We start from the raw sequence: 115,343 nt of genomic DNA, 5'->3' as shown, positions 1-115,343 counted from the left end.
CGGCGGGCGCGTGATCGCGCTGCCGCGGCCGACCAGCTCTTCGCACAGCTTGATGCACTGCACGAGGTCGGGGCGTGCGTCGAGGTGCAGCAGCGGCATGAACCAGCGATACAGCGCGAGCGCTTCGTCGAAACGCTTCTGCTTCGCGAGGCGGAACAGCGTCTCGCCTTCCTTCGGGAACGCGTTCGACATGCCCGACACCCAGCCTTCGGCGCCGACGGCGATGCTCTCGACCACGACGTCGTCGAGGCCCGCGAACAGCACGAAGCGATCGCCGACCGCGTTGCGCAGGTCGATGAAACGGCGCGTATCGCCCGACGAATCCTTGAAGCAGACGATGTTCTCGCAATCCTGCAGCGCGATCAGCACGTCGGGCGTCACGTCGTTCTTGTAGATCGGCGGGTTGTTGTAGACCATCACCGGCAGGTCGGTGCTGGTTGCGACCGCGCGGAAGTGCGCGGCGGTTTCGTGCGGCTTCGCCGAGTAGACGAGGGCGGGCATCACCATCACGCCGTCGACACCGACGCGCTGCGCCTCACGCACCGTGTTGCGCGCGAATTCGGTCGTGAATTCGGCGATGCCGGCGATCACCGGAATCTTGCCGCCGGCCGCGTCGCGTGCGGCTTCGATCACCTGGAGCTTCTCGCTCGTCGACAGCGACGTGTTCTCGCCGACCGTGCCGCAGACCACGAGGCCCGATACGCCGTCGTTCACCAGGTTCTTCACCACGCGGTGCGTGGCATCGATGTCGAGGGAAAAGTCCGGCTTGAACTGGGTGCTGACGGCCGGGAAAACCCCGGTCCACTGAATGGCGTTTCGGCTCACTTCAATCTCCTACGTGTTTGTATCGGTCGGCCGACAGGTGTCGGTGTGGCAACCAGTATCGCCGCGCAAATGCCCATCACGCTTGAGTCGTATCGCGGAGCAAAATGACGAAATCGGCACAGCGGCCGGACGGCGCGGGAAGGGCGCTTCGCACTATGCCGATTTCGTCGTCGTCCTCATCGAAAAGCCACAAGCGGGCGGACGCGCGACGGAGGAAGCTGTGCTCCTTTCCCCACTTCGGACGGCTCATGATGAAGCGCATCCAGATCATCGATTCGCACACGGGCGGCGAACCCACTCGGCTCGTCGTGTCCGGTTTCCCCGCGCTCGGCAGCGGCACGATGGCCGAGCGCCGCGACGTGCTCGCGCGCGAGCACGACCGCTATCGCACCGCATGCATTCTCGAACCGCGCGGCAGCGACGTGCTGGTCGGCGCATTGCTGTGCGAACCCGTGTCGCCCGATGCGGCGGCCGGTGTGATCTTCTTCAACAATAGCGGCTATCTCGGGATGTGCGGGCACGGCACGATCGGCGTCGTGCGCACGCTGCACCATATGGGGCGCATCGCGCCCGGCGTGCACCGGATCGAGACGCCCGTCGGCACCGTCGAGGCGACGCTGCACGACGATCTGTCGGTCAGCGTGCGCAACGTGCCTGCGTATCGCCATGCGAAGGGCGTCGCGCTCGACGTGCCGGGTTACGGCCCCGTGAAGGGCGACGTCGCGTGGGGCGGCAACTGGTTCTTCCTGATCAGCGACCATGGGCAGCGCGTTGCCGGCGACAACGTCGCGGCGCTCACCGCGTATGCGTCGGCCGTGCGCGAAGGGCTCGAACGCGCGGGCATCACCGGCGCGAACGGCGGCGAGATCGACCATATCGAACTGTTCGCCGACGATCCCGAACACGACAGCCGCAGCTTCGTGCTGTGCCCGGGCCTCGCGTACGACCGCTCACCGTGCGGCACCGGCACGAGCGCGAAGCTTGCGTGCCTCGCGGCCGACGGCAAGCTCGCGCCGGGCGCCGTATGGCGGCAGGCGAGCGTGATCGGCAGCGTGTTCCAGGCGAGCTACGAGCAGGCCGACGGCGGCATCGTGCCGACGATTCGCGGCAGCGCGCACTTGAGCGCGGAAGCGACGCTGCTGATCGAGGAAGACGATCCATTCGGCTGGGGTATTGCGCCGTGAGCGACACGAAGACGGATGTCGTCGTGATCGGCGCCGGCATCGTCGGCGCGGCGTGCGCGCACGAACTCGCGCAGCGCGGGCTGCGCGTGCTCGTCGTCGACGACGCGAGCGGCGGGGCAACCGGCGCGGGCATGGGGCACCTCGTCGCGATGGACGACAACGCGGCCGAACTCGCGCTCAGCCATTACTCGATCGAACTGTGGCGCGCGCTGAGCGGCGAGATGCCGGAAGGGTGCGCGTACCGCAACTGCGGCACGTTGTGGCTCGCCGCCGATGCGCACGAAATGGATCTGGCGCGCGCGAAGCAGGCGACGCTGGCCGCGCATGGCGTGGCGGGCGAACTGATCGACGCGGCGACGCTCGCGCGACTGGAGCCGATGCTGCGCGCGGGCCTCGGCGGTGCGCTGAAGATTCCCGGCGACGCGATTCTCTATGCGCCCGTCGCCGCAAACTGGCTGCTGCAGCGCGCGCCGCGCATCACGTTGCGGCGCGACCGGGCCGTCGCGGTCGACGGCCCGAGCGTGACGCTCGCGAGCGGCGACACGCTGCGCGCGGAGCGGGTGGTCGTCGCGAACGGCGTGGCCGCGCGCACGCTGCTGCCCGAGTTGCCGCTGCGCCCGAAAAAGGGCCATCTGCTGATCACCGACCGCTATCCGGGCCAGGTGTCGCACCAGCTCGTCGAGCTGGGCTATGCGGCGAGCGCGCATGCGAGCGACGGCACGTCGGTCGCGTTCAACGTGCAGCCGCGGCCGACCGGCCAGTTGCTGATCGGTTCGTCGCGCCAGTTCGACACCGAGGACGCGCAAGTCGACCCGCCCGTGCTCGCGCGCATGCTGCGCCGCGCGGTGGGTTATCTGCCGGACCTGGCCGACCTGAACGGGATCCGCGCATGGACGGGCTTCCGTTCCGCGAGCCCCGACGGGCTGCCGCTGCTCGGCGAGCATCCGGCGCGGCCGGGCGTGTGGCTCGCGGTCGGGCATGAAGGGCTCGGCGTGACGACCGCGCCGGGCAGCGCGCGGCTCGTCGCAGCGCTGATGGCCGGCGAACGGCCGCCCATCGATATCGAACCGTATTTGCCGGGACGCTTTCTGAGCGCGTCCCTCGTAGCCGGAGCGCTGACATGAAACGATCCCCACGCTCACTTCGTTCGCTGTCGACCGGTGTTGGCGCTTCAGCGCTTACTCCGGTCCCATGCACGGCGCCCCCCGCGGGGGCGGTCAACCTCCTTGGGGCGGCCCGGCGGAGGCTGACATGATCATTCATCTGGACGGCCGCACGCTGACGGTGGCCGACGGCGCGACCGTCGCGGCCGCCGTCGCGGCGAGCGGCGACGACACGACGCGCGTGTCGTGCACGGGTGCGGCGCGTGCGCCGTTTTGCGGGATGGGCATCTGCCAGGAGTGCAGGATGACGATCGATGGCCGTCGCCGGCTGGCTTGCCAGACGCTGTGCCGCGACGGGATGCAGGTGGAGCGCACGCGATGAAACAGGAACGACTGAGCGTCGACGTCGCGATCGTCGGTGCGGGGCCGGCCGGGCTGTCGGCCGCGCGGGCCGCCGCGCGCAGCGGTGCGACGGTTGCGATCGTCGACGACAATCCGCGCGCGGGCGGGCAGATCTGGCGGCAAGGCGCGGCGACTACGCCGACGCCGGCCGCCGCCGAGCGGCTCGCCGTGTTGCGGCAGCCGAACGTCACGCATCTCGCGGCGACGCGCATCGTCGCTGAGACGCAGCCGGGCACGCTGCTGCTCGAAGACGACGAGCGCGGGCTGTTGCTCGACTTCCGCACGCTGATTCTCTGTTGCGGCGCACGCGAGTTGCTGTTGCCGTTTCCGGGCTGGACGCTGCCGGGCGTTACCGGCGCAGGCGGCTTGCAGGCGTTGATCAAGTACGGCCTCGACGTGCGCGGGCAGCGCACGGTGATCGCGGGCAGCGGGCCGCTGCTGCTGGCGAGCGCGGCGACGGCCCGGCAGGCCGGCGCGCGCGTGTCGCACGTGCTCGAACAGGCCGCATGGGGCGACGTGGCCGGGTTCGGGGCGGGGCTGTGGCGCTGGCCGTCGAAGCTTGCGCAGGCCGCGAAGCTCGTCACCGCCGCCTATCGGCCTGATGCGCATGTCGTCGAGGCGTTCGGCGACAAGCGGCTCGAACGCGTGCGGATTCGTCAGGGCGATCGTGAGTTCGACGTCGACTGCGACCGGCTCGCGTGCGGCTTCGGCCTCGTGCCGAATACCGCGCTGCCGAGTCATCTCGGCTGCCGGATCGACGATGGCGCGGTGGCGGTCGATGTGCACCAGCGTACGAGCCGCGATGGTGTTTTTGCGGCGGGCGAGTGCACGGGCGTCGGCGGTAGCGAACTGGCGATGGTCGAAGGCGAAATCGCCGGTTTGGCGGCGACCGGGCAGACGGCGCAGTTGGCCGCGCTGGTTACGCAGCGGGCGCACTGGCAGGTGTTTGCCGATGCCGTACGCGAGCGTTTCGCGATCCGCGAACCGATCCGCCGGCTCGCGCGGGCCGACACGTTGCTGTGCCGTTGCGAGGACGTGCGTTTCGACGCCGTCGCGCAAGCACCGGGCTGGACGGCCGCGAAGCTGCAATCACGCTGTGGGATGGGCGCGTGTCAGGGCCGCGTGTGCGGCGCCGCCGCGCAGGCGCTGTTCGGCTGGACACCGCCAGCGCCGCGCACGCCGCTCGTGCCCGCGCGGGTCGGCACGCTGATGCTGGACGGTACGGCATCCTGCGACGGCGCGTGACGCGTCGCCGCAACACGGCAACACGGCAACACGGCAACACGGCAACACGGCAACACGGCAACACGGCAACACGGCAACACGGCAACACGGCAACACGGCAACACGGCAACACGGCAACACGGCCCGGTTGACACCGGGCCGCGCCATTCATTCCGCCTTCACTTTCTCCCATCCGCCGACCTGCAGCGCCGCGCAGGCGCGCAGGCACTCGATCGTCGCGGCCACGGCCGCGCGATTCGCGCTGTCGGGATGCCAGTACATCGACACCGCACCCTGGCCCTCGAGCTGCATCGGCAGGATCCGGATCGCGTTCAGTTGCGCGAAGCGCTGCGCAGCGCGGTGCGATGCCACGCCGAGCAGGTCGGTGTTGTTCAGCAGCGTGAGGTTGAGGATCGACGAATTCGATTCGACGCAGTGTGGCGGCCGTGCGCGGCCGGCGGCCGACAGCGCGGCCTCCAGCGCGTTGTGCACGGGCGTGCCCGACGGCCATACGATCCACGAGTAGGCGAGCACGTCGTCCCAGTCGACCGACGTCGCACCGGCGAGCGCGTGGCCGGGCCGCGCGACGAACACGACCGGATCGACATACAGCGCTTCGGCATGCAGCAGCGGATCGACGGATGTCGACCCCGAGCGGCCCACGACGATATCCAGTTCGCTGCGTGCGAGCTGAGGCATCAGCTGGTTCATCGTGCTTTCGGTCATCCGGACCTGCGCGCGCGGCATCCGTTTCAGCAACTGCGATACCGCGAGCGGCACGGTATCGGCCGCCGCCACGCCGGACGTACCGATCGTCACGAGGCCGCTGCCGCCTTCCCGCAGCGCGGCCATGTCGTCGCGTGCGATGTCGAGCTGCGCTTCGACGCGGCGCGCATGCTCGATCAATGCTTCGCCGTACGGCGTCGGCCGCAGGCCGCGCGCATGCCGCTCGAACAGCGGCAGCCCGACATCCTCTTCCAGTTCCTTCAGCCATTTCGACAGCGCGGGCTGCGTGGTGGCGAGCGCGACCGCCGACTGGCTCAGATTGCCGGTGCCGGCAAGGCTCAACAGTACCTGCAGATGCCGCAGTCGCAGCCGGTGGGTCCAGTCCATCGCATGCCTCGTCGCGAGTAGGTATATCCAGAAACATATGGATCAGATGATTTGACCATTTTACCGGGTATGTCTGGGTCGAATATAAATCCACTAACGGACTGCAGCACGGTCCCGCCCCGACATAGCGCCGACGCCGATCGGCCGACTCCAAGGAGACATCATGACGACCCACCCGGACGCGTCACGCGCCGCCTACTACGCACGGATCGCCGAGCAACGCCTGGCGCCGCTGTGGGAATCGCTGCACAACCTCGTGCCGACATCCCCGCAGCCGGCCGCGCAGGCCGTGATCTGGAAATACGCGCAGGTGCGCGACCTCGTGATGCAGGCCGGCAGCGTGATCAGCGCGGAAGAAGCCGTGCGTCGGGTGCTGGTGCTGGAGAACCCGGGGCTGCCCGGCAAGTCGAGCATGACACCGACCCTGTACGCGGGCCTGCAGTTGATCCTGCCGGGCGAGATCGCGCCGAGCCACCGGCACACGCAGTCGGCGCTGCGCTTCATCGTCGAAGGGCGTGGCGCGTGGACGGCCGTGAACGGCGAGCGCACGACGATGCATCCGGGCGACTTCATCATCACGCCGTCGTGGGCATGGCACGACCACGGCAACCCGCCGGAAGAAGCGGGCGGCGAGCCGGTCGTGTGGCTCGACGGGCTCGACATCCCGCTGCTCGCGAACCTCGACGCAGGCTTCGCGGAGAACTACCCGGAAGCCGTGCAGCCGGTGAATCGCCCGGAAGGCGACAGCTTCGCGCGCTTCGGTCACAACATGGTACCGGTGCGGCATCGCGCGAGCGATCCGACGTCGCCGGTATTCAGCTACCCGTATGCCCGCACCCGCGAGGCGCTCGACGCGCTGTACCGGAACGGCGAGCTCGATGCGTGGGACGGCGTGAAGCTGCGCTATGTGAACCCCGCGACGGGCGGCTGGCCGATGCCGACGATCGCCACCTTCATGCAGTTCCTGCCGGCCGGTTTCGACGGCCGCACGTACCGCAGCACCGACGCGACGATCTACTGCGTCGTCGAAGGCCGCGGCACCGCGCACATCGGCGGCAACGCCTTCGAATTCGAGGCGCACGACATCTTCGTCGCGCCGTCGTGGGTGCCGGTGCGGCTGTCTGCGTCGTCCGACAGCGTGCTGTTCAGCTATTCCGACCGGCCCGTGCTCTCCGCGCTGAACCTGCTGCGCGAAGCGCGCGACTGACGCCGGCCGGTTTCGACGATCCGTTTTCCGTTTCCCGTTTCCCGTGCGTCGCTGCGGCGGCGCGCCCCCTTCATTCGTATTGATGCTGGAGCCATTCATGACTTTCGTTTTCCCGCCCGAAGCGCCCGTGGCGCTCCCCGTCGTCGGCAGTGACGCGCAGTTCGCGGTGCGCCGCGTGTATTGCGTCGGTCGCAACTACGCGGCCCATGCACGTGAAATGGGCTTCGATCCCGATCGCGAGCCGCCGTTCTTCTTCTGCAAGCCGGCCGATTCGATCGTGCCGGTCGCGTACGGCGACACGCTCGATCTCGCCTATCCGTCGCAGACGCAGAACTATCACTACGAAGCCGAGCTCGTCGCGGTGATCGGCAAGGGCGGTTCGGACATCCCGCTCGAGCGCGCGCTCGAACACGTGTGGGGCTACGCGGTCGGCCTCGACATGACGCGCCGCGACCTGCAGATGAAGATGCGCGAGATGGGCCGGCCATGGGAAATCGGCAAGGCATTCGACCGCTCGGCGCCGATCGGGCCCGTGCATCCGGCGAGCGAGGTCGGTCACTTCGAACAGGGTGGCCTGTGGCTGACCGTCAACGATGCGACGAAGCAGAAGAGCGACGTGTCGCACCTGATCTGGTCGGTCGCGGAAACGGTGGCCGACCTGTCGAAGTTCTTCCGCCTCGAACCGGGCGACGTGATCTTCACGGGCACGCCCGAAGGCGTCGGCGCGGTGGTCGCGGGCGACGTGATGAAGGTCGGCGTCGAACGGCTCGGCGAACTGACCGTGCGCGTGGTCTGACGCATCTTGATCAAAAGGCGACATCGTGCAACTGCATAGCTTCTTCAACAGTTCGACGTCCTACCGGGTGCGTATCGCGCTCGCGCTGAAAGGGCTGCCGTACGACACGCTGCCGGTGAACATCCGCACCGGCGAGCATCGCGAGGCGGCGTACGTCGCGAACGTGAATCCGTCGGCCGCGGTGCCGGCGCTGGTCGATGGGGATTTTCGTCTCGGGCAGTCGCTCGCGATCCTCGATTACCTCGACCAGATCCAGCCGACGCCTCGACTGATTCCGCTCGAACTGCACCATCGTGCGCGCGTGCTGGAACTCGCGACGCTGATCGCATGCGACATCCATCCGGTCAACAACCTGCGCGTGCTGCGCTATCTCGACACCGAGTTGAAGGTCACGCCGCAGCAGAAGACCGCGTGGTACCGCCACTGGATCGCGGAAGGGATGGCCGCCGTCGAGCGGCTGCTCGTGCGCGCGGACGAGGGCCCGTGGTGCTTCGGCAACACGCCGACGCTCGCGGACGTATGCCTCGTGCCGCAGGTCGCGAACGCGTTGCGGATGGATTGCGACCTGAGCGCGTATCCGCGCAGCCTCGCGGTTTATGAACACGCGCGGCACGAGCCGGCGTTCGACGCGGCACAGCCGCAGCGGCAACCGGATTACGTCGCGTAACACGAAGCAGGAGACAGACATGGGCGAGACAAAACACAACGGCCGGCGCGTGCTGGTGATCGGCGGCGGCATCGGCGGGCTCGCGACGGCGCTCGCGCTTGCGCGCCAGGGCATCCGCGTGAAGCTGCTCGAACAGGCCGACCGGATCGGCGAGATCGGCGCGGGGATCCAGCTCGCGGCGAACGCATTCAACGCGCTTGACGCGCTGGGTGTCGGCGAGGCCGCGCGCGGCCGGGCGGTGTTCACCGACTGGCTGCAACTGATGGACGCGGTCGATGCGCGCGAGGTGGCGCGCGTCGATACGGGCGCCGCGTACCGCGAGCGCTTCGGCAATCCGTATGCGGTGATTCATCGCGCGGACATTCACCTGTCGATCTACGAGGCGGTCAAGGATCATCCGCTGATCGAATTCCGGACGAGCACGCAGGTGTGCGGCTTCGAGCAGGACGGCAACGGCGTGACCGTGACCGACCAGCACGGCGAGCGTTATCGCGCCGATGCAGTGATCGGCTGTGACGGCGTGAAATCTGCGATCCGTCAAGCGCTGATCGGCGACGCGCATCGCGTGACGGGCCACGTCGTGTATCGCGCGGTGGTCGACGTCGACAACATGCCGCAGGACCTGCAGATCAATGCGCCGGTGGTATGGGCCGGCCCGCATTGCCATCTCGTCCACTACCCGCTACGCGGTGGACGGCAGTACAACCTCGTCGTCACGTTCCACAGCCGCGAGCAGGAAACCTGGGGCGTGCGCGAGGGCAGCAAGGAAGAAGTGCTGTCGTACTTCGACGGCGTCCATCCGCTGCCGAAGCAGATGCTCGACCAGCCGACGTCGTGGAAGCGCTGGGCGACCGCCGATCGCGATCCGGTCGAACGCTGGAGCGAGGGCCGCGCGACGGTGCTCGGCGACGCCGCGCATCCGATGACGCAATACATCGCGCAGGGCGCGTGCCAGGCGCTCGAGGACGCGGTGACGCTCGGTGCGGCCGTGGCCCGCACCGATGGCGATTTCGAGGCCGCGTTCGCGCTGTATGAACGTGTGCGGATTCCGCGCACCGCGCGCGTGCTGTATTCGGCGCGCGAGATGGGGCGGATCTATCACGCGAAGGGCGTCGAGCGGCAGGTGCGCAACGGGCTCTGGGTCGGCCGCACGCAGGCGCAGTTCTACGACGCGCTCGACTGGCTGCACGGCTGGCGCGCGGAGGATTGCCTGAAGACGGTCGCGTAACGCGGCGCGATTGCCCCGATTCCGGCGGTGCGCAATTCAACGACACGACGCGCGACCGCCTTCCTGGAGGAGACACCATCATGACCGATACGCTGTCCATCGACGTCAGCGAATGGATCGACCGGCATCGCGTGGCGCCGTTTCAGGCCGCGATCGTCGTCCTGTGCTTTCTGATCGTCGCGATCGACGGTTTCGATACCGCATCGATCGGGTTCATCGCCCCCGTCATCCGTGCGGAATGGGGGCTGTCGCCCGCGCAGCTCGCACCGGTGTTCGGTGCGGGGCTCGCGGGGCTGATGGCCGGCGCGCTCGTGTTCGGGCCGTTCGGCGACCGGTTCGGCCGCAAGCGGCTGCTGCTCGCCTGCGTGGCATGCTTCGGCATTGCGAGCGCCGCGTCGGCGAGCGCGGGCGGCCTGACCGAGCTGATCGCGTGGCGCTTCGTGACCGGGCTCGGGCTCGGCGGCGCGATGCCCAATGCGATCACGCTGACGTCCGAATACTGCCCGGCGCGACGCCGCTCGCTGCTGGTGACGACGATGTTCTGCGGCTTCACGATCGGTTCCGCACTCGGTGGGCTTGCGGCTGCGTCGTTGATCGAACACCACGGCTGGCGGGCGGTGCTCGTCGTCGGCGGCGCCGCGCCGTTGTTGCTGCTGCCCGTGCTTGCGTGGCGGCTGCCGGAATCGGTGCGCTATCTCGTCAATACAGGCGCGGCGCGCGAACGGATCGCGGCGATGCTCGGTCGTATCGCGCCGGATCCGCATCTTCTGAACGCGTCGTTCATCGCGCCCGCCAGCAAGCCGGCCGGGTCGCCGCTCGGCCGCCTGTTCGGCGCCGACCTGCTGCGCGGCACGCTGCTGCTGTGGCTCACGTTCTTCATGAGCCTGCTCGTGATCTACCTGCTGTCGAGCTGGCTGCCGACGCTGCTGCGCACGACCGGCGCGACGCTGCAGACGGCCGCGCGCGTGACCGCGATGTTCCAGGTCGGCGGCACGCTCGGCGCGATCGTCCTCGGCGGGCTGATGGACCGTTTCGATCCGCATCGCGTACTGGCCTGCAGCTATGCGGCGGCCGGTGTGTTCGTCGCCGCGATCGGCGTGTTTGCCGCATCGCCCTGGGGCGCCGCGCTCGCGGTGTTCGCGGCCGGCTTCTGCGTGTCGGGTTCTCAGGTCGGCGCGAACGCGCTGTCGGCTGCGTTTTATCCGACCGAGTGTCGCACCACCGGCGTGAGCTGGGCGAACGGGATCGGCCGTGGCGGCTCGGTCGTCGGATCGATGACGGGCGGCGCGATGCTCGCGATGGGCGTGCCGTTGTCGACTGCGTTTGCCGTCGTCGCGGCGCCGTGCGTGATCGCGGGGATGGCGGTGCTGGCGCTCGGTGTGGTGCGTGCCGATGCGGCGCGCATGCCGGCCGCGAAGGCGATGGCGGGCGAGCAGACCACTTGAGCGAAGGAGGCGGTGCAAGGCCGCCTGCCGGCAAACAGCGGGGAGCGACATTATATAAATTAATATAATATTGATTCTTTAATTGTCTCCCTGCGCCAATGAACGACGATCTTTCCGCCGGGTTGCCGGAACCCGACTCGATGCGCGCGGCTGCCGAATCGGCCTGCGCGCTGCTCAAGGTGCTGTCGAATCCCGACCGGCTGCTGCTGCTCTGCGAACTGTCGCAAGGCGAGCGCTGCGTCAGCGATCTCGAGACAGCGCTGGATATCCGCCAGCCGACGCTGTCGCAGCAGCTCGGCGTGTTGCGGGACAACGCGCTGGTTCGCACACGCCGCGACGGCAAGAACATCCACTATTCGCTCGACAGCCCGGCCGCGATCGCGGTGATGGGCGTGTTGTACGAACAGTTCTGCGGCCCGGCCGCGAAGGGGCGGCGCGATGCAGCTTGATGCGCTTCATTTCACGCCGTGGCTGTCGCTGGCCGGCGGCGTGCTGATCGGGCTCGCGGCCGCGTGGCTCGTCGCGTTCAACGGCCGGATTGCCGGCATCAGCGGTATCGTCGGTGGTCTGTTCACGGCACGCGCGGGCGAGCGCGACTGGCGCGCCGCGTTCATCGCCGGGCTGATCGCCGCACCGCTTGTGATGTACGTCGCAGGGAATCGTATGACGCCGCAGGTCGATGCAGGCTGGGTCGAACTGGTGGCGGCCGGGCTGCTGGTCGGCGTCGGCACGCGGTACGCGGGCGGTTGCACGAGCGGCCACGGCGTGTGCGGGATGTCGCGCGGTGCGCTGCGCTCGGTGGTCGCGACGGTGGTCTTCATGGTCGCGGGCTTCGTGACCGTCTTCGTGCGACGGCACGTGCTGGGAGCCTGACATGCAGGCAGGATTCGCGTTTCTGGCGGGGCTGCTGTTCGGCGTCGGCCTCATCGTGTCGGGCATGGCCAATCCGCAGAAGGTGCTCGGTTTTCTCGACCTGGCGGGGCGCTGGGATCCGTCGCTCGCGTTCGTGATGGCCGGTGCGATGGGCGTGGCCGTGTTCGCGTTCGCGTGGGCGAAGCGCCGGACGCGGACGTGGCTCGGCTTGCCGATGCAGTTGCCGGCCGCGCGGGCGATCACCATGCGGCTGGTTGCCGGAAGTGCGGTGTTCGGCATCGGCTGGGGGATCGCCGGGTTCTGCCCGGGGCCCGCGATCGTGTCGATCGGCTTCGGGTCGGCGAAGGGGATCGTGTTCGTCGTCGCGATGCTGGCCGGGATGGCGGTATTCGAATGGGTCGAGCGGCGCAGGAGCGTGCGGTGATGTCGGGGCCGCCGCGTGCCAGGCAGGGTGCGGCGGTCGCGCGTGCAGCGTGACGCGACGATCGATGCAATTGCGCGGCATTTCCCGGCCGGAACGCGGATGAACCAGCCGCCGGGCGGGATGCTGCCGTGGATCGCGCTGCCGGACGGCGTGCGCTCGGAGCCGCTGTTCGACGCCGCGCTCGCGCACGGAGTCAGGATCGCGCCCGGTTCGATCTTCTCGAATTCCGACCGCTTCGACGGCTATATCCGGCTCGCTTGCACGTGCGTGTCCGATGCGGCGCACGAAGCGGCATTTGAAACGCTCGGCCGCCTCGTACGGGAAGCCACCGCGGCCACGTAAGCACGGTGTCGGCCGGCCGGGCTAGCGAATGCGCAGGCCCTCCGTCATTCCGGGCCACCGATACGGCGAGCCGCCGCCATTTCATCGGCTGGCCGAGTGCGTGGCGAGGTGCTGGCGGATCAGCGACAGGTAACGATCACCGACCGAGAAATCGCGCGCGGCGCGCGGCCGTTCGGCTTGGCGCAGCGTGGCCGGTGCGCTCATGCCCAGATACCGGCATACCGCCGATGGGAACGGCTTGCGCGTATGCCCGAGCTGGCGAGCCGCGCGCTCGACGCGGGCATCACCGACCTGAGCGCGGAGCCACGCCAGCACTTGGCGATCGGCTTCGTTGACGATACGGACCAGATGTTCCATCGCGCACCTCACTGTTCATAAATACAGTACTGTAAATATAACCAGTGTTTGCGGTGACCGCAAGTGGGTATGCGTGCGGCTGGCCGTTCGGCCAGGGTCAGCGGGCCGGCACGGCGGTTCGCGTGATCCGGCCAGCAGGGGCCGCGGGCGCCACAGAAGCAGCAACCTTCGTATAGCGCGCGTCAGTCAGCGTGCCGAGGAACGCGACGATATCGTCGATTTCCGCGTCGCTCAGCGCAGGCGGCGTGCCGGGCCGGCGGTTCATCGGCGTCGAGTTGACGTTGATGTTGCCGCGGTAGGCGGCCGGCACGTCGTCGAACGTTCTGGCCCCGTGATACCAGAAGTCCGGGTCGGTCGAGCGTGTGTTGTAGAACGCGACCGCGTCGCGCAGGGTCGTGAACACGCCGTTGTGCATGAACGTCTGCTTGACCGCGACGTTGCGCAGCCCCGGCGTGCGCAGGTAGCCGCACCATTGCGTCGGCTCGGGCCAGCGCAGCCGCCTTGCGGTGTCGCACAGCCCGTTGTCGAAATGGCGCGGATCGCGGTTCGCCGGCAGCGCGCGGTTACGCGGCACCGCGATCGCGTCGTAGCCGAAATCGGTGAAGAGCGAACGCTCCGGGCGGCTCGATGTTTCCGACAGCGTATGGCAGCTCATGCAGTTGCCCTTGTCGGGATTCCGGAACAGCGCGAGGCCGCGCATTTCGGCCGGTGCCAGCGGCTTGCGCGTGCGCAGGAACACATCGAAACGCGACGTGAACGGCGCCATCTCGTCGCTCTGCAGATAGGCTTCGACGGCCAGGCCCAGCGCACGCACCAGTTGCTCGGGATCACGCCGCACCGGCGCACCGAAGCGCGCGGCGAGATCGGGCGCGAGTTCGGTCGTGTCGACCTTGCGCAGCAGCGCGGCCGGCGACCGGTTGTTCATTTCGTTCGGATCGAACAGCGGCCCGCGGATCTGCTCGGCGAGCGTATCCGCGCGGCCATCGCTGAACAGGCCGCCGAACGGCGACGGCGCGGGTGCGTCGTCATCCTGATAAAAGTGGCGGCGCGGCACGTAACGCACATAGAGCAGCGACGGCGCGTTGCGCTGGCTGAAATGCCCGGGCCGGCTGCCTTCCGGCACGCCGGGCCCCGCGAGCGAGGCGGCCGACAGCGTCGGCGCGAACGCGCGGCCCGGATCGTGGCAGCCCGCGCACGACATACCGCGCGGCTCGGACAGTCGCGGATCGAAGAAGATCCGGCGGCCGAGTGCGACGAGCGTCGGGTCGGGCGCGAAGCGCGCGGTCGCCGCATCGATCTTGCTCGTCACCTGCGGCGTGCCGTTGCCGATCGTATCGACGATTCGCGAAGGCGGCGCACCGGGAAGCAGGACCGTTTCGGCCGGCGCGGCGTGAGCCGCGAGCGCCAGGCCGGAGAATACGGCCGCCGCGGCCAGCGTGCGCAGCGTTTGCAGGCCGCCCGCACGGCGGCCGTCACATCGAACCCCTTCACTCACGGCGCAATGAACCCCGTCTTGTCGCAGGCGAGCGTCGTGCCGGACTGGTTGCACGACGCGAGCAGCTTGCCGGCCGCCGAATACGCGTGGAACACCCAGCCGGTCGCCGGGGAGGCGCGGCGTTCCATGATCAGGAAGCCGAAGCTGTTGTTGTGCGACAGCCGTTCGATCACGGCGCCCGGTGCGGGCGTCAGGCCGGCCGGGAACGGGTCGGGCAGCGCGACGTCGAGATTGTCGCCGCCGTTGCCGGACACGATCGTCGCCGGATGCCCGGACGAGAAGTTGATTGCCTGGAAGTCGTGCACGTGCCCGTGCAGCGCGACGTGCACGCCGGGCGGGTAGTACGCCTGCGCGTTGAGGCTCGACATCACCGACTGCAGCGCGAGGTTGCCCGGCGCGGGCGTGCTGCCGGCGATCGGCGCGAATGCGAGGATCGGATGATGGTTCGTGAAGATCGTCGTGGTCATGCCGGCCTTCGACGCGAGCGCGGCGACCGTCTGGAACTGCTTCTGATAGATGCCGAATTGCGCGTCGGTCGTCTTGAGCGGCGTGCGGCCGACCTTCGCGGTGTCGAACACGATCACCTGCGAGCCGCCGCCGAGCGACACCGCATAGGGTTCCGAATAGTTCGCGTTGTTGTCGTTGGCCGGATCGTCGCACGAGCGCGCGGCCGAATACGGGCGCGGATCGAGGAAGCGGAACCAGCCCTGGCCTGCACGCGCGCACTCCTCGTGGTTGCCGCGCACGACGACCCATGGCGCCTTCGCGAGCAGCGGCGCGGCCGGGCGGAACAGGTCGGCCTGCCACGTATCCCAGCCATAGCCCCACGGGCTGTCCTTGCAGCCGGCGATGTCCGGCGGGCACGCGTTCTCGCGATAGTGGTAGTCGCCGATGTGCATCACGAGGTCGGGCGACAGCTTCGCGACGCTGGCCGCGATCGTGTCGAACGGCCACACCGTCGCGTCGTTGCACGCCTGCCACGCGTTGTCGGCTTTCTTCATGCGGCAGCCGGTGTCGGCGATGATCGCGATGCGTTGCGGCTGCGCCTTCGGCAGCGGCAGCGTGCGGCCCGCGACGCTTGCCGCCTGCGCGCCGGCCGGCAGCGTCATCTCGCAGACGGACACCGGGAAGCTCGACGGCTTCGAATCGGCCGGATCGCTGGCGGTCGGCCGTTGGGCGAGGGTCGCTGCGCCCGCGCGCACGGACATGCGCGACAGCTTGCCGTCGACGGTCAGTTGCGGGCACAGCGGATCGCCGGCCGACGCGGGCGTGTAGTTCGTGATGACGCGCGCGATCGCCTGGTTCGACTCGCCGATCTCGACCCATGCGGCCTGGACGTTGGCCGACGCGCTGGCCGGATCGGCCGGCGAATCGATGTGGTTCGAGCACGCGAACAGCGCGGCGAGGGCAGCAAGGGGAGCGCAGCGCACGAGCAGCGCGCGCGTGAGGAGTCGTCGCATGGGAGGCACCGTAGGAAAGTCGTCAACGATACGCAGCGCGAATGTAAGAAATGTGAAATGACGGGGGGCGCTTGCATACAGGCCGGGCATCGACATCGCGATGGCAGGTCGCGGCCGGAGGGCCTTGACTTCAAGCCGGCTTGAAGCAGCAAAGTGCGATGTACGATCAATGAGCCAGAAGGGGAATCGACGATGGAAACCAGCCAGCCCAACGACGAACAATCCGCGCTGTGGAACGGCCCGTCGGGGCGCGCGTGGGTCGACACGCAGGCGCCGATCGACCGGATGTTCGAACCGCTGGCGCAGTTGCTCGTGGATGCGGGGGCCACGTCGTCCGCGCGCCGCGTGCTCGACGTCGGCTGCGGCACGGGCGCGGTCACGCTCGCGATCGCGCAGCGGCTCGGCGCAGACGCGCAATGCACGGGCATCGATATCTCGGCCCGGATGATCGACGCCGCACGGGCGCGCGCCGAACGCAGCGGCGTTCACGCCCGTTTCGTGTGCGCGGATGTGCAGACCCACGCGTTCGAGCCCGCGAGCGTCGACCTGATCGTGTCGCGCCTGGGTGTGATGTTCTTCGACGATCCGGTTCGTGCTTTTCAGAATCTGCGGCATGCGGCGCGGCCGAATGCGCAGATGCGGTTCATCGCATGGCGCAGCGCGGCCGACAATCCGTTCATGACGATCGCCGAGCGGGCCGCCGCGCCGTTGCTGCCGAACCTGCCCGCCCGGCGGCCCGGCGCGCCCGGGCAATTCGCGTTCGGCGACCGGCAGCGCGTTGCGTCGGTGCTGTCGGACAGCGGCTGGGCGGACATCGTGATCGAGCCGGTCGATCTGGCGTGCGCGCTGCCTGCTTCCGCGCTGGACGACTACATCTCGCGGCTGGGCCCGGTCGGGCTGGCATTGCTGGAGGTGGACGAGGCAACGAGGCGGCGCGTGGTCGACACGATGCGTGCCGCGTTCGCGCGTTACGTGGAGGGTGCCGATGTGCGCTTCGACGCGGCATGCTGGCTCGTGACGGCGCGGGCACCGTCCGTGTAACGCGTCGCGGTAACGAGGCAGGTCAAGGAAGGGGCCGGCCGGTTCGCCCCGCGCGTGGCCGTTCGCGCGGGACGAAGCCGGGCCGCGTGACGCACGCGCGTCAGTGTCGCCGCGCGCGCAACATCAACCACGCGCATCCGCCGGCGACCAGGGCGAGACCGAGCAGCACGGCTTCGACGCCAAGCGCAAATCCGGGCGGCATGTTCCCGGTGTCCGGCACCGGCGACAGGTTGATGCCCATCGCGATGGCGCCGCCGGCGAGCAGCGCCGCGCAGACGATCCAGTAGACCTTGCCGCGCGGCGCCGCGGCCCGGATTCGCCACAGCGCGATGCCGGCGCCGCCGAGGTAGAGCACGGCGAGCGTGCCGAGCGCGATGACGTCGGAGGCGCGGCTTTGCAGGAGTCCGGTCATCGTGCCGCTCCGTCGTGGATGGCGAACCGCCACGGCGTGGCAAGGACGGCGTTCATTCGGCCTCCGTCGCATGCCCCGGCGCGCGGCTCAGCAGATGCGTGCGCTTGTCGGCCGCGAGCGACACGTAGCGTTCGTACTGGCGCAGCACATCGGCAATCACTTCGTCGCCGCGCAGATATTCGACGTCGTAGCCGAGCCGCCCGTCCTCGAAGAACGTGACGATCCCGTACACGTGGGCCCGTTCCGCTTCCGGCTCGGCCGCCTCGCGCACCAGGAACGCGGCGGCGGATTTCACCGTCACGCGCACGCCGTACACGAAATCGCGGTGGTCGGCGGTCGGCACGGTGAGCCGCACGGCGTCGTCGCTGTCGCGCTGCACGTTCGCATCGACACCGCTCGCGCGCAACTCATCGGCGACTTTGCGCAACGCGGGCTCGACCGTCTCGGCGACGAACTGGCGCGCTTCGGCTTCGGTCGTCTGCCGCAGGATGTGCGTCAGGCGGTGGCGCCAGTGCTGGCCGGTCCAGAAGCTCGTCGCGGGCGCGATGTCCTGAGAATAGTGCACGCGGTCGGCCGCGAGCCCGCGCCACAGCCCGTAGCAGAGCGCGATCATGATGATCGCCACGGGAAGTGCGGCGATCAGCGTCATCGCCTGCAACGCGCCGAGCCCGCCGGCGACGAGCAGCACCGCGGCGGTCACGCCGAGCAGCGCGGCCCAGAACAGCCGTTGCCAGACGGGCGAGTGTGCGTTGCCGCGCGTCGCGATCTGGTCGAGCACGAACGCGCCCGAATCGGCGGACGTGACGAAGAACACCGCGATCAGCACGATCGCGACGATCGACAGCCCTTGCGATAGCGGCAGGAAGTCGAAGAAGCGGAACAGCAGCGCGTCGACGTTGGTGGCCGTCTGCGCGAGCGCGCCGGCCGCGCCGTGCGTATCGAGCCAGATCGCGCTGTTGCCGAACACGGTCATCCACACGAGATTGAACGCGGTCGGCACGAGCAGCACGCCGATCACGAACTGGCGGATCGTGCGGCCGCGCGAGATGCGCGCGATGAACATGCCGACGAACGGCGACCACGACACCCACCACGCCCAGTAGAGGATCGTCCAGCCGCCGAACCAGCCTTCCTCGCGCGGCGACGCGTACGCATAGGTGCGGAACGACAGGTCGACGAGGCTCGACAGGTACTGGCCGATGTTGTCGCCGAGCGCGCGCAGCAGGAACGACGTCGGTCCCGCGACGACCACGAACGCGAGCAACAGGAACGCGAGCAGCAGGTTCAGCTCGGACAGCCGCCGCACGCCCTTGTCGAGGCCACTCGCGGCCGAAGCACCCGCGAGCATCACGACCAGCACGACGAGCCCGATGCGGAACGTGTTGCCGCTGGTGTCCCAGCCCACGACCGTGTGCAGGCCGGCGCTGATCTGCATCACGCCGTAGCCGAGCGTCGTCGCGATGCCGGCGACCGTGCCGACCAGCGCGAACGCGTCGACCGTATGGCCGATCCAGCCGTTGATGCGCTCGCGCAGCACCGGATACAGCCCCGAGCGCAGCGTCAGCGGCAGGTTGTAGCGGAAGCCGAAGTACGCGAGCACGAGCCCCATCAGCCCGTAGATCGCCCACGCATGGAAGCCCCAGTGGAAGAACGTCATCAGCATCGCCTCGCGCGCGGCGGCGGGCGTGCCGGGGTCGACGGTCGGCGGTTTCAGGAAGTGCTGCATCGGCTCGCCGACGCCGAAGTACATGAGGCCGATGCCCATGCCGGCCGCGAACAGCATCGCCGTCCACGACACGAAGCTGAATTCGGGTTCGGCGTCGTCGGGGCCGAGCCGGATGTTGCCGAAGTCGCTGGCGGCGATCAGCACGAGAAACACGAGGAAGCCGGTCACGGCGAGCACGTAGAACCAGTCGAAGCGTGCGATGACCCATTGCTGGCCGGCGGAGAACAGCGCGCCGGCTTCGCTCGGGCGCAGCGCGCACACGACGAGCAGCGCGCCGATGACCGCGAGCGCGGGCAGGACGACCTGCGGCTTGAACGTCGTGCGGGGCGAGGGACGGGAATCTGGCATGGCTGGCATCCAGTTGTGGGCGCAACGAGGCGCGACGCCGCCCGGCGCGCGTGTCGCGCGTCGGACCCTGATACGGCGTGCGTCGAGTGTACCGCGGTGTCAGGACTGCAAGAAGGGGCATGCAGAAGGGATAAACCTGACGAATTGTAAGGTATTGAGAAGATCGAGAAAACCCGGGAGATTCGCCCGGCGGGCGGACGGGGCGCTGCAAACGCCGTGGCGGATGTGTATCGGGCGCCCGGACGGCGCGCGTGGAATGCGGGAAATGCGCGTGTCGTCCGGGGCAGGGGCAGCGCGCCGAAAGCGCTGCCGCGAGGGTTCAGAACGTGACGGCGATGCCCGCCATGCCGACGAACTGGCCGTGCGTCGTCGATGGCGTGAGCTGCTGCGAATCGCCGACGATCGGCGCCGCATCGATCACGTGGCCGGCGCCTTGCGCACCGAGCGTCTGCCCGCTCGAATGCGTGTACGCCTGCAGCGCATAGAGCGTCGTGCGCTTCGACAGGCTGTACGACTCCTTCAGCGAAACCTGCTGGTAGCGGGCCGCACTGTTGATGCCGTTCGCCTTCGACGCGAGCGTGTATGCGAACGCGCCGGCCACCGAGAACACCGGCGTGAAGCGGTACGCGGCGAGCGCGCCGTAGGTGTTGAACACGGCCGTGTCCGCGAACGCGGAGCCGTTGCCGGGCAGGTACTTCACGTTGGAATAGTTGAGACCCATCGTCAGGTCGCCGAGCGTGTAGTTGCCGGCCGCCGCGACCTGCTCGACGGCCTTCGCGGTCAGGTAGCCCTGGTTCAGCACGGACACCGCGAAGCTGCCCGACGCGGCGGTCGCCGGATTCAGGAAGCCCGCCGACGAGCCCGAGCTGTTGATGCGCAGGTAGCCGGCCGCGACGCCGATCGGCCCGTTCGCATAACGCAGCGCGGCGCTGAACGTGTTGCCCTTGCCGGTCGCGCCTGCAATGCCGCCGAACGCATACATCGCGCTCGCGGCCAGCCCGGCGAAGGTCGGCGACGTATAGGTAATCGAATTGTTCACGCGGATCGTCGTGTCGAGGCCGTCGATGTCACCCGGATGCGCGCCCGTCGCGCCGGTCAGCCAGCTGCTCGATGCGTACGGCCCGACGAACAGGAAGTAGGGCGTGTACTGGCGGCCGGCCGTCATCGTGCCGTAGCGATCGTTGCGCAGGCCGACGAACGCCTGGCGATTGAAGATCAGGCCGGCGGCGGATTGCGCGCCGTTGTTCAGGTTGAAGCCGGACTGCAGGTCGAAGATCGCATGCGTGCCGCCGCCGAGCTCCTCGTCGCCGCGCAGCCCGAACTTCGATGCATACAGGTTGCCGTCGCGCATGTAGACGTTCGAGTGGCCCTGCTGGTTGTTCACGTACGCGAGCGAATCGTCGACGACGCCGTACAGCGTCACGCTGCTCTGCGCGTGGGCGGCGGTCGTGCCGAGCGAGGCGGCCGATAAAATCAGGATTGCATAGCGGTTGACGGGTGCTTTCATTGACGATCTCCAGATCTCTTCATCTTTTCAAGGTGAGCGGGAGGCTCGGTCGCCTCCTCTGTGGCGAGCGGCGGGCCGTGTGAACGGCCCGTCTTGCGTGGGTGACGCGGTTCAGCTGTCGAATGCGACGACGAGGCGGCGCCATGCGCCGTCCTGCGCGTCCTGCTCGACATGCGCGCCGCGCACGGCGACCGCGCCGTGCAGCGACGCGGGCAACAGGATTTCGACGCGGTCGGCCGGGCGTGCCGGGCGGCCGTCCCAGCGCACCGATACGCCGAGCGCGCCCGACGCTTCGCGGCCGGTCTCGATGCGCCACAGTCCGTATTCGCCGTCGCGCCATGCTTCCGTCTCGCCATCGTCCTCGACGCATTCGCCGTAGGCGACGCCGTCCTCGATGCGCGGCGCGACGAGGAAGCCGCGCGTGTCGGCACGCGCGCCGAAATGTTGCTCGGCGACGTTCAGCGGCAGCACGCGGCCCTCGCGCAGCAGCCTCACCGGCGAGTCGAGCGGCGCGGGCAGCGTCACGCTCGCGCCGCCGTCGAACGCTTGCGCGCTCGCGCAGCACAACCAGCGCGCGCCCGACGGCAGATAGACGGTGCGCGCCGTCAGGCCGGGATCGACGACCGGCGCGACGAGCAGCGCGTCGCCGAGCATCATGTCGTCGCATTCGTCGTAGCAGCGCGCATCGCCGGGGAAATCGGCGAAGGTCGGCCGCAGCACGGGCTCGTAGCGCGTCGTCGACAGCCATAGCAGGTGATAGAGGTAGGGCAGCAGCCGGTAACGCTGCTTGATCAGCGACGCGATCTGCGCGGTGATCTCCGGGTACATCCACGGTTCGTTGACGGTGCCGTCGTCGTTCCACGAGTGGATGCTGAAGCGCGGCATGAAGAGGCCGAACTGCACCCAGCGCAGCAGCAACTCCGGCGACGGTGCGGGCCCGGAGAAGCCGCCGATGTCGTGACCGATGTTCGACACGCCCGACAGCGCGAGCCCGAGGCCCATCTTCAGGTTGTAGCGCAGGGTTTCCCACGACGTATAGTTGTCGCCGGACCAGGTCTGCACGTAGCGCTGCATGCCGGCGCCGCCGGAGCGCGACACGAGGAACGGCCGCCGCGCCGGCGCATGCGCGCGCTGCGCGTCGCGCGACGCGCGCATCATCAGCATCGTCTGCAGCACCTTCGCTTCACGCACGGGATACGGCTGGCCGAAGCCGTGCGCGATCGCGTCGGGCGACCAGATCTCGTACTCGTTGTTGTCGTTCCAGGTCGACTCGATCCCGTATTCGAGCAGCGCCGACGTGACCTGCTCGCGCCACCAGCGGTACGCGTCGGGCTGCGTGAAGTCGAGATACGCGCCGACCTCGTCCCAGAACTGCACCCATGCGGGCTCGCCGGACGCCGAGCGGATCAGCAGCCCGCGCGTGGCCGCGTCTTCGAATGCGGGATGGTCGCGCAGCAGGCACGGCTTGATGTTCGCGCACAGGCGGATGCCGTGGTCGCGGTAATGCTTCACGAAGCCCTTTGCGTCGGGAAACTTGTCGCGGTTCCAGTTGAATACGTAGCGCTTCGCGCCGATCGACGTATAGCCCGACGACAGGTGGAACGAATCGCACAGGATGTCGTGCGTGTCGCATTGCTCGACGAACTGGTTCATCTGCTGCTGCGCATCCGGCGCATCGGTGTAGCGCATCGTCGATCCCGAGTAGCCGAGCCCCCATTTCGGCGTGCGCGCGGGGCGCCCGGTGAGCCACGTGAAGCGCCGCGCGGCCGCGAGCGGCGTGTCGGGCGACGCGATGAAGTAGTAGTCGAGATCGCCATGCTCGGCGACGAAATAGCGGTACGGGCCGTGATAGTTGTCGAGCTCGCGGCCCATGTCGAACGCGCAGTCCGACAGCGTGTCGTAGAACAGCCCGAACCCCTGGCACGCAGCGGGCGACCACGTGATGTAGAACGGAATGTGCTTGTACAGCGGGTCGGTGTGCTTCGCGCTGTAGCCCATCGCGTCGATGTTGCGCATCTCGAAGCGCGCGCCGGTGCGATCGAGGTCGCCCGCGCGTTCGCCGAGGCCGAACACCTTGTCGCCGCGCCCGCGGGCGACGTAGTGATACGCGCGATCGTCCCACCAGCCGAAGTTGTACGCCTGCGTCGCACGGTCGGCGAGTGCGACGCGCCACGTGCCGTCCGCGCCGCGCATCGACCACGTGCAATGGCCGCTTTGCCGGCGGACCGCGAGCCGGATCTGTACGGTCTCGATGCACACGCTGTCATCGTCTTCGACGAGGGTAAAGGAGGGCAGCGCGAAGCCGCTCAAGTCGAGGCGGTCGCGCCCGTCGAGCGGCACGTCCTCGAGGCCAGGCGCGATCGACCACGTGCGCGGGTTGCGCGCCGTCGCATCGGGCAGCACGCGCACCCGCACGATGTCATCCTCGAGCACGAAGATTTCAAGGGTTGCGCCCGCCTCGGACGCGAGCAGCACACGGTTCGCGTGCTGGCCGGCGACGCGGAACACGGGCGGATGAAGAAGCGAAGTCATGAATGCGATTCCTGGTAAGGGCGAAGGTCAGGCGTGCCGGGCGAGCAGGCGTTCCTGCTTCGACTGCCCGCGGATCAGCATCGCGAGCAGCGTGACGCCGATGATGTCGAACAGGCCGAGGCACGCGAACAGCGGCGCATAGCCGATCTTGTCGGCGAGCGCGCCGACCAGCAGCGAGAAGCCGAGCCCGCCGATCCACGCGGCCATTCCGGCGAAGCCGCTCGCGGTGCCGACTTCCTCGGGATCGAACACGTCGGCCGACAGCGTGTTGACGAGTGCGGAGATCATCTGGTGCGCGAAGCCGCCTACGCAGAACAGCGCGATGGCCATGTACGGCGACGCGACGAGCCCGATCATCGCGGGGCCGAGCATCAGCACCGCGCCGAGCGCGACGCCGGCAACGCGCGACCACACGAGCGGCAGCTCGAACCGCTTCGCGAGATACGGCGACAGGTAGCCGCCCGCGATGCCGCCGAGGTCGGCCGCGAGAAACGGCATCCACGCGAAGATCGCGATCTGCTTGAGCTCCATGTGGCGCTCGGTCGCGAGATACAGCGGAATCCAGAAGCTGAAGGTCTGCCACGCGGGCTCGGCGAAGAAGCGCGGCAGCGCGATGGCCCAGAAGCGCCGCGCGGTGACGACGTCGCGAATGCGGCGCTTCGACACGGGCGGCATCGTCGCCTGGCCGTCGCGGATCAGCGCGCGCTCCTGCGGCGTGATGCGCGGATGATCGGCCGGCGACCGGTACTGCGCGTACCAGAGCGCGGCCCACACGAAGCCGAGCGCGCCGGTGGCCATGAACGCGGCCTGCCAGCCGAACCGCATCGACAGGAACACGACGAGCGGCGGCGCGATCGCGGCGCCGAGCGACGTGCCCGCATTGAAATAGCCGACCGCGACGGATTTCTCGCGATCGGGAAACCATTCGGCGACCGCCTTCATCCCGGACGGAATCGCGGCGGCTTCGAACAGCCCGAGAAAGCCGCGCAGGATGCCGAGCGACAGCCAGCCCGACGCGAAGCCGTGCGCGACGCCGACGATCGACCACAGCATCGCGAACAGCGCGAACCCGAGCCGCAGCCCGATCAGGTCGACGACGAAGCCGCACACGGGCTGCATGATCGTGTAGCCGATCTGGAACGCGCCGACGATGTACGAATACTGCTGCGTCGAGATCGAAAAGACCTGCTTCAGCTCGGGGGCGAGCACCGCGAGGGAGTTCCGTGCGAGGTAGTTGAGGATCGTGCCGAGACATACGAGCACGATGATCCACCAGCGCAACGCCTTGACTGTCTTCACTGCTGTCTCCTGTCAGAGGGGCGGGCGCACAGCGCCCGCCGATCCGTAAGGGCCATCCGCCCGGGATGGCTTATTCGTTTTATTCGTACGATGTCCGATCTTGATGGGCGCGGGTCATGCCGTCTTATATCGAAAATACGGTATTCGAACGAACATTTTGTCGTCGTCGATCTGCGATGTTATCTGACGACTGATCATTTTCGAGCATCCTATGTTCGAATTCGAATCCGGTCAACGTGAAAATGCATTCGAACGAACTTGCTCGGGGTTTTCCCGAGGAGCGCGGCCACGCGGCGTGCGTGGCAACGCACGGTGATCGCGCGCGAAGGCCCGTGCGGCGGGGCTGTGCGCGCATCGGGTGATCGAACGGCATGGGGGCGGGACGTGACAACCCTGATGAAAATTTATTTCTTTTCGAGACGGGAGTTGTGTAAATTCATTTTCATCATCCTTGCAACAACCCTTCGCATGACGCCTCTCGTTCCGCCCGACGCCAGTCACGACGAACCCGCCATCGCCGAGCGGATCGCGTCGGCAATGCCGTTGATGACGCCGATCCACCGCCGCATGGGCGAGTTCGTGCTCGCGAATCCGTTCCGCGCGGCGACGATGCGCATCGACGAACTCGCGCAGGCCGTGAATGCGTCGATCGCGACCGCGAACCGCTTCGCGAAGGCGCTCGGTTTCGATGGCTATCCGGCGATGCGCGCGGCGCTCGTGCGTGGCTTCGAGGCGACGCTCGGGCCGGTCGAGCGGCTGCGTTCCGCGCAGGAGCAGGAGCCGGGCGTGCGCGGCGCCGCGTGGATCGACGCGGTATTCGACCAGGCCGTCGCGAACATCGAGAACACGCGTGCGCAACTGGACGCAGCCGATGTCGAGGCCGCGGTCGAGGCGATCGTCGGCGCGCGGCGCGTGCTGATTCTCGGCGCGGGGTCGAGCGCGTTTCTCACCGGGCTGATGGAGCACGGGCTGTCCGTGTGCCATGACAACGTGCAGTCGCTCGCGCTGCTCGGCGGTCCGTCGCACGCGGCGCGGCGGCTGTATACGGCCGACTCGCGCGATCTCGTGATCGCGCTCGCGTTTCCGCGCTACGTGAAGGACACGATCGAACTCGCCCGTCGCGCGGCGGCGCGCGGGGCACGCGTGCTGGGTATCTCCGACGGCCCGCAATCGCCGCTTGCGCCGATCGCGTCGCTGAACCTGTACGTCAAGGCCGAGCGGCGATTCGCGGCGACGTCGGAAGCGGCCGTGCTCGCGATGATCGAGGCGCTGATCGACGCGGTCGCGCTGCGCACGCACCGGTCCGCGAAATCCGCGGCCGAGATGACCGAATTCCTGCTGCCGTGGCTCATCCAGCCGCAAGCGACGCCACCGGCCGCCAACCCTTCTACTCACCGTCCGAAAAAAACATGACTTCACCCGCGATCGTGGCGATTCACGGCGGCGCAGGCACGATCCTGCGCGAGGCGATGGATTCCGACACCGAACGTCAGTACCGTGCCGAACTGACCGCCATCCTGACGGCCGCGCAGCAAGTGCTGGCCGATGGCGGCAGCGCGCTCGACGCCGTCACCGTCGCGGTGCGGATGCTCGAGGATTGTCCGCTGTTCAACGCCGGGCGCGGCGCCGTCTATACGGCCGAGGGCAAGCATGAACTCGACGCGGCGGTGATGGATGGCGCGACGCTCGGCGCCGGCGCGATCTGCTGCGCGACGCGTGTGCGCAATCCGGTGCTGGCCGCGCGGCGCGTGATGGAAGCCAGCGAGCACGTGCTGTTCGCCGGTGACGGCGCCGATGCGTTCGCGGCCGCGCAGGGGCTCGAACTCGCGGAACCGGGTTACTTCCACACCGAGGCGCGTCACGCGCAGTGGGTCAAGGCGCGCGCAGCGGCGGGCGCCATGCTCGACCACGACGCGGCGACGTTCACGTTCGGCGCATCACAGCAGCTGCAGCAACCGGCCGAACCGCTCGACCCGGACCGCAAGCACGGCACGGTCGGCGCGGTCGCATGCGACCAGCACGGCCACATCGCGGCGGCGACGTCGACGGGCGGCATCACGAACAAGCAGCCGGGGCGTGTCGGCGATTCGCCGATCATCGGCGCGGGCTGCTATGCGGACGACGCGACCTGCGCCGTATCCGCGACGGGCACCGGCGAGATGTTCATCCGGCTCGCGACCGCGCATGACGTGGCCGCGCAGATCGCGTATCGCGGCGCATCGCTCGCCGAGGCCGCGCACGACGTCGTGATGAACAAGCTGCCGCGCCTCGCGGGCCGCGGGGGGATCATCGCGGTCGATGCGCAGGGCAACGTCGCGATGCCGTTCAACACCGAAGGGATGTACCGCGGCTATGCGCGCGTCGGCGAAGCGCCGGTGGTCGGCATCTATCGCGACGACGACACGGCCTGATCCCGGACCGCACGAGGAGGAGACCCACGATGACTTCGAGCCGTAACCCGTCCGGCCTGGTGCTGCCCGAGCAGCGCGTGGTGGCCGTCGACGACCTGTCGGTCACGTTCCGCCGCGAAGGCGCGACGTTCGACGCGGTGCGCAACGTGTCGTTTCACGTCGATCGCGGCGAGACGCTCGCGATCGTCGGCGAATCGGGCTCGGGCAAGTCGGTCACGTCGCTCGCGCTGATGCGGCTCGTCGAGCACGGCGGCGGCGCGATCACGAACGGCCGGATCGCGTTCCGCCGGCGCGGCGGTGCGATCGTCGATCTCGCGCAGGCCAGCGGCGCGACGATGCGCGGCATTCGCGGCGCGGACATCGCGATGATCTTCCAGGAGCCGATGACGTCGCTGAACCCGGTGTTCACGGTCGGCGACCAGATCAGCGAGGCGATCGCGCTGCACCAGTCGAAAAGCCTGTCGGAAGCGCGCGCGGAAACGCTGCGGCTGCTCGAACTCGTGCGCATTCCGGAGGCGCGCCGCGTGTTCGCGCGCTATCCGCACCAGTTGTCGGGCGGGATGCGGCAGCGGGTGATGATCGCGATGGCGCTGTCGTGCCGGCCGTCGCTGCTGATCGCCGACGAGCCGACGACCGCGCTCGACGTGACGATCCAGGCGCAGATCCTGCAACTGGTGCGCGGGCTGCAGGACGAGATGAACATGGGCGTGATCTTCATCACGCACGACATGGGCGTGGTGGCCGAAGTGGCCGACCGCGTGCTCGTGATGTATCGCGGCGAGAAGGTCGAGGAGGGCGAATCGGATCGCATCTTCGCGGCGCCTGAGCATCGCTACACGCGTGCGCTGCTCGCGGCCGTGCCGAAACTCGGCTCGATGCAGGGCACCGATGCACCCGAGAAATTCCCGCTGCTGAAGGTGGAGGGCGCGAGTGCGGCAGCACCGGCTGCGTCGCCCGCCCCCGCGGCGAACGACGATGTGCAGCCGCCCGTCGACCCGTCCGCGTCGCCGATCCTGCGCGTGCGCGATCTCGTGACGCGCTTCCCGGTGAAGAGCGGCGTGTTCGGCCGCGTGTCGCAATACGTGCACGCGGTGGAACGGGTGAGCTTCGAACTGCGCGCGGGCGAGACGCTCGCGCTGGTCGGCGAATCGGGCTGCGGCAAGTCGACCACCGGCCGCTCGCTGCTGCGCCTCGTCGAATCGCAGAGCGGCTCGATCGAATTCGACGGCCGCGACATCAGTGCGCTGAAGGGCCCAGACCTGCAGGCGCTGCGCCGGAACATCCAGTTCATCTTCCAGGATCCGTTCGCGTCGCTGAACCCGCGCCTGACCGTCGGCTTCTCGATCATGGAGCCGCTGCTCGTGCACGGCGTCGCGAGCGGCCGCGAAGCGCAGGCGCGCGTCGACTGGTTGCTCGACAAGGTCGGCCTGCCGCCCGAGGCCGCGCGCCGCTATCCGCACGAATTCTCGGGCGGCCAGCGCCAGCGGATCGCGATCGCGCGCGCGCTCGCGCTGAACCCGAAGGTCGTGATCGCCGACGAATCGGTGTCGGCGCTCGACGTGTCGGTGCAGGCGCAGATCGTCAACCTGATGCTCGACCTGCAGCGCGAGCTCGGCGTCGCGTACCTGTTCATCTCGCACGACATGGCGGTGGTCGAGCGCATCAGCCATCGCGTCGCGGTGATGTATCTCGGCCAGATCGTCGAGATCGGCCCGCGCCGCGCGGTGTTCGAGGCGCCGCAGCACCCGTACACGAAGAAGCTGATGAGCGCGGTGCCGGTGGCCGATCCGGCGCGTCGGCATGCGCCGCGCCAGCTGGCGGCCGACGAAATCCCGAGCCCGATCCGCGCGGTCGGTGACGACCCGGTCGTCGCACCGCTCGTCGCGGTCGGCCCCGATCATTACGTCGCGACGCATCGCGTCGGCGGCGCGTACTGAAGCAATGCGTCGCCATGGCGATGCGCGAGCGTGCAGGAAGTCGAAACCGAAACGCCCGTGAGGCGTCACCGATTCACCGATAGGAGCCCAGCAACATGACCAAGCAGCATCCGTTCCCGATGTTTCGTCCGCGCGCGTGTTTCGTCGCGCTTGCCGGCGCGTTCGCGCTGTCGGCCGCGGTGCCCGCGTTCGCACAGCAGACCGCGGTGATGGCGGTGGATTCGACGTTCACGACGATGGACCCGTACGACGCGAACGACACGGTGTCGCAGGCCGTCGTCAAGTCGTTCTACCAGGGCCTGTTCGGCTTCGACAAGGACATGAAGCTCGTCAACGTGCTGGCGACGAGTTACGACGCGAGCCCCGATGCGAAGGTCTACACGATCAAGCTGCGCCAGGGCGTGAAGTTCCACGACGGCACCGATTTCAACGCGGCGGCCGTGAAGGCGAACTTCGACCGCGTGACCGATCCGGCGAACCACCTGAAGCGCTACAACATGTTCCGCGTGATCGAGAAGACCGAAGTGGTCGATCCATACACGGTGAAGATCACGCTGCGCGAGCCGTTCTCGGCGCTGATCAACACGTTCGCGCACCCGTCGGCCGTGATGATCTCGCCGGCCGCGCTGAAGAAGTGGGGCCGCGACATCGCGCTGCATCCGGTCGGCACCGGCCCGTTCGAGTTCGTCGAATGGAAGCAGACCGACGACCTGAAGGTGAAGAAGTTCGCCGGCTACTGGAAGAAGGGCTATCCGAAGATCGACGCGATCGACTGGAAGCCGGTGGTCGACAACAACACGCGTGCCGCGCTGATCAAGACAGGCGAAGCCGATTTCGCGTTCCGCATCCCGTTCGAGCAGGCGGTCGACCTGAAGGGCAACCCGAAGGTCGACATCGTGGAGCGGCCGTCGATCGTGCAGCGCTACGTGTCGCTGAACATGCTGCAGAAGCCGTTCGACAACCCGAAGGTGCGCCAGGCGCTGAACTACGCGGTGAACAAGGAAGCGCTCGCGAAGGTCGCGTTCTCCGGCTTCGCGACGCCGTCCACCGGCGTGGTGCCGCAGGGTGTCGACTACGCGACGAAGCTGGGCCCGTGGCCGTACGACCCGGCGAAGGCGCGCGCGCTGCTGAAGGAGGCCGGCTATCCGAACGGCTTCGAGACGACGCTGTGGTCCGCGTATAACAACTCGACATCGCAGAAGGCGATCCAGTTCGTGCAGCAGCAGCTCGCGCAGGTCGGCGTGAAGGTGCAGGTGCAGGCGCTGGAGGCCGGCGAGCGCGTCGCGAAGGTCGAGAGCGCGCCGGATCCGGCGAAGGCGCCGGTGCGGATGTACTACATCGGCTGGTCGTCGTCGACGGGTGAAGCGAACTGGGCGATCACGCCGCTGCTCGCCGGCGCGTCGGCGCCGCCGAAGCTCGTCAACACCGCGTACTACAAGAACGACACGGTCGACGGCGATCTGACGAAGGCGCTCGAGACGGTCGATCGCGCGAAGAAGACCGACCTCTACGCCGATGCGCAGAAGCAGATCTGGACCGATGCGCCGTGGATCTTCCTCGTCCAGGAGAAGATCGTGTATGCGCGCAGCAAGCGGCTGCAGGGTGCGTACGTGATGCCGGACGGCTCGTTCAACTTCGACGAAATCTCGCTGAAGTGACAGTGGTGATGACGGCGGTTCGTCCGCCATGCGGTGCCGGCGGCGCGAGCCGCCGGCACGCTGATTCGATCGGTGCCCCATGCTGAATTTTCTCGTCAAACGCCTGTTCGGCCTGCTGCCCACGCTCGCGATCGTCGCGGTGCTGGTGTTCCTGTTCGTCCACCTGCTGCCGGGCGACCCGGCGCGGCTCGCGGCCGGCCCCGAAGCCGACGACGCGACGGTCGCGCTCGTGCGTGCCGATCTCGGGCTCGACCGGCCGCTGCCCGCGCAGTTCGTGAACTTCTTCACGAAGATCGCGCACGGCGACTTCGGCATGTCGACGCGCAGCAAGCGGCCGGTCTCGACCGAGATCGGCGAGCGCTTCATGCCGACGCTGATGCTGACGCTCGTCAGCATGGTGTGGGCGACGGCCTTCGGGATGGCGATCGGCATCGCGTCGGCGGTATGGCGCAACCGCTGGCCGGATCGCCTCGGCATGACGCTCGCGGTGTCGGGCATCTCGTTTCCCGCGTTCGCGCTCGGCATGCTGCTGATGGAAGTCTTCTCGGTGAAGCTCGGCTGGCTGCCGGTCGTGCCGGACGGTTCGTGGAAAAGCTACGTGCTGCCGTCGCTGACGCTCGGCGCCGCGGTCGCGGCCGTGATGGCGCGCTTCACGCGCGCGTCGTTCGTCGAGGTGCTGAACGAGGATTTCGTGCGCACCGCGCGTGCGAAAGGCGTGCACGAGCCGATGGTGGTGCTCAAGCACTGCCTGCGCAACGCGATGATTCCGGTCGTCACGATGATGGGGCTGCAGTTCGGCTTCCTGCTCGGCGGCTCGATCGTCGTCGAGGTCGTGTTCAACTGGCCGGGGCTCGGCCGCCTGCTCGTCGACGCGGTGACGATGCGCGACTACCCGGTGATCCAGGCGATCGTGCTGCTGTTTTCGCTCGAGTTCATCCTGATCAACCTGACCGTCGACGTGCTGTACGCGGTCATCAACCCGACCATCCGGTTCAAGTGAGGCGCGCATGAACGCGACAGTCCAGACCGCGGCGCCGGCCGCACCCGCCGCGATCCGCACGCCATGGCGCGAATTCTGGCGCAAGTTCCGCAAGCAGACCGTCGCGCTCGTCGCGGGCGGCTTCGTGCTGGCGCTCGTCGTGCTGGCGTTCGTCGGCCCGCACGTCGTGCCGTTCGATCCGGAGAACTATTTCGACTACGACGCGCTGAACGCGGGGCCGTCGGCCGTGCACTGGTTCGGCGTCGATTCGCTCGGCCGCGACATCTTCAGCCGGATCATCGCGGGCACGCGTATCTCGCTCGCGGCCGGCTTCTTCTCGGTCGCGCTCGGCGCGGTGATCGGCACGATCTTCGGGCTGCTCGCCGGCTACTACGAAGGCTGGTGGGACCGCATCACGATGCGCGTGGCCGACGTGCTGTTCGCGTTCCCGGGCATCCTGCTCGCGATCGGCGTGGTCGCGATCCTCGGCAACGGGATGGTCAACGTGATCTGCGCGGTCGCGATCTTCAGCATCCCGGCGTTCGCGCGGCTCGTGCGCGGCAACACGCTGATGCTCAAGCACATGACCTACGTCGAGGCCGCGCGCAGCATCGGCGCGTCGGACTGGACGATCATCATGCGGCACATCCTGCCGGGCACCGTATCGTCGGTCGTCGTCTACTTCACGATGCGGATCGGCACGTCGATCATCACGGCCGCGAGCCTGTCGTTCCTCGGGCTCGGCGCGCAACCGCCCACACCGGAGTGGGGCGCGATGCTCAACGAGGCGCGCGCGGACATGGTGACGGCGCCGCACATCGCGATCTTCCCGAGCCTGGCGATCTTCCTGACCGTGCTCGCGTTCAACCTGCTCGGCGACGGGCTGCGCGACGCGCTCGATCCGAAGCTGGAGCGCCGCTGATGCGCCATGCACCGATGTGGACGGCGACGCTGCCGTCCGGGCCGCGCGGCACGATCGCTGACGTGCCGGGCGTGACGGTCGGCCATTGCACGCTCGATGCAGGCAACGTGCAGACGGGCGTGACCGTCGTGAAGCCGCATCCGGGCGACGTGTACCGCAGCAAGGTGCCGGCGGGGGCGGCGGTGATCAACGGCTTCGGCAAGAGTGTCGGGCTCGTGCAGGTCGACGAGCTCGGCACGCTCGAGACGCCGATCGCGCTCACCAATACGTTCGGCGTCGGCGCGCTCGCGCAGGCGCAGATTCGTGCGGCGATCGCGGCGAATCCGCAGGTCGGCCGCGACTGGTCGACCGTCAACCCGCTCGTGTTCGAGTGCAACGACGGCTATCTGAACGATATCCAGGCGTTCGCGGTCACGCCCGCGCATTACGACGACGCGTGCCGCGCGGCATCGCGTGACGTCGCACGCGGCGCGGTGGGCGCGGGGCGCGGGATGTCGAGCTTCGACCTGAAGGGCGGGATCGGTTCTGCATCGCGCGTCGCCGTCGCGGCGGGGCGGCCCTATACGGTCGGCGCGCTCGTGCTCGCGAATTTCGGCCGGCTGCCGATGCTGACGCTCGGCGGCGTCCCGGTCGGACGCATCGTCGCGCAACGGCGTGCGGCCGAGGCCGCGCATGCGGCGCCGCCGGAGCAAGGATCGATCATCCTGCTGCTGGCGACCGACGCGCCGCTCGATGCGCGGCAACTGTCGCGGCTCGCGCGCCGCGCCGGGGCGGGGCTGGCCCGCACCGGCTCGGTCTACGGGCACGGCAGCGGCGACATCGCGCTCGCCTTCTCCACCGCCTACACGATCGCGCACGACGCATCGACCCTCGCGCTGCCGGCCCTCGTCGCCGATGCGGCGCTCGATCCGTTGTTCATGGCCGCGGCCGAAAGCGTCGAGCATGCGATCGCCGACGCGCTGCTGCAGGCCGTGACGGTGGCCGGGCGCGACGGCCACGTGCGGCAATCGCTGCGCGATGCGGTGCCCGATCTCGATCGCCTGTTCAACGAAGGCCACGAAGGACGTCTTACCCAGTCATGAAGATCCTGATTTCGACCGACATCGAAGGCGTCGCCGGCGTATTCGCCATCGAGCAGACGCGCGCCGGCAATCCGGAATACGAGCGCGCGCGCCGCTGGATGACCGCCGAGGCGAACGCGGCGATCGAAGGCGCGTTCATGGGCGGCGCGCAGGCGGTGTGGGTCAACGATTCGCACGGCGGTTTCCGCAACCTGCTGCCCGATGGGCTCGATGCGCGTGCGCGTGTCGTCCTCGGCAAGCCGCGCACGCTCGGGATGATGACGGGCCTCGAGCAGCAGCCCGATCTCGTGTTCATGATCGGCTATCACTCGAAATCGCAGACGCGCGGCGTGCTCGCGCACACGATCAACAGCTTTGCGTTCACGCAGGTCTGGCTGAACGGCGTCGAACTCGGTGAAGCCGGGCTGTACGGTGCGCTGGCGCGCGAATACGGCGCGCACGTCGCGCTGGCCACGGGCGACGACGTGTTCGCGGCGGAAACGCAGCCGCTGTTTCCGGAAGCGCATTTCGAGACGGTCAAGACGGCCGGCGGCGCGTCGAGCGGCGATACGCTCACGCCCGCCGCGTCATGTGCGCGGATCGCCGCGGCTGCGCGCGAAGCGGTTGCGCACGCACTGTCGGCTGGCGTGCGCGCCGGCGCCCATCGGCCCGCGCCGGCCGCGTGCACGCTGCGCGTGCAGACGGCGGCGCTGGCCGACCTGTTCTGCGTGCTGCCGTCGCTGGAGCGCGTCGATGCGGTGACGCTGCGCTTCGACGGGCCTTCGGTCGAGCATGTGGTGCGCACGCTGAACAGCTTGTCGGCGATGTCGTTCATGCTGCGGTGATGCGCATGACCGCCATGCTCGTTGCGCGCCGCGCGTCGTCAGGAGTTGCCGACGGGGTTCGCCGTCACGGCGAGCAGGAACGCTTCCATCGCCGCGACGAGCGCGAGCGGCGTCTCGTTCATCGGGTAGTGGCCCGCATTGCGCAGCACGTCGACGGTGGCGAGCGGATAGCGCCGCAGGTAGGTGCGGGCCATCAGTGCCGCGTCGAACGCCGGATCGTGCTCGCCGATCAGCACTTTCACCGGATGGATGCCGGCGATCTCGTCGCCGAAATCCGTATCGGCCCACGCGCGGAAGTACGCGCCGAACGCCGACGACGAAGAACGGGCTGCCGAATACGCCGCTTTCCACTCGACCCAGGCGGCGGGCAGGCGGCCGCCGGTGCTGCGATCGATGATGGTCCGGCGATCGGCGACGTGGTTGGCGGCGCGTTCGAATAGCGCACGTTTTTCGGCATCGAACGGCAGGCCGCCGCACGGCACGGGCGTGACTGGCACCAGCGCGCGCACGCGTTCGGACGCCATGACGGCGATTTTCTCGGCCGCCATCGCGCCCATCGAATGGCCGACGATGCTGAAGGTCGCGAAATCGAGCGTATCGGCCAGCGCGAGCGCGTCGGCGGCGATCTCGTCGATCGTGAAGTGGCCCACCGCGTCGCGCATGCGGCCGTAGCCTCGGTAGTCCATGAATACATAGCTGAAGTGCTGGCGTGACAGCCACGCTTCGACGGGTTCGAACGCGTGGGCGTCGCCGAACCAGCCGGGCAGTACAAGAACAGGGTGGGGGCCGTCCCCCACGCGATGAAACGTATTCGGCATGTCCGCTCCGATGCAGTGGTAATCCGGCCGATCAGGCCGACGGGTCTTGCGGCCGTCAGGTCGCGCAAGGGTGGAGCGGATCGTAGATCGCGCGAAGGAGACCCGCCTTCGATATCGGGTCATTGATGATGGAATTCGGGCCGTGAGAAATACGCTGCTAGATCCCTACGAAAACATTCCGCGAAGCGTGGTCGTGACCGCGAACGACTATGCGGCGGGCACGACGTTTCCGGAACACGCGCACGGGCGCGGGCAATTCGCGTTCGCGTCGCGCGGCACGATCAGCGTATCGACGCCGCACGGGCGCTGGCTGGTGCCGCCGCAGCGCGCATGCTGGGTGCCGGCCGGCGTGCGGCACGAAATGACGATGACCGGACCGGTCACGATGCTCAACACGTTCGTGTCCGGCGCCGCCGCGCAGGAGGCGGGCCTGCCCGAACAGTGCGGTGTGTATGGCGTTTCGGCGCTGCTGCGGCAACTGATCGACGATGCGATCGACTTGCCGGCCCTGTACGACGTCGACGGGCGCGCGGGCAAGCTGATGGCGCTGCTGGTCGCGGAAATCGCGACGATGCCGCGCCTGTCGCTGCATGCGCCGCTGCCGGCCGACGCGCGGCTGGCGAAGGTGTGCCGGCACCTGCTTGCTTCGCCGTCGATCGCGGCCGATCTCGACCAGGTCGCCGCGGACGCGGGCTTGAGCCGCCGCACGTTCACGCGGCAGTTCCGGGCGCAGACGGGCGTGAGTTTTGCTGTATGGCGCCAGCAGGTGTGCATGCTTGCGGCGATCGCGCGCCTGAGCGACGGGCAGCCGGTGACGCGGGTCGCGCTCGATCTCGGGTATGCGAGCGCCAGCGCGTTCACGTCGGCGTTTCGCCGCATTCTGGGCGATACGCCGAGCCGCTATCTGGAGATTCGGCGCTGACCGGAACGAAGTGGCGCATGCCACGTCGGCGTGCCGGTTGCCGCAAAAAAAACGCGCCTGCCAACTTCGGTCAGACGCGTTTCAAGGCACTCGGTCAGAAAAAATGCGCGCACGGCCTGCCGGGCGGTGTCGCGCATGACATGCGTAATTGTTTCCTGTTCCGATTCAATCTCATTGAAGCGTTGCGGATAGCGAAGAATACGCTACGTAACGCGCAAACGATATCGTGTCGGACGAACGACTTGTGTGCTCTCGCAGCATGCGCTTCAACCGTGCGTTCGATGCGGGGGCGGAAGTCCCGTGGCAAGGCCGTCGGCACCCGTGACGCGGCGCGATGCACTGCAGCATCGAATGATGACGACGGACCAGGAAAAACGCCGCGTGGCGCGATGCCTGTCGGTATCGCGCCACGCGGCGGTGCGGTAGCGGGCGAAGCCGGCGTGCACCGGCCCGCGCGTCACACGTCGAAGAACACGGTTTCGTCCGGCCCCTGCATGCGGATGTCGAAGCGGTAGACGACCGGGCGGCCCGGCTGCGCATCGCGTTTCGCGACGAGCGTCGCGCGGCGTTCGGCCGGCACGGCGTTCAGCACGGGGTCGGCTGCGTTCGCGGCGGCTTCGTCGTCGAAATACACGCGCGTGAATGCGTGGGTGAGGATCCCGCGCATCATCACGGTCACGTTGATGTGCGGCGCTTCGCCGGCGGCGACGCGGCCCGGCTTCACCGTCTCGACGACGAAGCGCTGCTGCGCATCGGTGCCGGTGCCGACCCGCGCGAAGCCCGTGAAGCCGGATTTCGCGATGTCGTCGCGCGACGCGGGGTAGCGGCCCGCGCTGTCCACCTGCGTGAATTCGAGCACCGCGTCGCCGACGACGTTGCCGTCACCGTCGAACACCTGGCCGACCAGCAGCACGTGCTCGCCTTCGGCGTGTGCCGCGGCGATCGTCGGCGTGAACAGGCTCTTCAGGTCGTAGTCGTATTGCTGCGGGCACAGGCCGTACGCGAAGTACGGGCCGACCGTCTGCGAAGGGGTTTGCTTCAGCGTCGTCATGGTTCAGCGCTCCATCGGGGTAGCGTCGCGGCCGCGCAGCACGATGTCGAATTCGTAGCCGAGCGCATAGCCTTCTTCGGTGATGTCCATCGAGAAGCGCGAGATCAGGCGATCGCGCGCGGCCTCGGGCGTGCCCTGGAAGATCGGGTCGTACGCGAGCAGCGGGTCGCCGGGGAAGTACATCTGCGTGACGAGACGCGAGCCGAAATAATCGCCGAACAGCGAGAAGTGGATGTGATTCGGGCGCCACGCGTTCGGATGGTTGCCCCACGGGTATGCGCCGGGCTTGATCGTCCGGAAGCGGTAGCGGCCTTCGTCGTCGGTCAGGCAGCGACCGGCGCCGAGGAAGTTCGGGTCGAGCGGCGCGTCGTGCTGGTCGACCTTGTGCACGTAGCGGCCGGCGGCGTTTGCCTGCCACACCTCGACGAGCGTGTTGCGCACGGGCTTGCCGCCTTCGTCGAGCACGCGGCCCGTCACGACCATGCGCTCGCCGAGCGGCTCGCCGTTCTTCACGGCGTTCTTCGTCAGGTCATGGTCGAGTGCGCCGAGATCTTCGGCGCCGTAGACGGGCGCGTACTGGTCGCGGAGCTTCTCCTTCAGCGGGATCAGCGGGCGCGTCGGGCCGCGCTTCACGGACGAACGGTACTCGGGGTGGATATAGGCCGGATGCGACGGCCAGTCGCGCGGCGTGAGGATCGTGGGGGAATCCATCGGGGCGTCTCCTGATAGGTCTTTCGCGAAGTGGATGGCACGACTGTAGCCAATCCGGAAAGTTATGCAAAATGACCTTTTTTAGCGAATCGCATAACCGTTCGTTATGTCCGATGCGCCAATGAAAATTCCGCCGGACAGGATGCCTGTCCGGCGGAAAAAGCGATCGGGCTTCGCGTCGTCGGTGACGACCCCGTGCACGGCCCTCCAGCCAGCCCGTCGCCGCTTTTTTGTGTTGTCGTTCTTGTTGTTATCCGGTCTCCCTGAGCGCCTGTTATGACGGGCGGCCGGGATCGAACACGATCCCGTCGAATTCGAGTGACAGCGCGCCGCTGCGCAGCAGTGCGGCCGGCGTCGCATCCCGGTCGGCACCGAGCACGTCGCTCACGTAGCGCGCGCAGAACCCGCGCCGCGTCCGCAGGTTGAAGCGGTTGCCGAGCAGGGCGTCGATCCGTTGTTCGGCCGTTGCGTGCACCTGGCGCTGCGCATCGGTGCTCGGCGCCGCGACGCGACGGGCCAGCGCGATGCGTCCGCCGTCGGTGCGGGCGACGAAGCGCGACAGCGGCGTGAGCTTCGTCCACGCCCACGCGGATTCGGCGATCACGGGCTCGTCGCCCGACGTGTCGACAACGATGCCGAAGCGATTGGCCCACGCGCCCGTCGCGCCTGCCGCGTCGCGCGGCGCGTTCGCCGGCACGCGGATGAACACGAGATCCCCGACGTGCGCGCTGGCGGCCAGCGTGCGGACCGTGGCGAGCGGCATCGTGCGATCCGTGTCGCGGGCATCGCGCGGGGCGGGGTGATGCGATTCGTAGGCAGCGGTGTCGGTTCGGGTGGTCATGTCGGCTCCGTCGTTCAGTGACAGCACGGAGCGGATTATGCAGACAAGTATCCGAATGTGTTCATTGTCGCGCGCAGGTACCCTAATATCTGACCTCGAGCATCACTTTTCGATACCAAAATGACCGAAACCGCCCAACTCATCGACATGCTGAAGCGCCAGCTGAAGGCGCAGGGCATGACCTACCGCGACGTCGCGCGTGCGCTCGACGTTTCCGAGACCAGCGTGAAGCGGCTGTTCGCCAGCGGCCGCTTCACGCTGGAGCGCGTCGTGGAGATCTCCCAGCTGCTCGGCTATACGCTGGCCGAGCTCGTGCAGGAGGCGTCCGTGTCGGCGCCGAGGCTGCACGTGCTGACCGAGCAGCAGGAGGCGCTGCTCGTGTCGGACGACAAGCTGTTGCTGGTCGCCGTCTGCGCGATCAACTACTGGAACGTGCAGGACATCGTGTCGGCCTATCAGGTGACGAAGGCCGAGTGCGTGAAATACCTGTTGATGCTCGACCGGATGAACGTCGTCGCGCTGTTGCCGGGCGACCGGATTCGCGTGCGCGTCGCGCGCGATTTCGACTGGCTGCCGGGCGGGCCGATCCGCCGTTACTTCCATGCGCACGCGCTCGGCGATTTCCTCGACAGCCGCTTTGACGGCGAAGGCGAGACGATGACGTTCTCGCAGGGGATGCTGACGGAGGCCGCTTCCGCCGAGCTCGAACTGGAATTGCGCCGGCTGCGCAGCAAGGCGGCCGCGCTGCATGCGGAATCGTCGTCGGCCCCGCTCGCGCAGAAGCGCGGCACCAGCTTGCTGATCGCGAAGCGGATGTGGGAGCCGGCCGGCTTCCAGACACTGCGGCGCAACGCGTGACGCGTGACGTATCGTCGAGTGCTTGGGGCTATCCGGAAAGTTATGCAAAATGGCATTTCATCGTCAATCGCATAACCACCCGTTATGAATAACCGTATCGCCGACGGCCGCGTCAAGTTTCGGCACCTGCAGTGCTTTCTCGCGGTCGCCCAGCTGGGCGGCGTGCAGAAGGCAGCCGAAAGCCTGTCGATCACACAGCCGGCCGTGTCGAAAACGATCGCCGAGCTGGAGGCGATCCTCGGCGTGAAGCTGTTCGAGCGCGGCCGGCAGGGCGCGCAGCCGACCCGTGAGGCGCAACTGTTCATGCCGCATGCGAACGCGTGCGTGCTGGCGTTGCGGCAAGGTGTCGGGCTGCTCGCGCGCGAAGGCGGGGCCGCCGCGGCGACGCTGGAAATCGGCATGCTGCCGACCGTCGCGGCATCGCTCGCGCCCGCGTTGATGAAGGCGCTCGCGGCACGCTGGCCGCGCGTCGTCGTGCGGATCGCGACGGCCGCGAACGCCGATCTGCTCGAGCGCCTGAAGTCCGGCGCGATCGAGTGCGCGATCGGGCGGCTGTCGGAGCCGGAGCGGATGATCGGGCTTGCGTTCGAGCAGTTGTACAACGAGCCGCTCGTCGCCGTCGTGCGCGCCGGGCATCCGCTGCTCTCGAATGCGGCGCCGGCGGCCGAGCTTGCGCGCTATCCGGTCGTGCTGCCGCCGTTCGGCACGCTGATCCGCCAGTCGGCCGAGCAGCTGCTTGGTGCGTGCGGCGTGCCGCCGCTGGATGCGTTCATCGAGGTGTTGTCGGTATCGGTCGCGCGTGCGCTGACGCTCGAAAACGACGCGGTCTGGTTCGTGCCGCTCTATGCGGCCGAATACGACCTGTCGGCCGGGGCGCTGGCACGCTTGCCGCTGCCTTCGGCAGGTACCGACGAGCCGGTCGGGCTGGTGCTGCGCACCGATGCGCAGCCGTCGCCGGTCGCGCGGACGCTGATCGATGCCGTGCGCGACATCGCGCGGTCGCGGTTCGGCGAGACGCGTGAACGCAGGGCGTCACGCGCGGCGCGCAAGCCGGCTCGTCGCGACGATTGAGCCGGCGGACCGCCCGCCGTTCCCGGCTGCCGGATTGGCCATCCGGTCAGTAGCCGGCTGCGGGGTGCTTGGCATATCGTACCGATTTTGGTACGATTGGTGTCAAGACGATGACGAGACAGCAGATCCAGGTCACGCTCGGCGTGCGGTTCTTCCAGACGGCCCGTGGCAACGAGCCGGTGCGCGAATGGCTGAAGGCGCTCGGGCAAGCGGAGCGAAGGGCGATCGGCGAAGAGATCAAGACCGTTCAACTCGGCTGGCCGCTCGGCATGCCGCTGGTTCGGAAGATGGCGCAGGATCTGTGGGAGATCCGCGTGATGTTGCCGGGGCGAAACGCCCGCGTGCTGTTTACGGTCGTCGGCGACACGATGGTCCTGCTGCACGGCTTCTTCAAGCAGTCGCGGGCCACGCCGTCGGACGATCTCGATGTCACCGTCGCGCGCCTGAAAGCGCTGAGGCGCGCCATCTGAATTCCCCGGTTGCGCCGGAACGCGCCGTCTTCGACGGTCAGGCCGCCGGCAACGCCATGTACTGGAGTACCCATGACGACCACGAACAATCCGCATATCGGCAGCGATTTCGATACCTTCCTCGAGGAGGACGGCAATCTCGAAGCGGCCACCGCCACCGCGATCAAGCGCGTGATCGCGTGGCAGATCGGGCAGGAAATGAAAGCGCAGCACATCACGAAAACCGCAATGGCCGCGCGGATGAAAACCAGCCGCGCCGCGCTCAACCGCCTGCTCGACGAAACCGACACGAGTCTCACGCTGGCGACGCTCGCGAGCGCGGCCACCGCGCTCGGCAAACGGCTCAGCTTCGAGCTGGTGCCCGCCTGACGGGCGCGAAGCAGCGGCGGACGGCCGAGGCTGCGCCCCTACGCATGATGCGCGCGGCGGCGTGGCCGGCAATCCGGCCAGCGGGTCGGCGATGATCAGCTCGCGCGTCGCCGCCAGCAGGCGCGTGCCGGCCCGCGCGCAGGTGGCCGGGTCACTGGCGCGGCCCGGTCACCTGCAGATAGAGCAGCGCACCGCCCGCGAGCAGCAGCGGGCACAGGATGTACCAGCCGGTCGTCAGGAACAGCGCGGCCACCGCGACCAGCGAAATCCATGCGCAACGGTGTGCGATGCCGCCGCGCGGCAGCAGTTTCAGCGCGGCGGCCGCACCGAGCCCGTACACCATCACGAAGCACCCGGAGGTGACGAGCACGAGCGGCTTCGGCCCGACGTCCGACAGCGTCGTCGCAGCGAGTGCGACCACGGCGAGCAGGGCGATCACGCCGAGGCTGCGGCGCGGGACGCCGCCGACCTGGCTGCCTTGCGCAAGCCACGTGGGCAACGCGCCGTCGCGCCCGAGCGCCGCGCCGAGCTTGGCCGCGCCCGCGAAGTACGCGTTCATCGTACCGAGCGTGAGCAACAGGGCGGCTGCGGCGGCCAGCACCTGCGCATGGCCGCCGATGCCGCCCGCGATCAGTTCGGCGAGCGGCGCACCCGATCCGCCCGCGGACGGCCCGAGCACCGTCACGCTCGCGGCAGCAACCGACAGATACAGAAACCCGACCACTACGACCGCGATTCCCGCCGAGCGCGGCATGTCGTGCGCGGGTCGGCGGAATTCGGCCGCGAGATGCGTGATCGCTTCCCAGCCGGCGAAACTCCACACGAGCAGCGCGGCAGCCTGGCCGACCGCGAGCCAGCCGTGCGGCGCGAACGGATGCAGGTTCGCGGTGCGTGCGTGCGGCGCGGAGGCGAGCACCGCGGCGAGCAGCAGCGTGACGAGCAGTGCCGACAGCACGAGCTGCATGCGGCCCGAAACCGTGACGCCGAATGCATTCGCGGCCGACACGGTCGCGATCAGCGCGGCAGCGGTGACGATGACCGTGGTGTGCCCGCCGCCCGTGACGGCCGCGACGTAGGCGCCGCCGAACATGGCGGCGGCCGGTGCGCCGGCCGGTACCGCGAAGTAGAAGCACCATCCGACGATCGCCGCGGCTTTCGGCCCGAATGCGCGCCGCGCATAGGTCGATACGCCGCCTGCGTCGGGATAGCGCGCGCCGAGTGCGGCGAAGGTGGCCGCGAGCGGCCCGGACAGCACGACCAACGCCGCCCAGGCGAGTAGCGAGGCGGGCCCCGCCACTTCGGCGGCCAGTGCGGGCAGCGCGATCACGCCGGTGCCGAGCACCGCGCCGATATAGAGCGCGGCGCCCTGGAAAATCGTCAGCGAGCCCGCGTGATGAGCGGCGGGCGATTCGACATGCGAGGGCATGGACGGCAGTCTCCGGAAGTCTTGTTGTGTTCGAGCGCGGGCGCTCGCGCGGAAAATCGTTCGATGCTACCCGAACGACGGCGGCAGCGCGGCCCGGCGATCAGTAGTCCGTGCGGTATCGCGTGTCAGCCGATGTCAGCAGTGGCGTGCGAGCCGCAGGCGGGCATCCTCACGCGCGGCGGGCGACAGCTCGGGGGCGTAGTGGAACGCGCCCGAAACCAGCGAGGCGACGGGCACGCCGTCGCGGAACAGCACGCGATTGCCGGCCAGTGCCGGCACCTTGTCGCCGGGCAGCAGCGTGCCGGCGAGATTCAGCGGATCGGCGCCCGTCACGCATACGTACTGTCCGTCGCCGGGTTGCCGCCGCAGTTCGCGCAGGATCGGAATCGCTTCGGGCAGCGCGAATTGCTCGCCCGCGAGCCCGGCGACGAAGCGTCCGCCGCGAATCTCGCCGCGCGCTTCGAGACGCTGCAGCACGCGCACGAGTTCGCGCCAGCTCGGCAGCCAGTCGGCTTCGCGTTCGAGCAGCCGCCAGAACACGACGCCGTAGCGGCGCAGCAGCGTCCAGGCGATGTGTTCGAGCGCGCCGGGGTCGGTCGCGGCCTGGCCGCGTTTCGGCACGGGCGCATCGTCCGGCGGCGCGTGACGTTGCACGAGTGCCCAGCGACCTGCGTCATCCATCCCGCCGATCAGCGCACCGCCGCGCCGGGTGCGTGGCGAATAGGTCGCGCTGCGCTTGACGGCGGGCTTCAACAGCGCACGCAGGCCCGCGTAGCTGTCCGCATTCACGAGGCCGGCCGACACCAGTTCGCCGAGTGCCTGTTCGAGTTCGACGGGCAGCATGTGCAGGTCGTCGAGCAGCGCATCGAAGAACATCGCGCCATGCGCGGCGAGGGCATCGCGTACCTGCGTGGCGCGCGCGGACAGCGCCGGTTGCGCGTCGGGATCGCGCAGCGCCTGCCACGCGGAGAGGTGGCGGCGCGGCAGCAGCACGATCGGTGTCGTCTTCACGGGTGTGCCGGCCGCGCGCGCCGGTGCGCCGATGCGGGTCCACACGAGCTTGCCCGAGCGGCACAGCTCGTCGAGCCCGCCCGCCATGTAGTCGGTGAGCCGCGCGGGCAGCAGCGCGTCTTCCCAGCCGCTTGCCGCGGCCTCGTAGCCTTCGAGCTGTTCGACCACGGCCGCGAGTGCGTCGCGGCCCGTGCCGCGCGTGTCCGGCGTCAGGTGTTGCCAGTGGAACAGGAAGCGCATGAAATCGGCGCGCTCGACCGGCTCGATTTCGCGGCGCAGCCGCTTCACCGTATAGCGATGAATGCGCGCAAGCAGGTGGCGTTCGCACCATTCGTCCACCGTCGTGCCCGGTGTGAACCGGCCGCGCATCACATAGCCTTCGCGCTCCAGCGCCGCGAGTGCCGTCGCGACCGACGCGGGCGGCAGGCCGAGCGGCGCCGCGATCGCGTCGAGCGCAAGCGGCCCGAAGCCCGTGAGCCGCGCGCGGATCACGTCGACGAGTGCGGCATCGGCTTCCCACGGCTGCGCGCACGCGACCGGCACCTTGAGCGCCGGCACGATGCGTGCGTCGGGATGCAGTGCACGCAGGCACACGAGTCGTTCGACCGGTACCCATAGTGCGGCGTCGCCGGGTGTCACGAGTTTCGTCGCACGGCGGTGTTCGGCAAGTTCCGCGAGCCGGTCGAGCCAGCCTTCGTGTTGGCGTGCTTCGCTGTCGGCGATGCATGCGAGCGTGAGCAGCGCGTCGTGCATTTCGTCGGCGTCGCGCACGAGCGGCCAGGCTTCGTCGCGCACGGCATCGATCGCGTCGGCGTCGAGCGCGCCGAGATCGTCGGCCGATTCGGGATCGCTCCAGCGGCGTGACTGCACGGCCTGCGTGCGGCGTTCCTCGAGCGGGGCATCGTCGAGGAACGCGTAGGGTTTCGCGTTCAGGATCTCGGCCGCGAGCGGTGACGGCGCGGGCAGGTCGCGCGCGACGAGCTCGATCGCGCCGCTCTCGATCCGGCGCAGCAGCGCAAGCCAGCCCTCGGTGTCCATCGCGTCGTGCAGGCAGTCGTCGAGCGTCTGGTCGACGAGCGGGTGATGCGGGATCTCGCGCTCGCCGACGATGTTCTCGAGGCACGCGACCTGATCGGGGAACACGGTCGCGAGCAGGTCGTCGCTCTTCATCCGCTGCAGTTGCGGCGCCGTGCGCTTGCCGCCGGTGAAGCGCGGCAATGCAAGCGCGGTGGTCGCGTTCCAGCGCCAGCGCACGCCGAACATCGGCGCGTCGAGCAGGGCCTGGACCAGCACGTGCTCGGCGCTCGCCGAGCGCAGGTAGCGCCACACTTCGTCGAGCGCGAAGCTGTGCGCGAGCGACAGCGACAGGATGATCGCGTCGTCGGTCGCGGCCGCTTGCAGCTCGAAGTTGAAATTGCGGCAGAAGCGCTTGCGCAGCGCGAGCCCCCACGCGCGGTTGATGCGGCTGCCGAACGGCGAATGGATCACGAGCTGCGTGCCGCCCGATTCGTCGAAGAAGCGCTCCATCACGAGCGTGTCCTGCGTCGGCAGCGCGCCGAGCGCGGCGCGCGTGCGTGCGAGATAGTCGGCGATCTGGTGCGCGGCGTCGGGCGACAGGTGCAGATCGTCGACGAGCCAGCGCAACGCCGGCGCGAGGCGGCTGTCGGCCGGGCTGGCAGGGGCGACCCGGGCGACGTCGTTTCGTACACTGATCGCGGCTTCGGCTTCGGCTTCGGCTTCGGCTTCGGCTTCGGCTTCGGCTTCGGCTTCGGCTTCGGCTTCAACACGTCGCGTCGATTTTGCTCCGCCTTTGGTCTTGGCTTTGGTCGTCGCCGTTGTTTCAGCCGTCGTCTTCCCGCGGATATCGTCGACAGCGCCTTCACCGCCTCGGGCATGCGCTTGCCGTTCGCCATCGGCGAACAGCCCGTCGAGCCGCGCGCGCAGCCGGCCGACCGCCGCCGACAGCTCGTCGCTGCGCCCCGGCGCCTCGCCGAGCCAGAACGGAATGTTCGGCGACTGGCCCTGCGCGTCCTCGACACGCACGCGGCCCGTTTCCACGCGAATGATCCGGTACGACTGGTTGCCCAGCTGGAACACGTCGCCGGCCAGGCTTTCGATCGCGAAATCCTCGTTGACCGTGCCGACCTGAATGCCCTGCGGTTCGAGGAGCACCGCGTAATCGGCCATGTCGGGGATCGTGCCGCCCGACGTCGTGGCGGTCATCATCGCGTTGCGGCGCCCGCGCACGGTGCCGCCGACCACGTCGCGATGCAGGTACGCGCCGCGCACGCCGCGCCGGCTCGTGAAGCCTTCGGCGAGCATCTTCATCACTTCGTCGAAGCGCTCGCGCGTCAGCCGCGCATACGGCGCCGCGCGCGTGAAACTCGCATACAGCGCGTCTTCCTGCCATTCCGTGCACGCCACTTCGGCGACGATCTGCTGCGCGAGCACGTCGAGCGGCGCTTCGGGAATGCGCAGCGTGTCGAGCTCGCCGCGCTGCACGCAATCGAGCAGCGCCGCGCATTCGACGAGCTCGTCGCGCGACAGCGGGAACAGCCGGCCCTTCGGCACGCCGCCGACATGGTGCCCGGAGCGGCCGACGCGCTGCAGGAACGGTGCGATCCCGCGCGGCGAGCCGACCTGGCAGACGAGATCGACGTCGCCGATATCGATGCCGAGTTCAAGTGATGCAGTGGCGACGAGCAGTTTCAGTTCGCCGCGCTTCAGGCGCTGCTCGGCGTCGAAGCGGTGCTCCTTCGCGAGACTGCCGTGATGTGCGGCGATCGCTTCCTTGCCGAGCCGATCGGCGAGATGGCGCGCCATGCGCTCGGCGGTGCGCCGCGTATTGACGAACACCAGCGTCGTGCGATGCGCGGCCGCGAGGCCGGCGATGCGGTCGTACACCTGTTCCCACACGTCGGTTGCCATCACGGGTTCGAGCGGCACGTTCGGCAGTTCGAGTGCGAGGTCGCGCTCGCGTGTGTGGCCCGTGTCGACGATCGTGCAGTCGCGCGGCGCGTCTGCCGGGCCGCCGACCAGGAAGCGCGCGACCGCATCGATCGGCTTTTGCGTGGCCGACAGCCCGATGCGCGGCAGCGCACGGCCGGCCAGCGCGTCGAGACGTTCGAGCGACAACGCGAGATGGCTGCCGCGCTTCGATGACGCGAGCGCATGGATTTCGTCGACGATGACCGAGCGCACGTTCGACAGCATCTGCCGCCCCGACGTGGACGACAGCAGCACGTACAACGACTCGGGCGTCGTGACGAGAATGTGCGGCGCGCGCTTGCGCAGCGCGGCGCGCTCGGCCTGCGTCGTGTCGCCGGTGCGCACGGCGGTGCGGATCGCCGGCACCGGCAGGCCGAGCTGCGCGAGCGATTCGGCGATGCCGGCCAGCGGCGCATCGAGGTTCACGTGGATGTCGTTCGACAGCGCTTTCAGCGGCGACACGTACACGACGAGCGTCGCGTCGGGCAGCGTGCCGTCGTGCGCCAGCGCATCGCGCACCAGATCGTCGATTGCACACAGAAACGCGGTGAGCGTCTTGCCGGAGCCGGTCGGTGCCGCAACGAGCGTTGATCGGTCGGCCTTGATGTGCGGCCACGCGAGTGCCTGCGCGCCGGTGGGCGCGGCGAACGTGCGCCCGAACCACGCGGCGACGGCCGGGTGGAACACGTCGAGCGCACGGGCGGCAGGGCGGGTAGTGGTGACGTCCATCGGAGCGTTGAAATGGGGTGCAAGCGCGCGGAGGGCGCGCGTGCGAATCGAATCGTCAGTGTGCCAGACGTCGCGCGTGCGCGCCGGGCACGTGTGGCGACGATTCACATTCAGATGGGGGCCTTCACCGCATTTTCAACGAACGGAAAGTTGCATGCGCGTCGGCACGCCGATCGCGTGCCGAATTGCGTCGAATTGCAATTAAACGCGATTGAGCCAGCCGAGCCAGTGCTCGAGCAGCGGTGCACGCGAGCACAGCGACTGCGCGAGCCACAGCGTGCCGCCCCATGCGGCGGCTACGACGATCAGGTCGCAATGCCCGCTCTTCCACAGGTTGAGCGAGTGACGCCGCCAGATCCACGGCACGCCGAGCGGGTTCGGCCAGTCGGCGAGCAGGTGCATCAAGCCGCCGCATGCGAAGCCGAACAGCGGCGCGGCCCACAGCGGATGCGGATGATGGATGAGCCCGTGCCATCCGAGCGCCAGCAGCGCGATCCAGCCGATGCCCCAGTGCGTGACGGTGCGATGCGTGATCCACAAACGGCGCTTGCGGCTCCACCATGCGACTTCGAGCCAGTCGGGCGCGGTGCCGCCCGCGACGCCGGCCGCGAACGCGGCGAACAGGCCCGAATGCCACGGGCCGGTTGCGCCGGTTTGTGCGACGAGGACGGCTGCGGCGACACCGGCCGCGAAGCCGGACGCATGATGCGCATTGTGTGATGCCATAGGAAGCGAGACGAAGAAACGTGAAGCGATGCGTGCACGAAAAATGATGCACCGCGAAAGCGGGGCGCTATCTTCGCAGATCGGCCCACGCAGCGGGAGGGACGTTTGCAGATTTTTTTGCACGTCCCGTGTGGCATTCCGCGCGGTTCGCAACTTTCGGTTTTTTGTGCGTTGCGTGATGACGGGTACCGCGTGCCATTTCGACCGATTCGCATCCCTGTTCGGATGCCTCGACATGACGTCGCGCACATGACGAATGCGCTTTCGCGGCACGCCCCGTGTTCGACCCTTTTTGTCCCCCTATACTACGAGACCGGATGTGGCCGTCGGCGCGCCAGCGGCCATGCGGAACAGGTGCTTTTCCTGCCTGAAGGAGATCCACATGGGGGACATGCAATGACTACGCTGAATCGCTTCAAATCATCCGCCGTCGTGCTCGCGACGGTGGCCGGCATCGGCTTCCTGCCGAACGCGCCCGTCTATGCGAAGGGGCCGCAGCCGGCCATCCTGACGAGTTCGGCGGTCGCGGTGGCCGACAAGTACAGCGCGGATGCCGCGGAGCGGATCTTCAAGGAAGGCGGCAACGCGATCGACGCGGCCGTCGCGATCGCATTCACGCTCGCCGTCACGTATCCGGAAGCCGGCAACATCGGCGGTGGCGGCTTCATGACGATCTACAAGGACGGCAAGCCGTACTTCATCGATTACCGCGAGCGCGCGCCGCTTGCCGCGACGAAGGACATGTATCTCGACAAGGACGGCAACGTCGTCAAGGGCATGAGCCTGTACGGCCCGCGCGCGGTCGGCGTGCCGGGCACGGTCGCGGGCATGTGGGAAGCGCAGAAACGCTTCGGCAAGCTGAAGTGGAAGCAGGTGCTCGCGCCGGCGATCCACTATGCGCGTGACGGCTTCGTCGTCGACGAGCAGCTCGCGCAGCGCGGCGTCGACGCATCGAAGGAGTTCGGCGGCAAGACCAACTTCGACAAGTATTTCTCCGGGCTGAAGGCGGGCGTGAACTTCAAGCAGCCGGATCTCGCCGACGTGCTCACGCGCATCGCGAACGACGGCGCGGAAGGTTTCTACAAGGGCAAGACGGCCGAGCTGATCGCCGCGTCGATGAAGACCGGTGACGGCAACGGGCTGATCACCACCGAGGATCTCGCGCAGTACCGCGCGGTGTGGCGCCAGCCGGTGCAGGCGAAGTGGAACGGCTATGACGTGATCACCGCGCCGCCTCCGAGTTCGGGCGGCATCGGCCTCGTGCAGCTGCTGAAGATGAAGGCCGACCTCAAGCAGGACTTCGAGGGCGTGAAGCTCAACTCGCCGCAGTACATCCACCTCGTCGCGGAAATCGAGAAGCGCGTGTTCGCCGATCGTGCGCAGTATCTCGGCGATCCGGATTTCTACAAGGTGCCGATCGCGCAGCTGACCGACGACGCTTACATCGCGAAGCGGGCGGGCGAAGTCAACCCGAAGGAGCCGTCGGATACGAAGAGCGTGCAGCCGGGCCTCGGCACGACGATGCCGGAGAAGGCTGAAACGACGCACTTCTCGGTGGTCGACAAGTGGGGCAATGCAGTGTCGAACACGTACACGATCAACGGCTATTTCGGCTCGGGCGTGATCGCCGACGGCACGGGCATCGTGCTGAACGACGAGATGGACGACTTCTCCGCGAAGCCGGGCGTCGCGAACATGTTCGGCGTGGTCGGCAGCGACGCGAACGCGATCGAACCGAAGAAGCGTCCGCTGTCGTCGATGTCGCCGACGATCATGACCAAGGACGGCAAGGTGTCGCTCGTGATTGGCACGCCGGGCGGCTCGCGCATCTTCACGTCGATCTTCCAGGTGATCAACAACATCTACGACTTCAAGATGCCGTTGAAGGAGGCCGTCGGCGCGATGCGCTTCCATCACCAGCTGCTGCCGCCGAACACGATCTTCTGGGAGCCGTACCACCCGATCGAAGGCGAACTCGCGAAGCAGATCGAGGCGCGCGGCTATACGCTGAAGGGGCAGGATTTCAGCGGCGACATCCAGGTGATCAAGATCGACGGCAAGACGCCGGAGGCGATGGCCGACCCGCGTGGGCGTGGCGTGACGCGGATCATCCACTGACGTGAAGTTGCGCGTGCGCGGTGGCGAAGGCGGCCGCGCACGCGGTGTTCCGCAGCCGGGCATCGTGCCGCCGGCTGCGGAATACACTCAGCCGGTGGTCCGGACGAATTCGGCGATGCGTGACGCAATGACGTCGGGCGCATCCTCGAAGCAGTAGTGCCCGACGCCCGTCAGCCGTTCGACGGGCGCGGACGGAAACAGTGCCGTGAAGAGCGGCAGGAAGTGTTCGGCGCCGAGCGTTCGGTCGGCGTCTCCCCAGATCGCGAGCGCGGGCTTTTCGCGTATCGCGCGCAGCGCCGCCGCATCGGGCGCCTCGAACCGATGCGTGCCAGCGGCAAACCCGCGGGCCCATCCGATCGCGCCGACGCAGTCTTCCGGTTGCGCGAACGGCGCACCGTATGCGGCGATCCACGTGTCGTTGATCACCGCGTGATTTTCGAACCCGTTCAGCTTCAGCGTGCTCAGGATGTTGAAGCCGAGCTGACCGAGCACTGTCTCCAGCGTATCGTTCGCCGCCGCACGCATGATCCACTGGAACCACGGCGCAGCGCGACCGTTCGCGTTCAGTCGTTCGACCAGGTCGGGCTGGCCGAACGGCGTCGGCCCGTTCGCGGACACGATCCGCCGGATGCGATCCGGATGCCGCGTAGCCAGCCCCATGCCGACCGGGCCGCCGAAATCGTGCATCACGAGCGTGATGCGATCGAGGCCGCGCGCGAGCACGAAGCGCTCCAGGTTGTCGACATGGTCCTGCAGCCAGTAGCTGCGGTCCTGCGGCGTCGCGCTTTTGCCGAAGCCCATGTGATCGGGGACGACGACGCGGTGCGTCGGACTCAGCGCGGCAATCAGATGGCGGAACAGATAACCCCAAGTGGGTTCGCCATGCAGGCACAGGAGGGTTTCGCCGTCGTGCGGACCTTCGTCCACGTAGTGCATCCGGAAGCCGGATGCGTCGTCGAAATGCGGGGCGAATGGAAAGGTGCCGTCGAACGTGGCATCGGACCGGATCATCGAACGCTCCTTCGGATAGTCGGATAGTTTGGTTTCAAATTGAAACCGAGTCAAAGCGTAGGATATTGGGTTTCAAGTTGCAACCAAAATCGTGACTGGACGGCTGGCCGCGTGACTGGAATACGGGTGCGCGATGATGTGCCGGAAGGGAACGCAGCATTAAAGCATTGACGCGGATGTATGCGCTGGAATGCCAATCGCGTTCGAATCGACCGCTCAATTCGCCGATCGCGAACAGTCGGGCCCCGGGAGATTGATCTTTCGTGCAACGAGTTTTATATTGCAACCATTCATTTCAACGGAAACGACCGCCGTTCCGCCCGCATGCCGGGAACGGCATCGCCCCATGCATCGATGAACAGACGAACCACGCACGAAGATTCCCTTTGCGGCGTAGCCCGCCCGCTGGACGCGATCGGCGACTGGTGGTCGCTGCTGATCGTCCGCGACGCGTTCGACGGGCTGCGCCGCTTCGGCGAATTCCAGAAGAATCTCGGGCTGGCCAAGAACATCCTGGCCGCGCGCCTGCGCAACCTGGTCGCGCACGGGATCATGGACATCGTGCCGGCCGCGGACGGCGGCGCGCATCACGAATACGTGCTGACCGAGAAAGGGCGTGGTCTGTTTCCGCTGCTCGTCGCGCTGCGGCAGTGGGGCGAGGATTTCTTCTTCGAACCGGACGAGGCACACGTGCTGCTCGTCGACCGGAAGAGCGGTTTGCCGGTCAGGAAGCTCGAACTGCGTTCGCAGGACGGGCGCGTGCTCGGGCCGGAGGACACGGTCGTGTTGCCGCCGCCCGACTGACGAGCGGCGACCGGGCTCGTGCCGCATTCAACTCCGGTCGTTCGCGGCGTTGCTTTCGAGGAAGCTGTCCACCGCGATCAGCGACTGTTCGTCGAGCGTACCCAGCACGCTTTTCAGCTTCAGTTGCAGCTTCAGCGCATCGAGATAGCTGTCGAACAGCTTCTGCCGGATGCCCGAGATATCACGGCGCAGGTTCAGCGTTTCGTACGTCGTGCTGTAGCCGACCTGATGCGCCTTCATCGACGAATCGTACGCGAGCCGCGCGGCCTGCAGCGACTGCTGCAGCGCGCGGATGCGCTTGCCGACCGATTCGAGCGCGGACAGCGCCTCGCGATGATCGGTGCCCAGTTGCTCCTCGACCTCGCGCAGCCGGTTGCGGTATTGCTCGGTCACGTGTTCGGCTTCCACCTGCCGGTAGTACACGCTGCCGCCGGAGAAGATCGGAATCGTCACCTGCACGCCGACCGCGCTCTGATGGAAGTCGGAGCGATCGGTGAGCCCGCGCAGGTTCGGGTTGAGCCCGCGCGAATACGACGCGAACAGGTCGACGGTCGGCAAGTGCTCGGCGCTGACGCGCTTCGCGGCGAGCCGCGCGACCTCGACGTCGCGATATGCCTGCCGGTATGCGGGGTTGTCCTGCGGTGCGTAGTCGCCCGACGGAATCCGCGGCGACGACCCGCGCATCGCGAGCCGCGGCCAGCGCGAGAAATCGATCGTCGAACCGAGCAGCGTCTCGTAGCGCGCACGGCGTGCGTCGACGTCGGTTTGCGCGAGGGCTTCGTCGGATTGCGCGAGGCTGCGGCGCGCCTCGATTTCGGCCGTATCGCCGATCGTCTTCATCCCGAGCTGCGCCATGCGCCGCGTGTCGCTTTCGAGCCGGGTGAGCGCGTTCACTTCGTCGTCGGCCGACTGCAGTTTCTCGCGCGCGCTCAGCAGGTCGAAGCACGCGTTCGCGACGCGCAGGATCAGGTCCTGACGCGCCACCTCGAGCTTCTGTTTCGCCGATTCCTCGTACTCGGTCGCGCGCCGCATGTCGTACACGTAGGGCACGTTGAACAGCGCCTGCGTGACCTGCGCGGAACCGTATGCGGCATTGCTCGACCCGCTGACGTCGATGCCGAACAGGTTCGCGTGCGTCCCGTAGCGTCCCCATTCGAGTTGCGCGGCGGCCTGCGGCAGCATCTGCGCGCGCGCTTCCGGGAATTTCTGGCGGGCCGCGTCGTATTCGCTGCGCGCCTGCAGGTAGCGCGGATCGTGCACGACCGCGTACTGGAACGCGGTGTCGAGGCAGAACGCATGCGCGTTCGCGGACAGGCTGCTTATCGTTACAGCGAACAATGTCATGGTTGCAAGTCGGGGATTCCACCTAGTCGAAAATCTTGATAGGGAATTACCCGCATTCCGCGTTGCCGCTCCGCGATTCGCGCGCCTCGTTTCAAACATGGCCGTCTCCGTCTCCTGCCCATGCCGCAACGCATTGCGGCGGGATTTAAACGTATTGAAATTGAAATTCAAACAGCGTGAATGCCTGCCAATCGTGGTGCATCGGAAAACACCACTGTAAGAGTGTGTCCTCCATTGAATTTCGATGCGCTCGCATGATAGCCTGATTTCGGCTCGTAATCGCGGTGATTATTAGATAAACAAGTCGCTAGGGATTAAAAGCCGTTTGTCTTTCAATGAAGGTTCTTTGCGTCATCTTTATTTTTTACGAGGAGAGAATGATGAAGGTCATGACGACGGAACAGGTCAGGAATGTGCATGGCGGCGGTGCGATCAGCTCGCTGGGTAGCCTCGCCGTTGACGCCGCGCCGGTGGTGACCGCGCTCGGCCAGTTCCTGCCGAGTCTCGGTAATTACCTGCAGAACCCGAAGACGTTCAATAACACCGGCAAGTAACCGCCGTGCGCGGGGAGGCGCCCCCCGCGTGAAATGCTGCGAAACAGAAGGAAAGGAATCGATCGCCGCAGTGGAAATAAAGCGAATCCGAATGCGTTATTTTCGATTCGGGCGATTATCAGGAGGCAGGAGTGCCGGATTATCCCCGTAATAAAGTTAACGGCCATTGAGATTGCAATTGGCTGACGGTGGCGGGCATTCCGACAATATAAAGGCCACGACAAATGCGAGACATCACGGAAGAACAGGCCCGCCAGATTCGAGGCGGCGCGTCGCTTTACTCCAATTCGGCCGCCTATACGGTCGATCTCGTCAACCAGTCGATCGGGACCACGCTCCAGGGCCTGATGACCCAGTACCAGACCCGCGCCGTCGAACAGTTCCGGATGTCGCTCGGTTCGTCGCGCTGAGCGGCCCGCCCAGCAGCCGGTAACACCGATCTTCCGTCGCAGCCGGCAGCGTGCCGGCTGCGCCCATGCGTATCGCGCACGACCCGCCCCGGGCCCGCTAGCGGCCGGCCCGGGCGGCGCGTCGTCGCGCCCCGGGTGCCCGACCATGCTCTTCAATACGCGTAAAGTCCGTCCGGTCCTGCAGGACGAGGTGACGGAGTGCGGCCTGGCCTGCCTCGCGATGATCGCGTCGTGGCACGGGCGCGAAACCACGTTGCGCACGCTGCGCAACCGCTATCCGGTGCGGATCGATTCCGGGCTGTCGTTCTTCGACCTGATGGAGATCGCGAACGATCTCGGCCTGCGCGCACGCGGGCTGCAGTTCGACGCGGGCGAACTCGACGCGCTCAAGACGCCGTGCATCCTGCACTGGGGGATGAACCACTATGTCGTGCTGACGAAGGTCGGCTACGGCAGCGTGCACATCGTCGATCCCGCGCTCGGCGAGACGAAGCTGCCGCTCGCGCAGGCGCTCACGCACATCACCGGCTACGCGCTCGAACTGAATCCGGACATCGGCTTCACGCGGGCGGGGCAGGCCGACCGGATCCGGCTGCGCGACTACCTCGAAGGGCTGACCGGCATCCGCAAGAGCCTCGCGATCGGCATCGCGGGCGGCGTCGCCGCGCAGCTCCTGCTGCTGCTCGGCCCGTCGTACGTGCAGCTGACGATCGACGAGGCGCTGAAGAAGACCGACGTCGACATCCTGTACCTGCTGACGATCCTGTTCGCGATCGTGTTCCTGTTCGATACGCTCTACTCGAACCTCGTCGGCAACATCAAGAGCTACCTGCGCAACATCGTGTCGCAGCAGTTGTCGGCGAACATGGTCGGGCATCTCGCGCGGCTGCCGATCGGCTATTTCCTGTTCCACAACACCGGCGATTCGATCTCGCGCGTGTCGTCGGTGTCGGAAGTCGGGCGCTTTCTCGTCGATGGCCTCGTCGGCGGGCTGCTCAATATCGTCACCTGCACGCTGACGCTCGTGCTGATGCTGTATTACAGCCCGGTGCTGGCCGGCATCAGTCTCGCGGGGATGGTGCTGTTCGCGCTGAGCCGGCTCGCGATCCAGCCGCAGCTGCAGGACGCGATGTCGCAGATCCTCACGCGCGGCGCCGAAGCCGACGCGCTGCTGATCGAGAACATTCGCTCCGCGCACTCGATCAAGCTGCTGTCGGCCGAGACCGCGCGCAGCAGCCTGTGGGTGAACGCGTTCACGCAGAAGCTGCAGGCGATGCGCCAGCAGGAGCGGCTGCAGTTGCTGTTCGATGCGATCTCGAAAGGGATCGTGCACGTCGAGCAGCTCGTGATCGTCACGTACGGCGCGTGGCTCGTGATGCATGGGCAGAGCACGATCGGCGTGATCTACGCATTCATCCAGTACAAGAACCTGTTCGCCGACAAGTTCATCGACTCGATCCAGCTCTACGTGCGCCGCAAGGTGTTGCAGGTGCACATGGACCGCGTCGCGGACGTGCTGCAGACCGAGACGGAGGAGCCCGCGCCCGACGCGGTCGTGCGGCCGATCGACGGTTTCGACGGCACGCTGGCGATCCGTGCGCTGTCGTACACGCCGAAGGGCGGCAACCGCCCGATCCTGCGCGACATCTCACTCGACGTGCCGGCGGGCGGCAAGATCGCGATCGTCGGCCGTACCGGCAGCGGCAAGACGACGCTGTTGAACCTGATCTGCGGGCTCGTGCGGCCCGAGCCCGGCACGCTGTTCGTCGGCGGCGTCGATCTCGCGGAAGTGAACCTGCGGCAGTACCGCAAGCATCTCGCGGCCGTCACGCAGTCCGACCAGCTGTTTCGCGGGACGATCCGCGACAACATCACGAATTTCGCGCCCGCGCCGCGGATCGGCGCGATGTTCGATGCGGCGAAGCTCGCGTGCATTCACGACGAGATCGAGCGGCTCGACCATCGCTACGACACGCCGCTCGGCGACACGCAGAAATTCCTGTCGGCCGGCCAGATGCAGCGGCTCCTGATCGCACGCGCGCTGTATTGCGAGCCGCGCCTGCTGATCCTCGACGAGTTTTCATCGAACCTCGACCAGGCGACGACCCACGAGATCTGCCGCAACGTGCTGACGCTGCCGTGCACGATCGTGCTCGTCACGCACGACGCGTCGATCCTGTCGCGGGTCGACCGGATCTACGAGATGCAGGACGGCGTACTGACCGATGTGACCGACGCGTGGCGTTCGGCCGAGGAGATGCGGTGATGATCGGACGACTCTTTCTGCTCAATCCGTTCTCGTATGCGTTCCTGGTGCGGCGCGTGGTGCGCGCCGTCGCGCTGCGCACGTCGCCCGCGCGCGGGCTGCGGCTGATGCGCTGGTGCTCGGGCGCATGCCTGCGCTGCTTTCCATGCATTCGCGAGTCGATCGAGCGCGCGGTCGCGTTCATGCTGGGCGCGCACCTGAACGACGATCCGCGGCGCGTGCGGGAAGTGTCGGCGGCGATCGTGCGCGAGCTGTTCGAAGCGGAGTTCGCGGGGCTCAAGCTGCGGTCGCACAGCCTCGAATCGATGAAGTCGATGATCGATGGAATGGCGTGCGAAGGCGACGCGCACCTGCAGGCGGCGCTCGCGCGCGGCGGCCCGCTGATGCTCGCGGGGCTGCACTTCGGCAACCTGATGCTGTTCGTCACGAAGCTGCGTTTCATGATTCCCGACGACCGCAAGCTGATGGTGATCCTGCACCGCGATGCGCCGGGCGCGTTCTTCGACGATGCACTGCGCCTCGTCGCCGAATACGGCGCCGGCGAAGTCGAGTTCATCGACATCGAGGAGCGCGTGCATCTGCGCCGGCTGATCACGAGCCTGCGGCGCGAGGCGCCCGTGTTCCTGCTGTTCTCCGACCTGCACGGCAAGTTCGGCAAGACCAACCGCTGCCGGCTCGGCGGCCGCTGGGTGCGGATGGCCGGCGGCGGCGTGAAGCTCGCGGTCGAGCAGGGGATTCCGCTGCTCGTCGCGTATGCGACCGGCGTGCCGTTCCGCGATCGCTGCGCAGTGCATTTCACCGAGCTCGCGGCCAGCCCGCTCGCGCCGATGCTCGGCGCGGATGACGACGCGTCGCCCGTGCGTGCGACGCACCAGCGCATCGTCGACCGGCTCGAGCAGGCGCTCGTGCGCCAGCCCGAGCAGTGGCATTTCTGGGAACACTTCACGCCTTACCTGATGCCGGCGCCGCTGCTCGATGCGGCCGCGCGGCGTCGCTCCTGACGAGCCCACCCCATGCCGACCTGGAATTCCGCCCTTCGAGAACAGAAGCCGTCGCGCAAGCTCGCGCGCGGCACGACCTTCGGCACCGTGATCCACGGTGTCGTCGACGTGCCGGTGTCGATGCGGTTCTTCTGCTACCTGTCGCTTGCGATGTTCGCGATGTTCGTGACCGCGCTCGTCGAGCTGAGCTATGCGAACACCGAGAGCGTGTCGGGGATGCTGACGCCGCGCTCGGGGCTGATCGGCGTCAGCGCGCCGCCGGGCTGGGCCGTGCGCGACGTCTACGTCGGCAAGGACCAGCACGTGAAGGCCGGCCAGCGCCTGCTTGCGGTGACACGCGACACGAGCTTCGTGAGCCAGGCGAACAACGTGCAGGGGCTGCGCGCGGCGCTCGACCGGCAGCGCGTCGAGGTCACGCAGCAGATCGACGCGGCGCGGCTCGAATACAAGTCGTCGGTGCAGCAGATCAATCAGCAGATTGCCGCGCAGGGTGAAAGCCGCGGGCTGATCGACCGGCAGATCCAGGACCAGAAGCGCATCGTCGACGAGTACGGCGAACGGCGCGCGCGCGTGAAGCATCTGCTCGACGAACAGGTCGTGACGCTCGAGCAGTACAACCAGGTCAACACGCAGTACCTGCAGGCCGGGCAGGCGTACCAGGACCTGCTGCTGCGCCGCGCCGAACTCGCGAAGAACGCGATGAAGCTGCGCGGCGACCTCGACACGATGCAGAGCAAGTACGATGGTGCGAACGCGGAACTGAAGATCAAGCAGGAGGAGCTGAACGCGAAGGAATACAACATCGACGAGAACGTGAACCAGGTGCTGTACGCGCCGGCCGACGGGCAGATCGTGCGGCTCGACGTCGTGCAGGGCGGCGTGATCGATCCGCCGGGCACGCGCGTCGTCGAGATCCTGCCCGCGAAGGCGGACGGGCTGATCGCCGAGGTCTACATTCCGTCGTCGAAGGCCGGCTTCGTGAAGAAGGGGCAGGAAGTGAAGGTGGCGTACGCCAGCTATCCGGTCGAGAAGTTCGGCACGTATCGCGGCAAGGTGCTGTCGATCTCGCCGGTCGCGTTTTCGGCGAAGGAGCTGAACCTGCCGGGCGATGCCGCCACGCCGCAGACCTACTTCAAGACCTGGGTCGAGCTGGCCGAGCGCACGCCGGCATTCGAAGGGCGGCCGCTGTCGCTGCGCGCCGGGATGATGCTGAAGGCCGACATCGTGCTGGAGCGGCGCAGCCTGCTCGAATGGCTGTTCGAGCCGCTGTACCGCATCCGTCAACGCCTGTTCGGCGTGCCGGCCTGAGCCGATGAGGCGCTGGGACAAGGACCGCCGCCGCGCGCGGCCGGGCACGGTGCGCTCGCTGTCGCGCTGGCTCGGCGCGACGCTGTTCGCGTGCGCGGCCGCCGCGCACGGCGCGCCGCAGCCGGACGGCGACGCCGCGCCGCGCTGGCAGGCCGGCGCGGACGGGATCGGCTTCTGGCCGGGCGGCGACGCGGACGGGTTCGATGCGAGCGCGTGGGCGACCGATGCGGGGCCGGCCCGCGGCGGCCGCGGCGAGTCGGGCGATGCGCCGCAACCCGACGCCGTACCGTTCACGGCGCGCAAGATCACGCTCGGCCAGCGGACCCGCGGGGCGGGGCGCGCATGCGCGGCCACACGCGAGGACGGCGCGGACGGCATCGGCTTCGACGACAACGGCGCAGCCGGCGGCTGCGAGCCGGCCGCGACACGCGATGCAACGGCGGATGACGCACCGGCGGGCGGTGTCGTCCACGCCGACCGGATGCCGTACGAACTGCATCCGATCGACGCGTCGCGGCTGCCCGATCTGCCGGCCGCCCAGGCGCCGCCGCTGCTGACGCAGCTGATGGGCGACGACCGCAACATGGTCGGCCTCGGCTGGCACTTCGTCGGCACGACCGGCCGATCGACGCCGGTGACGACGCACACGGACGCACTCGGGCTGAACAGCTTCCAGAACTCCGGTTCGAGCCTGTCGCTCAGCAATACGAACACGCTGGCCTTCACGTTCACCCACTTTTTCTCCGAGAACTGGGCGGCCGAACTCGGCGGGGGCATTCCGCCGGTACTGACGCTGCGCGGGCACGGCAGCATCGCGTTGCCGCTCGACCGGATCTTTTCCGGTGTCCAGGGGCGCCTTCCGCTGATCGACCTCGCGAACACGCAAAGCAACCCGCTCGCGACCACGCGCGCGTGGCTCGGCTCCGTCGTGTTCAAGTATTACCTCGGCGAGCGCGACGATCGTTTTCGCCCGTTCGCGGGCATCGGCGTCAGCTATACGCGCTTCACGAACACGAACCTGAATCCCGTGTTCCAGCGCAAGCTCGCGTCGCTCGGCGGGCTGCTCGCGGCGGGCGCGGACATCGGCAGCCTGCAGTCGCTGCTGCTCGACCCGTCGCTGTTCCAGCGGATCTGGGATGCCGGCGGCGACCTACTGCTGTCGGGCAAGACCAACGTGTCGGCCAAGGTGAAGAGCGTGTGGGAGCCGGTGTTCACCGTCGGCGCGAGCTACCAGATCACCCGCCAGTTCTGGATCACCGGCATGGTGACCTATATCCCGTTACGGACGAAGATTACGCTGGACATCGACCAGCCGAATCGGCAACTCGCATCGAACACGTTCGATATTTCCGCGAACCCCGTGCTGGCCAGCGTGCTGCTCGCGTTCCGCTTCTGACCGGCGCGCCGGCCCCTTTTTCATGAATTTGACGCGCGACACTGGGATAATGTCTGCGTTTGCTGCGTCAATGATGGAAGGAGGCCCCATGGGCGACAACGATACCCGCACCGAGACCGACGACCGCACCGATATGGAATCGATGGAGGCGCGCCAGCGCCGTTTCGAGGAAGATCTGGTCGACGCCTACGACGAAGAGCTCGAGATGGAGCTCGACGATCGCCGCTTCGACGACAGCGACGACCTCCTGTTTTCGCAGGAGCGCCGCGAGGCGCGCAAGGAGTATTTCCGCGAGCTGTTCCGGCTGCAGGGCGAGCTCGTGAAGCTGCAGGACTGGGTCGTGAGCACCGGGCACCGGCTCGTCGTCATTTTCGAGGGGCGCGACGCGGCCGGCAAGGGCGGTGCGATCAAGCGCATCACGCAGCGGCTGAACCCGCGCGTCTGCCGCGTGGCGGCGCTCCCGGCGCCGAACAATCGCGAGCGCACGCAATGGTATTTCCAGCGCTATGTCGCGCATCTGCCGGCCGGCGGCGAGATCGTGCTGTTCGACCGTAGCTGGTACAACCGCGCGGGCGTCGAGCGCGTGATGAACTTCTGTACCGACGAGGAATACGAGGAATTTTTCCGTTCGGTGCCCGAGTTCGAGAAGATGCTGGTGCGTAGCGGAATCCAGATCGTCAAGTACTGGTTCTCGATCACCGATCACGAGCAGGAAGTGCGCTTCCAGAGCCGGATCGAGGATCCGCTCAAGCAGTGGAAGCTGAGCCCGATGGATCTCGAGAGCCGCCGCCGCTGGGAAGCCTATACCGCCGCGAAGGAAGAGATGCTGCAGCGCACGCACATTCCGGAAGCGCCGTGGTGGGTCGTGCAGGCCGTCGACAAGAAGCGCGCGCGGCTGAACTGCATTCACCACTTGCTGCAGCAGGTGCCGTATCACGAGGTGCCGCACGCACCGATCGACCTGCCGCCGCGTGAGCATCACGAGGATTACATCCGTCGACCGGTGCCGGACAACATGATCGTGCCGGACACTTACTGAACGGCAGGCGCGGATTCGATGCGATGACCGGGCGCGCCGCGCAATGCGGCGCGCGTTACTCCCGGATCAGGAACGCGGTGCGGTCGCGCCCGACGATCCATGTGGGTGCACGGCCGCGGCCGCTCCATGTCGCGCCGGTTGCCGGGTCGCGATACTTCGCACCGACCGTAAACAGCTTCGCGCGATCGCTGTAACCCTGCCCGAAGATTTCCCGCGCGGTCAGCGCGTAGCCGGTGACGAGCTCGCGTACTTGCGCCAGCACCGCGCGGCGTTCGCGGCTGCGTGCCGCCTTGATGCGCCGATCGAGTTCCGCAAGCTGGGCTTGCAGTGTCTGCAGTTGATGCATGCGTCCGTTATCCCGTAGTCGAGTTTTGATTATTGGCGACGCGTGACGAACCGCACGTCGGCACGCCCGGCCTTGGCGTGCCGCCTCGGCCGGTAGCGGTTGCGTGCTGCCTGCGCCGGCCTGCGGATAAAACGTGTACGGCACGAATCGCCGGGAACTCGGTGAGATTAAGTGGCGGTGCGCGGTTTTTCTATCGGACGTATCTGATTTTTCGGCGGAATTTGCAGGCGGCGGGGTGGCGGGGCGGGGACGATAGCGGCCGCTCGTTACAGATCGGGAAAGCCCGATCGCCCTTGCGTCAGGTCGAACAACTCGGTCCGCGCGTTCGCGTCGGCGGTCTCAGGCAGCTTGATCACGAGCTTGACCGTCATCCCGTACGCGCTGTCCACCAGTTCGTAGCCCGCCTGTTCGATCCAGCGGCGCACGCGCGCCTCCTCGGGGTAGCCGATCTCGATGGCGAGCCGCGTGTAGCGGATCCGCTCGACGCGCTCGGCATCGAGCAGCGCCGACGCGATTGCATCGGTGTACGCGCGCACCAGCCCGCCCGCGCCGAGCTTCACGCCGCCGTAGTAACGGACGACCGCGCCGAGCACACCGTCGAGATCGTGATGGCGCAGCACTTCCAGGATGGGCCGGCCCGCCGTGCCCGACGGCTCGCCGTCGTCCGACATCCCCGATTGGCCGCCCGCCAGCAATGCCCAGCACACGTGCGTGGCGGCTGGATGTTCGTCGCGCAGGCGTTGCAGTGCCTGCATCGCGGCGTCGCGGTCGTCGACGGGAATCGCGTAAGCGATGAAGCGGCTCTTGCGGATCTCGAGTTCGCGGATGTAGGTGGTGGCGAGCGAGTAACTCATTGAATGAAAGGCGGAAGAATCTGCGTCGGACGCATTATGGGCCATCCCGGTACACGGGTGGAGCGACGTCCGGCGGCGATGCTCGTTTCAATGGTTCGGCGGACGCGTCCGGACGCATGTGCTTCGGTGTGGCCGGCATATTCCGCGCGAGGGGAACAATTGGCGTCGGAAGTATGCCGATTTTCGAACTTCAGACAGTCATTCTCAGTGCTTCGAGTCGCCGGGGATATGGACGACGCGGATATTTTTTCGAGCGGGATGAATGAACGTCAAATATCCTGAATTCGAGCGTCGCAAAGTTGATCTTGTGTAACATCCCTGTTACAGTTCGGCCCCACTGGGACGGTAGGAGTCGCTGGCCATTAAGTCACAGTGTTTGACAATCTGCTCGCGAATCGAGCAAGGCCGGCATTTTTTCGCTTTCCTTAATATATTCATGCGGTTGGCGGGGTGCGCTCGAGAGCGCGCATGGGGTTGGCGGAAGCGCGGCGTGACTGTCTGGTACAGGGCGGCACAATATAAAAACACCTTCAGTGAAATAACCTCAACGAGAAGAAAAATGGCTGATTTGCATTGGACCATGCCAATCGCCAGGTGGACGTCGATTTCGACCGCGGAGGTGCCGGGCGTCGAAGCCCTCGATCCGATGGTGCGCCGTCGTATGAGCCGGCTGTCGCGGCTCGCGCTTCAGGCGGCTTTCGACTGCGCCCGGGAAAAAGCCGCGTTGCGCGTGGTTTTTGCTTCTCGGCACGGTGAGCTGACCCGTACCACGACCATTCTCGACAGTATTCAAGCTGCCGAACCGGTGTCTCCGACCGCATTCAGTCTCTCGGTGCTGAATGCGGCGACAGGCATATTCGGTATCGCACGACGCGACCGGTCTGCCGCGACGGCGATCGCGGCCGGGCGTGAAACCCTGGGCTTCGCATTGCTCGAAGCCTTTTCCCAGTACGAAACGTCGCCCGAAACGCCGGTGTTGCTGGTTTATGCACATGAGCCGGCCGATTCCGTTTATGCCGCCGTCGACGACGATCCGGACAGTATCGGGTTTGCCGTTCTTGTCGATTCCGACGGGGCGGCGGGTCATCTTGCATGCGAGATGGCGGCAATCGGCCCGTTGGATCAGGGTGCGACCGAGCCGGCCGGAACGCAAAGCGCAGCGGTTCTGCGTTGCCTTTCCACGCGCGGGACCACGGTCTGGCGCGGCGACGATTCACAGTGGCGCTGGAGCTGGCATGAGTGCGCGGCTTGATTACGGCTGGCGCCTGTTCGCGACCGGCGCCAGTCTCGCTTTCTTCGCCCTGTGCGGATCGGCATTCTCGGTGCTGGCAATCGCTGCGGGCCTGTGCTGGCCGCACCGGCGTTCGCGTCAACGCGCTGTGACGCTCGTTATCCATTATTTCTTCCGCATGCTGGTTGCGGTGCTGCAGCGCGTCGGCGTGATGCGGCTGGAGGTGACCGGCGTGGAACGGCTCGGCAAAGCCGATCCGGCGATCGTCGTCGCGAATCACCCGACCTGGCTTGACGTGATGGTGTTGCTGTCACTGGCGCCGAAAGCATGCTGCGTCGTCAAGCGCGGCCATTGGGGCAACCCTTGCTTCTGGGGCATCGTTCGGGCCGCCGAATACGTGAGCAACGCCGATGCGGTGGATCTGGTCGAGGCCGGCGCGCGGCAACTGGCCGCGGGCTACACGATGATCGTTTTCCCTGAGGGGACGCGCAGCCCGGGCGGTAATCGCCTGCATGCATTTTCCCGCGGCTTCGCCCATATGGCGTTGCAGTCGCGCAGCCGGATCCAGCCGGTGCTGATCGATTGCGATCCGCCGGTATTCACCAAGACCCTGCGCTGGTATCACGTACCGCCCCGTGCATTTCGCATGCGCATCAACGTGCTTGAGCCGATGGACATGAGCGGGCTGGCTTCCGGCGTCACCTCGCCGTCGATCGCCGCTCGGAGTATTGCCCGCGAAGTGGAAGTGCACATTACCCAAGGCCTGTTTCAGCATGGATACTTTAAAACTGCAAATTAAGCGGCTTCTGATCGAGATGCTCGACCTCAACGACATGACGGTCGACGATATCGACGACGACGCACCGCTGTTTTCGACCGACGGTATCGGGCTCGACTCCGTCGATGCGCTTGAAGTCGGCATCATGCTGCGCAAGCAGTTTCACCTGACGATCGCCGCGAACGACGAGCGCACGAAGGCGCATTTCCGCTCGATCAATACGCTGGCGGCATTCATTGCAGAACAACAGGCGCATCAGGCTGCACCGCAAGAAGCCGTGCTGGAAAAGGGGGAGTGAGTTGTGACCGACGCAGAAATCCTTGAGCGCATCCGCGCCATTTTTCACGAGAATTTCGCGATCGAACCGGAGCGCGTGACGCCGGACACGCATCTGTTCGAAGAACTCGATCTGGACAGCATCGACGCGGTCGATCTGGCCATCAAGCTGCAGGAAATGACGGGCCGGCGGATCAAGCCCGAAGAGTTCAAGTCCGTGCGAACGGTCGGCGACGTGATTGCCGCGGTTCACGCGCTGCTTGCGCGCGCCTGACGTGGCGGTGATGCATATGCGAGAGACCGGCATCATCCTGCCGCGCTGGACAGGCGCCGCGCTCAGGGTGATGCTTGCGCTCGCCTATCCGCTCGTCATCCTGTTTGCGTGGCAGGGGATGACGCCGCGCTACATCGGTTGTCTGCTGATCGCGATGCTGTGGCTTCAGCGCACGGTCGGCAAGGGCGCATTGGCGAACGCGCTCAGGCGGCTGACGGTGCTCGACTGGTGCGTAGCCAGCGCATTGACCGGCTTGTCGCTCGCGATCGCGGTGACCGACAGCGAACAACTGTTTCATCTCTATCCCGCATGCGTGAGCGCCGGCTTGCTGGTCGCGTTCGGTGCGACGCTTCGGCGCGGCCCGACGATGGTCGAAAAATTCGCGCGGTCCACGCATCCCGACCCAAGCGCGGAGATCGTCCGATACATGCGTCGAGTCACTCAGGTCTGGTGTGCGTTCTTCATCGCAAACGGCGGTTTTTCGGTCTATACGGCGCTGTACTGGAGCCGTGAATCGTGGGCGCTCTACAACGGACTGATCGCGTACGTGCTGATCGGCACGTTGCTGGCCGGCGAATGGCTGTGGCGCAGTCTGGTCGTATCCGGCCGGCGCGACCGTGCAGGTGCCGCATGATCGCGTTGCACGAGATTCTGTCCGCTCGCGTGGATGCCGGCACGGTCGTCTGCCGCGACGGTGGCGTCGTGCTGACGCTGGGCGATTTTCGCGCTCGCGCGGACGCCATTGCCCGGGCCGTCGAGGCGGCCGACGCGCAGCGCGTCGCGATCTCCACCGATGATCCGTACGACTTCGCCTGCGCATTCTTTGCGGTGGCGGCGGCGCAGCGGGAGATCGTGATTCCCGCCAGCAACGCACCCGGTTATCTCGACGATCTCGCCCATGCGTACGACCTGCTTCTCGATGCGCATGCGCTGGCCGCGTGCGAGCGGGTATCCGGTGCCGAGATCGCGTCTCGCACCATCGGCGAGGCTGCCGCGATCACGCTTTATACGTCCGGCAGCAGCGGCACCGCGAAACCGGTGCGGAAATCGCTCGCGCAGTTCGATGCCGAGGTTCGCACCTTGCAGCGCGAATGGGCGGATCGCGTCGGCGCGGCGGTGACGCTATCGAGCGTACCGCATCACCATATCTACGGATTGCTCTTCAGGATCCTGTGGCCGCTGGCGGCGGGGCGTTCGTTCGACCGGGCGACGGTGATCGAGCCGCTGCAGATGCAGCAGAGGCTTGCCGCCTACGGCGCCGGAGCGGTCGTGTCCACGCCGTCGCAATTGATGCGCTGGCCCGCGTTGCCGGGTTTCCCGATGCACGCCCCCGCGCCGTGCGTGTTCTTCTCGTCGGGCGGCCCGCTGCCTGCCGATGCCGCGACGGCTTATTCGGAAGCCTTCGGCGTGGCGCCATTCGAGATATTCGGCAGCACCGAAACCGGGGGCATCGCGTGGCGGCGCCAGGACGTCTCGTCGGCGTGGCAGCCGTTGACGGGCATCGACGTGCGATGCGACGACGATGGCGCGCTGTGCGTGCGCTCCGCGCATCTCGGCCATGACGACTGGCACCGTACCGACGACACGGCGCACTTCGATGCGTATGGCCGTTTCGAACTCGCGGGTCGGCGCGATCGCGTCGTCAAGCTCGACGGCAAGCGTGTATCGCTGCCGGAACTCGAGGCACGGATACTTCGCCACCCGTACGTCGAGCAGGCCGCGGCCGTGGTGGTCGACGGCGCGACGCGTGCGCACGTCGGCGTGGTCGCGGTATTGACCGAGGTGGGCCATGCGGCGCTTGCCGCCGACGGCCGTATCGCCGTTGCCGCGGCATTGCGACATGACCTGGCCGCGTATTTCGATGCGACCGCCTTGCCGCGACACTGGCGATTCCGGCATGCGATGCCGTTCGATGCGCGCGGCAAGTTGCCGGCTGCGGCGCTCGCCGCCGCATTCGACGTCGCGCCGGAGGGGTTCGAACTGCTCGCGTCGTGGCGCGGCGCCGATGCGCTGAACTACGAGTTGCGCGTGCCGCCTGCGCTCGCCCACTTCGAGGGCCACTTTCCCGGGCTGCCGATCCTGCCGGGCGTCGTGCAGATCGACTGGGCGGCACGCCTTGCCGCACGCGACCTTCCCACCGTGCACGAGGTCCGTTCGATCGATCACCTGAAGTTCAAGGCGCCGGTACCGCCCGGCGCGATGCTGGCGCTGCGCATCGCGTACGATCCGGCGCGCGGATGCGCGCGATTCGCGTTTCGCTGCAATGGCCGCGAATGCACGTCCGGCACGCTGGTCTATGGAGCGGCGGCGAGATGAGCGGCACCTGCATCGTCATCCCGATCTACAACCATCGCGACGCGATCGGCGACACGCTCGCGCGCCTGGTCGTGCACGGGCTGCCGATCATCGTGGTCGACGACGGCAGCGACGTGCCGACGCAACAAGTGCTGGCCGGGCTGGCGCAGCGGTACGCGGAGGCCGTGACGCTGCTGCGCTTGCCCGCTAACGGCGGCAAGGGGGCGGCGGTGATGGCCGGACTGCGCGCGGCGCGTGCGCACGGATACCGGCATGCGATTCAGATCGACGCCGATGGCCAGCACGATGCCGCCGACGTGCCGAAGTTCGTCGCTGCCGCGAAGGTCGAGCCGGATGCGGTGATCCTCGGCCGGCCCCGTTTCGACGACAGCGTGCCGAAAGCCCGCCTGTACGGCCGCTACCTTACGCACGTATGGGTATGGATCGAGACGCTGTCGATGGACATTCCCGACGCGATGTGCGGCTTTCGCCTCTACCCAGTCGACGCCGTCTGCGAACTGATCGACGCGGTATCGATACCGACGCGCATGGCGTTCGACAGTGAGATCCTCGTGCGGCTGCACTGGCGGGGGCTGACTTTCAGGACGATCCAGACGCGCGTCGTGTATCCGCCCGACGGCGTGTCGCATTTCGACGTATGGCGCGACAACCTGCGCATCAGCATGAGCCATACGCGACTCGTCGCCGGGATGCTCGCACGCGCGCCGCTGCTGCTGGCCAGACGGCTAGTCGGGCGGCGCGGTGCGGCGGCGCCCGGGCACGCTCGCGCATGGTGGCGAACGCCCGAACGCGGCAGTCTCGTCGGCATGAAATTGCTGGCGCTCAGCTGTCGCTGGTTCGGCATCGGGTTCACGTCGATCTGGCTTTATCCGATCGTCGGCTATTTCGTGTTGACGAACCGCGCCGCGCGCACCGCGTCGTACGCGTATCTCGCTCGACTGCAAGACACGGACGCGGCAGCGCCGAAGCCGGGCTGGCACAGCGCGTACCGGCACATGCTGGCGTTCGCCCAATCGGGATTCGACAAATTTGTCGCGTGGTCGGGCCGGCTCGACGCATTCGACGTGCGCTTCGACGATTCGTCCGCGTTCGACACGCTCGCGGCGAGCGGCCGAGGGGCGCTCGTGATCGGCGCGCATCTGGGCAACCTGGAGATGACGCGCGCGCTGGCGTTGCGCGACGCGCATACGAAGGTGACGGCGGTGGTGTACACCGAGCATGCGAAGCGTTTCACCGGCGTGCTGGCCAGAACGAACCAAGACTTCGGCAAGCAACTGATCGAGGTGACGGACTTCGGGCCGGACACGGCGATGATGATGCAGTCGCGTATCGATGCGGGCGAGCTGCTCGTGATCGTCGGCGATCGCGTGCCGCCTCGCGACTCGGGCAAGACGGTCGACGCCCGCTTTCTCGACGCGGCAGCGCCGTTTGCGCAGGGTCCGTATGTGCTCGCACACGCACTTGGCTGCCCGGTCTATCTGTTCTTCTGCCTGAAGGAAAGGCGGGGCTACCGGCTCTATTTCGAACCGTTCGCCGAGCGGATCGAGCTGCCGCGCCGGGAGCGTGCCGGCCACGTTGCCGAATGGGCGCAGCGCTATGCGTTGCGTCTCGAACACTATTGCCGCAAGGCACCCTATCAGTGGTTCAATTTTTTCGATTTCTGGGCGCGGCCCGACGGAGGCCCGCGTGGCGGAGCATGATTTGAAGGACATCCCGGCCGCCGCCGGCCCGCAGACGTGCCGGGCGGCCGTCGTAGTGGGCGGCCGGCATCTGACGATCGAGGACGTCGTCGCGATCGCACGCGACGGCGTGCCGGTCGCGCTGAGCGGGGAGCCCGGCTGGCGTGCGCGCATCGAGCGCGGCGCAACCTGGCTGCGCGACTATCTCGCGAGCGGGGGCACGCTGTATGGCGTCACGACCGGATACGGCGATGCATGCGTCGTCGAGGTGCCTGCGTCGCTGGTTGAAGCGTTGCCGTTGCAGTTGACCCGTTATCACGGGTGCGGAATGGGCGACCGGTTCGATGCAACGCAAACGTTGGCGATCATCGTCGCGCGGCTCAATTCGCTCGCGTTCGGCTACTCGGGCGTCAGGCTCCTGTTGCTCGAGCGGCTGGCCGATCTGGTGAACTACCGCATCCTGCCGCGCATTCCGTCGGAAGGCTCGGTCGGCGCAAGCGGCGATCTGACGCCGCTGTCGTACGTCGCCGCTGCGCTGGTCGGGGAGCGCACAGTCGTGTTCGACGGTGGCGAACACGACGCGCGAGCGGCCTGGCAAGCGATCGCGCGTGCGCCGCTGACGCTCGCGCCGAAGGAAGGGCTTGCGCTGATGAACGGCACGGCGGTCATGACGGGGCTGGCCTGTCTCGCGTTCGCGCGTGCCGACCATTTGACGAGGATTGCCGCACGCCTGACAGCGCTGACGACCGTGGCTCTCGACGGGCGGGCGGGGCATTTCGACGCGCGGCTGTTCGACGCGAAACCGCATGCGGGGCAGGCCGAGGCGGCTGCGTGGATACGCGCCGATCTGGCCGGACGCGACGAATCGCCGGCGCGCCGGCTGCAAGATCGCTATTCGGTGCGGTGCGCGCCGCACGTGATCGGCGTGGTGCGCGACGCGTTGTCGTGGATGCGTCGCGATATCGAGAACGAGCTGAACAGCGCGAACGACAATCCGCTGATCGATCCGGACGAAGGTTGCGTCCTGCACGGCGGTAATTTCTACGGCGGACATATCGCATTCGCGATGGACGCGCTGAAGGCCGCGGTAGCCAACCTCGCGGATCTGATGGATCGCCAGCTCGCGCTGCTGGTCGACGACAAGTTCAGCAACGGGCTGCCGCGCAACCTGACGGGCGCGGCGCCCGATCGTGCCGCGATCAATCACGGCTTCAAGGCCGTGCAGATTTCGTCGTCTGCGTGGACGGCGGAGGCGCTGAAACATACGATGCCGGCAAGCGTGTTCTCGCGCTCGACCGAGTCGCACAACCAGGACAAGGTCAGCATGGGCACGATTGCCGCGCGCGATTGCCTGCGCGTGCTGACGCTGACCGAGCAGGTCGCGGCCGCGCACGTGCTGGCCTCCGTGCAGGCCGTCCGCCTGCGGCTGCGCGACGATCCGGAAACGCAGCTTTCGTCCGCGCTTCGGTCGTTCATCGACGAAGTGGGCCGCGAATCGCCACCGGTGATCGAGGACCGGCCGCTCGAAGCGGAGTTGCGCGCGCTGACTGCGCGCCTTGCCGCGTGCGCCCCGATCGGTGCATGGCATGGGGAGGCGGCATGAACGAATCCCGCTCGCCGTTGACGGCGACCGCTCGCGTCGAGGTCCTGTTCCACGACGTCGACGCGATGAACGTCTGCTGGCACGGTCACTACCTGAAGTTCTTCGAAAGCAGCCGTGCCGCGTTGCTGCGCCTGATCGACTACGACTATCCGGCGATGCTCGCGTCGGGCTACATGTGGCCTGTCGTCGAAGCGCATCTCAAGTACGTGCGGCCGGCCACGTATGGCCAGCAGCTCGACGCGCGCGCAACGCTGCTCGAATTCGAAAACCGGCTGAAGATCGGCTACGAGATCGTCGATGCAGGCTCGGGCGAGCGCTTGACGAAGGGCTATACGGTGCAACTGGCGATCGACGCGACGACGCGCGAGCTGCAATTCGTGTCGCCGCCGGCCTTGATCGAAAGGGTGCACGCGCAATGGGCCTGAACGTATCCCGCAGACGGTTGACCGCGATGCTGGCGGCATGCGTGGCGCTCGCCGCCGGTCACGCGGCGGCCGCGCCGGCGTCGAGCCCGGCGAATGTCGCGCTGGTGCCGGAAATCGCGGCTCGACTTGCACGTGTCGGTGCGATTCGCGCAGATTTCCGCCAGACCCAGACACTGTCGGCGATGAAGCAGCCGCTCGTCAGCACCGGATCGATGCTGTTCGACCGTGCCTCTGGCGTCGTCTGGCGTATCGAAACGCCTTACAAGGCCACCTACGTGATTACCGATGACGGCGTGCGCGAAGTGGGTGCCGACGGGCGGCTCGTCGCACCTGGCGGCAGCCGTGGCGTGGCACAGGTAGCGCGAATGATGCGTGGCATGCTCGGCGGCGACCTGTCGGCGCTGTATGCCCAATTCGATGTCGACGCGAGCGGAACGCGCGAACGGTGGCGGATGGTCCTGCGGCCGAATCAACCGCAGCTCGCGCAGGCGATCCGCACGCTGGAGATGAGCGGTGGCGCTTATCTGGGCCGGCTCGACATGACATTCGCGAACGGCAACGTGACCGTGCTCGAATTTTCCCGGCCGACGCCGGTCGACGGCCATGCCTCGGTCGAGCGCGCGTGGCTGGAGGCGCGTTGATGAACACGATGAGCGAGGGGGGCGACGTATCCGCCGGGCGAGCCAGGCGACGCTTGTTGTGCGCCGCGTGGTTGCTCGTCGCACTGGTGGCCACCGGTTACAACCTCTGGCGGTTCAGCGGACCGTCGCCGCTACAGACGAATCTGCTCGCGCTGCTGCCGGCGACCGAAGCGAATCCCGTCGCCGAACGGGCCGTCGAGATGCTGGGCGAAGCGCTCGGCAATCGTACCGTCTATCTGGTGACCGACCGGGACGCCGCGCGCGCGAAGGCGGCCGCGAAGGCGTTCGGCGCGCGGCTTGCGGGCAGCGGCGCCTTTCGTTCGGTGACGGTCGAGGTGCCGCCGTTCGACCTGTCGCAGATCGCGGCCACGTATTTGCCGGCCCGCTTCGGCCTGCTGACGGAAGCGGACCGTGCTTCGCTCGAACGCGGCGACGCCACGCTCGCCGATCGATTGACCCGGCGGCTCTATGCGCCGCCAGTCGATGGCCTGCAGACCGGCGTGGCGGACGATCCGTTCGGCTGGCTCCAGCACTGGCTCGGGAACCTGCCGCTGACCACATCGAATCTGTCGCTCGAAGACGGCATGCTGGTCGCGCATCGCGACGAGGCGACGGGCGTGCTCGTGATGACGTCGCTGGCGGGCTCGGCCTACGAGTCGAAGGTCCAGCGCGCGGTGCGCGACGCAACGGCCGACGCGGAGCATGCGCTCGCGGCCGACTATCGCGGCGTCCGGGTCGATCGGGCCGGCGCCGTGTTCTATGCGGAGGCGGCGCGCGCCAGCGCGGAGCGCGACGTGCATCTGATCGGCGCGGTTTCGCTGGCCGGCATCGCGCTGCTGCTGATGAGCGTGTTTCGTTCGCCCCGCCTGCTGGTGCTCGCATTCGCATCGACGGCCCTCGGCATCGTTTGCGCGCTGGCCGTGACGCTCCTCGTGTTCGGCAAGCTGCATTTGCTGACGCTGGTATTTGGCGTGAGTCTCATCGGCGAGGCCGTCGACTATTCGATTCAGTATTTCGTCGCCTATCTGTCCGCAGGGCGGCAATGGGACGCGCGGCGCGGAGCGGCCGCGGTGAGGCCGGCGCTCGTGGTGGCGCTGGCAACCAGCCTGCTCGGTTACGCGATCCTGATGTGGGTGCCGTTCCCGGCGCTCAAGCAGATCGCGTGCTTTGCGATCGTCGGGATCCTGAGCGCGTTCGCTGCCGTGACCGGCTTCTTGCCGCTCATGCTGACACAGGCGCCCCGGCGCGTGCCCTCCCGCGTTTTTTCCCGCGCAGTGCGTGTGCTGCGTGGATGGCAGTCGCTGCTTGCCGGCCGGCGCGCGGTGGCGGTCGCCGTACTGGTCTCGCTCGTTGCGATCCCGGGCTGGGTCGCGTTGCGCAGCGATGACGACATTCGCTTGCTGATTCAGCGCGATACCGGTCTTGCGCGTCAGGAAAACGACATCCGCGCGGCGGTCGGGCTGGCGAATACGGCGCAGTTCTTCGTCGTTCAGGGGGCGACGCCTGAAGCGGTGCTCGAGCGCTCGGAGTCGCTGGTCGCGGCGCTCGATTCGCAACGAGTCGGCCGCGTGCAGTCGGTCGCGACGTTCGTGCCTTCGGCACAGCAGCAGGCGCGCAATCGTGCGGTGCTGGAAGCACGTGTGTTTGCCGATCCTGCTGCGTTGCGCGCGACCCTGGAACGCGCGGGGCTCCGCAACGATGTTGCGGATGCGTGGATCCAGGCCTTTTCCCGTCACGCGGCGACGACGTTGTCCGTCGACGCCTGGTTGACGGCACGCTGGTCGGCGCCGTTCCGGCATCTGTGGCTCGGTCGGGTCGACGGTGCCGCGGGGCCGGTCTACGCGGCGCTGGCTATTCCCGAGCGGGTCGATGCGGCGAATGCGGCTGCACTTGCCGCAGTAGCGCACGGCCTGCCAGGCGTGTCGTGGGTCGACAAGGCCGCCAGCGTATCGAACCTGTTCGGTGCGTATCGCGTCGATAGCGGCCTCTGGCTGGCCGGCGCGCTGATCCTGGTCGCGGCGCTGCTGATGTGGCGATATGGCGTGCGCGGCGGCATCGCGACGACGCTGCCGGTCGTGTTCGCGATCGGGCTGACGCTGGCGGTGTTCGGTTACGCACGGGTGCCGCTCACGTTGTTCAACTGGCTTGCGCTGATGCTGGTGCTCGGCGTGGGCGCCAACTACGCGGTGTTCCTGCGGGAAGGGTGCATGCGGGACATGACGGATCTCGGTGCGGTGTGGACCGGCGTGCTGCTGTCCGCTGCGACGACGCTGTTGTCGTTCGGCATGCTGGGTGCCAGCGCGATGCCCGCGTTGCGCAGTTTCGGCACGACGCTGGCAATGGGCATCGTATTTTCGGTGCTGTTCGCACCGCTCGCGACGCCGTTCGGGAAGGAGAGCCGGACATGAATCCGACACGCGTGGCGGTCTATCTGTCGGCGCCCGGCATGATCAACGCGCTCGGCGCGTCGACCGACGATATCGCGGACGCGCTGCGCGCCGGCATCGCGCCCGGTATGGCTGCGTATCCGGACGCCCCTGGCGGGGGCTGGGTCGGGCGCGTACGTTCGGCGCTCGAGGTGGCGCCGCCGGCGTCGCTGGCGCATTTCGATTGCAGGAACAACCGGCTGCTGCTGGCTGCGCTCGCGCAGATCCGCGCGTCGGTCGATGCCGCCGTTGCGCGTTACGGGCCTCGCCGCATCGGCGTCGTGATCGGCACCAGTACCTCCGGAATTCAGGCCGCCGAACAGGCGTTTGCCCAGCGCGCGGCAACGGGCGCGATGCCCGACGGATTCGACTACCGGCAGATGGAGATCGGCACGGCTGCGCCGTTCGTGCGGGCCGCGCTGGGTGTCGCGGGGCCGGCCTATACGCTGTCGACGGCATGCACGTCGGGCGCGAAGGCATTTGCGGCCGCGCGCCGCCTGCTGCGGCTGAATCTGTGCGATGCGGTTGTCGTGGGCGGTGCGGATTCGCTGTGCGAGCTGACGCTGCAAGGCTTTGCGTCGCTCGAATCGGTCAGCCCGGCGCGGACCAATCCGATGAGCGTCAACCGGAGCGGCATCAATATCGGCGAAGGTGCCGCGCTGTTCGTGATGTGCCGCGACGAAGGCGCGGTGCGGTTGGCGGGTGTCGGCGAGTCGAGCGATGCGCATCATATTTCGGCGCCGGATCCGGCGGGAGACGGCGCGGAACAGGCATTGCGCGCCGCGCTCACGGACGCCGGCGTGCGGGCTGCCGACATCGGCTACCTGAATCTGCACGCGACGGCGACCCGCCTGAACGACCAGATGGAGGCAAACGTGACGGCGCGGGTGTTTCCGGACGGCGTGCCCGCGAGCGGCACCAAACCGCTGACAGGGCACATGCTCGGTGCGGCAGGTGCGACGGAGCTCGGATTCGGCTGGCTGGTGCTGGGCCGCGGGCTGGCGTTGCCGGCGCACGTGTGGGATGGCGAGCGCGACCCCACGCTGCCCGCGCTCGATCTCGTGCAGACCGAGCGACGCCTGGCCGTCGGCGTGGTTGGGCAATACGTGATGAGCAATTCGTTTGCTTTCGGCGGCAGCAATGCCAGCCTGATTTTGGGGCGCTGACATGCACACTGGTTCGTTGATCGACGCGCTGCACGGCGGCACGGAGATTCCCGCCGGCGACGTGCGGGACGTGCTGCCGCATCGCGGCACGATGTTGCTGCTCGACGCGATCGGGCGCTGTTCCGAGGCCGGCATCGAGGTGAGTGCGATTGCGCGCCGCGATGCATGGTACGCCGACGCCAACGGCGCGATGCCGGCGTGGATCGGCATCGAGTTGATGGCGCAGGCGATCGCCGCGCATGTCGGCCTGCTCGCCGCCCACGCGGGCGGTCGAGCCAAGCCGGGCGTGCTGCTCGGCGCCAACCGCTATGTCGCGCATCGTGCCTTGTTCGATGCGGATACGGTGCTGCATATCGTCGCGCGTGAACTGTTGCGCGGCGACGAGGGGCACGGTGCGTACGAGTGCGCGATTCATGCCGACGGCGTGTGCTGCGCCGAAGCGATCGTCAAGGTGTACCAACCGAACGATTTTCAATCTTTTATCGAAGGGAGCTTCAATTCATGACTCGGCGAGTACTCGTGACCGGCGCGAGCCGCGGCATCGGCCGGGCCGTGGCGCTGCGTCTCGCGTCCGATGGTTTCGCGGTGACGGTGCATTGCCGTACCGGCCGTGACGATGCGGAAGCGGTGGCAGGCGCGATTCACGCGCAAGGTGGCACGGCGAGCGTGCTGCAGTTCGACGTGCGGGACCGTGCCGCTTGCCGACGCGAGCTGGAAGCGGACGTCGAGGCAAACGGTGCGTACTACGGCATCGTCTGCAGCGCGGGCGTGACGCGAGACGGTGCGTTCCCGGCGTTGTCCGAAGAGGATTGGGACGTCGTGATCGAGACCGGGCTGGACAGTTTCTACAACGTCGTCCATCCGTTGACCATGCCGATGGTGCGCCTGCGGGGCGGCGGCCGGATCGTGACGATCGCGTCCATATCGGGCGTGATGGGCAATCGCGGCCAGGTCAACTACAGCGCGGCGAAGGCGGGCCTGATCGGCGCGACCAAGGCGTTGGCGGTCGAACTGGCGTCGCGAAAGATCACGGTCAACTGCGTCGCGCCCGGGCTGGTCGATACCGGCATGCTCGACGACGTACCGCTCGAGCACGCGTTGAAGACCGTACCGATGGGCCGCGTCGGGCAGCCCGACGAAGTCGCGGCGGTGGTCGGTTTCCTGATGTCGGACGCGGCGACCTACGTCACCCGGCAAGTGATCGGTGTCAATGGCGGGATGGTGTGATGAAGCGCGTGGTCGTAACGGGGATGGGCGGCGTGACCGCGTTCGGCGACAACTGGCCGGAAATCGAAGCGCGCCTGAAGGGCGCGAGGAACGCGGTGCGGCGCATGCCCGAATGGGACTGCTACGAAGCACTGCACACGCGGCTCGCGTGTCCGCTGCCGGGCTTCGTGCTGCCGGGCACATATCCGCGCAAGAAGACGCGTTCGATGGGGCCGGTCTCGATGTATGCGGTGCGGGCGAGCGAGCTGGCGCTGGCTGACGCGGGGCTGGCCGACGATGCGTCGATCCGGGACGGTCGCATGGGCGTTGCCTATGGGTCGTCGTCGGGGTCGGTCGAGCCGATTCGCGCGTTCGGCACGATGATCGAGACCGGATCGATGCGGGATGTGACGTCGAACAGCTATGTGCAGATGATGCCGCACACCACGGCTGTCAACGTCAGCCTGTTCTGGGATCTGAAGGGCCGGATCGTGCCGACGTCGTCGGCGTGCGCCTCCGGTAGCCAGGCGATCGGTTACGCGTACGAGGCGATTGCGACCGGGAAGCAGACGTTGATGCTCGCGGGCGGTGCGGAAGAATTGTCCGGCCCGGCGGTCGCGGTGTTCGATACGTTGTATGCGACCAGCACGCGCAACGATGCTGCGAACCTGACGCCGCGCCCGTTCGATGTCGACCGCGACGGCCTGGTGGTCGGGGAAGGCGCGGCGACGCTCGTGCTCGAGGAATACGAGCATGCGATCGCGCGTGGCGCAGTCATCCATGCGGAAATCGTCGGATTCGGCTGCAATTCCGATGGCGCGCATATCACGCAACCCACGGCGGAGACGATGGCGGTCGCCATGAGGCTCGCGCTTCGCGATGCGCGGCTCGACGCCGGGGCGATCGCCTACGTGAACGCGCACGGCACGTCGACCGATCGCGGCGACGTGGCGGAAAGTCACGCAACGGCATTGGTGTTCGACGAGCGCATGCCGATCAGTTCGTTGAAAAGCTATGTGGGCCACACGCTCGGCGCGTGCGGCGCGCTCGAAGCATGGTGGACGATCGAGATGATGAAGCGCAACTGGTACGTGCCGACCCTCAACCTCGACAACGTCGATCCGGCCTGCGCGCCGCTCGATTACATCGTCGGCGATGCGCGTGCGATCGATGCCGAATTCGTGATGAGCAACAACTTCGCGTTCGGCGGGATCAACACGTCGCTGATCTTCAGGCGGGTCGCTGCGTGAGGGCATTCGACAATGCGCGGACGCGCGTCGTCGTCACGGGGCTGGGCATCGTGTCGTGCCTCGGCAATTCGCTCGACGACGTATCGGCCGCGCTGCGCACCGGCCGTTCGGGCGTGAGCGGGGTCGATGCATGGCGCACGCGCGGCTTTCGCAGCCAGGTTGCAGGTGTCGCATCCGTGGGCTCCGCTACACCGTTCGCGCGCAAGCACGAGCGCTTCATGGGCGATACGGCGCGCTTTGCCGCGCATGCAACGGCCTGGGCGCTCGACGATGCGGGGCTTGATCCCGCGGCCCTTCGCTCGCCGCGCGCGGGTGCGATTGTAGGCTCGGGCATCGGGTCGATGGCCGATTACGACGATGCGATGGCGATCGCGTATCAGCGCGGCGTCGACAAGACGCCGCCCTACGTCGTTCCGAAGGCGATGAGCAGCACGGCATCGGCGTGCGTCGCGCAGTTGTTCGGTATCGAAGGCATTTCCTATTCACCGTCGTCGGCCTGTACGAGTTCGACCCTGGCGATCGGGCAGGCCATGCAGCTGATTCGGTCCGGTTGTCAGGACATCGTGCTGGCAGGCGGGAGCGAGGCGCTGCACGACAACATGACGCTGATGTTCGACGCGATGGGCGCGTTGTCCGGCAGCTTCAACGATACGCCTGCACAGGCGTCGCGCCCCTATGCGCTCGGCCGCGACGGTTTCGTGATCGCGTCGGGTGCGGGCATCCTCGTACTCGAATCGCTCGATCATGCGCGTTCGCGTGGTGCACGGATTTACGCGGAGTTGTCCGGCTTCGGTCAATGCACGGACAACGCGGGCATGGCGACGCCCCATGCGCCCGGAATCGCGCGCGCGATGCGCATGGCGCTGGACGGGGCGGAGCGGCGCCCGGACTACGTCAACACCCATGCACCGTCGACGCCGCTGGGCGATATCGAGGAGCTGAAGGCGCTCGACGACGTATTCGGTGGCGACCTGCCCGTGTTCTCGTCGACGAAAGGGATGACGGGGCATCCGCTCGGGGCCAGCGGCGTGCACGAGGCGATCTACACGATGCTGATGATGCGCGACGGTTTCATCGCCGGGACGGCCGTGGGCGATGCACCGGATCCGGCGGTCGCCGGCAAGCCGCTTGTGCATGCCGCGCGCGAAGCGTCGATCGAGCGTGCGCTGTCGGTGTCCTTCGGGTTTGGCGGCAGTTGCGCAAGTGTGTTGTTGGACGCCTGGAAGGGCGATTGAAGTGAACGTACTGAGATGAGAGGGCAAGAACCATGAAGCAGAAGGGATATCTGGCCGGCATGCTGGTCGTGGCATCGTTGCTGGCGGGGTGCGGGACGGTGGTTCGTTCGCTGCCGTTGCCGGCGACGGCAACCGCGCCGGACGCGAGCGGTGTCGCGATCTATTTCGGCGAACAGTCGCATCCGGAGGTCAAGACGAATCTCGGTCCGCGTTCGGAGTCGGCGCGAGTGCGGCGTGCGGAAGCCGAGCAGCCGACGTGCGACCAGGCGCTGACCGAAGCGCTGAATCGTCTGCGTACCTATGCGAAGGGGCATGGCGGCAATGCGGTCATCAACGTGACGACCCGCTTTCATGAAAAGCGCTCCAGCTCGACGACCGAATACACGTGCGGCGTAAGCGGCAGTGCCGGCGCGATTGCGGTGTCGGGCGACGTCGTGCAACTGAACGCGCAATAAGGCGGGGGCGACGTGAAATACCGCATTGCGATGGCATTGCTGGGTGCGGCGCTGGCAGTGTCGCCGGCGCATGCACGGGACACGATCGGCAATTATCCGATCGCGGACGCGTTGAAGAGCGGGGACGGCAAGCTGGGCGAAGACGTCGCGCTTTATTTCGGCGACCAGTCGCCTCCGGGCATCGCCAAGTCGTACGGCTCGTTTGCGACCAACAAGAAGACCAACGCGTTCGGCAAGAGCGACGAGGAGGCGTGCCGACACGTATTTCTGTCGGCCGTGATCGAGCTTCAGGCGCGGGCGCGGAAGGAGGGCGGTAACGCTGTCGTCGGCATCAAGAGCAACTACCGCAACGTTGCGCGGTCGAGCACGACCGAGTACACCTGCGGGGCCGGGGCAGTCGTAGCCGGCGTGGCGCTCACGGGCGAGGTCGTGATGCTGAAGCGGTAAGCGGCGGCGTGCTCGTTGGCAGGAGCCGGCCGTGCGGCCGGCTCCTTCGTTCAGGCGGGCTTGCGCGCGGCGACGTTGACGAGCGTTTCGCGACGCTTGCCGGGTTGCGGCGTATACAGGCCGATGCGCTCCAGCAGGCCGAAGTCTTTCGCACGACTCCACCACAGATACGGCAACGACACGTTGCGGGTGCCGAACACGAACCCCGCGTCGCGCAGCATGGCGAGATAGCCGTCGGCGCTTTTCTGGACCTGCATCGGGTGGCGGAACAACAGCCGGATGACCCACGACTTGATATACGCGTCGGTCGATTCCGCGAACAGCAGCAGCCCACCGGGCTTCAGCACGCGGCGAAATTCGGCCAGCGCGCGTTCTTGCTCGACCAGATGGTGAAAGGTCTGATGGCAGAACACGATGTCGACGCTCGCGTCGGCGAGCGGAATCCGTGCGCAGTCCGCATGGTGCAACTCGACCGGCACCGTGCAGCGACGTGCGGCTGCCGACGCGTGCTCGAGCGAATCGTCGTGGCAATCGATGCCGATGATCTTTTCGGGCGAGAATGCCTCGTTCAACAGGCGAAACGAATTGCCCTGGCCGCATCCTGCGTCGAGGATGATCGGGGCGTCGGGCAGCGGCGCTGCGACGAGCTGTTTCAGATCGTTGATGGCCACGCGAAGCACGTGATGTTCCCAGGTATGCGTGCGAAGAAACCAGATGCCGAATGCGGTTTCGGGAACATAGGCAGGGGCTTGCGTGCGGTAAGACGTCATGGGTCCCTCGGCGGTATCTTGGATTTTGAGCGCCTATTGTAGTTTGCAACGCCGAAACGTGGCGCGAGAAACATAAGACACCCAATCAATCGGAATGAAGTGGCAGACATGAATGAAATGAAATCGAACCCGGTCGACGTCGCAATCATCGGCGCCGGGCCGGCCGGTGCCGTTGCGGCGGGATTGCTGCGCAAGGCGGGACGTTCCGTGCTCGTGCTCGAGCGCCAGCACTTTCCGCGATTTTCGATCGGGGAGAGCCTGTTGCCGCAGAGCATGCACTATCTCGAAGAGGCGGGCATGCTGCAGGCGGTCGTCGAGGCCGGTTTCCAGTTCAAGAACGGTGCGTATTTCGTTCATCGCGACCGGATGTCGTCGTTCGATTTCCGCGAGAAATTTTCCGGAGGCTGGGGGACCGCGTATCAGGTCGAGCGCGCGGCGTTCGACGACGTGCTGATCCGCTGTGCGGCCGGGAAAGGTGCTGACGTACGATTCGGCGATACGGTGCGGGCATTTGAACCCGGCGAGCGCCCGCGACTCGACGTCGTCGAGGAGTCCGGCCGAGCATATCGCGTGGAGGCGTCGTTCGTCCTCGATGCGAGCGGTTTCGGCCGTGTGCTGCCGGGGCTGCTCGGCCTCGAAGCGCCGACGGGCTTGCCGACGCGCGCGGCTATCTTTTCGCATGTCGAGGACCGGCTGCCGGCGGGCTCGACCGATCGCGACAAAATCTGCATTGCCGTGCACCCCGAGCGGTGCGACGTCTGGTACTGGATGATCCCGCTGACGAACGGGCGTTCGTCGGTCGGTTGCGTTGCCGACGCCGATTTTCTCGATGTGCCGGAAGCGCAGCGCGAGCAGCGGTTGCGCGAACTGCTGCAGAGCGAACCGACTCTCGCGCGTCTCGTCGGCAGCAAGCCGTTCGTGATGCCGGTGCGCCGCATCGCGGGCTATGCGTCCAACGTCGAGCGCCTGCATGGCCCGGGGTATGCGCTGCTCGGCAATGCGGGCGAATTCCTCGATCCCATCTTCTCGTCGGGCGTGACTATCGCGATGTGCTCGGCCCATCTGGCGGTCGCGACGCTCGAGCGCCAGATGCGCGGCGAGACGGTCGACTGGGCGCGCGACTACGATGCCGCGCTGCGCAAGGGCATCAACACCTTTCGTGCTTTCGTCGAACGCTGGTATTCGGGCGCGCTGCAGGACATCGTGTTTTACGACGACAAGGCACCGGACGTGAAGCGGATGATCTGCTCGATCCTGGCTGGCTACGCGTGGGACGAATCGAACCCGTTCGTCCGGGAACCGGTGCGCGGCCTCGACGTGCTTGCCGAAATCTGCCGTCCGGACCGACGCGCTTGAGCCGATCGCGGCGTTTGCACGGCGTTACCGCGGACGATGCAACGTCGAGGCCCGAGTCCTGGCCCGGCTCACGCACGAATCCTGGATACCTTCGCGGATCCGGGGGCGACATGGAGCGCGTATAGCTCGGATACGCTGACCGCCTTGCGGCTGCTGTGTTCGACTGATCCATCTTTTGTCCACAGGAACGGATAAAAGCTGAAGCATTGATCCGTCGTCAGATGCTGAACCTCGGCTTGCCAGCCGGGCCAGCGCGAGCTCGTATAGAAGTCATGCAGCGTCTCGCCGAGCGACCAGCGCACGAAGTCGCTGTGATTTCGAGGGGCTCCCATCCCAAGGTGTCGGGTGCAAGGTAGTACACCGAACCAGTGTCTTCGCCGAGTGCGTCGCCGTTCAATGCGAGGAAGCCGCCGACGGCATCGTCTGCGATCAACAGGAAACCGGACGATCGCCCGGTGTTCCAGCCGACGATGTCTCTGAGCAGTCTGGGATGGCGTGAGCCAAGCAGACGAAGGTAGCCTCCGTCCACCAGGATGCCGCCGGTCGAATAGGCGATTGCCCCCAGGGTCGAACGCGTGGATACCTGAAGTGCTGAGAGCACTTCGCCACGCCGATCGGATGCGGGCAGTATTTCGCAACGGTGACGGGCTGCTGCCGCCCATTCGATCAACGTCGGGAGCGCTGAATCGCGTTCGTTTACCAGTTCGTCCAGCGGGTGCATATTGTTCTGCGGGCTGTTCGAGCGAAACCTCACCGCGCGCCGACCGACGACCGCAGCGCCGCGCCCAGCGTGCGCAGCGCCTGCCGGGCCCGCGCATCGGTCAGGTTCGAGTAGAGCACGACGTCGCGCGCCGGCAACGGCGGCAGCCCGTATCGCGCGCCCACGTCGACCGTCCCGACGGGCGCCACGCGATGCCCGAGCGCGGCGACGGCCAGCCCCGCGGACACCGCCGCGCCGATCGTCGCCACGCCGCCGCCGACGAACACTTCAGTCCACGCGACACCGGCTTCGTCCAGCGCGCCGATCGCCATGTGGCGCACGCTGCACGGCTCGGCCTGCGTCGCGAGCCGCAGCGGTTGCGGCGGATGGTAGTCGAAATCGGTCGCGGCCATCCAGCCGAACGACTCCGACAGCAGGGTTTCCCCATCGAGCCGCCGGCTGCCGTGCTGTAGCGCGACGGCGGCGTCGAGCTGGCCGCGATCGAACGCATCGAGTACGTCGCGCGACGCGGCGACCCGGATCTCCAGCACGAGCCCCGGTTCCGCTTCGCTCATGCGCCGAAGCAGCATCGGCAGATCGGCGCCGACGGCATGATGGCTCACGCCGATCACCAGCCGCCGCTGGCCGGCGCCGAACGCGCCGACCGCACCCTGGTGAGCCGCTACGAGCTCGCGCGCGGGTTCCAGGAACGCGGAGCCGTCGGCCGACAGGCGAACCTGCCGCGGCGTGCGTTCCAGCAAACGGCGGCCGAGGCCGTCTTCAAGTCGCTTGATCTTCAGGCTCACCGCGGACTGCGTCGTGTCCATCGCCTCGGCGGCCCGCGTGAAGCTCTTGAGGTCGGCGGTCAGCACGAACGCCTGCACGGCTTCGATGTCGAGCGTTTTCATCACGCACTCATCCATTGAGAAAATGAATCATTGAAATATTCTGCCATCGTCTTTTCAAATGATTCAAGGTCTTCTACGCTGTTCTCGAGCCGTTCGGAATCTACCTTGTCAATCCAAGGAGTCGATCATGCTGACCGCGTACTACGTGCACCGCCTGCCGGCGGACTACGACCTCGACATCATCCGCAATCGCGTGCGCGAGCGCGGCAGGCTCTGGGACGACACGCCGGATCTCGTGTTCAAGGCGTTTCTGCTGCGCGAGGCGGGCCGCTACGGTGCGACGGAAAACGGCTATGCGTCGCTTTATCTTTGGCGCGATGAACAGGCGTTCGCCCGGTTCGTCACGGACGGCCGCTATCGGGTCGTGACGGACAGTTTCGGGCGCGCGCCGATCGATGTGCAGGTCGCGCTCGATGCGCGCAAGGGCAGCGCGTCGACGGGACGCTTCGTGCGGCTGGAGGCCGTCGATATTCCGGCGGACGCCGACCTCGATGCGACGCTGGCACGGGAAGTCGAGCGCAATCGCGATGTGGCGGCGCGGCAGGGTACGGTTGCGGCCGCCGTCAGCCTCGATCCGCTGCGCTGGCGGCTGACGCGCGTGCTTGTATCGGAGCAGGAGCCGGACGACGGCGGCGCAGGTCCGGTGTATCAGGTCCTGCATCTGGCCAGGCCGTTGCTCGATACGCTCGAAGGGAGTGGGGTGTGATGGCCGGCGCTGTGTTCCGGTCGCGGGCCGGGTCGGCGGGTGAGCCCTGCGGCTCGGCATCCGCGCGATTGCCGGCCGGCCTGGTGGTCGTCGCGCATCTCGCCGGGCTGGCGGCGGGGATCGCCGCGATTGCCGCGCTCGCGACGGTGCTGGCGCTGTTGTTCCGGTAAGGTGCGCGTTTGCGGATGAGTGAATACGGAAGCGCCGCGCACGACGCACGCGGCGCTTCCGTCGGGTGATGACCGCTCAGTGCCCCTGCAACCGGATATCCCGCGACGACGCACCGATGTACACCGTCCCACCCGGCACCACGCGCCAGCCGTTACGCGACGTATCCCACACGCTCTGCATCCGCGGTGACACGGTCACGTGCACACGCCGCGCCTCGCCCGGATTCAGCCGGATCTTCTCCCAGCCGACCAGCCGCTTCGGCGGCTCGTCCTTGTACGGCACGCCGAGATAGACCTGCGGCGTTTCCGCGCCGGCGACGCGCCCGTCGTTGCGCACCGTGAACGCGACGCTCAGTGCACCGTCCCATTGCTTCGACACCGACAGCCCCGAATACGCGAAATGCGTGTACGACAGCCCGTAGCCGAACTCGAACATCGGCTTGATGTTGTGCGCGTCATACCAGCGATAGCCCATGTTCAGCTTTTCCGCATAGACGGGATCGTTGTCGAACGCGCCGTTTTGCCCCCACGTCGGCGAATCCTGATCGCGCGCGGGGAACGTGACGGGCAGCTTGCCGGACGGATTGACCGCGCCGAACAGCACGTTCGCGATCGCCTTGCCGCCGGCTTCGCCCGGATACCACGCCTCGACGATGGCCGACACGTTGTCCTTCCACGGCATCAGCACCGGGTTGCCGCTCTGGACGACGACGATCGTGTGCGGATTCGCGCGCGCGACGGCTTCGACGAGTGCATCCTGGTTCGACGGGTTCGCGAGTTTCAGGCTCTGGAGATCGCCGAAATCCTCGCCGGCCGGCTGCGCGACCACGACGATCGCGACGTCCGAGCGGCCCGCGAGTGCCGCGGCCTGGTCGATCTCCTGCTGCGTGTACGCGCGGAACGGCGACTGCTGATCGCTGTTGCCGGCATACGTGACCTGCGCGGCCGGCGCGAGCGCACGGATCGCCGCGACGATCGGCACGTCCACCTTCAACCACGGATTGCGCCACCAGCTGCACCCCGTCGATGACCCGAACGTCAGGCCGCCGCAGCCCGCGAACGATCCCGACACGGGGTCGCGCGTGTTGCCCGAGCCGCCGCCCGACAGCACGGCCGCATCGGCATGGCCGCCGATCACGGCGATCCGCGACAGCGCCGACGCGGCGAGCGGCAACTGGTTGCCGTCGTTCTTCAGCAGAACGATCGACTGCTCGGAAGCGGATTGCGCGAACCGGTTGCCGGCCGCGAAATCGATCGTGCCGCCGCCCTTGGCCGGATCGTCCATCACGCCGACGCGGATCATCACGGCGAGCTTGCGGCGCACCATGTCGTCGAGGCGCGCGGTCGACACCGAGCCGTTCGCGATCGCCTGCTTGACCGCCGCCGGCGTCAGGTACACGCTCGGCCCGACGTCTTCTTCCTCGTCGAGCCCGGCGTTGATCGCGGCGGCGGTGCTGTGCGTGGCGCCCCAGTCGGACTGCACCTGGCCCTGGAAGCCCCATTCGTTCTTCAGCACGTCGTTCAGGAGATGGGGGTTCTCGCACGCATAGGTGCCGTTCAAGCGGTTGTAGCTGCACATCACGCTGCCGGGCCGCCCGCGCTTCGCGGCGATCTCGAACGGCAGCAGGTACAGCTCGCGCAGCGTGCGCTCGTCGATCTGCGTGTTGCCGCCCATCCGGCCGTGCTCCTGCTCGTTGCCCGCGTAGTGCTTGATGGTCGCGATGACTTTCTGCCGCTGCGTGGCGAGCGTGCGTTCGGCGAGCAGGTCGCCGGCCAGCAGCGGATCCTCGCCGAGATACTCGAACAGGCGGCCGCCGCGCGGTTCGCGCGCGAGGTTGGTGCCGCCGGCGAGGCCCATGCCGAATCCTTGCGCGCGCAACTGGATCGCGACCTGCTTGCCGTAGTCGTACGACAGGCGGCGATCCCAGCTCGCGGCGACGGCGATCGTCGCGGGGAACGTCGTGCTGGCCTGCGACGTGCTGCCGGAGCCGGTCGCCGAATCGACCATGTTCAGGTCGGGAATGCCGAGGCGCGGCACACCCTGGATGTAGCCGGCGCCGCCGCCCGGCACCTTTGACATTTCGTATTGCGAATGAATGAATTGAAGTTTTTCGTCGAGCGTCATCTTGCGCACGAGCCAGTCAGCGCGCCGAACCGCCGCGGCCGACGCGAATGCGTCGGTCGCGTCGCCCTGCGCGTTGAAATCGGCGTCGCCCGCGTACGCGGTGGTGCAGAGGGTCGCTGCCAGCACGACGGCCGGCCAGAGTGTGTCCCGCATGTTGCTCTCCATGATCGTATTGCCGGTTGTTCGGATGATGTCTGGAGCTGCGCACGTCCGGTGGATTCGCACCGGACGCAATTGGCTGGCGATGCTGGGTGGTTGCGCGTCGGCATGCCGGGCCAGGCGGGGAATCGTTACGGCCGGTTGGGCCCGATCGAACCTCGAGGACGGCGACGCGGACCGCCCGGCGCTGCCGAATCGGATGTAGCGATTCTCTGCAGCGACCAATCGTACAAATGTAGTTTGACTACAGCATCGGTGTTTCTACCGATACGTGTGATCTTTATTTCGTAGGGGCGCGTAGCGGGGCGGAAAGACGGTCATCGTTCCCGATCGAGCGTGCGCGGAGGAGTAAGAAGTACCCGTGTGCGAGCGTGCGGAGGCGGCGGGCAATCAGGAGGCGTGTGGCACGGTGCGGTTCGTTGCGCGCGCATCGAACGGAACACCGTCCGATGCCAGCCACCTCGCGCTAGCCGCGTCGCGCGACCGGACTGCCGGGAAGCGGAATCCCGGCGCGATAGACGACGGTGGCGAGCGCCGTGGCGACCGCCGCCTCGGCCGTCAGCACGGCGGCGGCTGCGCCCAGCTCGGCGAAGTACTTGGCGAGCACGGGTACCAGCACGATGTTCAGAATGCCCGATGACATCAGGATGCGCGTGAATGCGGACTTCATCCCGAGCGGCAGCATCGTCTGCACACCGAACAGGTCGGTCATGCCGGCCATGAACGGAATGAAGGCCATCCAGCGCAGCACCTGGACCGTCGGTTCGTACGAAGGGCCATACAGGATGCGTACGGCGAGCGGCGCGCCGAAGAAGATCGCGAGCGAGATGCCGAGCACCATCGCAACCTGCACGACGAACAGCTTGCGCAGGAACGAGAACGCATCGTTGCGCGCGTGCCGCATCAGGTAGTTGATGCGCGGATAGGTGGCGGCCTTCAGCGGTTGCAGCATGCTGAGCGCCGCACGGATCAGCTTGTCGCCGGCGGCGAAGTAGCCTGCCGCGACGTTGCCCGATACGAAGCCGAGCAGCACGGTGTTGGTCGACGCATAGAACGCGATGGACGTCGACGCGAGGAACACCTGCCAGCCGCCTTTCAGCGATTCCGCGATGTCGGAGAACTCCACGCGAATGAAGTCGATTTCGCGCTGCGCATAAAGGTAGATGGCCAGCACGATCGCGGACAGCGTCGGGACGGCTGCGTTGACGATCATCGCGCGGTCGATGTCCGCCGGGCTGTGCACGAGCGCGAACATCGCGGGCAGGCTCAGGATGCGGCCGATGAACAGGATCACGCTCAGCGCGCGCAGTTTCTCCATGCCCTGGAAATACCAACCCGGCGTAAACGCCACGCCGGCCACCATGCCGAAACCGATCAGCAGCAGATCGCGGTCCTCGCCGAAGCGCTTGAACAGGAAAGTCAGCGCGACCAGCACGATGAAGCAGATGACGGCGATGCCGATCTGGGCGTACAACGTCGCCCAGAAGATACGGGAGCGCTCGGCGCGGTCGTCGCGGGCGAGCGCGATGCGCGGCGTGGCGGTCAGGTCGAAGCTGTAGCTCGTGCAGTTGGTCAGGTAGGCGATGACCGCGAGCGAGAACGCGAGTTGGCCGTAGCCTTCAGGCCCCAGTGCGTGCGTCAGCAGCGGCGCGATCATCAGCGGCACCGCGTACATCGAAATCTGCAACGTCAGCAGCAGCAGGAAGTTCTTCTTGAGGTTAGACATTCGCTCGGTCGGCGCCGTGGGTGTCGCGGTGCGGCGGCATGGGGCCGCGATGCGTGTGTGCATCCGGTCGGCGCTGACCCGGATTCATGGGTGGGTGGCGCGTCCGGCGTCGCCGGGCACGGCCACATCATCGTATGGCGGCCATGATACCGGCCGCACGAGACGACTGTGTTCGCGAGCCTACCGTTCGCGGATGCCGTGCGCACGTATGCGTGGATCCCGACACCGCGCACGCCGTCGCGCGTCGTCGTATCGCGACAGTGATGAATCCATTTGTAAGCTGGCGCACCGAAGGACGCTCGAACCGGGTGCTTTAATCGAGCGCACAGTTTTGGCTCACGCCGCACGGGTTCCCGGCGCAAACCGTGACGGCGTGCCGGGCACGCAACATCACCTCCCGCGGGCATGCGGGCAGGGTAACGAACGAAACAGGGCGGGCCGCGCAGGGGCGCGGCTGGGGGCGCCGCCGTGTGTTCGTCGAGCAGTCGCACGATCGTGGAATCGCTCATTTCGGTGGAGCCGCCGGAACACGCGTCCGCGTCCGATAAAAATACCGATCCGAGGAGTACCGATTGAAGCCGATTACATTCGGCAGCTGCGTGGGGTGGCTGCACGAGGGACAGACGACACAAGGGGTGGTCCTGTGCGAGGCATTGGGCCACGAGGCATCGTGGACGCACAAGCTCATGCGGGCGATCGCCGAACGCCTTGCCAGCGACGGCGTCACGGTGCTGCGGTTCAACTATCCGTGCAGTGGTGACTCCGCGGGCGACGATCTCGATGCCGGTCGGTATGCCGCGTGCATCGACAGCATTCACGATGCGATCGACATGCTGCGCGACCAGGTCGGTGTCGCGTCGCTGACGCTCGTCGGAATCCGTGCGGGCGCGCTGTTCGCGATGCTGGCCGCCGCGGACAACGGCCAGCGTCCGTCGCCGCGCGTCGACGCATTGGCGGCCTTCGCGCCCGTCGTGCGTGGGCGCGCGTACCTGCGCGAGATGTCGTTCGTGCATCGCCAGTGGCTCGACATCACGTCGCCGGCCATTCGTGCCGCACATCGAGACGAACCGTGCATGAACGTGCTCGGGCACCGCTTTCCCGACGATTTCGTCGATGCGCTGAAGGCGGTCGATCTGTGCGACGTCGTGCGCGATGCAGCGACGTTGCCCGGCGCGGTGCTGCTGATCGATCCCGATCAGGGGGATGGCCCTGCGTTGCGCGATGCACTGCTCGCTCGCGGCGTCGACGTGGCCACCGACTCGTTCCGCGAATGGTCGACGACGATGCTGGACGGTACGCGCTCGCGCCTGCCGCTCGAGGCGATCGACACGCTCGCGAACTGGATCGCCGAACGGGCACCGCGCGCGGCGACAGGTATCGACCCCGCGCGGCCGCTGGACCCGTCATGGAATGGAGCGCCGGCTGTCGCGCTCGACATGACGGACATGACCGAGCAGGTCGTCGCGGTAGGGCCGGACCGGGTGGTCGGCGTGCTGTGCCGTCCCGCGGATACGGGGCCGGCAAATCCCGTCGCTCCGGCACTCGTGATCGCGAACACGTCGACGAATCCGCGCAGCGGAGAAGGGCGCTTCAGCGTGCGCCTCGCGCGCACGCTCGCACGCGCCGGCGTGACGACGCTGAGGATCGACGTGCATGGCGTGGGCGACAGCGGGGCTGCCGCGCCCGACGACCAGGCGCCGGTCGTGTATGCACCGCAGTCGAGCGACGACGTGGCGGCCGCCGCGGACTGGCTGCGTGCACTCGGCTACCCAGAGGTGATCGCAACCGGCATCTGTTCGGGCGCCTATGCGGCATTGCATGCGGCCGTGAAGACGCCGTCGCTCGGCGGCGTGATCGCGATCAACCTGGCGCGTTTCGTGTGGCCGGCCGGGCTCTCGCTGGAGGCGGTGCAGAAGCAGCGGAACAATTCGGTGCGCGGCTACTGGCTATCGGTGCGCGACTGGAAAAAGTGGAAGGGCCTCGTGCGCGAACGGCGCGATTTGCGACCGATCGTGGGGGCCGTCGCCGCCAATGCGATCGCGCGGGTCAGCGTGCCGATGAAAGAGGCCGCCGCGCGCTTCGGCTGGAAGCCGCGCGCCGGTACGCCACGCGGCGTGATGCACGTGCTGGCGCAACGCAATGTCCGGACGACGCTGGTGTACGGCGCGCTCGATCCCGGCATCGACGACGTGCGGCGCCACTTCGGTGCGATCGAGCGCGCGTTCAGGCGCTCGCGTCACGTGCGACTGCATCTCGAGCCGCAGGTCGATCACGCGGTGTACGGCGCGGTCGGCACGGACATCGTGATCGGGCTTTGCATGCAGGCGCTCGGCCGTGATTCGGCGAGGCCGGTCGTGCGCGTTTCCGATCCTGCCACGCTCGAAGCGGCCGCAGGATCGTACGGGAGCGTGTCGGTCGGCCGGCCGTGACGGGCGCTGTGCCGCATGCGTTGCTCGCAGTGGCGCGTCGGGGTGCGATCGCGCCCGCGTATGAAGATGGGCGTTCGGTGGGGTTGCTCACAGACGCGCCGTTTGCCGTGGTGTCCAATCCCTTATCGATGCATGCGCGGTCATGCCGAGGCATGACCGGCCGGGTGCTTCAGTCCGGATCGGCTGGCGCGTCAAAGGGTGATTTCGCGTAGGGCGATGCGTACAACGTGCCACTGCCCCATGCGTCGTCGGCCGGTGTACCGGCCACCTGCGCGCGATGCGGGCGCGCCGGTACGAGCGGCCGGCGCAACGTGCTGTGGGCGCGCGGGTCGGGCTGAACGGCGGCGCTCGCGGCGGGACGCGTGAGCGCGGGCGCGGCATTCGCGGATGCGGGCGTGGCAGGTTCGGCGGCCGCGCGTGCGACCGCCGCTTGCGCCGAACGCTGGGGCGGCACCGGGCCCGGTAGCGTCGACGACGCAAAGGACGGGGTGTCGGCGGGGCTGCTGGACAGCGTCTGCGCACCGGCGGCACAGACGAAGCCGGCCGACACGATGCAGACGAACGACGAAAGCGATGAAGAGAAGTTCATGACGAATCGTATGGAGTGACGTGCGGTGAAGAGGGCGGTGCGGCGATGCAATGCGAGCCGCGCTGGGCAAGCGTAATGCCGGAATTCGCCGCGTTCGGCGGGTTACCGCACAGTTTTGGAAGGACATCATGTCAATCACCACGCAACCGGAATCGACGCTCGGCACGCCGAGGCCAGGCCGGACCATCGCCCGTCGCGCATCGTGGCGGTCGCGCCTGGCGATCGCGGCCGCCGCGTGCGCACTGAGCGCATGCGCGCTGTCGCCCGGCATGACTTATCACCCGCCGGCCGAGCGCGACGCGAATGCGCGCGTGAGCGCCGACGCATCGGGATCGGGCGGCCTCGACGGCGTGCAGAACGTGTCGAGCGAGGATCTGATCGAGATCACGCCGGCCTTCGTCGCGCAGCATCATGCGGGGCGGCCGGCCAACGTCGACGCGGAGATCCGCCAGCTGTTCGGCAAGCCGGTGCCGTACACGATCGGCCCTGGCGATGTGCTGGGCATCGTCGTCTGGGACCACCCCGAGTTGAACCTGCCGACGACGCAGACGGTCGGTGGCGGCGACGGGGTCGGCGCCAGCTCGGTCGCGACGGGCTACACGGTCGATGCGAACGGCAACGTGCAGTTCGCTTACGCGGGCCTCGTTCACGTGGCCGGGTTGACCGAGGCGCAGGCAGGCGCGCTGCTGATGAAGCGGCTCGGCGAATACGTGCGCAAGCCGCAGCTCTCGCTGCGCGTGCAGAGCTACCGCAGCAAGCGCGTCTATCTCGACGGCGAGGTGCGCACGCCGGGTCTGCAGATCGTCAACGACATGCCGATGACGCTGCCCGAGGCGATCGACCGTGCGGGCGGTTTCACCCCGACGGCAGACCGCTCTCAGGTTTCGGTGACGCGCGGCGACAAGACCGTGAACGTGAGCCTGCCCGCATTGATTTCGGCGGGCGTGAATCCGTCGAACATCCTGCTGCGCGACGGCGATCTCGTGCGCGTGCGCGCGGCGAGCGACGCGAAGGTGTTCGTGCTCGGCGAGGTGTCGCGCCCCGCGACGCTGACATTGACTGACGGCCGGATGAGCCTCGGCGAGGCGCTCGGCGACACGGGCGGCGTCAGTCAGTACACGTCCGACGCGCGCCAGGTGTTCGTCGTGCGCCGTGGCCCGGACAACCGACCGCGGGTGTACCACCTCGACGGCAGTTCGCCCGCGTCGTTCGCGCTCGCCGACCAGTTTCCGCTCGAGCGGCGCGACGTCGTGTTCGTCGATGCGTCGTCGCTCGTGCGCTGGAGCCGCGTCGTGAACCTGCTGATTCCATCGTCCGCGCAAGGTGCGCTGACGGCGAAGGCCATTTCGCCGTGATATTCGCGGCGGATTTTGTGACCGCGACGGTGCGTCGCGCCATACGGGACTGAGGCTGTATGAATACTTCGACCCTGCCTGACTCGCACAGCGGGCGCATTCCGCGGCCGTCCCATTCGGTGCGCCGCTACTGGAGCGTGCTGTATGGCGGCCGGCGCCTGATCCTTTGCACGGCGCTTGCGGGCGCGATTGCCGGAGGCCTGTATGCGCTGTGCGCGGCCCCCGTCTACCGCACCGACATCCTGTTCCAGGTCGAGCAAAGCCAGACCGACTCGAAGCAGACGTCGCCGCCTGGCGATCCATCGTCGGTGTTCGATCTGAAGACGGATGCATCGACGGAGATCGAGGTGCTGAAATCCCGCGCGGTGCTCGATCGCGCGATCGACAGCACCAACCTCGCGCTCGACACCCGACCGCATTACCTGCCGCTGATCGGCTGGCGATTCGTGAATGCCGCCGACGGGTTGTCGTCGCCGTTGCCGGGCGGATACGTGTACGGCACCGAGCGCATCGACGTGCCGACCTTCGACGTGCCGAAACGACTGCTTGGCAAGCGCTTCGCGTTGACCGTCGGCGATGACGGCGCCTATACGCTGCAGCGCACCGGCCTGTTCGGCCGGAAAGGGCCGATGTGGCAGGGCCGTATCGGCCAGCCGTTGCACGTCGAGACGCCGGAGGGCGCGATCGACGTGTTCGTGCGCGGTGTGGCCGGCAAGCCCGGCGCACGCTTCGACCTGACGCGTTACAGCGACGAGGAGGCGTCCACGTGGCTGCAGAAGAACGCGCTGATCTCGGAGCGCGGCAAGCAGTCGAACATGGTTGGCGTGACGCTCGACGGCACCGATCCCGTGCAGGACAGCCGCGTGCTGAACGCGATCGGCGACGCGTACCTGGCGCAGAACACGCAACGCAAGTCCGAGGCGGCCGACAAGCTGATCCGCTATATGGACGGCCAGTTGCCGCAGTTGAAGGCCCAACTGGAGGCGGCGGAAAACCGCTTCAATGCATTCCGTGCATCGCACGGGACGGTCAATACGAGCGACGAAGCGCTCGCATTGCGTCAACAGGCGGTCGACATCGAGACGCGCGTACAGACGCTGCAGCAGCGGCGTGAGGAACTGATGACGCGCTTCATGCCGAAGCATCCGGCGGTTGCCGCCGTCGATGCGCAGCTCGCCGATGCGCAGCGTTCGCTCGACACGACACGCAAGCAGATCCAGCAGCTGCCGACCGTGGAGCAGGGCGTGCTGCAACTGCAGCGCGACGTGGCCGTGGATACCGCGCTGTACACGAACCTGCTCAATACGCGCCAGCAGATGGTCCTCGCGCGTGCCAGCAAGACCGGCACCGTGCGGATCGTCGATACGGCGAAGATCGCCGAGCAGCCGATTGGTCCGCATCGCGGGGTTGCGGTGGTCGGTCTCCTGATGGTGGGCCTGCTGGCTGGCGCGGCGATCGTGATCGCCCGGCAGCGTGTCGTCGGCACGATCGGCGACGCGGAAGAAATCGAATGGGCGACGGGGCTGCCGGTGTTCGCGACCGTCCCGCACAGCGCGATCGCGGCGGCAGCGGAACTGCGGTCCAAGGCCGGCCGGCCCGGTCCGCGCACATCGATTGCGCCGGTCGGCGCGCAGGACGCCGCGCTCGAAAGCCTGCGCGGTCTGCGCGCGTCGCTGCAATTGGCGATGCCGGCCGCGTTGAATCCGGTCGTGCTGATCTCCGGGCCGACGACGGGCGTCGGCAAGTCGTTCGTCGCTGCGAATATTGCGTCGCTCGCCGGTGCCGCGAAACGGCGGGTCCTGCTGATCGACGCCGATCTGCGCAAGGGTTCGCTGCACGACCGGTTCCGCTATAGCCGTGCGCCGGGGCTGTCGGACGTGGTGGCGGGCACCCATGCGCTCGACGAGGCAATCAAGCGCGGCGTCACACCGGGCCTCGATTTCATTGCGATGGGCAGCGTCGTTCCCGATCCGGGCGAACTGCTGCTGCAGCCCGCGTTCGCCGAATTGATCGGGCAGCTCGCGTCGCGCTACGACATGGTGGTGCTCGACGGCCCGCCGCTGCTGCCGGTCGCCGATGCGCTGGTGCTGGGGCGTCTGGCGGGCACGGTGTTCCTCGTCGCGCGTAGCGGCGTGACGACGCTGACGGAGCTCGACGAAAGCGCGCGACGGCTCGAGCACGCGCATATCGATGTGCGCGGCGTGATCCTGAACGATTACCAGGGCGCGCCGGGGCGGTACGACTACGGCTACTCGGATACGAATACGCATCAGGCCGCGTCCGGATACGCCGGAGCGATGGCGCAGCGGCAAAGCGTGGAGCGCGCGTCGTGAGCGGGCGAGCGGGCAGCACGGGGGGCGGGCCGCGGGAGCGGGCGGTAACACGGCGCAGAGCGGCAAGCAGGAGCGATCACGCCGGCGGTTATACGGGCTATTGGTGGGAAGATCCGGCGCGGCTCGTGCTGATGTTCATCCTGCCGCTGTATGGCCTGCTTTCACTGAGCCTGCTCGGTGAACAGAAATCGATCGCACGGATCTATTTCGACAGCTACTACGCGTTTGTCGGCGCGTTGTTCCTGATCGCGCTGACCGCGGCGGCGTGGCTCGCGACGACCGAGGTTCGGACGCGGCGCGGGCCGCCTCCCGCCGCAGTGACGCTGTCGCCCCGCGTGCTCGATTTCGTCTTCGCGCTCGCGCTGTTCGGTTATGCGCTGTTGCTGAGCGGCATCCTGTTGCATCCGGCGCTGCTGATCGCGTTCGTGCGAGGCGAAGCGAATGCATATGACATGCTTGAACTGAAAGGGCGCATCACGGGCCTCAGCACGTTCACGCAGGCCACGGCACCGTTTGTCGTGCTGTATTTCTATGTGTTCAGGACACCGGTAAAGGGCCTGAATCGCTACAAGATCTATTTCGCCGTGCTCGCGGTGCTGACGCTGCTGCGCAGCTTCATCTTCGCGGAACGGCTTGCACTGATCGAGATGGTGATGCCGCTTGCGCTCATGGTCGTGCGGTTCCGGCTCGGCGGACGGTATGCTCGTCTGCTGACGCTCGGTCCTTATGCGGCGATTCCGTTGCTGTTCGGCCTGTTCATCGCGAACGAGTACAACCGGTCGTGGGAAGCCTATTACGTCAACATCTACGACAACCTGTTCGATTTTGCCCTCGAGCGTCTGGGCCTGTATTACTCGACTGCATTGAACAACGGCGCAGGAATCGTGAGTGTGCTGGGCTGGAACCAGGGCCACCCGATGTTCACGTTCGACTGGCTGCTGCGCTTCCCCGTCATCGGCGCGACGTTGCAGCCGTGGCTCGACTCGAGCGACAGCATCAACCTGTTCCTGAACAGCTACGCCGACCCCGAGTTCAACAATCCGTCAGGAATTTTCGTCCACTTCTACGAGTGGGGATGGTTAGGTTTGCTCGATGCGATCGCGCTCGGCTGGGCGATTGGCCGAAGCTATGCGGGCTGGCGGACCGGAAACGGGTGCTGGTGCTGCATCCATGCGGTGCTGTTCGTCTCGGTCATGGAAATCATGCGAACGCCGAACCTGTTCAGCGGGCGTAATTTCGTGCCGGTCGTCCTGTTGATCGGCGTATTCCGCTGGTTTGCCAGGGCACCGGCACGCGCGACGGGGCATGCCGCGCCGAATCGACATCATCGAGTCGCTTGATCATTTTTCGGTTGCCGCTACCGTCCATGGCTACACATAAACAGAAATTCGAAACGCTGGACGGATTGCGCGGTATCGCGGCCATCAGCGTGATGTTCATGCATTTCCTCGAGGATCTGCCGATTCCGATACTGCAGAGCGCCTATCTTTCGGTAGACGTATTTTTCATGCTGAGCGGATTCATCCTCACGTACTCTTACGGCGAAAGACTGCTTCAGGGAGCGTGGCAGGGCGCGTATCTGAAGCGACGCGTGATTCGTCTGTATCCGATGATAGGCATCGGGATGACGATAGGGCTGGTGAGTCTCGTCGTCATGCGAATTCAATCGTCGGCGGCGTTTTCGTTGGGCAACCTGGCGGCAGCCGCCGGGCAGAATTATTTTTTCGTTCCGTATTTCGGCCGTTTCCTGGTATCCGGATTTGCCGGCGCCGCGGGTCACGGCTTGCCGGCGGTAGACGATCCCGGCGCGTTTCCGCTGAATCCTCCGGCGTGGTCACTGTTCTTCGAGCTGGTGGCGAGCGTCGCGCTGATCGCCGCAATCAGGATGAGCGAGCGGCGCCTGATGAGGCTGGCATACGCGTGCTTCGGCGCTTTCGTCGTGTACGGCGTGCTCGTGGGCCTCGACAACGGCAAGGTCTCGATCATCCTCAATCAGGGTTGGTCGGCCGACAATTTCATGGGCGGATTCTTCCGGGTCGGCTACGGGTTCCTCCTGGGCGTGGCAATCGGAAAGATGTACGAGGCGAATCTCCCGGCGAAGCCGCATTGGTTCATCGCCAGGCTCGTCAAGAACGACTACATGCTGTTTGTCGCCTTCGCGCTGGTCATTGCGTTTCCGACGTCGATCAAGGGAACGTATTCGGCGGCGATCCTGCTGTTCGTCGCCCCCGCGTTGGTCTATCGCGGTGCGACGCTCGCGCCGAGCGGCAAGACGATTGCACGGATCAGCGCGTTCCTCGGCTGGATCTCGTATCCGCTTTACTGTGTGCACTATCCGGTCGGCAGGCTGGTGTTCGCGTATGCGCCGCAGGCCGAGAGCCACATTGTCAGAACGGCGATGCTTGCCGCGTTGCTGTCGATGGCGGCCGCCGCTGTCCTCGCGAAATTCGTCGAGGAACCGATCCGGTCGTATCTGGGCACGCGCTTGTTTGCGAATGGTCGGATCGCGAACGGCAGCGCGATCAGCGCAGGATAAGCAGTACGGCCGGCCGGGCACGCCGGCGTCCGTTGCGGCGCCGGCGTGCGATGAAACGCTACAGCCCCTCGAAGATCTCCGTCATCATCTCGGCGCTTCGGCGCCAGCGATATTTCTCCGCGTGCAGGCTGCCCTTGCGTTTGAGCTCGGCCCTGAGCTCGGCCGAATCGAGCAGGGTCCGCAATTGCCGTGCGATGTCGTCCTGGGAATACGGATCGCAGTACAGTGCCGCATCGGCACAGACTTCCGGCAGCGCGGCCGATTTGCCGACGACCGCCGGACAGCCGCAGCGCATCGCCTCGAGAGGCGGTATGCCGAAGCCTTCGTAGATCGACGGATACAGGAAGCACGCCGCGTTCTGATACAGCGCCTTCAATTGCTCGTCGCTGATGTAGCCGACGTACTTGACGTTCGGTTCGGCGGCCGACAGAGGATCCTGCTTGCCGAATACGGTGGCGTTCTGCATGCCGACGATGACGAGATCGACCGACGGATCGTCGATCTGCCGGAAAGCCGCGATCAGCCGCGCGAAGTTCTTGGTCGGATTCATGCTGCTGACCGCGAGCACGAAGCGGCCGGGTGTCAGCGCATGCTTGTCGAGCACGCTCGTGTCCGCTTCCAGCGCATCGAGATGATCCGCACCGAGCGGCACGACGCTGATCTTCTCCGCGGGCACGCCGCAATGATGCGCAAGGCGATCCCGTGAGAAATAGGAGTTGGTCAGCACGCAAACGGAGGTTCGCGCGAGGATCCAGAACATGATCCGGTACCACACGCGAAACGGGCGTGAGAAATGTGCGGGCGTGTCGAACACCGCCGCATCGTGCATGTAGATGATCTGGTTGCCGATGAAAACGGATGCCGAATTGCTGAGATTGACGATGCGGCCTCGGCGAGCGAACAACGGGAGCACCAACTGCTCCCAGACCACGCCCTTGTAAAAGCCGACCTTGACCGTCCTGGCGCCGCTGACCTCGACGCCGGGTTGCGGAGGCACCAGCACGGTCACCGGATCCTGCGGCTGAAACTTGATCAATGCGGCAATCAGCTCGCGCGCGACGCGCTGCACCCCGGTCGTCTTCTGCGTGGTGAAGCGGCCGTTATAGACGAGTTGCTTCGGTTTATTGAAAGTGATCATGTCAACAAGAAGATATCGAATTCGGAATCAGGCTTTGACGTGATCCGGTGCGACCGGCTTGAAGTCGCGCGTGTCGACACGCGGCTCCTCGGTATCCAGTCCGTAGAGCGCATTCCACTGCCGGAAAATCGCGTTCATCGAAAACCGCTGAATCGCCCGTTTTCGGGCTGCCGCGCCCATTTGCTCGCGAAGCTGCCGGTCGTCGCGCAGCGTCGTCAGATACGCGGCCATCTCGGCGGCGTTCGACGCGACGTAGCCGGTCACGCCGTGAATCACCACGTCGCGATTGCCCACGACGTCCGTCACCACGGCCGGTATGCCGGCGACCTGCGCTTCGATCAGCGCGACCGGCATGCCTTCCCAGCGGGAAGTCTGGACGTAGATGTCCAGTTCCGATGTCAGCGCGAGCGCACGTGCGCGGGGTATCCAGCCGCTGCAGACGACGGCTCCGCGCTGGCCGGGATCCGGAATCTCGGCCGCGTTGCCGCCGATCCAGAGAAACTCGACGTCCGCGTCGTGCAGCATGTCGGCGAGTCGCACGAATGCCTGATGATTCTTCTGGTACGACGCCCGACCGCTCATCCCGATGACGACCTTGCGATCGTCGCGCATTCGACGCGGCGGGATCTCCGCCACATCGACACCGTTTTCCACCAGGACCGTCGATTTCGCGCGGACCTTTCCCCTGATCTCGGCGAGCTCGCTGCCCGAGCACGCGACGATGGTGCCGCCGATGTGCGCCGCGATGCGTTCGAAGCTCAGATAGGCGTACTGCTTCATGCGCGACACGTCGCGACGCAGGAACGAGAGTCCGTGCGGCGAGTAGAGCACCTTCGCGTTCGGGGCGGCGATCCGGGCGGCGATTCGCCCCAGTACGCCGGCCTTCGACGAGTGCAGATGAATCGCGGTCGGCTTGCAGTCGCGCAGGCTCCGGGCCAGCGCACGCACGCTCCGCAGATCCTGTTTGACGCTCACCTCGCGCGCCATGTCGACGTACACGAGCTTCACGCCGGGCAGGAACAGCGTCGAAAAATCGGTCGGGGTTTCCGGTCGGATCGAGTGCAGAACCGTCACGTCGACGCCGGTCGCTGCGGCATGGTTGGCGAGATGGGTCAGCATCGAAAGCACGCCGCCACCGAATGCTTCGGCGATATGAACGATCTTTTGTTGGGTCATCTGTGGGTCCAGCGATTCGCTCGCAGATTCATCGCACGTCGTGACGATGAGTCGCCGGCGAATCTTGCGGTCTCGATATCCGGTTCGTGAAACTATGCATTCCTGATTGATAAATGCATGGCAGTCGCGGCCATTGGATCCTGCTGTCACAGTCGCTGGTTGGCGCCGACGAGGCAGCGTGATGGTTTCCGCCGCTGGAATGCCGAGCCGACCTTGCCGCAGGGCGCCGGACACGATGCAGCGTGAGGAATCCATACCGCGACATACGTGCAGGCGCGATTCCTCCGAACATCGAAACCGGCGTTCGACTACGACGACTGGAGCCGGGACAACGACGAAGTCCGGTCAGTGCGCGTGAATCCACTGGTCCGGATCATTGTGCAGCGCATGCGCGACCCACTGGGTGCGATGGCTTACCGAATGCGCGATTCGGCGACGCTATCGCGCGTCGGCGTGATGGCCGGATGACTTCCGCACGCGCGCGAGCGGATTGGAGATATAGCGAATCGCGCGGTTGCTGAGCGTTGCCGACGGCAGCAAGCATGCGAGCGACAGCCCGGCTACGGCCGCTTTCTTGGCAACGCCCCAGAACGGGTTGCGCAGCACGGTTTGCCAGTAGCGTCCTGATTCGCACAGGAACCAGCGCCAGCGCCGCACGAGCGGGGCGTGATAGAGCGTGCTGGCGAAGCGGGCCTTCTCGATCGCGAAGTCGAGCGGCGCGATCGGCAATGCTTCGTGCAGCCGCGTGGCGGCGAGCATGCGCAGCGTCGCCCACCGGCGTTCGGCTTTCAGCGCGCCCGTCGCGGCGTCTTCCGAATTGGTGAGCGCAAGCGCCGGCGTGTCGACGGACGGGCGCGTCCCTGGCTGCTGGTGGACGCGATAGCCGCCGAGCGTCGCATCGATCATGTGCACGTTGCCGAGCAACGCGATACCGTAGATCGCGTAGAAATCCGCACCGTGCAGATTGTCCGGGGTGACAGGCACCGGAAAGATGCGCTTGAGCGCATCGACCCGATACGCGTTGCCCGATGCGGGCGGCGACGGGTACAGCCAGCCCGCGCGCAACAGGCGGCCGCAATCGGTGTCGACGGCCGACTGCGGTACGCTGGCCCCGGTCATCGCACCGTCCCGCGCGATCACGTCGAGCCGGAAATGCACCTTTACGAAGTCGCCGGATGCGAACGCGGCCAGCACGCGGGCCGCGGCGTCGGCATAGAGCAGGTCGTCGGCGTCGAGCAGGATCACGTAGCGCGTCGTGAGATGCTCGATCGCGCGGTTGTAGGCGGCGACCTGACCGCGATTCTCCTGGAACACCGCCGTCACGCGCTCGCCGTACGAGCGAATGATGTCGCGCGAATCGTCGGTGGAACCGTCGTCGACGACCAGCACGCGGATGCCGGGCGCGCTTTGTGCGAGCGCCGAATCGATCGCTTCGCGCAGGTACGCGCCGTGGTTGTAGTTGCAGATTGCGATGGTCAGCGTGGTCATGAACGGATTCTGGACGAGCGAAGTGCGGACGATCCGGGTGCCCGGCGCGCGGGGTGCGGTGCCCCGGAGCACGGTCGCATCGCATGGCGGCCATGATACGCGTCGTCGATCGGCATTCGGTTCGCGAGCCTACCGTTCCGCGATCCGCTTCAGCGAAAGCGCGATGAAGCGTCAACGGCAAGCCGGATACCCGATACGCCGCGCAGGCAGGATGTATTGGTCTGTTGACGCACTGAAGCGCGGCGGGTTCGAATGGTCCAATCGACGGTATCGTCGGAGGACAACTCGGTCGGCATGCAGCGATTCGGATGCGCGGGCCGGCACGTTCGAAGTCATTCCAGGGAGTCGACTCGATATGCGTAGATCACGTGGCACGTTTCTCGTGCGCGCAGCGCTCGCCGCCATGTGCGCGGCAGGCGGGCTGGCGGGGCCGGGCGGTGCCGCGGCGGCATCCGGCACGTCCGCGCCTGGTGCGCTTCATGCGACTGTACCGGATGCGGTCGTTCGTCCCGCTGCGGACGCGGCCGATCAGGCCGACATGCTGCAACATGCGCTGGACGCGTTGCAGCCGGGCCAGCGACTGGTGTTCGCGCCGGGCCGGTATGTGGTCGGCCGGTCGCTGGTCGTGCGGCAGCGGCATGTGGTGTTGTCGGGCTACGGTGCGACGCTGATCGCGACCACTCCGGGCGACCAGACGATCGAGATGAGCGGGGACGGTACGACGCTCGTCGGCTTCCGGCTCACCGGAACCGGCACGACACGCCTCACGACGCCGGAGTCGTCGAAGGTCGAGGTGACGGGGCGCGGTGTGCAGGTGCTCGACAACGTCATCGACGGCGGCGCGGGAGGCGGGATCTTCGTGTTCGGCGGCGCGGACGTCGCGATCGTCGGCAACGAGGTGCTGTCGACGCTGGCGGACGGTATTCACATGACGCACGGCTCGCGCAACGTGCTGGTGCAGGGCAACGTCGTGCGCGGCACCGGCGACGACATGATCGCCGTGGTGAGTTATCAGGCGGAAGGCGTGCTGACGCGCAACGTGCTGATTACCGGCAATTCGCTGGAGGGCAATCCGTGGGGGCGGGGCATCACGGTGGTCGGCGGTGCGGAAGTCACCATCTCGAACAACGTCGTGCGCAACGTACAGGTGAGCTCCGGCATTCTGGTCGCCCAGGAAGACAGCAATCGCACTGCCGGCTCGTCCGACATCCGCATCGAGGGTAATTCGATCGCGGATATCCAGACGGCGACGGATCGGGCCGATGCTCGCCCGGTCACGCAGCAGGCGGCGATCGAGGTCAGCACGTGGTCGGGTTCGGTGTCGCGCGTGACCGTGATTGGCAATCGCGTGTCGCATGCGCGATTCGACGGCATTCGCCTGTGGGGAAACGTGTCGGGCGTGCGGCTCGCGGACAATCAACTGTCGGGGATCGGCGGAATGCCGGTCCGGATCGACCCTGCGCACGATTGCGCGGCCGGCCGGCAGGTGGGGGCATCGGCACAGCAGGCGAAGGGCACGCCATGTGCGGGCGCCGCGCTTCAGCCGCTGTCGGCGGCAGGCGACGCGATCGGCGCGGACACGTCGGTGTTGCCGCGCGTGCGCGAGTCCCTCAGGCGGCCGCGCTGGCCGCAAGGCGGCCTCCACTGATCATGCGTTGCGTGGGCCGCCGGCCGGCGGCGCCAGGCGACGAACAGGCGGTCGCCCGTTGTTCGCGCGGCGGCGGGTGTTGGCGTCGCACACGCCGTCGCAATCCGCATGCACTTACCGGATGACGTCGCGTTCCGCGGCTTCCTCGTCCGGTTCGCGCGAGGCGAGCGACGGGTGCGGCGGCGCGGTCCCGACGACTGCGCGCCCGTACTGATCCTCGAACCGCACGATATCGTCCTCGCCGAGATAGTTGCCCGATTGAACCTCGATGATTTCGAGCGGAATCCGGCCGGGATTCTCGAGCCGATGCACTTCGCCGACGGCGATGTAGGTCGATTCGTTCTCGCACAGCAGGAACGTCTCGGTGCCGCGCGTCACCTTCGCGGTGCCGCGCACGACGATCCAGTGCTCGGCGCGGTGATAGTGCATCTGCAGCGACAGCTGCTTGCCGGGTTCGACCACAATCCGCTTCACCTGGAAGCGCTCGCCGAGATCGATCGAATCGTAATGGCCCCACGGCCGCTGCACCTTGCGGTGCTCGCTCACCTGCGGGCGCCGGTCGCTCTTCAGGCGCGCGACGATGTTCTTCACGCGCTGCACGTCGTGCTTGTTCGCGACCAGCACGGCATCGGCCGTCTCGATCACGACGACGTCCTTCATCCCGACGCACGCGACGAGGCGGCCTTCCGAACGCACGAGGCTGTCCTGCGTATCCTCGAAGACGATCGAGCCGCGCGCGACGTTGCCGTGATCGTCCTTCGGCATGATTTCCCAGATCGCGTCCCACGTGCCGACGTCCGACCAGCCGGCCGCGAGCGGCACCACAATGCCTTCGATGCCGAGTTCGGTGTGTTCCGCGAGGCGCTCCATCACCGCATAGTCGATCGAATCCGATGGGCACGCATCGAAGGCGGCCGCATCGACCCGGAAAAACGGATCGTCGGCGACGCCCGCGCGCCACGCGCTGTCGCAAGCGGCATGGATGTCCGGCGCGAGTGCGCCGATCGCTTTCAGCCAGACCGAGGCGCGCGTGACGAAGATTCCGCTGTTCCACCAGTAATCGCCCGATTGCAGGTAGCGCTCGGCGAGCGTCGCATCGGGTTTTTCGACGAAGCGTCCGATCGCGTAGCCGCCGTGGCTGCCGTGGCGGCCCGAGCGCGGCTCGCCGACCTGGATGTAGCCGTAGCCCGTCTCAGCGCGGCGCGGCAGCACGCCAAGCGTGACGATCGCGCCTTCCTGCGCATAACGCGCCGCGCGTGCGACCGCGTCCTGGAACGCGGCGACATCCGCGATCACGTGATCGGCCGGCATCACGGCGAGGACAGGATCGTTCGCGAGCGCGTTCGCATCGAGCGCGGCCAGCGTCAGCGCGGGCGCCGTGTTGCGCGCCGTGGGCTCCAGCAGGATGCGGGCAGGCGCCGAGCGGCCGTGTACCTGCTCGGCGCTCATGAAGCGATGTTGTTCGCCGCATACGAGTAGCAGCGTGTCGCCGAGCGACGCGTTCGCGATGCCGTTCAGGCGGCGCGCCGTCGCCGACAGCGGCGACTCGTTCGAGACCAGCTCGATCAGCTGCTTCGGATACTGCTCGCGCGACAGCGGCCACAGCCGCGTGCCGGAACCGCCGGCGAGAATCACCGGCAGGATATTCGGCAGATCGGGTTCGGGAACCGGGTGAAGGGCGCGGGTCATCGGTTCGCTCCGGTATCGGCGGGCAGCCGGGTGTGAGAGCGGCCGTCGGCGCGCGTATCGTCGTCGCGCGAGAACGAAACGGCGCGCGACAGCAGGTGACGCAGCGCACCGGCCGTACGGTCGGCCGGCCGGATCAGGCCGACGAACGGCGCCCCTAGTTCGAGATACGGACCGTAGGCCTTGCGGAATCCGAACCGTTTGTAGAACGCCTGACGCGGCGCGGGGACGTGCATGCGCACCGCAGTGTCCGGCCATGCGGCCTGCGCAGCGGTGAGTGCGCGCTCGATCAAACGCTCGAGCGTCTCGTCGTCGCGGCAGCTTTCGCTCGTCAGCACCTTGTCGATCATGACGTCCGGATCGATGTCGTCGCCGGGCAGGATGCGCGCGTAGGCGGCGACTTCCGTCGTGTCGCCGTCGCTCGCGCTCGCATAGACGTGCAGCGCGCCCGCGTCCTTGCCGTCGATGTCGAGATGCGTGTGGGCGTCTTCGACCACCAGCACGGCGTTGCGCGCGCGCAGGATTGCATAGAGATCGACGGCGCTCAGATGTTCGAATTCACAACAATGCCATTCCATGATGCTGTCCTCGCGTGATGCCTTCGGCATGCCGCGCTGCACGAACGCGATCGTTCCGTACGGCGTGGCGATCTTCATCATCCGGATGCGCGCTCCGGCGGTCTGTTCGAAAGCGTACTCACGCTCCGGATTCGCAAGTCCGGCGCGCGCTATGGGGCGGTGTGCGCGACAGGCGAGCGTCGCAATGTGCGACAGCACACATCGTCGGGGCCGCTGCCTTTTCATAATTGATTCATCGTGGCGGGCTGCAATGAAGTGCGACTGGCCAGCATCGCACGCGAACGAGGCAGCGGGGCGCGGGACCGAGGATTGCGCGTGCCGCCGACGGGCCGCTCGCGTACCGTATCGTCGGCAAGCTGCCGACCGCATGCGTGGACGGCCGCCGCGACCTACCGTTGGGCCTGCATCCGGTCGAACCGCGGGGGTGTCCGGTCGCGTGGGAATGGCCATCATGCTGCGCCGCGAGACGCGCGTGCCGGCCCCGCGTATTTCAAACTCGTCGACGGCGATTCGCGCGAAAAGCGCCAGCAGGCGCGATACCGTTGATTACGGCGTGATTACGACGTGTAACGGTGGGACGGCCCTCGCGCCGGCGCAATGGGATGGGGTTATCCGGGGGCGCGCGGGATTATGTGGTGCGAGGCACACGGTGCCGCCACTTTGACGAGATTTCGACGGAAATTACGGGTAATCGACGGTATCAATCTTGCGGAAAAGTAGTATTTGCCACTGATTGACGGGAAAGGTCATAGATAATCAAATCTCAGTGTTCAAAAAGGGGGCGGTGCGGAACGGCCGGCGCCGTAACGGCTTGATTCAGGTTTATCTTTTGCTAACAAAACCGGCCCGAAACGGGGTGTAAATTCAGGTGCGATGAAATGGGGCAGTCAATCCGGGCGCGGTTTGGCGGCCCTCCGGTTCAGCATCGGCGCGATTGTCGTGTACGACGCGATGCCCATGCGGACGGCTTTTGTTTGCCGACGTGCCCCGCCTGGCGGCGGGTTGCTTCAAAGCCGGAATGTCGTGGCTCCCGTAGCCGCGTGTTCCGTTCGAGTTCGATGACAACGAGACGGGATGATATCCGGCTCGATCTCCGGGGGTTCTCGCCGTGTGCAGTTTCGATCTTCGCCAAGGCTGCGGAAACGCAGCGCGGAAAGGCGGCCATGCGCCGCCTGCCGCCGCGCACGCGAACGGTTCGCGGAGTGCAGAAAATGATGGTTTGTTATGAATATGCCAATAACGCGCGATAAGAGCGCCGGCGTGGGGAGCAGTAACGGGCAGCGTCCGCTGATTTACTGGACGCAATCGCCGTCCGTGATGCTGCGAAAGGAATTGTCGCGCCGCGACTGGAAGGTGTCGGTCGTCGCGCATGCGAGCGAGTTGCGCGACACGTCCGGCGAAATTACCTGCGGCATTCTCGACCTGAGCGGCGGCCATGCCGATGCGATCGGCAGCATCGCGTCGACCTGCGCGTCGATGCGCGATGTCGTCTGGGTGGCGCTCGTGGATGTCGGTCAGACCACCTCGCCGAACGTGCGCGCGCTGTTGCGCGACTACTGCTTCGACTACGTGACGTTGCCGGCGTCGCATCAGCGGATCGCCGATACGGTCGGCCATGCCTACGGCATGGAATGCCTGTTCGCGCGCGATCGCGAACAGCTCGAATCGGAGGAAAAGGGCATCGTCGGCACCTGCAGCGCGATGCTGCGGCTGTTCGATACGGTGCGTCGTTTCGCCCGCACCGACGCGCCGGTGTTCGTGTTCGGCGAAACGGGAACCGGCAAGGAACTCACGGCCGTCGCGATCCATCGCCATTCAGCGCGGCGCAACGGCCCGTTCGTCGCGGTCAACTGCGGCGCGATTCCGCCGCATCTGCTGCAATCGGAACTGTTCGGCTATGAGCGCGGTGCGTTTACCGGCGCGAACGCGCGCAAGATCGGCTACGTCGAAGCCGCGAACGGCGGCACGCTGCTGCTCGACGAGATCGGCGACCTGCCGCACGAGAGCCAGGCGAGCCTGCTGCGGTTTCTGCAGGAACGCTCGATTCACCGTCTTGGCGGCAGCGAGCCGGTGCCGGTCGATGTCAGGATCGTGTCGGCGACGCACGTCGACCTGCGCGATGCGATGGAAGAAGGACGCTTTCGCGCCGACCTGTTCCACCGTCTCTGCGTGATGCGCATCGACCAGCCGCCGCTGCGCGCGCGCGGCAAGGACATCGAACTGCTCGCGCACCACATGCTCGAACGCTTCCGCGGCGATGCGCGCCATCGCGTGCGCGGGTTCTCGACGGATGCGATTACCGCGCTCTACAAGCACGACTGGCCGGGCAATGTCCGCGAACTGATCAACCGCGTGCGCCGTGCGGTCGTGATGACGGAGGGGCGCCTGATCACCGCGCGTGACCTCGAGCTCGAATACTGCCTCGATGCGGCGTCGCCGTCGGTGGCCGACATCCGCAAGTCGATCGAGCGCGAGGCGATCGAAACCGCGTTGCTGCGAACGCGCGGGCGCGTTGCCGCTTCGGCGCGCGAACTCGGCGTGTCGCGCGCGACACTGTATCGCTGGATGGAGGCGTACGGTATCGAGCGGCCGCGCGGGACGGGCTCGTCCGATTGATACAGGGCGGCACGACGCTCGCGGGGCCGCGAGCGTCGTGTCAACCGGCCTGCGTGGCTCGCACCGCGCGCGCGGCGTTCACGGCGCGGATTTCCACCGCGGGCGGGACATTGTCGCCGCCCGCCACAGGCTTCCCGTCGATGCGCAATGGAACGAGCGCGATGCGCGCCGGCGTGCCGGGCGCGAGATGGAACCAGTCGTCGCCTGGCATGAAACCCGGCGCGTCGATCTGCACATGGCGCGCGACGTGTCGCGTGTCGACGTCGACGTGCCAGGTCTCGCCGGTGCGCGACACGCATGCCTCGATCCCGAGTTCGCGACGTGCCAGTACGGCCGGATGCGTGCGCGACACAAAATGGAACGCCTGCGACAGCAGCGCGCCGTCGTCGGCCCGCAGGGTCGCGACGACCGTATCGTGTTCGCACGGGCCAAAACGGTATGCATAGGTCCAGTCGAAGAAGCGGCCGAGCAACTCGGCCGAGCCGAGCCGCACCGTGTCGTGCGCGGCGATCCGCACCGGGCAGCCGGCCCGCGCGACCGGCGTACGGCCGTCGCGCAGCGCGACCAGCTCGATTGACGCCGACAGCGGCGCCGGGCGCTCGTTGACGACGTGCACGTCGAGCCCGTTCAGCCCTTCGTCGACGAGGAGCACCTGGATCGGCTGCAGCACCTGACGCAGCGCATACCATGCCGATTTCGGCCGGTGTGCGGCGTCGATCACGCCCCATCCGGCGCCCGGCATCACGTCCTGGAACTGCCAGACGAGCGCGCCGGCGCAGCGCGAGCCGGTGCGCCGCCATTCGGAAAACGTTTCGCGCATCAGGTCAGCGATCACCGCGCGCGACAGCTCGAAGTAGCGCGCCGGATCCTCGCGCCGCAGCCGGTCGGGCACGACGTCGTACAGCGTCTGCAGATAGTGGTCGCGAATGTCCTCGAAATCCCACGACGTGCCGGGGTCGCGCGGCACGGCCGCTTTCCAGCGCGGCTCGTGCACGCCGGGCCAGCCGAGTCCGGCGAGTGTCGCGTCGCACGGCACGTTCGCGAACGCGAGGCATTCGCTCGCAAAGCGCACGTCCGCGCGTCGCGCGTCGTCGAGCGGACGCAGGTACGCACCGACGCCGTAGTAGTGCGACACGCGTTCGCGCGGCGTGAACGGCAGTACGCCGCCGTCGGGCGAATCGGGCACGTACGGGACATCGGGACGGAGCGCGGCCGCGTGGCCGGCCAGCCGGTCGGCCGTCAGTTCGAGGAAGCGCTGCTTCGGCCCGAGCCCCGACATCGCGGCCTGTTGCGCGATCTCGCTGCCGCCGCACAGCACCGCCAGCGACGGCGAAGCGCCGTGACGCGACAGGAACTGGGTCGCTTCGCGATCGACGTTGGCCGCGAACGCCGGATCGTCGAGCGCGTAATCGAAGTTCGCGAAACCGAAGTCCTGCCAGACCAGCAGCCCGAGCCGGTCACACCCCGCGTGGAACGCGTCGGCCTCGTAGGTCATCGTGCCGCCGACGCGGATCATGTTGAAGCCGGCGTCGCGTGCGAGCCCGAGCAGGCGGCCGTAGGTCGCGTCGTCCGTGTGTAGCGCGAGCGGCGCGGCGCTGCTCCAGCATGCGCCGCGCGCGAACACGGGCACGCCGTTGATGCGCAGTCCGAAACCCTTGCCGTCGGCGCCGGAATCGATCTCGATCGTGCGGAAACCGGTCGAGCCGAGCGGCCGGCGCGCATCGCCGATATGCAGCACAACGTCGTAGAGCGCCGGTTCGCCGTGCGTATGCGGCCACCAGCGACGCACGTTCGGTATTGCGACGTGCGTACGCAGCCGGTCGGCGCCGTCACGTTCGAGCGTCGCATGATGTTCGCCGCACGACAGCCGCGCTGCGAACGTATCGGGCAGCGGCGCGGCGAACGTCAGTTCCGCATCGAGCCAGCCCGTGTCGCCTTCGACGCGCGCCTGCAGCTTGCAGTCGGCCAGAACCGGCCCGTCGGCCGGATCGAGCACGTCGACGGGCCGCCACGGGCCGGTGGGCACATACGGCGGAAACCAGCCCGGCATGTGCCCGAACAGCGACGTGCGGATCGTGCGCAGCCCGGCCGGCTCGGCGAGCCGCGTGCGCCAGCGCGCACGGCGCGGTGCGCGTGCGTCGCGCAGGTGCGGCGCGAGTGCGCGGAAACAGAGGGTCAGCCGGTGGGTGCCGTTGAGCGACACGGGCACGTCATGCGTGACGAACATGCTGTCGGAGCGGAGGATCGGCGTGTCGTCGAGCCACGCTTGCGCGAGCGTCGCGAGGCCGTGAAAGCGCAGGATGCGCGGCCCGCGCCCGCGCAGCTCGACGCGGTACCAGTGGTCGCGCTCGTCGAGCGATGCAGCTTCGTCGAGGCGGCCGGCCACCGCGAGCGCCTGCGCGACCGTGCCGGGCACCGGCGCTGTGATCCAGTCGCCGCCGTCGACCGGGAGGTCGCGCGGTTCTCGCACGGCGCCTGCGGCCGTCGCCAGCATCGACCACGCGGGCAGGGCGCGCGCGCGCGTCACCGCATGGCCGGCACGGGCGCCGCGATGTCGCTGGACTCGCTGCGCACGGGCTTCACGTGCCGCAACGGCGCGCAGATCTGCCGCGCGCACGCGACGACGTCCGCGTAGGCGGCCTCGATCGCCTCGAGCGTCGAGTCGCCGCGCTCCTCCTTGCCGCGCGCGCACGCGCGTGCGAGCCGGAATTCGAGCACCATCGCTTCGGATGCGATGCGGTCGCACGCGGCGCGGATCTCGGCGAACGGCCCGACGCAACCGCTGGCCTGCAGCCAGCGCGCGTAATGGCCGAACAGCTCGAAATTCGCGCCGAGCTGCCGCACCGAGTTGAACGAGTACGCGTGGAAATGCTCGAGCGGCGAATCGGCGAGCGTTCGCGCATCGGTCTGCAACTGCCGCCGGAACGCGGCGATCGGGTTGACGACCGGCAGGCGCCGCAGGTGGCGCTGCAGCGCGGCGAGCGACGTTTCGCACAGCTCACGTTCGTCGAGTGGTACAAACCGCCGCTTCGCGCATTCCACGTAAGGCGGCAGCGTCATCGGCGAGCTGCCGCCGACGAGCCCGTTGTAGTCGAAATCCTCGGCCACGTAATAGCCGCTGTTGTGGAAGTAGCCGATCTGGCGCTTCGCGCGGTCGATCGCATCGATGCCGATCGTCGTCTTCGTATGCTGCGTGCGGTAGCTGCTGCCGCGCGTATCGGGCAGGAACCATGCGTCGACCTCGACGATCATCAGATGGCCGCGCGCAACCTGCGTCTCGATGTGCTGGTCGAGCGGTTCGTAGATCGAGTGCTCCTGCACGACGATGCCGTACAGCCGCTCCAGTTCGTCGTGCGGAAACTTGAAGAACGTGAACTGGTCGCCCTCGAAATCGAGCGCGATCGTAAACGGCAGCGCCGCGTATGGATTGAAGCCCCACCACCGGAGCACCTCGAGCCACATGTCGACGTAGCAGTTGGTCTGCTTCCAGACCATCTCCTGGCTATGCAGCGGATGCGGCCGGTAGTGGCGCGCGCGGTGGCGCACATCCTCGAACGACGCGTGTTCGCCGTCGCGGGACACGAATCTCATGGCGTGCCCCACAGCACGTCGCGGACTTCGCGCGGCCACGCCTCGATGTCGAAGCCGTGATGGCGGAACAGCGCGAGCGTGAGCCGTTCGAGGCCGAAGCCGACGCAGCCCGTGTGCGCGACGTCGCCCGTCGCGGTGCGGATATCCCACAGCAGCCCGAAATGATCCATGTGGTAGTTGAAGCTCAGGCACGCGGTCTGGCGATCGTCGTGCTCGATCGGGATCAGCAGCTCGAACTTCAGGTTCTGCTCGCGCTGGCTGTTCGCGACGATCTTGCCGCCGCGCCCGAAGAACGGATCGTTCGCGAGGTCGATCGCGTTGGGCAGGCGCAGCGCGTCGATCATCCGCGTGCCGCGTTCGATCCAGGTCTCGCGGAACGACACGATTTGCTCGGGCGTGCCGATCCGCACGTACTCGCGCATCCGGAACAACTGCATGCGGGTCGGGTCGAGCGACGGTTCGTGACGGAAGCAGTACGAGAAAACGTCGACGATCCGGCCGTCCGCCGGCAGCGCACCCGCGCGGGCGACGACGGGGTAGACCGGGTAGCACGCGGCGGGCGTCATCACGACGTAGGTCGGCTTCTGGCTTTCCGTCCAGTCGTCGCCGCGATCGAGGCACTGCAGTACGCGCTGGTGCTGGTGTTCGTCGCCGCAGAACGCGTGCACGCTGCCCGCGAGTTGCGGAAAGCTCTTCATGTATTCGCTGCGCTCGAACTCGGTGCGGCTCATCGCCGGCGGGAAGCGCAGCACTTCGGCCTGCTGGTCGGCGCCGAGGCGCGTGACGAACGCGTCGAGCGCTTCGACGACGCGCTCGAACCGTTCGCTGCGGCCGAACAGGCCCTGGATGCCGGTCGAGACCAGCAGGCCCGCGTCGATCAGTGCGTCGCGCAGCGGGTTGACGCCCGCGCGGTCGATCGGTGCATCGGCGGGAGCGGAGGCGGCGGAGGGCACGGCAAGGCGATCGTTCACGTATGTTTCTCCAGCGTCGCAGGACGCAGCGCGAGCAGCAGGTTCGAGGTGTTGACGGCAATGCGGTCGTTGCTGATCATCAGCGGCGCCGCATGCAGGTCGCGAATGTGGCGGCCGATGCTGAACGGCGTGCCCTGCTTGTAGCCGGCCATCCCGCAGATCATCATGGCCTGGTGCGCGACTTCCAGCGCGGTCGTCGACACGTAGGTCTTCAGCGTGTTGATCTCGGCGGCCCGGGCCATGCCGGCCGACCACGAGCGTGATGCCGGATTCGCATGAAGGCGCAGCACGGTGTCGACGCGGGCCTGCATCGCCTGCATCAGCGCGAGCGATTCGGCGATGCGTCGCGACGCGGGCGACGGCGCGCCGTCGGTCTGGCGTGCCTGCGCGCGGAAGAACTGGTGCGCGCGATGGAATGCATCGCCGGCCACGCCGATCCAGACCGCGGCCCACAGGATGTGGGACACCGGCACCATCGTCTCCTCGGCGATCGTCGCGAACGGCACCGGCAGGCACTGGACGGCGGCGCCTTGCGCATCGAGCTCGAAGCCGTTGCTGCAAGTGCCGCGCATCCCGAGCGTGTCCCATTCGCCGCGGCGCGTGAGCGTGTAGCCGTCGCGCAGCAGCGTGACGAGCACCTGCTCGGAAGCCGGCGCGTCCGCATCGCGTCGTGCGGTCGCGAGGATGCCGTCCGCGTAGTCGCCATACGAGATCGTCGGCGCCGATTTGCGCAGCCGGAACTCGCCACCGCTGGCTTCGAGCGCGCATTGGCTCGCGCGCAGGTTGCCGCCGACGCCGTCTTCCGACGTGGCCGATGCGAGCAGCCACTGGTGGCGCACGAGCTGCTGCAGGAACAGCTTGTGCCAGCCCTGGTCGGCGGCATGATCGACGATGCAGGCGACCTGGATCTGGTGCATCGCGAACACCATCGCCGACGAGGCGCAGGCCTGGCCGAGAATCGAGCAGGCCGACGCGATGTCTTCCAGCGACGCACCCGCGCCGCCGAGATGGGTCGGCACCATCGCGCCGAGCAGGCGGCGCGCGCGCATCGCCTCGATCGCCTCGACGGGGCAGCGCGCGTCGCGGTCGACCGCGTCCGCGTGCTGCGCGGCGATCTGCGCGACGGCATGCGCGGCCTCGTCGAGCCGACGCGTATCGCTGTCGCTCGCGAGTTCGGGAAGCAGCGCGCTCATGCCGAATGCTCGGTGCGTTGCAGCGTGGTGATCGTGTCCGCGAGCGCGTCAATGCTGCGGAACAGGTTGCGGTTCAGCATCTCGTCGGGAATCTCGATGTTGAATTGCTTCTCGATCGCGAGCATCAGCTGGATCGTGTCGAGTGACGAAAGGCCCGCTTCGTAGAGGTCGTCCCCGTCGCCGATCGAATCGATCGCGGCTTCGAGATGGGCGACGTGTTTCAGGATGGTTCTGATTTCTTTTTTCACGTGCTGCTCCGGCGTGCGTGGTGTCGTCCGCTCGGGCAGACGCGCGACACGCGCTGACGTCCCCCCGGCAGTCCGGCATCAGTAGACCATTGGCAGACACGGCGTTCTGTTCGCCACCCTACAAACGGCTGACCCGGCAGGCAGGCGGCGCGACAGCGACGCCCGATGCGGCATGCCGATCAGGCGCGCGACGCGGCCGGCACGCCCGAATCGGCCGACAGGATGCGCTTCATCTCGTCGCGCACGATCGCGCGGCAGCCGCACGACATTTTTTCGAGGCCGGCGAGATCGGCGAGCTCGATCGAGCTCCGGTACTGCCGGATCAGGCCCAGCTTCTGGATTTCGCCCGCGGCATCGGTGACCGTTTCGCGCCGCACGCCGAGCATCTGCGCCAGCATGCTGTGCGTCACCTGGATCTCGATGCTGCGGGTCCGGTCGTACGCGAGCAGGAACCATCTGCATAACTGATGTTTGA

Annotated in this window: 100 protein-coding genes and 2 pseudogenes (2 of these 102 cut by a window edge); 64 read left to right on the top strand and 38 right to left on the bottom strand. The window is 67.2% G+C overall.

What is annotated here, in order from left to right; genetic code table 11:
• Positions 1-825, bottom strand: partial view of a dihydrodipicolinate synthase family protein gene (locus LGM56_RS06840; protein WP_006484863.1) — the 5' portion only. It extends 96 nt beyond the left edge of the window; 825 of the gene's 921 nt are visible here — the first part of the coding sequence; the start codon lies at positions 823-825; its stop codon lies beyond the left edge, outside the window.
• A gap of 251 nt (positions 826-1,076) precedes the next feature.
• Between LGM56_RS06840 and LGM56_RS06835 the strand changes: the two genes are divergently transcribed.
• The 4 genes from LGM56_RS06835 (at position 1,077) to LGM56_RS06820 (ending at position 4,759) form a co-directional block, all read left to right on the top strand.
• Positions 1,077-2,009, top strand: coding sequence for a 4-hydroxyproline epimerase (locus LGM56_RS06835; RefSeq protein WP_226204213.1), 933 nt, complete (start codon positions 1,077-1,079; stop codon positions 2,007-2,009).
• Positions 2,006-3,133, top strand: a complete 1,128-nt coding sequence (locus LGM56_RS06830; protein WP_226203715.1) for an NAD(P)/FAD-dependent oxidoreductase — start codon at positions 2,006-2,008, stop codon at positions 3,131-3,133. Before LGM56_RS06835 ends, LGM56_RS06830 begins: the two co-directional genes overlap by 4 nt.
• Positions 3,134-3,260: 127 nt before the next feature.
• Positions 3,261-3,494: a 2Fe-2S iron-sulfur cluster-binding protein gene (locus LGM56_RS06825; RefSeq protein ID WP_226203713.1), complete on the top strand. Its 234-nt coding sequence runs from the start codon at positions 3,261-3,263 to the stop codon at positions 3,492-3,494.
• The gene (locus tag LGM56_RS06820) at positions 3,491-4,759 is read left to right on the top strand and encodes an FAD/NAD(P)-binding oxidoreductase (protein WP_226203711.1); all 1,269 of its coding nucleotides are present in this window, start codon (positions 3,491-3,493) and stop codon (positions 4,757-4,759) included. The genes LGM56_RS06825 and LGM56_RS06820 overlap by 4 nt, the downstream gene beginning before the upstream one ends.
• Positions 4,760-4,906: 147 nt before the next feature.
• Here the strand turns inward: LGM56_RS06820 and LGM56_RS06815 are convergent, their stop codons facing one another.
• Positions 4,907-5,851: a LysR substrate-binding domain-containing protein gene (locus tag LGM56_RS06815; protein WP_226203708.1), complete on the bottom strand. Its 945-nt coding sequence runs from the start codon at positions 5,849-5,851 to the stop codon at positions 4,907-4,909.
• 163 nt (positions 5,852-6,014) lie between these two features.
• Here LGM56_RS06815 and gtdA point away from each other — a divergent pair, with 163 nt between their 5' ends.
• The 9 genes and pseudogenes from gtdA to LGM56_RS06770 all read left to right on the top strand — a co-directional run.
• The gene (gtdA, locus tag LGM56_RS06810) at positions 6,015-7,058 is read left to right on the top strand and encodes a gentisate 1,2-dioxygenase (RefSeq protein WP_226203706.1); all 1,044 of its coding nucleotides are present in this window, start codon (positions 6,015-6,017) and stop codon (positions 7,056-7,058) included.
• Between the two features lie 97 nt (positions 7,059-7,155).
• Positions 7,156-7,854, top strand: a complete 699-nt coding sequence (locus LGM56_RS06805) for a fumarylacetoacetate hydrolase family protein (protein WP_226203704.1) — start codon at positions 7,156-7,158, stop codon at positions 7,852-7,854.
• A 25-nt stretch (positions 7,855-7,879) separates the two neighbouring features.
• Positions 7,880-8,521: a maleylacetoacetate isomerase gene (gene maiA / locus LGM56_RS06800; RefSeq protein ID WP_226203702.1), complete on the top strand. Its 642-nt coding sequence runs from the start codon at positions 7,880-7,882 to the stop codon at positions 8,519-8,521.
• A gap of 19 nt (positions 8,522-8,540) precedes the next feature.
• Positions 8,541-9,749: a 3-hydroxybenzoate 6-monooxygenase gene (locus LGM56_RS06795; protein WP_226203700.1), complete on the top strand. Its 1,209-nt coding sequence runs from the start codon at positions 8,541-8,543 to the stop codon at positions 9,747-9,749.
• 80 nt (positions 9,750-9,829) lie between these two features.
• Complete coding sequence (locus LGM56_RS06790) at positions 9,830-11,194, top strand: MFS transporter (protein WP_226203698.1); 1,365 nt, start codon at positions 9,830-9,832, stop codon at positions 11,192-11,194.
• Positions 11,195-11,292: 98 nt separating this feature from the next.
• Positions 11,293-11,643: an ArsR/SmtB family transcription factor gene (locus LGM56_RS06785; protein WP_226203696.1), complete on the top strand. Its 351-nt coding sequence runs from the start codon at positions 11,293-11,295 to the stop codon at positions 11,641-11,643.
• Complete coding sequence (locus tag LGM56_RS06780) at positions 11,633-12,067, top strand: YeeE/YedE family protein (RefSeq protein WP_226203694.1); 435 nt, start codon at positions 11,633-11,635, stop codon at positions 12,065-12,067. The genes LGM56_RS06785 and LGM56_RS06780 overlap by 11 nt, the downstream gene beginning before the upstream one ends.
• A gap of 1 nt (position 12,068) precedes the next feature.
• Positions 12,069-12,491, top strand: a complete 423-nt coding sequence (locus tag LGM56_RS06775; protein WP_089497180.1) for a DUF6691 family protein — start codon at positions 12,069-12,071, stop codon at positions 12,489-12,491.
• Between the two features lie 39 nt (positions 12,492-12,530).
• Positions 12,531-12,833: pseudogene (locus LGM56_RS06770) on the top strand (PLP-dependent aminotransferase family protein); the annotation flags it as partial.
• 81 nt (positions 12,834-12,914) lie between these two features.
• Here LGM56_RS06770 and LGM56_RS06765 read toward each other — a convergent pair.
• From LGM56_RS06765 to LGM56_RS06755, 3 genes are all read right to left on the bottom strand, one after another.
• The gene (locus tag LGM56_RS06765) at positions 12,915-13,190 is read right to left on the bottom strand and encodes a hypothetical protein (RefSeq protein WP_011355479.1); all 276 of its coding nucleotides are present in this window, start codon (positions 13,188-13,190) and stop codon (positions 12,915-12,917) included.
• A 97-nt stretch (positions 13,191-13,287) separates the two neighbouring features.
• Entirely contained in the window at positions 13,288-14,625 is a 1,338-nt protein-coding gene (locus tag LGM56_RS06760; protein ID WP_226204211.1) for a cytochrome-c peroxidase, read from the bottom strand.
• A 56-nt stretch (positions 14,626-14,681) separates the two neighbouring features.
• A complete protein-coding gene (locus LGM56_RS06755) occupies positions 14,682-16,145 on the bottom strand; it encodes a metallophosphoesterase family protein (RefSeq protein WP_226203691.1) in 1,464 nt (487 codons plus the stop codon).
• 192 nt (positions 16,146-16,337) lie between these two features.
• Here LGM56_RS06755 and LGM56_RS06750 point away from each other — a divergent pair, with 192 nt between their 5' ends.
• The gene (locus LGM56_RS06750) at positions 16,338-17,186 is read left to right on the top strand and encodes a class I SAM-dependent methyltransferase (RefSeq protein WP_226203689.1); all 849 of its coding nucleotides are present in this window, start codon (positions 16,338-16,340) and stop codon (positions 17,184-17,186) included.
• A gap of 100 nt (positions 17,187-17,286) precedes the next feature.
• Here the strand turns inward: LGM56_RS06750 and LGM56_RS06745 are convergent, their stop codons facing one another.
• From LGM56_RS06745 to LGM56_RS06725, 5 genes are all read right to left on the bottom strand, one after another.
• A complete protein-coding gene (locus LGM56_RS06745; protein WP_089497177.1) occupies positions 17,287-17,598 on the bottom strand; it encodes a hypothetical protein in 312 nt (103 codons plus the stop codon).
• Positions 17,599-17,650: 52 nt separating this feature from the next.
• Positions 17,651-19,672 (bottom strand): BCCT family transporter, encoded by a 2,022-nt coding sequence (locus LGM56_RS06740; RefSeq protein ID WP_226203687.1) that lies wholly within the window; start codon positions 19,670-19,672, stop codon positions 17,651-17,653.
• A 319-nt stretch (positions 19,673-19,991) separates the two neighbouring features.
• Positions 19,992-21,179, bottom strand: a complete 1,188-nt coding sequence (locus tag LGM56_RS06735; protein WP_226203685.1) for a porin — start codon at positions 21,177-21,179, stop codon at positions 19,992-19,994.
• 111 nt (positions 21,180-21,290) lie between these two features.
• Positions 21,291-23,711, bottom strand: coding sequence for a glycoside hydrolase family 31 protein (locus LGM56_RS06730; protein WP_226203683.1), 2,421 nt, complete (start codon positions 23,709-23,711; stop codon positions 21,291-21,293).
• Positions 23,712-23,738: 27 nt separating this feature from the next.
• The gene (locus LGM56_RS06725) at positions 23,739-25,010 is read right to left on the bottom strand and encodes an MFS transporter (protein ID WP_226203681.1); all 1,272 of its coding nucleotides are present in this window, start codon (positions 25,008-25,010) and stop codon (positions 23,739-23,741) included.
• 468 nt (positions 25,011-25,478) lie between these two features.
• On the opposite strand from LGM56_RS06725, the gene LGM56_RS06720 reads away from it, so the two are divergent.
• The 8 genes from LGM56_RS06720 (at position 25,479) to LGM56_RS06685 (ending at position 34,823) form a co-directional block, all read left to right on the top strand.
• Positions 25,479-26,423, top strand: a complete 945-nt coding sequence (locus tag LGM56_RS06720) for a MurR/RpiR family transcriptional regulator (RefSeq protein WP_089432554.1) — start codon at positions 25,479-25,481, stop codon at positions 26,421-26,423.
• The gene (locus LGM56_RS06715) at positions 26,420-27,421 is read left to right on the top strand and encodes an isoaspartyl peptidase/L-asparaginase family protein (protein WP_089497171.1); all 1,002 of its coding nucleotides are present in this window, start codon (positions 26,420-26,422) and stop codon (positions 27,419-27,421) included. The genes LGM56_RS06720 and LGM56_RS06715 overlap by 4 nt, the downstream gene beginning before the upstream one ends.
• Before the next feature lie 29 nt (positions 27,422-27,450).
• Entirely contained in the window at positions 27,451-29,358 is a 1,908-nt protein-coding gene (locus tag LGM56_RS06710; protein WP_226203679.1) for a dipeptide ABC transporter ATP-binding protein, read from the top strand.
• A gap of 95 nt (positions 29,359-29,453) precedes the next feature.
• Positions 29,454-31,016, top strand: a complete 1,563-nt coding sequence (gene gsiB / locus LGM56_RS06705) for a glutathione ABC transporter substrate-binding protein GsiB (RefSeq protein WP_226203676.1) — start codon at positions 29,454-29,456, stop codon at positions 31,014-31,016.
• Between the two features lie 79 nt (positions 31,017-31,095).
• Positions 31,096-32,016, top strand: a complete 921-nt coding sequence (gsiC, locus tag LGM56_RS06700; protein ID WP_085037810.1) for a glutathione ABC transporter permease GsiC — start codon at positions 31,096-31,098, stop codon at positions 32,014-32,016.
• A gap of 7 nt (positions 32,017-32,023) precedes the next feature.
• On the top strand, positions 32,024-32,917 hold the full coding sequence (gene gsiD / locus LGM56_RS06695; RefSeq protein ID WP_226203674.1) for a glutathione ABC transporter permease GsiD: 894 nt from the start codon (positions 32,024-32,026) through the stop codon (positions 32,915-32,917).
• A complete protein-coding gene (locus LGM56_RS06690; RefSeq protein WP_089497167.1) occupies positions 32,917-33,999 on the top strand; it encodes a P1 family peptidase in 1,083 nt (360 codons plus the stop codon). The genes gsiD and LGM56_RS06690 overlap by 1 nt, the downstream gene beginning before the upstream one ends.
• Positions 33,996-34,823: a M55 family metallopeptidase gene (locus LGM56_RS06685; protein ID WP_226203672.1), complete on the top strand. Its 828-nt coding sequence runs from the start codon at positions 33,996-33,998 to the stop codon at positions 34,821-34,823. The genes LGM56_RS06690 and LGM56_RS06685 overlap by 4 nt, the downstream gene beginning before the upstream one ends.
• Positions 34,824-34,861: 38 nt before the next feature.
• On the opposite strand, the gene LGM56_RS06680 is transcribed toward LGM56_RS06685, so the two are convergent.
• Positions 34,862-35,641, bottom strand: coding sequence for an alpha/beta fold hydrolase (locus LGM56_RS06680; RefSeq protein ID WP_226203670.1), 780 nt, complete (start codon positions 35,639-35,641; stop codon positions 34,862-34,864).
• Between the two features lie 142 nt (positions 35,642-35,783).
• Between LGM56_RS06680 and LGM56_RS06675 the strand changes: the two genes are divergently transcribed.
• Positions 35,784-36,563: an AraC family transcriptional regulator gene (locus tag LGM56_RS06675; protein ID WP_089427695.1), complete on the top strand. Its 780-nt coding sequence runs from the start codon at positions 35,784-35,786 to the stop codon at positions 36,561-36,563.
• A 457-nt stretch (positions 36,564-37,020) separates the two neighbouring features.
• Here LGM56_RS06675 and pcaG read toward each other — a convergent pair whose 3' ends face one another.
• From pcaG to LGM56_RS06660, 3 genes are all read right to left on the bottom strand, one after another.
• Positions 37,021-37,614 (bottom strand): protocatechuate 3,4-dioxygenase subunit alpha, encoded by a 594-nt coding sequence (gene pcaG / locus LGM56_RS06670; protein WP_089442670.1) that lies wholly within the window; start codon positions 37,612-37,614, stop codon positions 37,021-37,023.
• A 3-nt stretch (positions 37,615-37,617) separates the two neighbouring features.
• Complete coding sequence (pcaH, locus tag LGM56_RS06665; RefSeq protein WP_226203668.1) at positions 37,618-38,325, bottom strand: protocatechuate 3,4-dioxygenase subunit beta; 708 nt, start codon at positions 38,323-38,325, stop codon at positions 37,618-37,620.
• 274 nt (positions 38,326-38,599) lie between these two features.
• Positions 38,600-39,166 carry a YiiX/YebB-like N1pC/P60 family cysteine hydrolase gene (locus LGM56_RS06660; RefSeq protein ID WP_226203666.1) on the bottom strand — a complete coding sequence of 189 codons (567 nt, stop codon included), beginning with the start codon at positions 39,164-39,166 and terminating at the stop codon, positions 38,600-38,602.
• 120 nt (positions 39,167-39,286) lie between these two features.
• Here LGM56_RS06660 and LGM56_RS06655 point away from each other — a divergent pair, with 120 nt between their 5' ends.
• The 4 genes from LGM56_RS06655 to LGM56_RS06640 all read left to right on the top strand — a co-directional run bounded on the left by LGM56_RS06655 (position 39,287) and on the right by LGM56_RS06640 (position 41,934).
• Positions 39,287-40,024: a helix-turn-helix domain-containing protein gene (locus LGM56_RS06655; RefSeq protein WP_226203664.1), complete on the top strand. Its 738-nt coding sequence runs from the start codon at positions 39,287-39,289 to the stop codon at positions 40,022-40,024.
• Positions 40,025-40,108: 84 nt separating this feature from the next.
• Positions 40,109-41,095 (top strand): pca operon transcription factor PcaQ, encoded by a 987-nt coding sequence (pcaQ, locus tag LGM56_RS06650; RefSeq protein ID WP_226203662.1) that lies wholly within the window; start codon positions 40,109-40,111, stop codon positions 41,093-41,095.
• Between the two features lie 110 nt (positions 41,096-41,205).
• Entirely contained in the window at positions 41,206-41,565 is a 360-nt protein-coding gene (locus LGM56_RS06645) for a type II toxin-antitoxin system RelE/ParE family toxin (protein ID WP_226203660.1), read from the top strand.
• 72 nt (positions 41,566-41,637) lie between these two features.
• Positions 41,638-41,934: an XRE family transcriptional regulator gene (locus LGM56_RS06640; protein WP_011658604.1), complete on the top strand. Its 297-nt coding sequence runs from the start codon at positions 41,638-41,640 to the stop codon at positions 41,932-41,934.
• A gap of 151 nt (positions 41,935-42,085) precedes the next feature.
• Here LGM56_RS06640 and LGM56_RS06635 read toward each other — a convergent pair whose 3' ends face one another.
• From LGM56_RS06635 to LGM56_RS06625, 3 genes are all read right to left on the bottom strand, one after another.
• The gene (locus LGM56_RS06635) at positions 42,086-43,360 is read right to left on the bottom strand and encodes an APC family permease (RefSeq protein ID WP_226203658.1); all 1,275 of its coding nucleotides are present in this window, start codon (positions 43,358-43,360) and stop codon (positions 42,086-42,088) included.
• A 135-nt stretch (positions 43,361-43,495) separates the two neighbouring features.
• The gene (locus LGM56_RS06630; RefSeq protein WP_226203656.1) at positions 43,496-48,088 is read right to left on the bottom strand and encodes a DEAD/DEAH box helicase; all 4,593 of its coding nucleotides are present in this window, start codon (positions 48,086-48,088) and stop codon (positions 43,496-43,498) included.
• A 201-nt stretch (positions 48,089-48,289) separates the two neighbouring features.
• The gene (locus LGM56_RS06625; protein ID WP_089497158.1) at positions 48,290-48,814 is read right to left on the bottom strand and encodes a metal-dependent hydrolase; all 525 of its coding nucleotides are present in this window, start codon (positions 48,812-48,814) and stop codon (positions 48,290-48,292) included.
• Between the two features lie 396 nt (positions 48,815-49,210).
• On the opposite strand from LGM56_RS06625, the gene ggt reads away from it, so the two are divergent.
• Positions 49,211-50,932 (top strand): gamma-glutamyltransferase, encoded by a 1,722-nt coding sequence (ggt, locus tag LGM56_RS06620; RefSeq protein ID WP_089497157.1) that lies wholly within the window; start codon positions 49,211-49,213, stop codon positions 50,930-50,932.
• Between the two features lie 87 nt (positions 50,933-51,019).
• Here ggt and LGM56_RS06615 read toward each other — a convergent pair whose 3' ends face one another.
• Entirely contained in the window at positions 51,020-51,943 is a 924-nt protein-coding gene (locus tag LGM56_RS06615; protein ID WP_226203654.1) for an alpha/beta fold hydrolase, read from the bottom strand.
• Between the two features lie 354 nt (positions 51,944-52,297).
• On the opposite strand from LGM56_RS06615, the gene LGM56_RS06610 reads away from it, so the two are divergent.
• On the top strand, positions 52,298-52,747 hold the full coding sequence (locus tag LGM56_RS06610) for a winged helix-turn-helix transcriptional regulator (protein WP_039356969.1): 450 nt from the start codon (positions 52,298-52,300) through the stop codon (positions 52,745-52,747).
• Positions 52,748-52,774: 27 nt separating this feature from the next.
• On the opposite strand, the gene LGM56_RS06605 is transcribed toward LGM56_RS06610, so the two are convergent.
• Positions 52,775-54,190 carry a TolC family protein gene (locus tag LGM56_RS06605; protein ID WP_226203652.1) on the bottom strand — a complete coding sequence of 472 codons (1,416 nt, stop codon included), beginning with the start codon at positions 54,188-54,190 and terminating at the stop codon, positions 52,775-52,777.
• Between the two features lie 281 nt (positions 54,191-54,471).
• On the opposite strand from LGM56_RS06605, the gene LGM56_RS06600 reads away from it, so the two are divergent.
• The 7 genes from LGM56_RS06600 (at position 54,472) to ppk2 (ending at position 62,065) form a co-directional block, all read left to right on the top strand.
• The gene (locus LGM56_RS06600) at positions 54,472-54,645 is read left to right on the top strand and encodes a hypothetical protein (protein WP_006495012.1); all 174 of its coding nucleotides are present in this window, start codon (positions 54,472-54,474) and stop codon (positions 54,643-54,645) included.
• A gap of 224 nt (positions 54,646-54,869) precedes the next feature.
• Complete coding sequence (locus LGM56_RS06595; RefSeq protein WP_027791386.1) at positions 54,870-55,055, top strand: hypothetical protein; 186 nt, start codon at positions 54,870-54,872, stop codon at positions 55,053-55,055.
• A gap of 145 nt (positions 55,056-55,200) precedes the next feature.
• Complete coding sequence (locus LGM56_RS06590; RefSeq protein ID WP_226203650.1) at positions 55,201-57,321, top strand: peptidase domain-containing ABC transporter; 2,121 nt, start codon at positions 55,201-55,203, stop codon at positions 57,319-57,321.
• Positions 57,318-58,322: a hypothetical protein gene (locus LGM56_RS06585; protein WP_226203648.1), complete on the top strand. Its 1,005-nt coding sequence runs from the start codon at positions 57,318-57,320 to the stop codon at positions 58,320-58,322. The genes LGM56_RS06590 and LGM56_RS06585 overlap by 4 nt, the downstream gene beginning before the upstream one ends.
• 12 nt (positions 58,323-58,334) lie before the next feature.
• On the top strand, positions 58,335-59,630 hold the full coding sequence (locus LGM56_RS06580; RefSeq protein ID WP_226203646.1) for an HlyD family secretion protein: 1,296 nt from the start codon (positions 58,335-58,337) through the stop codon (positions 59,628-59,630).
• A gap of 4 nt (positions 59,631-59,634) precedes the next feature.
• Entirely contained in the window at positions 59,635-61,026 is a 1,392-nt protein-coding gene (locus tag LGM56_RS06575; RefSeq protein WP_226203644.1) for an OmpW/AlkL family protein, read from the top strand.
• Positions 61,027-61,114: 88 nt separating this feature from the next.
• Positions 61,115-62,065 (top strand): polyphosphate kinase 2, encoded by a 951-nt coding sequence (gene ppk2, locus LGM56_RS06570; protein ID WP_089427680.1) that lies wholly within the window; start codon positions 61,115-61,117, stop codon positions 62,063-62,065.
• Positions 62,066-62,120: 55 nt separating this feature from the next.
• Here the strand turns inward: ppk2 and LGM56_RS06565 are convergent, their stop codons facing one another.
• Both LGM56_RS06565 and LGM56_RS06560 read right to left on the bottom strand, forming a co-directional pair.
• Positions 62,121-62,411 (bottom strand): H-NS family nucleoid-associated regulatory protein, encoded by a 291-nt coding sequence (locus LGM56_RS06565; RefSeq protein WP_089497150.1) that lies wholly within the window; start codon positions 62,409-62,411, stop codon positions 62,121-62,123.
• A 266-nt stretch (positions 62,412-62,677) separates the two neighbouring features.
• A complete protein-coding gene (locus LGM56_RS06560; protein ID WP_089497149.1) occupies positions 62,678-63,265 on the bottom strand; it encodes an IMPACT family protein in 588 nt (195 codons plus the stop codon).
• 559 nt (positions 63,266-63,824) lie between these two features.
• Here LGM56_RS06560 and LGM56_RS06555 point away from each other — a divergent pair.
• Genes LGM56_RS06555 through LGM56_RS06470 form a run of 18 tightly spaced genes read left to right on the top strand, consistent with a single transcriptional unit; the run spans position 63,825 to position 80,673 of the window.
• Positions 63,825-64,517, top strand: a complete 693-nt coding sequence (locus tag LGM56_RS06555) for a beta-ketoacyl synthase chain length factor (protein WP_089497148.1) — start codon at positions 63,825-63,827, stop codon at positions 64,515-64,517.
• Complete coding sequence (locus tag LGM56_RS06550; RefSeq protein WP_089497147.1) at positions 64,501-65,295, top strand: lysophospholipid acyltransferase family protein; 795 nt, start codon at positions 64,501-64,503, stop codon at positions 65,293-65,295. Before LGM56_RS06555 ends, LGM56_RS06550 begins: the two co-directional genes overlap by 17 nt.
• Positions 65,270-65,572 carry a phosphopantetheine-binding protein gene (locus tag LGM56_RS06545; protein WP_089497146.1) on the top strand — a complete coding sequence of 101 codons (303 nt, stop codon included), beginning with the start codon at positions 65,270-65,272 and terminating at the stop codon, positions 65,570-65,572. Before LGM56_RS06550 ends, LGM56_RS06545 begins: the two co-directional genes overlap by 26 nt.
• Positions 65,573-65,575: 3 nt before the next feature.
• Positions 65,576-65,824 (top strand): acyl carrier protein, encoded by a 249-nt coding sequence (locus LGM56_RS06540; RefSeq protein ID WP_071332739.1) that lies wholly within the window; start codon positions 65,576-65,578, stop codon positions 65,822-65,824.
• A 16-nt stretch (positions 65,825-65,840) separates the two neighbouring features.
• Positions 65,841-66,458 carry a hypothetical protein gene (locus LGM56_RS06535; RefSeq protein WP_179254906.1) on the top strand — a complete coding sequence of 206 codons (618 nt, stop codon included), beginning with the start codon at positions 65,841-65,843 and terminating at the stop codon, positions 66,456-66,458.
• Entirely contained in the window at positions 66,455-68,140 is a 1,686-nt protein-coding gene (locus LGM56_RS06530) for an AMP-binding protein (protein ID WP_226203642.1), read from the top strand. Before LGM56_RS06535 ends, LGM56_RS06530 begins: the two co-directional genes overlap by 4 nt.
• On the top strand, positions 68,137-69,840 hold the full coding sequence (locus LGM56_RS06525; protein ID WP_226203639.1) for a glycosyltransferase family 2 protein: 1,704 nt from the start codon (positions 68,137-68,139) through the stop codon (positions 69,838-69,840). The genes LGM56_RS06530 and LGM56_RS06525 overlap by 4 nt, the downstream gene beginning before the upstream one ends.
• The gene (locus LGM56_RS06520; RefSeq protein WP_226203637.1) at positions 69,827-71,422 is read left to right on the top strand and encodes an HAL/PAL/TAL family ammonia-lyase; all 1,596 of its coding nucleotides are present in this window, start codon (positions 69,827-69,829) and stop codon (positions 71,420-71,422) included. Before LGM56_RS06525 ends, LGM56_RS06520 begins: the two co-directional genes overlap by 14 nt.
• Positions 71,419-71,847, top strand: coding sequence for an acyl-CoA thioesterase (locus tag LGM56_RS06515; RefSeq protein ID WP_226203635.1), 429 nt, complete (start codon positions 71,419-71,421; stop codon positions 71,845-71,847). The genes LGM56_RS06520 and LGM56_RS06515 overlap by 4 nt, the downstream gene beginning before the upstream one ends.
• The gene (locus LGM56_RS06510) at positions 71,838-72,488 is read left to right on the top strand and encodes a LolA family protein (protein ID WP_226203633.1); all 651 of its coding nucleotides are present in this window, start codon (positions 71,838-71,840) and stop codon (positions 72,486-72,488) included. The genes LGM56_RS06515 and LGM56_RS06510 overlap by 10 nt, the downstream gene beginning before the upstream one ends.
• Before the next feature lie 8 nt (positions 72,489-72,496).
• Positions 72,497-74,896 (top strand): MMPL family transporter, encoded by a 2,400-nt coding sequence (locus tag LGM56_RS06505; RefSeq protein WP_226204209.1) that lies wholly within the window; start codon positions 72,497-72,499, stop codon positions 74,894-74,896.
• Positions 74,893-76,080, top strand: a complete 1,188-nt coding sequence (locus LGM56_RS06500; protein WP_226203631.1) for a beta-ketoacyl-[acyl-carrier-protein] synthase family protein — start codon at positions 74,893-74,895, stop codon at positions 76,078-76,080. Before LGM56_RS06505 ends, LGM56_RS06500 begins: the two co-directional genes overlap by 4 nt.
• A 1-nt stretch (position 76,081) precedes the next feature.
• Positions 76,082-76,585 carry a hotdog family protein gene (locus tag LGM56_RS06495; RefSeq protein ID WP_226203629.1) on the top strand — a complete coding sequence of 168 codons (504 nt, stop codon included), beginning with the start codon at positions 76,082-76,084 and terminating at the stop codon, positions 76,583-76,585.
• Positions 76,582-77,307 carry a 3-ketoacyl-ACP reductase FabG2 gene (locus LGM56_RS06490; RefSeq protein WP_089497139.1) on the top strand — a complete coding sequence of 242 codons (726 nt, stop codon included), beginning with the start codon at positions 76,582-76,584 and terminating at the stop codon, positions 77,305-77,307. Before LGM56_RS06495 ends, LGM56_RS06490 begins: the two co-directional genes overlap by 4 nt.
• Positions 77,307-78,536, top strand: a complete 1,230-nt coding sequence (locus LGM56_RS06485; protein WP_089497138.1) for a beta-ketoacyl-ACP synthase — start codon at positions 77,307-77,309, stop codon at positions 78,534-78,536. The genes LGM56_RS06490 and LGM56_RS06485 overlap by 1 nt, the downstream gene beginning before the upstream one ends.
• A complete protein-coding gene (locus tag LGM56_RS06480; protein ID WP_089497137.1) occupies positions 78,533-79,771 on the top strand; it encodes a beta-ketoacyl-[acyl-carrier-protein] synthase family protein in 1,239 nt (412 codons plus the stop codon). The genes LGM56_RS06485 and LGM56_RS06480 overlap by 4 nt, the downstream gene beginning before the upstream one ends.
• Positions 79,772-79,803: 32 nt before the next feature.
• On the top strand, positions 79,804-80,226 hold the full coding sequence (locus LGM56_RS06475; RefSeq protein ID WP_226203626.1) for a signal peptidase: 423 nt from the start codon (positions 79,804-79,806) through the stop codon (positions 80,224-80,226).
• Positions 80,227-80,238: 12 nt separating this feature from the next.
• Entirely contained in the window at positions 80,239-80,673 is a 435-nt protein-coding gene (locus tag LGM56_RS06470; protein WP_413226755.1) for an excinuclease ABC subunit A, read from the top strand.
• A gap of 50 nt (positions 80,674-80,723) precedes the next feature.
• On the opposite strand, the gene LGM56_RS06465 is transcribed toward LGM56_RS06470, so the two are convergent.
• Entirely contained in the window at positions 80,724-81,443 is a 720-nt protein-coding gene (locus tag LGM56_RS06465; protein ID WP_226203624.1) for a class I SAM-dependent methyltransferase, read from the bottom strand.
• A 108-nt stretch (positions 81,444-81,551) separates the two neighbouring features.
• Between LGM56_RS06465 and LGM56_RS06460 the strand changes: the two genes are divergently transcribed.
• Positions 81,552-82,799, top strand: coding sequence for an NAD(P)/FAD-dependent oxidoreductase (locus tag LGM56_RS06460; protein WP_089497134.1), 1,248 nt, complete (start codon positions 81,552-81,554; stop codon positions 82,797-82,799).
• Positions 82,800-82,867: 68 nt separating this feature from the next.
• Here the strand turns inward: LGM56_RS06460 and LGM56_RS06455 are convergent.
• Positions 82,868-83,520, bottom strand: a pseudogene (locus LGM56_RS06455) (DUF2625 family protein).
• A gap of 29 nt (positions 83,521-83,549) precedes the next feature.
• Entirely contained in the window at positions 83,550-84,407 is an 858-nt protein-coding gene (locus LGM56_RS06450; RefSeq protein ID WP_089497133.1) for a LysR family transcriptional regulator, read from the bottom strand.
• A 127-nt stretch (positions 84,408-84,534) separates the two neighbouring features.
• Between LGM56_RS06450 and LGM56_RS06445 the strand changes: the two genes are divergently transcribed.
• The gene (locus tag LGM56_RS06445) at positions 84,535-85,113 is read left to right on the top strand and encodes a DUF4865 family protein (RefSeq protein WP_226203622.1); all 579 of its coding nucleotides are present in this window, start codon (positions 84,535-84,537) and stop codon (positions 85,111-85,113) included.
• Positions 85,113-85,283, top strand: coding sequence for a hypothetical protein (locus LGM56_RS06440; RefSeq protein ID WP_179254904.1), 171 nt, complete (start codon positions 85,113-85,115; stop codon positions 85,281-85,283). The genes LGM56_RS06445 and LGM56_RS06440 overlap by 1 nt, the downstream gene beginning before the upstream one ends.
• Before the next feature lie 76 nt (positions 85,284-85,359).
• Here LGM56_RS06440 and LGM56_RS06435 read toward each other — a convergent pair whose 3' ends face one another.
• Together LGM56_RS06435 and LGM56_RS06430 are read right to left on the bottom strand one after the other, a co-directional pair.
• Positions 85,360-87,561: a glycoside hydrolase family 3 C-terminal domain-containing protein gene (locus tag LGM56_RS06435; protein WP_226203620.1), complete on the bottom strand. Its 2,202-nt coding sequence runs from the start codon at positions 87,559-87,561 to the stop codon at positions 85,360-85,362.
• Positions 87,562-88,033: 472 nt separating this feature from the next.
• Entirely contained in the window at positions 88,034-89,293 is a 1,260-nt protein-coding gene (locus LGM56_RS06430) for an oligosaccharide flippase family protein (protein WP_226203618.1), read from the bottom strand.
• A 572-nt stretch (positions 89,294-89,865) separates the two neighbouring features.
• Here LGM56_RS06430 and LGM56_RS06425 point away from each other — a divergent pair.
• Positions 89,866-91,722 (top strand): serine aminopeptidase domain-containing protein, encoded by a 1,857-nt coding sequence (locus LGM56_RS06425; protein WP_226203615.1) that lies wholly within the window; start codon positions 89,866-89,868, stop codon positions 91,720-91,722.
• 169 nt (positions 91,723-91,891) lie between these two features.
• Here the strand turns inward: LGM56_RS06425 and LGM56_RS06420 are convergent, their stop codons facing one another.
• Positions 91,892-92,311, bottom strand: coding sequence for a hypothetical protein (locus tag LGM56_RS06420; protein WP_226203613.1), 420 nt, complete (start codon positions 92,309-92,311; stop codon positions 91,892-91,894).
• Positions 92,312-92,439: 128 nt separating this feature from the next.
• Between LGM56_RS06420 and LGM56_RS06415 the strand changes: the two genes are divergently transcribed.
• Genes LGM56_RS06415 through LGM56_RS06400 form a run of 4 tightly spaced genes read left to right on the top strand, consistent with a single transcriptional unit; the run spans position 92,440 to position 98,535 of the window.
• Entirely contained in the window at positions 92,440-93,666 is a 1,227-nt protein-coding gene (locus tag LGM56_RS06415; protein ID WP_089497127.1) for a polysaccharide biosynthesis/export family protein, read from the top strand.
• A 59-nt stretch (positions 93,667-93,725) separates the two neighbouring features.
• The gene (locus LGM56_RS06410; RefSeq protein ID WP_226203611.1) at positions 93,726-95,999 is read left to right on the top strand and encodes a polysaccharide biosynthesis tyrosine autokinase; all 2,274 of its coding nucleotides are present in this window, start codon (positions 93,726-93,728) and stop codon (positions 95,997-95,999) included.
• Positions 95,996-97,339, top strand: a complete 1,344-nt coding sequence (locus LGM56_RS06405) for an oligosaccharide repeat unit polymerase (protein ID WP_226203610.1) — start codon at positions 95,996-95,998, stop codon at positions 97,337-97,339. The genes LGM56_RS06410 and LGM56_RS06405 overlap by 4 nt, the downstream gene beginning before the upstream one ends.
• Positions 97,340-97,365: 26 nt before the next feature.
• Complete coding sequence (locus LGM56_RS06400) at positions 97,366-98,535, top strand: acyltransferase family protein (RefSeq protein WP_089497124.1); 1,170 nt, start codon at positions 97,366-97,368, stop codon at positions 98,533-98,535.
• 58 nt (positions 98,536-98,593) lie between these two features.
• On the opposite strand, the gene LGM56_RS06395 is transcribed toward LGM56_RS06400, so the two are convergent.
• The 3 genes from LGM56_RS06395 to LGM56_RS06385 form a co-directional block, all read right to left on the bottom strand.
• Complete coding sequence (locus LGM56_RS06395) at positions 98,594-99,673, bottom strand: glycosyltransferase family 4 protein (protein WP_226203608.1); 1,080 nt, start codon at positions 99,671-99,673, stop codon at positions 98,594-98,596.
• A 27-nt stretch (positions 99,674-99,700) separates the two neighbouring features.
• Positions 99,701-100,849, bottom strand: coding sequence for a glycosyltransferase (locus tag LGM56_RS06390; protein WP_226204207.1), 1,149 nt, complete (start codon positions 100,847-100,849; stop codon positions 99,701-99,703).
• 438 nt (positions 100,850-101,287) lie between these two features.
• On the bottom strand, positions 101,288-102,337 hold the full coding sequence (locus LGM56_RS06385; protein ID WP_226203606.1) for a glycosyltransferase family 2 protein: 1,050 nt from the start codon (positions 102,335-102,337) through the stop codon (positions 101,288-101,290).
• Between the two features lie 355 nt (positions 102,338-102,692).
• Between LGM56_RS06385 and LGM56_RS06380 the strand changes: the two genes are divergently transcribed.
• On the top strand, positions 102,693-103,985 hold the full coding sequence (locus LGM56_RS06380; RefSeq protein ID WP_226204205.1) for a right-handed parallel beta-helix repeat-containing protein: 1,293 nt from the start codon (positions 102,693-102,695) through the stop codon (positions 103,983-103,985).
• A gap of 114 nt (positions 103,986-104,099) precedes the next feature.
• Here LGM56_RS06380 and LGM56_RS06375 read toward each other — a convergent pair whose 3' ends face one another.
• Both LGM56_RS06375 and LGM56_RS06370 read right to left on the bottom strand, forming a co-directional pair.
• Positions 104,100-105,674 carry a mannose-1-phosphate guanylyltransferase/mannose-6-phosphate isomerase gene (locus LGM56_RS06375; RefSeq protein WP_089497119.1) on the bottom strand — a complete coding sequence of 525 codons (1,575 nt, stop codon included), beginning with the start codon at positions 105,672-105,674 and terminating at the stop codon, positions 104,100-104,102.
• Entirely contained in the window at positions 105,671-106,249 is a 579-nt protein-coding gene (locus LGM56_RS06370) for a drug:proton antiporter (RefSeq protein WP_226204203.1), read from the bottom strand. Before LGM56_RS06370 ends, LGM56_RS06375 begins: the two co-directional genes overlap by 4 nt.
• Before the next feature lie 1,224 nt (positions 106,250-107,473).
• Between LGM56_RS06370 and LGM56_RS06365 the strand changes: the two genes are divergently transcribed.
• On the top strand, positions 107,474-108,865 hold the full coding sequence (locus LGM56_RS06365; protein ID WP_179243726.1) for a sigma-54 dependent transcriptional regulator: 1,392 nt from the start codon (positions 107,474-107,476) through the stop codon (positions 108,863-108,865).
• A gap of 40 nt (positions 108,866-108,905) precedes the next feature.
• On the opposite strand, the gene LGM56_RS06360 is transcribed toward LGM56_RS06365, so the two are convergent.
• The 6 genes from LGM56_RS06360 to LGM56_RS06335 all read right to left on the bottom strand — a co-directional run.
• A complete protein-coding gene (locus tag LGM56_RS06360) occupies positions 108,906-111,359 on the bottom strand; it encodes a glycosyl hydrolase 2 galactose-binding domain-containing protein (protein WP_264170809.1) in 2,454 nt (817 codons plus the stop codon).
• Between the two features lie 29 nt (positions 111,360-111,388).
• Positions 111,389-112,456, bottom strand: coding sequence for a DUF1839 family protein (locus LGM56_RS06355; RefSeq protein WP_226203602.1), 1,068 nt, complete (start codon positions 112,454-112,456; stop codon positions 111,389-111,391).
• Positions 112,453-113,427: an amino acid--[acyl-carrier-protein] ligase gene (locus tag LGM56_RS06350; RefSeq protein WP_089497117.1), complete on the bottom strand. Its 975-nt coding sequence runs from the start codon at positions 113,425-113,427 to the stop codon at positions 112,453-112,455. The genes LGM56_RS06355 and LGM56_RS06350 overlap by 4 nt, the downstream gene beginning before the upstream one ends.
• Positions 113,424-114,620, bottom strand: coding sequence for an acyl-CoA dehydrogenase family protein (locus LGM56_RS06345; RefSeq protein ID WP_089497116.1), 1,197 nt, complete (start codon positions 114,618-114,620; stop codon positions 113,424-113,426). Before LGM56_RS06345 ends, LGM56_RS06350 begins: the two co-directional genes overlap by 4 nt.
• Positions 114,617-114,868, bottom strand: coding sequence for an acyl carrier protein (locus LGM56_RS06340; RefSeq protein ID WP_089497115.1), 252 nt, complete (start codon positions 114,866-114,868; stop codon positions 114,617-114,619). Before LGM56_RS06340 ends, LGM56_RS06345 begins: the two co-directional genes overlap by 4 nt.
• 179 nt (positions 114,869-115,047) lie before the next feature.
• Positions 115,048-115,343, bottom strand: partial view of a Crp/Fnr family transcriptional regulator gene (locus LGM56_RS06335; protein WP_179254903.1) — the final stretch only. It continues 487 nt past the right edge of the window; only the last 296 of its 783 coding nucleotides appear in the window; its start codon lies beyond the right edge, outside the window; the stop codon is at positions 115,048-115,050.

Origin of the sequence: Burkholderia sp. AU38729, assembly GCF_020419725.1 — a bacterium.
Taxonomy (GTDB): Bacteria; Pseudomonadota; Gammaproteobacteria; order Burkholderiales; family Burkholderiaceae; genus Burkholderia.
Note: the sequence above shows the minus strand (reverse complement) of the source record. Positions and strands in the feature narration are given on the sequence as shown.

Coding starts and splice junctions, on each gene's coding strand:
- LGM56_RS06835 (WP_226204213.1), top strand. CDS start 1,077: ATGAAGCGCATCCAGATCATCGATTCGCACACGGGCGGCGAACCCACT.
- LGM56_RS06825 (WP_226203713.1), top strand. CDS start 3,261: ATGATCATTCATCTGGACGGCCGCACGCTGACGGTGGCCGACGGCGCG.
- LGM56_RS06820 (WP_226203711.1), top strand. CDS start 3,491: ATGAAACAGGAACGACTGAGCGTCGACGTCGCGATCGTCGGTGCGGGG.
- LGM56_RS06815 (WP_226203708.1), bottom strand. CDS start 5,851: ATGGACTGGACCCACCGGCTGCGACTGCGGCATCTGCAGGTACTGTTG.
- gtdA (WP_226203706.1), top strand. CDS start 6,015: ATGACGACCCACCCGGACGCGTCACGCGCCGCCTACTACGCACGGATC.
- LGM56_RS06805 (WP_226203704.1), top strand. CDS start 7,156: ATGACTTTCGTTTTCCCGCCCGAAGCGCCCGTGGCGCTCCCCGTCGTC.
- LGM56_RS06795 (WP_226203700.1), top strand. CDS start 8,541: ATGGGCGAGACAAAACACAACGGCCGGCGCGTGCTGGTGATCGGCGGC.
- LGM56_RS06790 (WP_226203698.1), top strand. CDS start 9,830: ATGACCGATACGCTGTCCATCGACGTCAGCGAATGGATCGACCGGCAT.
- LGM56_RS06785 (WP_226203696.1), top strand. CDS start 11,293: ATGAACGACGATCTTTCCGCCGGGTTGCCGGAACCCGACTCGATGCGC.
- LGM56_RS06780 (WP_226203694.1), top strand. CDS start 11,633: ATGCAGCTTGATGCGCTTCATTTCACGCCGTGGCTGTCGCTGGCCGGC.
- LGM56_RS06775 (WP_089497180.1), top strand. CDS start 12,069: ATGCAGGCAGGATTCGCGTTTCTGGCGGGGCTGCTGTTCGGCGTCGGC.
- LGM56_RS06765 (WP_011355479.1), bottom strand. CDS start 13,190: ATGGAACATCTGGTCCGTATCGTCAACGAAGCCGATCGCCAAGTGCTG.
- LGM56_RS06755 (WP_226203691.1), bottom strand. CDS start 16,145: ATGCGACGACTCCTCACGCGCGCGCTGCTCGTGCGCTGCGCTCCCCTT.
- LGM56_RS06750 (WP_226203689.1), top strand. CDS start 16,338: ATGGAAACCAGCCAGCCCAACGACGAACAATCCGCGCTGTGGAACGGC.
- LGM56_RS06745 (WP_089497177.1), bottom strand. CDS start 17,598: ATGACCGGACTCCTGCAAAGCCGCGCCTCCGACGTCATCGCGCTCGGC.
- LGM56_RS06740 (WP_226203687.1), bottom strand. CDS start 19,672: ATGCCAGATTCCCGTCCCTCGCCCCGCACGACGTTCAAGCCGCAGGTC.
- LGM56_RS06735 (WP_226203685.1), bottom strand. CDS start 21,179: ATGAAAGCACCCGTCAACCGCTATGCAATCCTGATTTTATCGGCCGCC.
- LGM56_RS06730 (WP_226203683.1), bottom strand. CDS start 23,711: ATGACTTCGCTTCTTCATCCGCCCGTGTTCCGCGTCGCCGGCCAGCAC.
- LGM56_RS06720 (WP_089432554.1), top strand. CDS start 25,479: ATGACGCCTCTCGTTCCGCCCGACGCCAGTCACGACGAACCCGCCATC.
- LGM56_RS06715 (WP_089497171.1), top strand. CDS start 26,420: ATGACTTCACCCGCGATCGTGGCGATTCACGGCGGCGCAGGCACGATC.
- LGM56_RS06710 (WP_226203679.1), top strand. CDS start 27,451: ATGACTTCGAGCCGTAACCCGTCCGGCCTGGTGCTGCCCGAGCAGCGC.
- gsiB (WP_226203676.1), top strand. CDS start 29,454: ATGACCAAGCAGCATCCGTTCCCGATGTTTCGTCCGCGCGCGTGTTTC.
- gsiC (WP_085037810.1), top strand. CDS start 31,096: ATGCTGAATTTTCTCGTCAAACGCCTGTTCGGCCTGCTGCCCACGCTC.
- gsiD (WP_226203674.1), top strand. CDS start 32,024: ATGAACGCGACAGTCCAGACCGCGGCGCCGGCCGCACCCGCCGCGATC.
- LGM56_RS06690 (WP_089497167.1), top strand. CDS start 32,917: ATGCGCCATGCACCGATGTGGACGGCGACGCTGCCGTCCGGGCCGCGC.
- LGM56_RS06685 (WP_226203672.1), top strand. CDS start 33,996: ATGAAGATCCTGATTTCGACCGACATCGAAGGCGTCGCCGGCGTATTC.
- LGM56_RS06680 (WP_226203670.1), bottom strand. CDS start 35,641: ATGCCGAATACGTTTCATCGCGTGGGGGACGGCCCCCACCCTGTTCTT.
- pcaG (WP_089442670.1), bottom strand. CDS start 37,614: ATGACGACGCTGAAGCAAACCCCTTCGCAGACGGTCGGCCCGTACTTC.
- pcaH (WP_226203668.1), bottom strand. CDS start 38,325: ATGGATTCCCCCACGATCCTCACGCCGCGCGACTGGCCGTCGCATCCG.
- LGM56_RS06660 (WP_226203666.1), bottom strand. CDS start 39,166: ATGACCACCCGAACCGACACCGCTGCCTACGAATCGCATCACCCCGCC.
- LGM56_RS06655 (WP_226203664.1), top strand. CDS start 39,287: ATGACCGAAACCGCCCAACTCATCGACATGCTGAAGCGCCAGCTGAAG.
- pcaQ (WP_226203662.1), top strand. CDS start 40,109: ATGAATAACCGTATCGCCGACGGCCGCGTCAAGTTTCGGCACCTGCAG.
- LGM56_RS06645 (WP_226203660.1), top strand. CDS start 41,206: ATGACGAGACAGCAGATCCAGGTCACGCTCGGCGTGCGGTTCTTCCAG.
- LGM56_RS06640 (WP_011658604.1), top strand. CDS start 41,638: ATGACGACCACGAACAATCCGCATATCGGCAGCGATTTCGATACCTTC.
- LGM56_RS06635 (WP_226203658.1), bottom strand. CDS start 43,360: ATGCCCTCGCATGTCGAATCGCCCGCCGCTCATCACGCGGGCTCGCTG.
- LGM56_RS06630 (WP_226203656.1), bottom strand. CDS start 48,088: ATGGACGTCACCACTACCCGCCCTGCCGCCCGTGCGCTCGACGTGTTC.
- LGM56_RS06625 (WP_089497158.1), bottom strand. CDS start 48,814: ATGGCATCACACAATGCGCATCATGCGTCCGGCTTCGCGGCCGGTGTC.
- ggt (WP_089497157.1), top strand. CDS start 49,211: ATGACTACGCTGAATCGCTTCAAATCATCCGCCGTCGTGCTCGCGACG.
- LGM56_RS06615 (WP_226203654.1), bottom strand. CDS start 51,943: ATGATCCGGTCCGATGCCACGTTCGACGGCACCTTTCCATTCGCCCCG.
- LGM56_RS06610 (WP_039356969.1), top strand. CDS start 52,298: ATGAACAGACGAACCACGCACGAAGATTCCCTTTGCGGCGTAGCCCGC.
- LGM56_RS06605 (WP_226203652.1), bottom strand. CDS start 54,190: ATGTTTGAAACGAGGCGCGCGAATCGCGGAGCGGCAACGCGGAATGCG.
- LGM56_RS06600 (WP_006495012.1), top strand. CDS start 54,472: ATGAAGGTCATGACGACGGAACAGGTCAGGAATGTGCATGGCGGCGGT.
- LGM56_RS06595 (WP_027791386.1), top strand. CDS start 54,870: ATGCGAGACATCACGGAAGAACAGGCCCGCCAGATTCGAGGCGGCGCG.
- LGM56_RS06590 (WP_226203650.1), top strand. CDS start 55,201: ATGCTCTTCAATACGCGTAAAGTCCGTCCGGTCCTGCAGGACGAGGTG.
- LGM56_RS06580 (WP_226203646.1), top strand. CDS start 58,335: ATGCCGACCTGGAATTCCGCCCTTCGAGAACAGAAGCCGTCGCGCAAG.
- LGM56_RS06575 (WP_226203644.1), top strand. CDS start 59,635: ATGAGGCGCTGGGACAAGGACCGCCGCCGCGCGCGGCCGGGCACGGTG.
- ppk2 (WP_089427680.1), top strand. CDS start 61,115: ATGGGCGACAACGATACCCGCACCGAGACCGACGACCGCACCGATATG.
- LGM56_RS06565 (WP_089497150.1), bottom strand. CDS start 62,411: ATGCATCAACTGCAGACACTGCAAGCCCAGCTTGCGGAACTCGATCGG.
- LGM56_RS06560 (WP_089497149.1), bottom strand. CDS start 63,265: ATGAGTTACTCGCTCGCCACCACCTACATCCGCGAACTCGAGATCCGC.
- LGM56_RS06555 (WP_089497148.1), top strand. CDS start 63,825: ATGGCTGATTTGCATTGGACCATGCCAATCGCCAGGTGGACGTCGATT.
- LGM56_RS06550 (WP_089497147.1), top strand. CDS start 64,501: ATGAGTGCGCGGCTTGATTACGGCTGGCGCCTGTTCGCGACCGGCGCC.
- LGM56_RS06545 (WP_089497146.1), top strand. CDS start 65,270: ATGGATACTTTAAAACTGCAAATTAAGCGGCTTCTGATCGAGATGCTC.
- LGM56_RS06535 (WP_179254906.1), top strand. CDS start 65,841: ATGCGAGAGACCGGCATCATCCTGCCGCGCTGGACAGGCGCCGCGCTC.
- LGM56_RS06530 (WP_226203642.1), top strand. CDS start 66,455: ATGATCGCGTTGCACGAGATTCTGTCCGCTCGCGTGGATGCCGGCACG.
- LGM56_RS06525 (WP_226203639.1), top strand. CDS start 68,137: ATGAGCGGCACCTGCATCGTCATCCCGATCTACAACCATCGCGACGCG.
- LGM56_RS06515 (WP_226203635.1), top strand. CDS start 71,419: ATGAACGAATCCCGCTCGCCGTTGACGGCGACCGCTCGCGTCGAGGTC.
- LGM56_RS06510 (WP_226203633.1), top strand. CDS start 71,838: ATGGGCCTGAACGTATCCCGCAGACGGTTGACCGCGATGCTGGCGGCA.
- LGM56_RS06505 (WP_226204209.1), top strand. CDS start 72,497: ATGAGCGAGGGGGGCGACGTATCCGCCGGGCGAGCCAGGCGACGCTTG.
- LGM56_RS06500 (WP_226203631.1), top strand. CDS start 74,893: ATGAATCCGACACGCGTGGCGGTCTATCTGTCGGCGCCCGGCATGATC.
- LGM56_RS06495 (WP_226203629.1), top strand. CDS start 76,082: ATGCACACTGGTTCGTTGATCGACGCGCTGCACGGCGGCACGGAGATT.
- LGM56_RS06490 (WP_089497139.1), top strand. CDS start 76,582: ATGACTCGGCGAGTACTCGTGACCGGCGCGAGCCGCGGCATCGGCCGG.
- LGM56_RS06485 (WP_089497138.1), top strand. CDS start 77,307: ATGAAGCGCGTGGTCGTAACGGGGATGGGCGGCGTGACCGCGTTCGGC.
- LGM56_RS06475 (WP_226203626.1), top strand. CDS start 79,804: ATGAAGCAGAAGGGATATCTGGCCGGCATGCTGGTCGTGGCATCGTTG.
- LGM56_RS06465 (WP_226203624.1), bottom strand. CDS start 81,443: ATGACGTCTTACCGCACGCAAGCCCCTGCCTATGTTCCCGAAACCGCA.
- LGM56_RS06460 (WP_089497134.1), top strand. CDS start 81,552: ATGAATGAAATGAAATCGAACCCGGTCGACGTCGCAATCATCGGCGCC.
- LGM56_RS06450 (WP_089497133.1), bottom strand. CDS start 84,407: ATGAAAACGCTCGACATCGAAGCCGTGCAGGCGTTCGTGCTGACCGCC.
- LGM56_RS06445 (WP_226203622.1), top strand. CDS start 84,535: ATGCTGACCGCGTACTACGTGCACCGCCTGCCGGCGGACTACGACCTC.
- LGM56_RS06440 (WP_179254904.1), top strand. CDS start 85,113: ATGGCCGGCGCTGTGTTCCGGTCGCGGGCCGGGTCGGCGGGTGAGCCC.
- LGM56_RS06435 (WP_226203620.1), bottom strand. CDS start 87,561: ATGCGGGACACACTCTGGCCGGCCGTCGTGCTGGCAGCGACCCTCTGC.
- LGM56_RS06430 (WP_226203618.1), bottom strand. CDS start 89,293: ATGTCTAACCTCAAGAAGAACTTCCTGCTGCTGCTGACGTTGCAGATT.
- LGM56_RS06420 (WP_226203613.1), bottom strand. CDS start 92,311: ATGAACTTCTCTTCATCGCTTTCGTCGTTCGTCTGCATCGTGTCGGCC.
- LGM56_RS06415 (WP_089497127.1), top strand. CDS start 92,440: ATGTCAATCACCACGCAACCGGAATCGACGCTCGGCACGCCGAGGCCA.
- LGM56_RS06410 (WP_226203611.1), top strand. CDS start 93,726: ATGAATACTTCGACCCTGCCTGACTCGCACAGCGGGCGCATTCCGCGG.
- LGM56_RS06400 (WP_089497124.1), top strand. CDS start 97,366: ATGGCTACACATAAACAGAAATTCGAAACGCTGGACGGATTGCGCGGT.
- LGM56_RS06395 (WP_226203608.1), bottom strand. CDS start 99,673: ATGATCACTTTCAATAAACCGAAGCAACTCGTCTATAACGGCCGCTTC.
- LGM56_RS06390 (WP_226204207.1), bottom strand. CDS start 100,849: ATGACCCAACAAAAGATCGTTCATATCGCCGAAGCATTCGGTGGCGGC.
- LGM56_RS06385 (WP_226203606.1), bottom strand. CDS start 102,337: ATGACCACGCTGACCATCGCAATCTGCAACTACAACCACGGCGCGTAC.
- LGM56_RS06380 (WP_226204205.1), top strand. CDS start 102,693: ATGCGTAGATCACGTGGCACGTTTCTCGTGCGCGCAGCGCTCGCCGCC.
- LGM56_RS06375 (WP_089497119.1), bottom strand. CDS start 105,674: ATGACCCGCGCCCTTCACCCGGTTCCCGAACCCGATCTGCCGAATATC.
- LGM56_RS06370 (WP_226204203.1), bottom strand. CDS start 106,249: ATGGAATGGCATTGTTGTGAATTCGAACATCTGAGCGCCGTCGATCTC.
- LGM56_RS06365 (WP_179243726.1), top strand. CDS start 107,474: ATGAATATGCCAATAACGCGCGATAAGAGCGCCGGCGTGGGGAGCAGT.
- LGM56_RS06360 (WP_264170809.1), bottom strand. CDS start 111,359: ATGCTGGCGACGGCCGCAGGCGCCGTGCGAGAACCGCGCGACCTCCCG.
- LGM56_RS06355 (WP_226203602.1), bottom strand. CDS start 112,456: ATGAGATTCGTGTCCCGCGACGGCGAACACGCGTCGTTCGAGGATGTG.
- LGM56_RS06345 (WP_089497116.1), bottom strand. CDS start 114,620: ATGAGCGCGCTGCTTCCCGAACTCGCGAGCGACAGCGATACGCGTCGG.